The sequence below is a fragment of the Yersinia enterocolitica genome, from assembly GCA_002082245.2.
GTDB lineage: Bacteria > Pseudomonadota > Gammaproteobacteria > Enterobacterales > Enterobacteriaceae > Yersinia > Yersinia enterocolitica_E.
In genome coordinates this window covers 1,903,157-2,018,499 of sequence record NBTC02000002.1, presented here as the reverse complement: position 1 = coordinate 2,018,499, position 115,343 = coordinate 1,903,157, and the positions used below count along the sequence as shown (strand labels likewise).

Genomic DNA, 115,343 nt, shown 5'->3' with positions numbered 1-115,343 from the left:
ATGCCATCGTATTCCCGGCATTAAGTCCCTTTGGTAATCAGGTTGATGCGGGGCCGCGCGTCAATAAAGGCGCGGTTTATAAAGGTCGCTGGGGTAACTTTGATCTGTGGCTTTATAACGACTGGTTTATTGACCCGCTGGACGGCATTGAAAAGCCAATGATCCCAGATGGTGCCGTATTAATGTCAGGTGCTGACCTGATGGGGACTCGCGCCTTTGGTCTCATTTTAGATCCTGCGTTTAATTATGGTCCGATGGCTTTCGCACCAAAGTCATGGATTATGCCCGACCCGGCACAGCGTTACCTGTTGATGCAATCTGCACCGTTGGTGATCCCAAGCCGGGTTAACGCCTCACTCTGTGCGACGGTGGTGTGATATGACAAAACCAGCAAAGCAACAACCGACTATCAATGAACTGGGCGGAAATCCGCCCGAGTTCGCGGGTGATGATTCGACGGACGACTCTGACGAGTTGGAGGTTGTTGTCGTAAAAGGCCAGACTCTGCGCCATAGCGGGGAAACTCATGTGGAGAATAGCCGTTTATTCCTGCCGCATGATGATGTTGAACGACTGATTAGCCTGGGCGTGGTTGCTGATGTGAAAGTGTTACGGCAGCAGGCGGCTAGCACTATTGGCCCCTCAATCACTGTCGATGATGGTGTGAAGATAAATCGAGGTGGCTGATGGGTATCAACTGGGATCAGCATCTTCTTGCACCCCTACAAGCGGTATTTGGTGACCCGGTTGATTACCGGCCTGCTGGTGGTAAGCCAACTTATACCATCAGCGGCATCTTTGATCGGGCCTATACCACCATTGACCCGCTGGATGATGGCAGCACCATTAATACCACCAATCCCGTTTTAGGGGTTAGGGACAGTGAGTTTCGTTCACCACCTAAACAGGGGGACCGGGTATTTATTGGCATCGTTGCTAATGAACCGGTCAATACCTTGTTTGCTGTAGCAGATGTTCAACCAGACAGTCACGGCGGGAGCAAACTCATTCTTAATCGGACAAGATCATGAATACAGCGCAAGTCAGGCAACTGGTTGTTGATGCCATTATTGGGAATACAGATGCGGGAAACCGCGTCTACTCCCCGCGTGACTGGCCAACCACTGAGGAGATGTATCCGGTTATCTTGGTGCAAACCCTTATCGAGGAAAAACAGTCATTAGGCCGCAACGCCCCGCAGTTCAACACCATTACAACCGTGCGTATCACTGGCCGGTTGCAGGAGCTTGACGGCGAAAATGAGAATGATGGGGCGAATAAGGCAGAGCTGGCGCTCGAACGGTTGCGAGAACAAATTGAGCGGGCAGTGATAAACAGTTATGACCTCACTCGCCAGATACAGCAGTTTGCCCGAGTCCGCTCAACCATTGATCTGGATTCGGGTGGTGAAGGCCATCTGGCTCAATTATTGATGGAGCTGGATATCGAGTATTACCAGGGGCCGGAAGACTTCTATCCCATTAATGCCGACAGATTAGACGGTATGGATGTCACGATCGCCATGCCAGATGGCACTACCGAACCCGTAGTTTCAATCAACTTCCCGGAGTAAACCTCATGATTGTTAAACCCGTAGCCGGTCGTACTGTACGCGACCCGGTTAAGGGCACCTTTTTGCCTGAATCCGGCTCTGAGGTTCCCGATAATTCATTTTGGCGTCGTCGTTTAAACGACGGTGATGTGGTGCGCGAACAACCTAAAGAGGCTAAACCTGCGCCAGAAACCACCAAAGCGGAGAAAACCAAATAATGACTATTCCTTTTACTCATATTCCGAGCAATCTTCGGACACCGCTTTTCTTCGCTGAATTTGATAACTCACAGGCGAACACGGCGACAACGACGCAGCGAACTTTAATCATCGGCCAGATGTTGGCTTCAGGCTCGTTACCTGCGGATATTCCGGTACTGGTTTCCTCAGTGGCTACCGTGGCGGGGCAAGCTGGTGCAGGTTCAATGTTGCATGGTCAGATGGCTGCATACTTAGCGAATGACATCGCCGGTGAGATCTACATTTTACCGTTGAGCGATGCGGAATCCATGGTTGCGGCAACGGGTAAAATTACCGTGACCACGCAGGCATCAGCAACTGGGGTTATCTCTCTGTATATCGCGGGTATTCGGGTGCAAGTCGCGGTGGTGGCGACTGATGAGGTGGCAGATATTGCCACTGCATTAACTTCCGCCATCAATGCCGCCAGCGCCTTGCCTGTCACTGCTGCTGCGGTGGCGGCGGTCATCACGCTCACCGCTAAAAACAAAGGTGCCCACGGTAACACGATTGATTTGCGGCTGAACTATTTGGGTAGCGCCGGTGGCGAAACAACACCAGATAGCCTAGTACTGACATTTACGCCAATGGCTGGCGGTGCGGGTGCGCCTGAACTGGATGATGCGCTGGCTAATTTGCAGGACAGGACCTTTGATTTCATTATCAATCCATACACTGACACTGCGTCACTGAATAAAATCAAAGACTTCTTGTCAGACAGTACCGGTCGCTGGAGTTATGCCGAGCAGCTCTATGGCCATAGCTTTGCGGCTCAATCGGGGACTTATGGACAACTGACAGCCGCAGGCGAATTACGCAATGATCAGCATGCTTCTCTGTTGGGGGTAAATGGCTCGCCAACACCAAGCTATATCTGGTCAGCGGCTTATGTTGGCGCTATTGCGCAAAGTCTGCGTAACGACCCCGGCCGCCCGTTACAAACCTTGGCAATCAGTGGCGTACTGGCTCCCCCACTGGCCAGCCGCTTTACCCTGACCGAGCGTAATAACCTGCTGCACAGCGGGATATCCACGGTCACTACCACCGACGATGGTACGGTACAGGTAGAAAACATCATCACCACCTACCAAAAGAACAAGTATGGCGCGGAAGATGACAGCTATTTGCAGATTGAGACCTTATTCCTGCTGATGTTTGTCACTCGATTCCTGCGTACTCAGGTAACGTCGAAATTCGCCCGTATGAAGCTGGCGGCCGATGGCACCCGTTTTGCCCCCGGCTCGGCGATTATTACCCCGAACGTGATCCGCGCTGAATTGATTGCCCAGTACCAGACGTTGGAATTTAACGGCTATGTGCAGGATGCCAAAGGGTTTGCCAAGGGATTGAAGGTCGAAAAAAGCGCCAGTAACCCGAATAGAGTTGATGTGCTGTGGACCGGTGTCCTGATCAATCAGTTGCGTATCTTCGCTGTTCTCAACCAATTCCGCCTCCAGGCATCAGCATAAGGATTCATTATCATGGGTGATACATCCAATCGCCTCGCGGGAACAGCTTATGTCACCGTTGACGGCCTGACCATCATGGTTGCGGGGCAATTTAAATACAGCCCCTCAAAATTCAAGCGTGAAACCCTGACGGGAATGGATGGGGTGCATGGTTATAAAGAAACCTTTAGCGCCCCGTTTATTTCCTGCCAAATCCGTGACAGTGGCGGCACGTCGATCAGCGATTTTAACGACCAGACCAATGTCAATATTGTCTGTGAATTGGCTAATGGCAAAACGATTATCGGCAGTGGTATGTGGTCGGTAAATACCCAAGAAGTAGATAGCACCGAGGCGACTGCTGATATTCGCTGGGAAGGTGGTTCGGTATCGGTGACGGAGAACTAAGATGTCTGAATTAGAACGCACTAAAACAATCCCCCTCGTTAAGCCTATTTCTCATGAAGCCACTAAAACCACCTATGAGGCTATCGAACTCAGTGAACCGATATTGATTCAGGTTCAGCAGTTTTATGACGAACAGGCTAAATCTGGTGCACTCAGTGCGATGGGACTACTTATTTCGCTGGTGTCGAATGTGCCGCGTGAAGCCATCAAAAAAATGGCTTTCACCGACTATAAAGCCTGTGAGGTCTACATGATGAGTTTTTTAGCCTACTCCCCCCAGGTGGAGAATGGGGTAACGAACTAGCAGATGTGACCTATTACTATGGGTGGGGGCCATCAGATGCCTGGTCCCTGACCTATAGCCGATTACAGTGGTGGTATCAGCAGGCGGTCAGAATTAACAAGGTGAAGGCGGGGAAAAATGGGTAATGCATTTGATTTTGAACTGACCGCGACAGATCAGGCGTCGGCCTCCATTCAGCGTATCGAAGAGGCCGTTAAAAATCTCATTCCTGATCTGGATAAAACCCGTGATGGACTTAAATTAGGGGGGCAGGGATCAGTTGAAGGTATTGACGACCTCAATGCTCGTCTAAAGGGAATGGGGCAGTTTGCGCGTGAAGGTGTGCAGTTTGTCGGTGATATGGTGCCCCCGCTAAAAATGGTTGGTGAGATTGGCAGCAAGGTACTCAGGTTTGGTGCGCTTGGCGCTGTTGGTTATATTGGCGTCAAAGCCGCTCAGGGGTTAAGTGCGGCTGCTGATTCAGCCTATTCGCTTGATGTGGCGGCTAAAAATGCCGGTATGTCAGTTGATAATTTTAGCCGTGTTAGCGGTGCTATGCAGATATTAGGGGTCGATAGCGACTCTGCCCGTCAATCTGTTGAAGGGCTATACAAGACGTTTAATGACCCTTTGTGGGCACGTAACGATGTGACACAGGAGTTATTGGCTCGGAACGGCATTGTCATTGAACGCCTCAAAGATGGCACGGCAGATGTTTATAAAACACTGGATAATGTTGCCAAGATATTCCCTAAACTTTCGCCACAAACTCAGAAAACGCTAGCAGATGCTTTAGGATTGAACGCCCCCCTTTTAGCATTAATGCGAGAGGGTGCCAGGTACAAAGAGTTACTGGCTAAATCGGATAGTTTGGGCTTAACGGTTGATCCAAAAGTTAATGCGCAACTGGTTGAATTGAATGCTCAGCTCAAGGAGGCCAGCGCGGCAATTGATGGTTTGATGGCCAAGGGAAAAATATGGGCCGCCAAAAAACTGTTGCCGGATGAAAATATGGTCAAGGGAAGTGCTGCGACCCAACTTCATGATATGAGGATGCGCGAGAACGATGATGAAAACTCGTTTGCACATGGTGATAAACAGAAAGATATTCTTCATCGGGCGCGAGTAGACGATAAATTCAAAGAGACATTATCGTTTAAAGAGAAAGCCTACTTAACGTTTGGGTATCCAGATAAGGATTTTACCCAAAAATTAAATGATCAGTACGGTGCAGATTGGGAAGCGCAGGAAAAGAAACGGCTTGAGATAGAAAAGCAAAAAAACGTCGCTCCCGTTAAATCACCCTACATACTCCCCGGCGAAGATCAGCAGCAAGCGAGACTGAAACAGTTAGAGTCGCAGTATAACCTCCCTTCAACCTTGCTTGATCGGGTCTACCTGACTGAATCTAACCGAGGTAAAAATCTACTATCACCCGCAGGGGCACAGGGTCCATTTCAGTTTATGCCGCCAACAGGTAGAGATTATGGCTTAAACTCGATGGATGACCGCATGGACTTCAATAAATCCAGCGAAGCAGCAGCTAAGTATCTTTCTGACTTGCTTAAAATGTTTGATGGGGATGTCAATAAGGCCGTTGCTTCTTATAACTGGGGACAGAATAACGTTAAAAAATATGGGTTAGAGCAAGCGCCTGCTGAAACGCGTAACTATCTCCAGAAGATTATGCCGGGTTTACCTGCCATTCATCCTCAGTCCGGCGGGTTAGCGACTAATACTCCTTCTGATATCAACGTATCACCTCCAGTATCGATAAACGAAACCGGAGAAAGTATCACAGGAAATCAGCCATCATCTATTTTAACAAATCCGAATAATAGCGTTAGGGACATTGATGACATAACTCAAGGTGTTGGCGGCAAGTCTGAAATAGAGCTAACGCTGATTGATGATAAAACAGGTGCCCGCAGAACCATTACCTCCCCAGCAGGCGCTAAAATATCAACATCAATGAATTACCCAAGTTAACTCAACGTAGTTACAAACCTCGCCTCTGGCGGGGTTTTTTACTTTAAGGGGGAATAAATGTCTCTGATAGGTAATGCACTTTCTGATTTATTAGGTACGGGCGGTGATAGTTGGCAGTGGTCCGAGCATCTACACCCTGCATCATTTCGGGGCGTTCCCTTTGCGGTTATGAGTGCCGAGGGTGTATTCGGTCGTCGTCAGGCCATTCATGAATACCCTTATCGCGATACAGCATGGATTGAGGATTTGGGCCGCGCGACTCGCCGCCTGACTATCCGTGGTTTTCTTATTCAGAGTAGTGGACTTTATAACGCGCCTGACGTCATGACTCAGCGTGATTCACTGATTGCTGCCTGTGAAATGCCGGATGCGGGAACATTAGTACACCCAACGCTGGGTGAAATGACGGTCAGTATTCCTGAAAGTGGTCTTCGTTTGAATGAAGGGGCTGAGTCAGGGCGTGTTTTTGAATTTACGTTGACCATCATTGAGTCAGGTTTACGGGTGTTCTCTGTTACCAGTTCAGCAGATGCCGTTTCGTCTATTCAGTCGTCATGGTTTGGTTTGGCGTCCAAATCCGTTGCGACATTTATCGCCACGGTAAAAGGCGAGATCCGCTCTGTCACTCAAACCATCAGAACGCTGAAAAGTACGGCTGCATTCTGGGTCAATATGGTGAATTCAACGACCAGCGAGGCAACAAACCTTGGCAATGTGCTCCGCTCTACATTAGGCCGGGATCGTTATGGCCGCTACAACCACGGCACGGTTGGCGGCAGCGTGTCGGGTGCGACTGCATCCATTAGTACACAAAATGACACGGCCAATCTATCCGCGCTGGTGGCACAAAGAATGGCGGTATCAGTTGAGGGGCGGGAGTCAGTCAACAAGGCCACGGAGGCATTACGAACAGCCGCTACAGTTGAAGGGCATGCGAATGCTGCTCTTGCGGTCGTGAATGCCATATTGGCCAGCGGAGCCAGTACCCTTGATTTAATCCGTATGATGCAAGAATTAACGGAAGTTAATGACAATACTTTTCGACCCAATCCCAGTGACAGCAATACCGCAGCCGCCAACTACCAACTCATTATTGTGTTGTGCGCCGGTGCGATGGTGTTTGCTGCTTCGCAATATCAACCTGAAAGCTACGACGATGCGGTCGATATATTGACGCGGGTCTGTGATGTTGTAGACAGTGCGGCGCTTTCTGCGGCTGACAGGGGTAATGACGAGGTATACCAGGCACTAAACGACTTGTGCGGTTCAATCGTCACGCTGTTGCAGCAGACCGGCGCGAACCTGTCTCGCGTTGAGACAGTCAATTTTAACCGATCATTACCCGCACTCAATCTTGCCAATCGGCTCTATCAGGATGCACGACGGGGTGACGCGTTGGTGAAAATGGCCAACCCCGTTCACCCGGCATTTATGCCTGTCCGATTTAAGGCGCTGAACTCATGAGTGATGATCTGACACTACGCATTGGCAATAAGCTGATTACCGGTTGGGATAATATACGGGTCACGCGCAGCATAGAAAGGTTACCCAGCGATTTCAGCCTGTCATTGATGGACCTTTATCCGGGGAGTGATAACCAGCAGTGGGTCAATCCCGGCGACCCCTGTGTGGTTAATTTGGGGGATGATGTGGTGCTCACCGGGTATATCGACCGTTGGGCACCGATGATCAGCCGTAACCGCCGCGAAGTGAGGGCGACGGGGCGGAGTAAGTGCCAGGACTTGGTTGATTGCTCCGCAGAGTGGCCAAACAATGTGATCAGCCAATCGACAGCGCTACAGATAGCTCAACGGTTAGCGATGCCCTACGGCATTACGGTGTCCAGTGATGTTACCGACCTCGATATTGTTCCCCAATTTACATTGAACTGGGGGGAGTCCTCTCAGGAAATTATTGACCGTATCACGCGCTGGGCGGCATTGCTGTATTACGATCTACCCGATGGCAGTTTATATCTAACTCGGGTGGGGACGCTAAAAGCAGGCAGCGGGGTAGCGCAGGGCATCAATATTGAAGACGCTGCGTATAACTCGGGAATGGACCAACGATTTTCTGACTATATCGGCGTTTCGATGTCTGTTAGTCAACTTCAGGAGCAGGTTCAGGATGCGGGATACGGTTCAGTTACGTTAGCGCGAAGCCGCGATCCTGAAGCAGCCCAAATGCGCTATCGAAACCGCATTATCATTGTTGAAAGTACCATGAAAGCCCTAAAGCTGGCTCAGCAATGTATTGATTGGGAAATGAACCGCCGTTATGGACGCTCTAAAGAGCTGTTGGTGACGGTCGATAGCTGGCGGGATAACGACGGAAAACTGTGGGAACCTAACACGCTGATCCCCATTGATTTACCTGTTTTTGGTTTAAAGGATGAACTCTGGCTGCTATCGGAGGTGACCTACCTCAAAGACGATCACGGCACTGCTGCGCAAATGGTCCTGATGCCCCCCGAAGCCTTTACCGTCCAACCTTATCAGTTTTATTCAAATCTTATGGAGTTAAACCAGTAATGAGCGACTCAGGGCAACTCGCCAAGTTATACCGGCAAATAAAAATGATGATCGGGGTGGGGCGGGTGACGGGCAGCAATGATGGTGGCACCGTTCAGACCGTCCAATATCAAACCCCTTTAGAAGTTCGTAGTGATACCCCGAGGCTGGCTGAGTTCGGTTTTTCATCAGGACTTCCCGCCAATACTGATGTGGTTATTGGTTTTTTAGGTGGGGACAGGTCAAGTGCAGTCATTATTGGCTCAAATCATCAGTCTTTTCGCCACACCGGACTCAATACGGGTGAAACGGTGATTTATTCGCAATGGGGGCAATACGTCAAGTTAACCGAAAACGGCATTATTATTGAAGCCAATGGCCAGCCGGTCACGGTTAATAATGCGACTGAGGTGACGATTAATGCCTCGGGAAAAGTACGGTTAAATACGCCGTTATTAGAGGTTAGCGGCGATATTGTCGATAACGCAGACAGCAATAGCACCACACTGAAAACCCTGCGCGAAGCCTATAACACCCACAATCACCAACTTAAAAATGTTCAGGGTGGTAGCTCGACATTAACCAGTGAAGTGACGGACAAGGTGGTTGAATGACAACAGATATCAAAACAGTCTGGGAACCGGACAAATTGCTGGGCGACTGGCAAACCGGCGGCGGTGGGTTGCTGGAGGGTGATGATTTAGAGACTGCCATTTTAATTAGCCTGTTCACGGACCGGTTGGCCCGTTCTGATGACGCTATCGACGGCGACGATCGGCGCGGGTGGTGGGGTGATACCGGCTCAGAGTATCCGATAGGCTCTCGTTTGTGGTTGCTTCGCCGCGAAAAACTCACGACTAAAGTCGCGTTAAAGGCTGAGGACTACGCCAATGAAGCCGTAGCTTGGTTACTTGATGATGGTGTAGTGACCGCAATAAGCGCCAATGCTCAGATAATGTATCCCAACCGACTGAATCTGATCATCAGCTATCAACAACCGGCTAAAGCACAGGCTTCAGTTAAATTCTCATGGGTATGGGAGACCTAATACATGCCATTTAATCGCCCCACATTAAGCGAACTGCGCCAGCGCAACCTGTCTTATATTCAATCAGAACTCAAGACGGGCGGTAATTTATTGCGCTTCTCCAATATCGGTGTGATCAGTGATGCTGATGCCGGAATGGCGCATTTACATTATGGTTATCTGGATTATATCGCGCTGCAATCCACGCCTTATAATGCCACTGACGAATATCTTGCCGCGTGGGCCGCGTTGAAAGATGTTTTCCGCAAACCCGCCAACCCTGCAACTTCTCCTACCATCGAATTTAGTGGCACTACAGGTCGTGTGATTACCGCTGGGAGCCTTTTAAATCGGGCCGATGGTTATCAATATCGCCTCGATCATGAGGTAACTCTGGGGGCTAGTGGTACAGCCACCGGTTCAATCACTGCTGTACTCCCCAGTGTATTAGATGACACTACTGGCGGCGGTATTGCGGGGAATGCGGATGCCGGAACGTCTCTTACACTCGACGTTGCAATTGATGGTGTCCTGTCAGTGGCCACCGCAACAGTTAAGATATCTGGCGGCGCTGATATTGAGTCAGAAGATGCTTTTCGTTCCCGTATGTTGCTGGCCTATCAAAACACCCCTCAAGGCGGTAACGATACTGATTATCGCGGCTGGGCGTTGTCAGTACCAGGTATTACTCGATGCTGGGTTAAACGCCGCTTACAGGGGGTTGGTACGGTTGGTATTTATATCATGTGCGATGGCAATGAATCTGGCGGCTTTCCTGTTGGGACTGACGGCGTATCTCAGCTTGAAGAATGGGGGGCGGTGAAAGCGACCGGCGATCAGGGGCGAGTTGCAGATCATATCTATCCCTTACAGCCCATTATCGCCATCATCTATGTTTGTGCGCCGGTTGCCGCGCCCGTGAATTTTGTTATCAGTGGTATTCCTGCGGCATCCAGTGAAACTACCACGGCAATAAATACGGCTATTGATGAGGTGTTTTTTACTGAGGGTGAGCCGGGTGGGAAAATCTTACTGTCGTCACTGCTGCTGGCCATCGGCGATGTGACAGGGACCAGTGGTTTTATTCTCGACTCTCCGACGACTAATATTCAGCTTGAAACCGGTAAATTACCTGTCCGGGGCACGGTGATCTACCTATGAGCCGTTATTCTGTGAATGAATATACCGCAGCGCTTCAGGCACTGATGCCGGGCGGGTTGGTTTGGCCACGGCAACTTAACGGTGTTCAAGCCAGTACGTTACGCGCACTGGCTCGATCCTTCCAACGCAGTGATGAGGATGCCCGTGATCTGCTCGATGCGGCTTTTCCCTCTACAGCAACGGCAATGCTGCCTGAATGGGAAGCGACGCTTGGTTTACCTGATTTATGTGCGATAGGTGAGATTGACAGCATTATCCAACGTCAGCGGGCCGTAGTATCTAAACTGTTTGGCATTGGTGGTCAGTCTGTTGCTTATTTTATTCGTGTTGCTGAGGCATTGGGTTACTCCATTGCTATCACCCAATACCGGCAAGCCTGTGCCAGGATGTCCGTGTGTGGTGATGCTTTAAACGGTGACGAGTGGCCTTTCACCTGGCTGATTACCGCACCAGAAACCACCATAAATTATGCCCAGTGTGGTTTAACGTATTGTGGTGATCCGCTGCGTTCGTGGGGAAATAAGCAGCTTGAATGTCGGTTAACAGTGTTAAACCCTTCTCATACCATCCTTAAATTTGGCTACGTTAATTAAATAATTACCCTTCATTCATTTTTAACGCCTTGACTGGCGAGGATTTTCTATGCAAAAAATTGGCGATATACCGAATACCCGCGCTGACATTAATGGCGAGTTTACGGATGGCAATGTTGCGGGTGGGGTACCACCAACGATATTGCCGGCAGAGTGGTTTAATACCATTCAGCGTGAATTAATTAGCGTACTGAGTGCTGCCGGTATCACACCAGACAGCAATAAATTTGATCAGGTAGCCACTGCTGTATCTAAATTGGCAACTCTTGGTCTGACGGGGATAGGCATTGGCTTGCCGACTCAGCCAGCCATCGTAAACTTTGACTTCCAGAACTTTACATTTACATCGGGTGCAAATTATCTTGCTTCGACTGTGAATTGGCTAAATGCGCCTTCTGGCGTTACTTACCCAAGCGGTTTAACCGTCAGCATTACTGTTAATTATATTGCAAATTCAAGTAATTATATTTGTTTTACATTGAAACCACATACAGTCACGAACTCAAACTACAGAGTTTATGAAGTTATTTCAGTCGGCGCGGCTGGATCTCGGGTATTCACTGTGCGCGAGGCATGGAACTCAGCAAACCCTATCCCAATCTCTGGCGGCGGGACCGGCGCAACTGCTGCCGCTGGTGCTCTTGCAAACCTTGGTGGGATAGGGTTATCACAATTAACAGGGGTTGTTGGCACATCACGCAATGCAAAAATGAGTGTTACAGCCGCATCTGCGACGGCAACATTCACCGCGGATGAATTAATCGTGCAAACTGCTTTAGGTGGATTGCAGTACAAACTTAGTGGGTTTAGCAAGACAATTAACCTTGCGGCAACTGGCGCTGGCGGAATGGACACTGGCACCGCTCCTGTAACGGGATTTGTAGCGCTATATGCGATTTACAACCCAACCACTCAAGCTTCTGCACTGCTGGCTGTTAACGCAACATCTGCTGTTGTTCCAGAAATTTGCGCCGGAATCATGCCCGCGAACTATACCGCATCAGCACTTGTATCTGTGTGGGCGACAACAGCAGCACGGTTGCTGAATATCGGGTTCCAGCGCGGGAGAAAAATAAATATTCCCCGGATTGTTGTTATTACAACAACAACACCACCGTCAACAGCAACATCATTAAGTTTGGCTACGGCAGTACCGAAAAACGCGATTGAGGTCAGTGGTTATGCATCGATTGCAGGTGCAAGCTTGAATAGCTCAATTATTGTTTTATCGGCAAATTCAAACGCGGCTGGTTTGATTCAAGTGTCTGCTGCTTTTAGTGCTACAACAAATCAGAATATTGGAACATTTGCGATGACTTTAGATGTACCCCAGGCAATTTACTGGAATTATTCACAGGCGGGTGGAACCTTGGATAACACCGGCCTGTCGGTGTCTACATACACATTTTAATGGTGGGATCATGTTAATTATTGTTCAATTTGCAGATGATAAAAACGAGATTATTGTTGCTTACCTCTCTTCACCTCAAGACCCTGAGTATTATCCATTTCAAGAGAATGTGGAGGCATCCGATCCTAGGTGGCTTGCATATTATGAAAGCCTTAGTTCGTATGGTCGTGATGGGTTGCCTGAGCCATTATAACGGTAGAGTAAAACAAAAAGCCGGGCTTAATTGCCCGGAGTATCAAAGGGAAGGCTAATTGTTCAATTTACTTTCAAATCGGCGGATATATCGGAATAAACTGAGGAGTGGGCCTGCGAATATAAATGTTGTAAGCGCGCCAATGAGCATAATTGGCCACAAAAATGCACCCAAAACAAGAACTACAGTTTCACCATTGGATATTCTATCCCCCGAAGGAGAATAAATATATGTTAGCGTATTAAAGAAACCTAAACTTATCAATATGTAAATACAAGTTATTAACATGGTGATTCTCTACTGAGGTTGAAATAATGACATGTTTTTATAATCAAATAATATAGTTTTTCTTATTCTTTTTCCATGTACTTCGAATCGTATAAAGATATATTCTTCTATAACCCCGATCACCACTGTTTTTCTCACGTTTGCAAATTGGTTAGACAGATCAATGTATTGATATTGATCGGTTAAAACGATCATTGTGATTTGTCAGGCTTATAAAATACAAAACCGGGCTTAATGGCCCGGTCTGATGGTATGAGTTCTTTCGCGAAATTCTCGCTCAGTCATGTTAGGTTGGTTAACACTTACATGGAGGCGATATGGATCAGGACACGATCGGTTATAGCGATGTATGCGTAGTGATAGGTAGAGCGACGGTTAATTTGATTAAGCATGGTGACGAGCCAAGTAAAGATCAAATTATTTCAATGCTGGTATCGTACTGTGACATTGACAGAGATCCAATGAGAACAGCGGTTTACCATAAGGCTATAAGGGTGATTAGAGGGTAGGGTGGCGAGATTGTCAGATTGCAGACATAAAAAAAGCCCCGCAATATGAGGGGCAACTGGAAAAATTCGGGAGCAATTTTTTATTGCCAATCTAGTATGGTAACAACTTTGTAACTTATCAAGCTATGAGCACAAAAAAGCCGACAGCGACGTCGGCAATAGAACAGATACTTATCTTATAGTTTTGTTTGGTAAACCCGGCATTGGGGCCGGGTTAGGCGTGGGGGTATTAATTTTCTGGGATACTGTTGAACATCGTTAATTGTTCTGGCTTTTTACCGTAGAAGGCAGCAACTTTATCCCTTAACTCTTTCATTGTTTGGCAAGTTTTAGCAATACCAATAACTTGATGAATGTGTGGAATGAGAGCCTTAAGACCAATATCTTGTGATAACCATTGGTGGTAATTAACGCCTTTTGATGGAGATGGCTTATTTTCTTTAAGGTACTTTGCAACATCTGGGTCCATCGCATCATAAATTAGTTCTAGGACCAACTTTCCCCACCACCTTGGGCGTAAATGTAAAGATTGTTTCCAGTTTGTTAGCCGGCCAAACTCCTCCCACAATTCGTCTGGAAATGTTTTTTCCCAAGCGCGTAGTTCCTCAGCAATAAAAGCTCTAAGTTTAACCTGTAAGGCATCTTCTGCACGCTCGTATTGATATCCCGTAGCCTCATCAATAAGCGCATCCAGACCAGTCCTTGTCAGGCCCGCAGTTAATACCGCGCATTTTATTGCTATTTCTTTTTGTCTTTCTGTCAGAGGTGCTCCTTTATAAAGAGCCTGAACATATCCTCTACAGATTAATTCAAAATGTTCTGTTTTTAATCCAGCCCCCTTGAGTTGAGTCCCAGGTATTGAAAATTCAATTAGATCGGCCAGGATTAAGTCTTTGTTTATAAAGTCATTTAGTGATGAAACGCCTATAAATTTAGCCAGGTCTCCCGAGTCTGCATTGGCGATAGCTTTAACGGTCGCTCTTAAAGCTATAACCCTCTCTCCATCATCAAGAACATAACAATCAATCTTTTCACCACCTAGATCAATCTGACCCTTCCATTTAGCAAAAGGGGATATAGGCATTAAAGACCCTGAATTTTCCATTCAATTTCCTTCATCATCAGTCAATATACGACGTCGTATCCCCTTAAATAAATTTGCGCTCCGGTCTTTGCCAGATTCGCTGTATTTGTTTACCCACCCCTCTATGGGCTAGCCAAAGAAGCAGCCATTGGCATCTTCTTCCACAATCTTGAGGGCATCAGCTAAAGTTTTCACTGATTCATACAGATGCCACTTCATATCAGCTCGCATCCAGTATAGGTTCCATGCTTTCTGTGACCGGGCATAGGTTATTTTTGCCACACTATGCTCAACTTTCTCTTCCGGCTCTCTACGCCATACTGAACGCAGCTCAGCTATTTCAATGCTTTGGTCGGTGATGTGGAAAATAATATCAAGCTCATCACGAACATTGGCGGGAGGCCTAATGCTATCTATAAACTGGGATACTTCTTTTTTGACTGCGTGAAATTCCAAATCGTTAAATGCCATTATCCCTCCTTGAGCTATCTATGGGCTAGCAGTGGGTTACCTGGCAAACATCTCAGACACTATGTACCCAGCTACAAAAGCAGCAAGTATGAGGACGATAACAACTACGGTGCTGTTTATTTTCATACATCCTCCAGTGAGTTAGTTATTCATGCCTTTGTATCAGTAAACTTAAATATTTCTTAAACATAATAGAACGAATAAGCGGTAAGACAAATACTGGGGATTTATCAGGGGAGGGGATAATGGCCGATGGGTCACCGGCCGTATGAAGAGGGTTATAGCTGAAATCAGTAATCTGTTTACCTTTGTTTTAACTATTCCACACAATCAATGTCTTTCTCCAATTGTGCGTCACTCTATACCCAACAACTTCCCTATCTAAGTGGGCTTTCTCTCACGACGTATTGCTTTTGGCATTTTTTGTATCCATTCATCAACCAATTCACGGTTGTAGAAGCAAGCCGCTGTTTCGTGAGGGATTCCATTCCCTGAAACGTGCTTGTACTCGCTCCCCTCCATCCACGAAGTATCTCTAGCATATTTAATGGTATTTTTCTTTAAGCCAGTTATAGCCATCAATACTGATTCCGAAACCCAACGTGACGGTACTAACTGAATAATGTTATCCATAACTATGTTGCCTCTTAATTTTCTCTGACAAACGATTTTTGTGAACATCTTTTATAGTTTACACATAGAGGATATTAATAAAGTTGGTATTGGGTTTTTTTTAGTCAATCAGATGAGTGATAAACAGTAACATATTGAAGATTAATAGTTATTTTTGGTTATCTTCAGGTTGAAGGAAGTTCAACAAGCTATTGAACCGACTTTATAGAGAGATGAACCTACCGTGGGTCGGTTCAATTTAAAATTAATTTGTCTTATATATCAAATAAATGCGTCTGTGAACCGACTGAACCTACCGAACCGACCACTTTCTGGTTATATATAGAGAAATTTTATTTGTGATTATGAATCCATAATCAACTGTTAAATTGGTGGTCAAATAACAACCATTAAAGTGAAGTGCGATGATATGAAATCATTCTGATAGCAAATACCGTCTTTCACGATTCTTGGTAGTTTATTTGTGCAGGTTTGGGGAAGGAAAATTATTTGGGGGTATCATTGGGGGTATCTTAAAAATTGAACCTATTAAATGTATTTATTTAACAGTATGTTATGCGTTTAATTTCGCTCCTGTAGGGCCCTACGCTTATCCGCATCGACTGAATTTTATAGATAGTTGGGGGTATAAATAGGGGGAAGCCGAGGTTCAATGGGATGAGATACCCCCACATGAAATGGCTCTGTCGCATTAAGGCGTTGTTAGGTAGCATGCTGTTTTTTGTGATGTTACCTGCCCATGTCTCTGACCCGAAACGCCTTTTGTTGCCTGCATTATCCCGTCGATATTATTGCTCAGTGTGTCCGCTGGTATCTGGCTTATTCACAGAGTTTACGCAACCTGGAAGAGATGATGGCAGAGCGTGGTATTGTCGTTGACCATTCCACGCTGCATCGTTGGGTGCCGCTGTTAGATAAGGTTTTTCGCCGACACAAACGCACAGTAGGTCGGCGGTGGCGAATGGATGAAACTTACATCAAAATCAAAGGCCTGTGGCGATATCTGTACTGCTTGGTCGATACTGTAGGTCAAACCATCGACCTTTTGCTGGCCGCTAAACGGGACTCTGCGGTTGCATTGCGCTTCTTTCGTAAAGCTATTCGTCAAGGGTTTGAATAGCCATGTGTATAATCATAATTTATATACAACTCCTCCTTTATAATAATATAAAGAGGCGTATGTCACTCCACAGTGAACATACGCCATTTCTATATAACGGTTACTTATATTGCTAACGATCATTTACAGTAAAAATTTAATTTCATCACCCAGAATATCACTGATATCTTCATGCATTTTTGTCGTTGTATGCATGTTATCCCAGAAGATAAATGCTCCATTACTATTTTTACATTCCTCTTTAGGTGATGCACCTGCAATATAATCAAGACTGGAATCTCTCAGATTCAGACAAGTATCTTTAGCGTTTACATAATTAAAGCTTGCGGGATTTTTGATTATTTTATCAAAAGCTGCATTTAAATCTGGCATAATCCATTTGACATCAGGATAGGTTAATTTTAAAGAATTAATTAACGAGCTTAGTTTCGTATTAAACTCAATGGATTTGTTTTTTAACTTATCTCTGTCGGACTGACTCCAGTTCTTAACCGCAGGGATAGTTGAGAAATCAGGGAGAGTAAATATCGCAACCTGCTTAGCTCCCAGACTTTTCAATCGAACTAAAGAGGTTTTATAGTTATTAACAATATCATCAGGTGATTTATTTCCCGTGATAAAATCATTGCCGCCAAACATAGCAAGAAAAAGAGTTTGACCAATATCATATCCATTAGATTTTTTCATATAAGACTCAAATGAGTCTAATTGCTGACTAAACCCTGAGAATATCAGATTACTGCCACTCTCTGCATTGCCCGTTGCCCATGTGTAGCCTGGCACCTTGATATGCTTTTTACTCAGGTATTCATGCCAAACAAGTCCGTTTGAAAAATGCCCTAAAAACCATGTATTACTATTTGGCACTGTTCCATAAGAACCGTTATAAACATTAATCGTATCAGATAAACTATCACCGAAAACAACCATTCTATCCAGTTTCGCTTTGCCAACTTCTACTAAGGGAATATTACTTCCTTCATTCCAGAATGAGTAATAATAGGATAGAGTGTAATCAGATGCGTAAGGTATTAAGTCACTATAGTTAATGTCTTTTTTATTTAGTGTATTAATGCAAACATTTTTTATTTCTTGGTGGCTAGATTTTGTATAAAACATATTAGCTAGAATGGCGTTAGAATACCAATGACCATTAACTGTAGCATAATTGTTGGCTGCGTTATCCGCCCGTCCCCATTCCCAAGATGAAGTTGCATCAAAATTTTTATCTTTATTTTTCCTATAGACACACTTTATATAGGTGTAGGTTTCACTATTCCTCGCAGAATGTTGCATACTCCTTTCAGGTGGAATACTTGTTTCTGAAATTGAACTCGTTTCTTTCACTGCATAAGCTGAAATGCAAAAAACATATAAAAACAAAGCCAGAGGTATTTTATTCACTTTTACTTTCCTTTTGTAATTAACTTAAGATAAAGCTGCAAAAATGCAGCTTTATATAGATTAAATTATTTATTTCACTGTTTTTGGTGATAAGAAACACAAATATTTGCAGCTTGACCGGCTAGTTCACTTCGATCGCTGGCAATAAAAATACCAGAAATATATTTCCCCTCGAGCGCAAACTTTCTGTAGTTTGTTGAATAGCGCTGACCAACAGTTAAGATACGTCCGTCGCTTAGGGTAAATTTGGCTTCGTCAATAGCACCATTACCCCAGGTTTCTATTGTCTCAATGACACCCCCATTGAGGTCAATTGAACTAGATTCGCCGGTAACAGTTCCTTGTTGATACTTATTACCATTTTCAAAGGTCACTTCTAATCCACCTACCCGTAAAGCGCCTCCGATACGTTGAATAAAACCTTTAACTGACTTGATTTGGTTTATACGGCCATTTATTAATTTTGGCTTAAATGGCTCCGGCATATTAATTTCGTCTTTTAATGCAAGAATTCGTGCCTGACTGGTTGGCCAGCCAAAGAAGGTCGAATAACTCAGTGTTTTTAAATACAGTCCCTTCGTATTGCTTCCATTTTTCTGGATATTTTGAATGATCTCGGTGTACTCCAAGCCATGCACCCGACAGTAGCCATGTACATACATAACATTGTTAGCCACAGTATTAGGCGCAGAGTCGTTGTATTGGATCTCTAATTCTGTATCGTAAATCCCTTGGATATAGCCTTCGACATGTTTAACCAATAGATCAATATTTCGTTGAAGTTGCCCAACTTCATTACTGTTCAGTCCAATATCGTCTTTACGCTCAATGCCCATAGTCCAGTACATTATTTGCATTAACGCGGTTGCTGAATACATCGGCAAAATATGATAGTTAGTTTTGTGATCAAAAGTAGTAAACTTGCGTTGTACACTGTCCAAATGTACCGATACGCTCATAAATAGACTTTTGGCTTCAGGTGTACCAGGATGATCCTGCAAAGCTGCAACTACGGAGGCAATCTTCCCCTTAAGTTCGGCAATATCACCCAATAGAATACCTTTAATAGCCTTAAGTACATTCTCTTCAATAAGTTGTTGTACCCGACCCAAAATTTCCTGCCAGATATCCCTCTCTTGGTCTTTCCAAAAGAAATCAATAATAGAGGATAAGTAATCACCGACATAAGGAATGAATGATATCCCTTTAAGCACTGCTTGCTTAAGAATTGCTGAGGAGTCCCAGTCAAATTCAAAGGCTGAAGTAGCATATACATTGTAAGGAACAAATGCCGCTGTATTGCTATATTCTGTAATGTTATTCATTTAATATACCTATAGTTAAAGTTTAAAATAAAAAATCATGTCGCACTTTTTAAGACATTACTTTATTAAAGACAATTAATGGCCTCACTTCTGCATAAGCAGAAGTCAAAATTTAATAGTAAATATTTGGCCTTAACTATTGCGAAGGTGAGACCAGTTAATGTTTTATTTTCCTTTTTATAAAAATAAATTACCTTATATTAAGGCGGTGTTTATTTTTCCTCAGCGGTGACATATGCCTTACGGCTTGTATTGTTAATTAGAACAACCTTACTGTAATATAATGAATTAGATGGTGAAACTAATAACTTAGAATCACCGACATTTACGTCAATAGAGGTATACAAGAACCATTGACTCGTAAAGCTGTGCGACCAATAATATTGAGCTGTAATTATATTTGCAGCACCATCATTAGTGATCATTACATTTCGACGACTTTCAGGAATAATCGGTGTGCTGCGATAAAGGACCTCGGTACTTGAGTTAGGAGCAACCTCAGTTGGCACCCTAGCTCTGGCTTGTGCTGCGGTCAAAGTTAAATTCTCGGTATCAGCCTCAGTTAAGTTTTTAACGTCTACTTCATTTGTATCGGTATTGATAGTGATAGTTACCTTGCTCATATTTTACATCCTCTTTTTATGCCAACCATAGTGTTGGTGCCAGAAGAATACTCAACATGTCACTCATTAAAAAATCAATATTAGGTTAAAAGTAATGTTATTAGTATTTGTATGTTTTTATTTTAATTATTTATTATGTATTTTACCTTACTGCTATATTACTTTGACTTATAGATTCGGCATAATGCGGTAATTTAATTTTTATTACAATTAGTCGCAAGTTAACCAGTTACTGACAATGTAGATTTGATTAGTTGATAGAACACCTTGCTATAATTCAATGTGTTTTTTTACTCTGATTGGCACAGATAAAACCCCCATAAATAACCAATGGGATTCAACTCTGAGATTATATTACTGGATTTTTTCTGAAAGAATGCAATGAGAAATATAATGTTGATTGAAAATTGGAACATTGTTGGCTCATGATTATTACGGCCACAACTCTAGCAAGAGTTCATTTTTCATTACCATAATACATATGAATCTCGCCATCATAGAGGGGCAAGATATGACTCTTGACTTTTCGTAGGGGACTTTAGGTGTTTCATGTCAGAAAAAATTAGCTCTGCGGTAGTGGCTTTATCCAGATTACACTTTTCCAACGCTAGATATAGACGGGAAAAATAATCTGGATAATTGCCCCAGCGCTCAACATCGAATGGTGGTGCGTCGCTTCTTTCAAAAATAGAGCGAGGAATAAGCTCGAAAGGATAGCTATTTTGGTTCGATAAGTTCGCGCTGTAATCGAATAACATCAACTGGGACAGGCTGATTAGCTAAAGAGTTTTTCGCCAAAGCGGTACGAGTCTTTTGACGGAATAAATCATTTTTTGTCTCCAATTCAGTTTGATTTTGAGCTTGTCTAGTTATGACAAAAGCTAAATTTTCAGCCTGACTTTTTAGTTGTAAAAGCCGGTTATTTAATAAGCCATTTTGCATTTTAAATTGTTTATTATCTTGCTGAATTTGGTTATAAGCTCGTTGCTGATAGCGTATCCATAATACACAAACAAGTAGTATGGCTAGAAATAGTCCGATACTATACATTTTTGAAATAGGTAATATCATGGGTAGCTCTTTCGTGAGAGTTCAAAATGTGGGCCATCCTTTAACGTCTTCCAATCGCCCCCCCATACTATGAGAATATTTAATTTTTCTGCGGAAATTTTCATTGCGTTTGCAACTACTTTAAATGCACTCCAGTTATCCCATGGAATAGATTGATTTATCCATGGGGCAAGATCTACAGCATGTCCAGTTAAATGACGACTATTTAACGTTTGGCTTTTACCGGTTAGTACCATTTGGCGTTGACGTGAAATATCACGGACGCCTTCAATGACACAAAAATCTATATCTGCAATCTCAAGTGCCAAATACACAATGTTAATAAGATGGGGATGAACGCCCCGTAAATTACTCTTACTGATGTGGCTAAGAATAAAGTTACTCATTTTACCTCCCTGAAGGATTGAAGAAACGACGCCATATATAGCTCAGAGCTGTGCTGCCCATTGCACCAAACAATCCAGAAAATATGAATGTCATGTAATAGCTAGCACCGCTTTCAAAGCTCAATAATCCACCTAATAAACCGGTGAAACTCGATATTATTACTTGGCTAATTACAGCCATCCAACTCCATTTGCAGCGGGTTCCTTGTTTATCTATTAGATATCTCACCACCCCTCCCCAGGCAGATAAGACACCGATGATTACCCACGTAATAACTTGTGTTTCTGCTGGGGGCTTTAGTGACATGATGTATCTCCATTTATTAGCCATATTCAATGGCTGATTTCGAATGTCTGCTCATTATATTTCACCATAAAAATTAGTATAAATAATTATCTTAACCTGTAACTGGAGTAGTTGATTTTACTTCAGCACATGGGCCAAATAATAGTCAGACCCATGTCTATATATAAAAATATATTTTAGCTTTATTCTTGGTCCATAGCGAATGGATGAATATACTTCTTTTATCATAGTCGATTTATGTTAATTTTTCGTACTTGTTGGATTTCAAATAATATCTTGCAGTCTCTATACTATCCAAGTCATTTGCAATTATTTATGTTTATCCTATTTGTTACTTGTGATCATCTTTAATTATAATTTAGCTGTCGTTATTGTCAGTGTCTTAAGATTGCTTACCGGCTAACTAACCAAGATTAAATGGCGTCGTTTTTGTTAACATTCAGTAGAGATTTGAGCAATAAGCAGAGAATTCCATTATTTGTTGTGATAATGGTTATCGTATCTCGATGAACTTTACAATGTCCACCACTATTCATAGAAATAGATATCTGGATAGCATCCCCTATGGCGGATAATTTACTTCTTAGCCGATAGGCTAACTGTGAGACATTGCCTTTAACTATAGTATTCTCTCTTCCGCTCCAGACATGAGTTATAATTTCATCTATAGGTATCTTATTGTTTTTTCTCTTACTTATTAGTAATTCTAGCATTAAAAATTCCTTTTCTGTTAACATAATTTTCTTATTGTTATAATGCAATGATTTTTGTGCCCCATCGATAAACAAGATTTTCATTATCATTCTCCATATGAGTGAATTATCTATTAACTAAAGATGATAATTCATGGAGTGATTAATTAACATGCTAAATTATATTTGAATTTTATTTTTTGAACAAAGTAACAGAACATGTGATTGGTAATTCTTTCTATTTTTTTGTTATTGTAATCTTGGATGTTATATTTTTAATTTTTCGAGTTTGGATTGCATCATTAACGTGATTTTTCTGTCGCGATGATACTCCTTATCAGGTAAGAAATGCCGTTGATTTTAATTGGAATTATCTCACTAAAAATATTACTACCCTGATTATTCATACGAAATATGTAAATCCCCCATTCGTTTAGCTCTGGTTTAAGTTTGCCGTGAAAATTAAACTACTCCATATTTGTAGGTTTGTTGCATTAACAGAGCGAGGTCGGCAAAATAGCACTGCCTATTTTTCAGGCCGCCAACAGATAAAATTGTTCTGCCGGTGACAATTGGTCATCAGTAGGATGATGAAGTTGTCCTTTGCGGATTATCTGTAACAGCTCAATACCAGCGGATACACTGAGCAATAATATCGACGGGATAATGCAGGCGATAGAAGGCGTCTCGGATCAGAGACATGGGCAGGTAACATCACAAAAAAACAGCATGTTACCTAACAACGTCTTAATGCGACAGAGCCTGCTATATCCCATTCGCTCTCATCGGGCTAAATTTGTACTAAATTGATTGGGACTTTGATAGATAAAGTCTGTGATGAAGATAAGTACTCACTATTTACTGACTTACCACTATTAATGCAACACAGTCGTATAACCATCAATTCGTATTTATTTGAATAATTAATAAAAGCATCTATTTTTATTAAAACAATTCAACTTTATATGAATTATAATCCTTTGTTTTAATTCAATATTAAAAATTAAATTTGAATAAATAAAAATAAACTCGATCTCCCTTGCATTTTATATTTACCAGCTATAATTAATTTTGCATGACTACTTAGCGAATTATTCATCATGCATGTTCATTTGTTGGTTAATTCTTCTGAAATATTACGAAGGTGGATGCCCGTGTTTTTAATTTAATATTAAATTAATTTATCGGCTGTGTTCCGTTCAATGATGATTAAGTCCAATTACGTGGAAATTTATCTATGAAAGCAAGTAGTAATAAAGTTGTCGATCAGCTTGATGCCGCGATATCACGGAGTGGTTATAATGCAGTAAGCGAGTTTTTTCAGTATCATGCGCGTGGTGAAGACTTAGTGATTAACGGTAAGCCTTCTTACTCCAATGAAGATGCTGGATTACAAATTACTCGCACTGATCAAACGTGGAATGGTAAATATGTTTTTGATCAGCCGGTAAAGCTGACTTATTCATTTTTAGATAGTGTTACTCGAATTCCGGGGGGCGATAAGGGTTTTGTTAAATTTAACCCCGCACAAATTGCCACTGCTAAATTATCATTACAGTCATGGTCAGATGCTGCCAATATTACATTCACAGAAATCACTCCCAACCAAAAAGCTAATGTTACATTTGGCAATTTTACACTTTCTCACGACGGGTCACTGGCTGATTCACAGGCCTATGCACTTTTGCCCGGCAGTGGAAGTTCATCTGGTTCTACCTGGTACAATTATAACGTCGATAATATACGCCACCCGGATACCATGGAATATGGACGGCAAACACTAACCCATGAAATAGGGCATGCTCTAGGCCTTAGCCATCCCGGTAATTATAATGCAGGGGAGGGAACACCGACTTATAAAGATGTGACTTATGCGGAAGATACCCGTCAGTTCAGTATTATGAGTTATTGGAACGAAAAAAATACCGGAGGCGATAACAAAGGGCATTATGCTGCTGCACCGATGTTGGATGATATTGCGGCTATTCAGCATTTATACGGAGCGAATATGACGACCCGCACCGGTGATACCATATACGGTTTTCATTCCAATACCAATCGTGATTATTACACTGCAGCGGACAGCAGTAAGGCATTAATCTTTTCGGTCTGGGATGCCGATGGTAACGATACCTTTGATTTTTCCGGTTATAGCAATGATCAACGTATTAACTTGCATGAGAAATCCTTCACTGATGTCGGTGGTCTGAAAGGCAACGTTTCCATTGCGGCCGGTGTGACTATCGAAAATGCGATTGGTGGCTCAGGTAACGATATCATCGTGGGTAACGACGCTCGTAATACCTTAATGGGAGGTGATGGTAATGATATCTTGTTCGGCGATGGCGGTGCTGATGTGTTGTGGGGGGGGACAGGTAAAGATATTTTTGTATTTGGCAAAGTTAGTGACTCCACCCCACAAGCTGCTGATTGGATAATGGATTTTGAACGTGGCATTGACAAGATTGATCTTTCAGCTTTCAATTTTTCCAACAGTGGCGGCTTCCATTTTGTTAATAGTTTCAGCGGTAAAGCAGGCGAAGCTATGCTGACTTATGATGCTGGAAGCAATGTTAGTGAGCTAGCATTAAATAATGTGACAGGCGACCATTTATTCTCCGATTTTTTAGTGAAAATAATTGGGCAGCCAGCACAAGAAACAGATTTTATTGTTTGATAACCTATATTTATGAAACAAAAATAACGTCTAATGAATTTTATTAGACGTTATTAGTAAGTTAAACCAGGAATGATGAGGTTATATAGTGATATCGTCTGTGCTTTATGCAAGTAATTAGATATTTTGGTTTTGTTGATTTTAATTGCCATTCCTTGATTTTAATAATTCAAAGCATATAATTAGAATGCATCGTGATGATTTGATAATTATTTTTTACCTATTAATTAGTCGGCAAATTATATTATGTCATAGTATAGCTTTATGTGATGCCACTACAAAGGATATGACATGGATTCACTTTCTTACATGGGAAAATATTTATCCATTAATTAATGTGGGCTGTCGACGTGGTGGTAAATTTAATTAATTACAAGGAACTTGACGTTGAAATCAATCAATAAAATAGCTAATGATCAGATCGATAACACTATTAACCAAAGTGGCTATAGTGCTGTTATTGATTTATTTCGTGACTCAGTTCGAGGCGATGGTTTTACTACGTCAAGTGGAAAGGTTAGTTTTGATTTAGGTAAGTCGGCTCTGCAGTTAAACCGTAGCGAACTAAATTGGAATGGAAAAACGACCTTAGGGCACGATGTTGATCTAACTTATTCATTCCTCGATTTGCAGTCTCAAAAATCGGATGATGTTCACGGGTTTATTAAATTCAATCCTGAGCAAGTGGCACAAACTAAATTTTCACTGCAATCCTGGTCTGATGTCGCTAATATCCACTTCACCGAGGTGGGGCCAACCGAAAAAGCCAATATTACATTGGGCAACTATTCATTAACGGCTGATGGGCAGTTGGCGGGAGGGCAGGCATATACCAGTTCCAGTTACACTTCTGGTCCTAACGAAAGAATAGCTGATACCAGCACTTGGTATAATTACAATATGGATAATATCCGAGAGCCAGAGAAAATGGAGTATGGTCGCTTGACTCTGGCGCACGAATTGGGACATGCACTTGGTCTGAGTCACCCTGCGAATTATAACGCCGGACAGGATAATACTTTTGCCAAGGATGCGGTTTATGGTGAAGATACTCGTCAGTTCAGTATCATGAGTTATTGGGATGCTTGGCAATCCGGGGCTGACCATCAGGGGCACTACGCGTCAACGCCACTGGTAGATGATATTTTTGCAATTCAGCGTCTTTACGGTGCGAATATGGATACCCGCACGGAAGATAATATCTATGGTTTCAACTCCAACACTCAGCGCGACTCTTTTACCCTGACAGATAGCAGTGATCAGAAAGTATTCTCTGTTTGGGATGCGGGCGGCATTGATACCTTTGATTTCTCAGGCTATAGCGTTGATCAACGTATCAATCTGGAAGAAGCTGCTTTTTCTGATGTCGGGGGATTAAAAGCTAACGTTTCAATCGCCGCCAACGTGACGATTGAGAATGCCATTGGTGGTTCTGGTAATGATGTTCTGGTGGGTAATGGAGCAGATAACGAACTACGTGGTGGCGCAGGTAATGATGTTCTGTTCGGCGGCGGCGGCGCAGATAAACTTTGGGGGGGCAGCGGTAGCGATATTTTCGTTTTCGGCCGGACCACGGATTCTTCACCAAGTGCGCCAGACTGGATCATGGATTTTGAGGGCGGTATAGATAAAATCGATTTATCCGTTTTTAATACTGGCAGCGGTGGTATTCACTTTGTCGATCATTTTAGCGGTTCTGCCAGTGAAGCATTATTAACTTATGATCCGCAGACTAATATCAGCGATTTGGCATTAAATGTTGATGGCGGGCAATTATTACCTGATTTTCTTGTGAAAATTGTGGGGCAGCCAACTCAGGCAACTGATTTTATTGTTTGATGTGATTGCTATCCAACGTCTGGTTGATTTAATCAGACGTTTTTATCACGTATTACAGAAGTAGTAATTAAAAAACTCTCAACCGTGTTAGAGATGAAAATAGCATATAAATCAAGAATAATGAGTTTTATAGTTGCATGTAGAGTGGGTTAATTATTGCTGAATGCCTCTTTATATTATGAATTATGGAACAGTCTGATCTAAAGATAGCGTTTATCTTATAGGGCTGTGCTGATAAGAGTAAACCAGCGTCCGGGTGATAAGCCGAGCACTGTTTATAATGGAGTATTTATGGTGAAGAGGTCATTACATCAACCTTATCGGTCACTGTTTAGTGCCATATTGGCGATATCAACTTTAATGAGTTCAGGAGCGATGATGGCGAGCAGTCTGGTGCTACCGAATGCCAGTGATTTAAGTGGTCAATGGCAATTACAGTTAAATAGCTCTGTTGTGAAATTCTGCGGCATTGAGCTGAAATCCACGGCAATTAAACCCAACTTGACCTGGCATGCCAGCGGAGAATCCTCCTGCCTTAAACAGTTACTGGGTAGTGCTCCGCAGGGCTGGCGTCCAACGCCGGACGGCATCACTTTAACTGATGGGACTGGTAATGCATTGGCATTTTTTGAACGAGCACAAGAAGGTTATGAAATGACTTTGCCGGATAATACCGGAGTGGTCACATTGCGCCGTATACCGAATTAACACCAATCTACTTCATCTAATGACTTTATTTTTTTCCTTGAGAGGTAAAGCCATAAACATAATATTTCGCTTGTCAGAAAACCATTAAAGGAAAGATATGGTTTCTCATTCAATTCCTAATTATGACCGATTACGAGAAGCGCTAGGTGCATGTCGTCAGAGTTTCTACGGTGTGGGTGTATTCAGTGCCATTATTAATATACTGATGTTGGCACCTTCCTTGTATATGTTGCAGGTGTATGACCGGGTTTTGGCTTCGGGTAATGAGATGACATTGCTGATGCTAACATTACTCATGGTTGGTTTATGTTTTTTTATGGGAGCGCTAGAGTGGGTGCGTAGTCTGGTGGTTATCCGTCTTGGTACCCGACTGGATTTGCGTCTCAATCAACAGGTTTTCAATGCGGCTTTTGAGCGTAACTTGCGTGATGGTGATGCCAAAGCAGGACAGGCGTTAACGGATTTAACTCAATTACGCCAGTTTGTCACCGGTAATGCTCTGTTTGCCTTCTTCGATGCTCCTTGGTTTCCGTTATTTCTCGCTGTGGTTTTCCTGTTACATCCGTGGCTGGGTCTGCTGGCGTTGGGTGGTGCTATTTTTCTGATCATCCTCACCTGGTTAAACCAACGTATTACCCACCACCCATTGGCGCAAGCCAATAAGCTGTCAATGCAAGCAACTCATCAGGCCAATACGCATTTACGCAATGCGGAAGTGATTGAAGCGATGGGAATGTTAGGCAATATGCGTAAGCGCTGGTTAGCGCAGCACTATGGTTTTATCCGCCAGCAGAATCTGGCGAGTGAACGCTCTGCTGCTGTGACTGCTTTATCGAAAAGCTCGCGCATTGTTTTACAATCTTTGATGCTAGGTTTGGGGGCATTACTGGCGGTAAACGGTGAGATTACCGCAGGTATGATGATCGCCGGATCGATTTTGGTCGGGCGAGTGCTTAGTCCTATCGACCAGTTAATTGGGGTCTGGAAGCAATGGGTTGCAGCACGTCAAGCCTGGAACCGCTTGCATTTACTGTTACACAATCATCCCCATCGTGAAGACAGCATGACCTTGCCAGCACCGACAGGTGAGCTGAGTGTTGAACACATCACTTTCCGTCCCAATACCAATCAACCTCCGCGTTTGCATAATATTCATTTTTCTCTTAATGCGGGGGAAACGCTGGGGATTCTGGGTGCTTCTGGCTCGGGAAAATCCACTTTGGCACGCTTGTTAGTTGCAGTACAAGCGCCGAGTCAAGGGGCTGTACGGCTGGATTCAGCCGACATGAATCAGTTAGATAAAGAGGTATCGGGTGCATATATCGGCTACCTTCCACAAGATATTCAATTATTCAGCGGCACTCTGGCAGAGAACATTGCCCGATTCGGTACCACTGACAGTGAGCAAGTGGTTGCCGCTGCAAAGTTGGCCGGGGTTCATGAGCTGATCCTCTCGCTGCCTCAAGGTTATGACACGGAGCTTGGTGAGAGTGGTGCGGGTCTGTCGGGCGGTCAACGCCAACGGATAGCGCTGGCAAGAGCAGTATATGGTGATCCTTGTTTTCTGGTGCTGGATGAGCCGAATGCCAGTCTGGATACAGCCGGGGATCGTGCCCTGTTGACGGCACTGGATGTGCTACAAAAACGCGGTTGTACCTTGGTGCTGATCACTCATCGTCCTGCGTTGACTGCTCGTGCCCATAAGTTATTGATCCTGAACCAGGGGCAACAACAGCGATTTGGTCCGGCAGGCGAAGTGATGGCCGAGCTACAGCAGCTAAATGCGTCCAATCAGCCTGAACTAAAGCGCGCGGCGCAAACAACAGGCATTCCGGGTTGAGTGGCAATAAGAAGAGAAGCAAGTCATATGTCCGAACACAATAAAAAAACGGAACAGGCATTTTTGCAGGAAATACAACGCAGTGAGAATCGGGCATTGTATTGGGGATGGGGGTTGGTATTGGCCGGTTTTGGCGGTTTTATCCTTTGGGCTCTACTGGCCCCGTTGGATAAAGGGGTTCCGATTACGGGCACTGTGGTGGTTTCTGGCAACCGAAAAGCCATTCAGCACCCCGAAGGCGGTATTGTTGACCACATTATGGTTCATGATGGCGACAGGGTCGTTGCCGGTGAAGTGCTACTGACTTTAAATGATGTCAGGGCACGCTCCGCCAGTGATGGACTAACATCGCAGTACTATCAGTTGCTGGCGAACGAAGCTCGTTTATTGGCCGAGCAAAAGGGGGATAAACAGTTGGTGGAGACGCCTCGTTTACAACAGGTGCAGCGGCAGACTGGTATGGATGAAATGCTGGCCTTACAACAACTACTACTTGATAGCCGCCAGCAGGCATTACAGTTGGAAAGTGATGGATTACGCGCCAATATTGCCGGTTTACAGGCCGCAATGGGGGCGCAGAAGCAAGTTCTTGGTAGTAAGAATAGCCAAAAGCAAGCATTGTCCCAACAGTTGGATGGATTGACATCGTTAGCGGATGAGAACTATGTCCCGCGCAATAAAATGCTAGAAAGTAAGCAGCTTTATGCGCAACTTAACGGCGAAATAGCGCAGATTGTCGGCGAAATCAAGCGGGGCGAGCGGGAAATACAGGAACAAAATTTCCGTATCCAACTGCGTCAACAAGAATATCGGAAAGAGGTCAACACCCAGATGGCGGAAGTGCAGTCCACGATAACTGAAGTGTTCAGCCAGTTGGAAAAAGCGAATTTCGATCTGGCAAATATACAAATGCGGTCGCCGGTAGCCGGTACCGTGGTGGAGATGAAAGTCTTTACCGAAGGTGGTGTTATCGCTGCAGGCCAGTCCTTGATGGAAATTTTGCCTGATGACCAACCGCTCTTTGTGGATGCGCGAGTACCGGTAGAAATGGTGGATAAAATCCACTCTGGCTTAGCGGTGGAATTGCAGTTCACAGCGTTTAATCAGAGCACTACGCCGAAAGTAGAAGGGACGGTAAAATTGTTGTCTGCTGACCGGATATTAGATGAACGAACGCAAGAGCCTTATTACAGTTTACGGGTAGAAGTCAGTGAGGCGGCGCGGCAGACGTTGGATCACTTAGAAATCAAGCCTGGTATGCCGGTTCAAGGATTTGTCCGTACCGGTGAACGCTCAATGATTAATTATCTATTTAAGCCATTGATGGATCGCCTGCACATAGCATTAACGGAAGAGTAGGGAGCATTGGATGCCATTAACTTTACGAATCATTTTTTTCATCCTGTTAGTGTTACCTGAGCAGGGAAACGCACTGGGATTACTCGATGCATGGGAATTGGCAGTACATAATGATCCACAATTTCGGGCTGCGGGTTATGAGCGGGATGCAGGGCAAGAGGAGGTCGCTTTGGGTTTATCTGGCTTATTACCCTCCTTGCAATACAGCTATGGGGCGAACACCAATTACTCCACAGTGAGTCAGGCTGATAACCATAGTAACAGTAAGGTGAAACGGGATTACGATAGCTATGTATCCATGCTGTCTTTGCGGCAACCATTAATTGATTACGGCGCCTATGCCCGCTATCGCCAAGGCATTGCGCGTAAGTTATTCGCAGATCAACGCTATCGTGATAAAAGTCAGGAATTGATCGTCCGGCTGTATCGGGCTTATAGCAGCGCCTTATTAGCTCAGGAAAAAACATCCCTATTAAATGCCCAATTACGTGCTTATGAGGAACAGATCCAACTGAATCGTCGGTTATTGGTTGCCGGGGAGGGCACACAAACAGATATTGATGAAACGGCTGCACGCCTGACGTTGACTCAGGTACAACTTATTGAGCAACAAGATGCGTTGGATAGCCAGTTAACCGAACTGGAAAATATGATGGGTCGATCGGTTAATTTGGCAGAGTTACGGCCATTAACGTTGGACACTCTGCCACAGAATATCAGCGATGACCGCACACTGGCGCAGTGGCGCTGTCTGGCTATTCGCTATAATGCCCGTCTTGCCGGCCAGCGGGAGAATCTGGATGCCAAACATTATGAAATAGAAAACAGTCGTAGCGGTCATCTGCCGACCTTGCAACTGGTGGCCTCCTCCCGTAATTCTCGCTCTGAAGCGGAATATAATTATAACCAGAAATATGATACGCAAAACATTGGTCTACAGTTGAATGTGCCTATTTATGCAGGTGGGAGTGTTTCCAGTGCGACTCGGCAGGCAACGGCACATTATCAACAGTCGCAGGCGGAACTCGATCAAGAAACCAGACAGGTATTGGCGGAACTCAAACGCCAGTTCAATCTCACGAGTAGTGGTGCCGCCAAAATACGTGCGTGGCAAATGACGGTAGATTCAGCGCAAAAGGTACTGCTGGCTACCCGGCGCAGCGTATTGGGCGGTGAACGAATCAATCTGGATGTCTTATTGGCTGAGCAGCAACTGTATAACTCGCGGCGGGATTTGGCAGAAGCGAAATACAGTTGGCTCCAATCATGGCTAGAGCTACGCTACAACGCAGGGACTTTGCAAGAAAATGATATTCTGCAATTAGCTGCGTGGTTTGAGCCAGAGAAACGCTAAAACTGGTTGTCACTCCCAACCTCAGAGCAGACACTTCAAGCCTGAATGTTCCGAGATAACGTTTTTGCATCAATAAGCGCCTCTTCTATAGCGGCTTAGACATCAAGTTTACGGCCAGTCAGCCATTCCACCATTGCCGGGTCGCGATGCGAGAAGAACGCGCTGGTTGCGGTATCAAGAGCTGCTATCTGTAGCATGTCTTCAGAACTGAGTTCAAAATCGAGAATGTTGATATTCTCTTCCATACGCTCTTTTCGTACTGATTTTGCCAGCGAAACGATGCCGCGTTGGACGATCCAGCGCAGGATAACCTGACCCAGGTTTTTGCCGTACTTCTCACCAATCGCAGTTAATACGAGATGCTGGAATAGCCCGTTTTTCCCTTCAGCAAAAGGTGCCCAGGCTTCAGGTTGAATCCCATGGTTTTGCATCCACGGTAGTGTTACGTGCTCCGAAGGCAGCTGCCAATAGCCGTTCCCCGCGTATTTCAGCCAGTAGCGGCATGCGACTCATCAGGACGGATAAGAAAGAGTATGTCAGCGGCCTGCTGGACTCTGACCTGTGGGAAATCACCCGCGATGAGTGGAATGCCCTTCAGATCAGCTGATAGTAGTCATGGATTGTCCGCTCACAGCGGACCTGATGACCTTGCTATCTGTTCACATATCATTCAGAGCCCACACCAATTGTCTTAACGTTCGTAAAGGCGGAGACCAAATGCTGATGGATAAAGGGAACTAAACTATTTGGCATCAGTGGTTATCTCGCTGGATGCACGATTTATGCTTACGACCCAGTAATCAAGCAAGTATTCAGTTGCTCTACTATGAAGAAAGAATTCCTAAAACTGTTGTTTGAAGAGTCGGGAACAAAAAATTGATATCGTAATAAACGTGAGATATTCCTATGCCGATATTCTAGAAAGTAGCTCACTGGCCGCTACTGGGTGGCCAGTTGCCGCTTGCTCACTGGGAGGAACGAATACCATTGATATAATAGAAAGATAATTTTCAATAGGAGCAAATATTATTGCCAGATAATTCTTAATCTAGAATCGTACTCGATTAACCATGCAATATAAGAAGAGGTCAGAGTTCATTCACCTTTATAAGATATGTTATGCTGACCAGATTAATGCCACATAAAAATAAATTAAAATATTTGGTGAAGTAATTTAGTAAGTAGACAAGGGAAATGGAGATAAAAATGGATAAAAGCTATATTATCAATGGGCATGTCATATTCTATCCTGGCAGCGGTATAGTATCTTCACTATTAACAGGTAATACAGTTAAACTTAATGCCCCTACGGCACAATTATTAGAGGCTTTTGTCTCCCGTGTGGGAATGACAATTTCACAAAGTGAACTTTATAATATTGCCTGGGGTGAAAAAGGTTCGAGTGTCACTCCTAACACGTTGTATCAAAATATCTCTTTATTACGAAAAGCACTCAAAGATGTTGGTGTTATCGGTGAGTCTGTAACAACTGTTAGAGGGAAAGGTTTTATTTTTACTATGGCAACAGTTATAGAGAATATGACTGATAACGAGATTGTGAAAAACATCAGTTTAGAGTGTAGCGATAACAAAACAAAAAAAAAGATGATTATTGTATATTCAATAATGATGGGGGTTTGTTTTATACTAATTTTACTGTACTTTTTTATAAAATCACAACCTGGTTATTTTGTTGCAAGAAAGTCTGATGGATTTTCCTTTAGTCATATAAATGAAAAATGTTTCATATATTATGATAATAGTAATGATATGAATTCAATCATCCCCGATATAGATGTTTTTTTAGAAGGCACTCTATCATCTTGCCAAGTTTACCCCTATATTTATATATCTCTGAGTGAACTTCACTCCACTATTTCACTAACATCGTGTAAAAATGAAATCATAAACAACAGTAAAAATGTATGTAAGACAGAGTTGTTTTATGATTTTGACTCACTAAATAGATAATACTGCATTACCGTACGTCAGATAATAATGCTGTATAACCAGATTGTTTTTTGAGCGATCAATACCTCTTCTAATGTATTCATCTAATTTTTCAGTATATCCCCACATTTTAAATAGATATAAATTAATTAAGGGAGCCAAGGTGTGAGTATTGTACTCATACATGGCTTTAGGTTATCAAGAGGATGGTAAAAATGATATTTTTAATATTAATCAATATGTTGCATTTGAATTTCGGATGGGCGTTAAGTAGGATAGGCAACTGAAAAATTTAAGTTATCTATCTTAACTATATATATTGTGCTAGTTAAGAATTAATTAAAACTGTTTTATTTTATTTTTTGCAGACATGAAGTAATAATCCCACCTCTTAAAAAACGAAGAGTGGAAGTTTAGTTATGTGCAAAAGGAATAAAGATATTATTAAGGATGGTGGTAATTTAAGAACAAAAATTGCCACCATTGTGTGTTTCGCATTTTCAGTACTCTCTACTTCACCTCAAGCTGCGGCTGAAGATGGCACCATTACTTTTACGGGAGCAGTCTCTGCTGTTACTTGTAAAATTACTGGTGGAACAGAAGCAGGGAGTGCCGGGACTAATGATTTTACCGTTCCGCTTAAAACTGTCAGTACTTCTGCATTATCAAGTGTTGGTCAACGTGCGCAAGCAACTAAATTTTATATAGCACTAACAGGAGCAGAATGTACTGATGGCGCAAAAGCAAATGTGAATTTTGAAAGAGCCAGAGACACGATTGACGATAGCACTGGCAATTTGAAGAATTCTGCTGTAGACGCTGCAGCTAATGTGCAAATTAGTATTCTAAATAAAGATACTACTCCTTTAAATTTAGCGGTAGCAAATGATAAACATCAAGAAGAAACTATTTCAGGTAACAGTGCTCGATTTGATTATTGGGCAGAATATGTAGCCACCGGAGTGGTGACTGCGGGTAATGTAGAATCAAGTCTTATTTATTCTATAGTTTATAACTAATTTTTGGGGGCTTGCTCTTTAAGAGCCAGTCCCCGATGATTATTTTTTTCAATGGTTTTAGGATGTAGGAAATGAAGTTATTAAAAATACTTCTAATAGGTTTTTTTGCGTGTGGAGGATATTCGGCCTATGCCTCTATTCAAATTATGGCAACGCGAATAATTTTTGATGAAAAAAGTAAAGAACAAGTTATTAGAGTCAATAATATTGGGGGGCTCCCCTCATTAGTCCAAGTGTGGTTAGAATCCGATAGGGATTCCATAGATTCTGGTGATGTGGAAAAAGAAGATTTGCCTTTTGTTATTAGCCCTCCAGTTTCGCGAATAAATGCGGGGAAAGGAAAGTCGTTTAGAGTTTTTAAAACAGAAGAAGCAAAAGTAAAATTTCCCCGTGATAGAGAGACATTGCTCTGGGTAAATGTGCTTGATATACCACCAGAGGTGGAAAATGATAATGCAAAAAATAAGCTAAATCTTGCATTTCGTACACGCTTAAAGTTCTTATATCGCCCAATCGGCTTATCTTCAGATCCAAGAGTTGCGGCTGAAAGTGTTAGTTGGGTGGCAAAAAGGACAGGTAAGGCGATTAATATCAAAGGTGAGAATAAGTCACCGTATCACATATCAATCGGTAAATTTGTAGTAACTGATGGCAGCAAGAAAATTGATTTAACGGGAGGGATGATCCTTCCTTATTCGAACTATGAATTTGATTTTAAGGTTACAGATCTTAGTAATCAGCCTATTAAATTATTTTATAGCTATATTACTGATTTAGGTGCATTTGTAGAAAAGGAAATAATATTAGAATAATAAGTTAAATATAAAATAACAATACAGGCGCTATGATTATAATGAAATTTTTCATTTTTGGTATTACCCTATGTTTTTTCCCACTACAGTCATATGCTGTGGGGAAATATAATTCTATTCCACAGGGACAGGTTAAATTTAAGTCTGGCTTTATGAAGTTTTATGATCATGGGATTAATTTAGAGGATTTTGATGGTGAAGATACAGTAAAAGCTGGAAAGTATTATGTAGAAATGAATTTAAACTCAAAAAATATTGAAAGTTTAAATGTTAACTTTATTGAAACAGATAAAGAACAAGGTGTTCAACCTTGTTTCACTCCGAAAGATATACTGGCTTTTGGTGTAAGACTGAGCATGCTCCCTCAGGACTGGCAAGGCAATGGTTGCATCTTAATTAACGATATTATCCCAGATGCAACAATAACTTTTGACGATAGCGATCAGAAGCTATATCTGACGATACCACAGGTCTATGTGGAGAGTACGCCTAATGGATATATTAGACCAGAGTTATGGGATGAGGGTGTACCAGCATTAACCTTAGCTTATAGTTTTAATGCATCTAATTATAAAAACTCATCTGAATATAATGATAATAAAAAAAACAAACAATTTTATTATGGCAGCTTGAATACATCAGCAAAGCTAGGACCATGGCGATTTTATACTAATGGTATGGCAAATAGTAGTAGTGATGAAAGTGTAACGTGGAATAACCAATCTGCTTATATACAGAGATCATTCGCGGCCAATCAGTCACAATTTATCCTTGGAGATGTGAATACTACTGGGGCTATGTTTAATACCACGCCACTTCGGGGGGCCAGTCTATATACTGATGATCGCATGCTGCCAAATTCTATGCGGGGATATGCACCAGTAATCAGAGGGGTCGCCGACAGTAATGCCTTGGTCACCATCCGACAAAATGGCAATGTTATCCATGAAACAAATGTTCCCCCTGGCGAGTTTATTATAAATGATTTAAATACAGCCGGTTATGGTGGGAATCTTGAAGTAACTATCAGAGAAGCAAGCGGAAATATAAGAGTACAAGTTGTGCCTTATTCTAGTATTCCTCAACTTTTACGTGAAGGATACTCAAGATACACGGCCACAGTAGGTGAAATAAGAAGCTCAAACCTTAGTGATCCACCTATGTTATTTGAGGGGAGCTATCAATATGGATTTAATAATTATATTACTGGCTATGGTGGTATACAGAAAACTATATCAACTGATTATTTTGCATTGCTTGGTGGGGTTGCATTTAATACACCAATCGGTGCGTTAAGTTTTGATGCGACACGTTCTTCAACTTCAGTTAAAGCAGATGATGAATCGCAATGTGACTCTACATTTTGCAATATGAGTTTTAAAGTAAGCCTGGCGAAGGTCGTTGAACCAACAAAAACTAATTTTAGCTTAATGGCATATCGCTATTCAAGTAGTAATTATTTTACATTAATGGATGCGCTTAATACCGTTGAGGCCCAAAAGAGTGGCAAAGGTATTCGGACTGAAAATTATCGCGAAGTACTTGAAGCAAATATAAATCAAAATCTATCCCCTGGTTGGGGAAGCCTCTTTTTAACAACCTACTATGGTCGATACTGGTATAAAGATGTTAATGAGAAGAATACGTTAAACTACCAAGTTGGCTATGCAAACTCGGTAGGGTCAGTCAATTATAGCTTAGGTTTTAATCGGTTAAATAATCGCTATGGTAATGGTGAGAATACCTTACGTTTATCACTCAGCATTCCATTAGATACGGCTTCAAGTTATCGTAATAGGCCAAGATTAACGTCGACAATAAGTCATAATGATCGCGAGTCCCGATTAAAAACAGCGATTAGTGGTACTGTGGGCGAACATCAAGAATATAGCTATGGATCTTGGATCGATGGAACAAGCAATAGTGATCGCAATTTCGGCGTTAACGGTGGATATAGTGGTAACACATCATTAATAAATCTTGGTTATAGCCAAGGTAGATCGAACTCTATGGCTTCAGTAAATTTAAGTAGTGGTATTGTCGTGCATGCCGGCGGAGTGAACCTATCGCATTCTATTAGCGATACCCTGGGTATTATTGAAGCCAAAGGTGCGACTGGAGCCAGTATTTATCCTTATACAAATGCGCGGGTAGCTAAAAATGGATATGCTATTTTACCGTATTTGTCACCATTTCAATATAATGATATCTCTCTTAATGTAAAAGATATGCCAACTAATATAGAGATTGAAGAGGATAGAATTAAAATAGTGCCAACAGCAGGTGCTTCTGTATTGGTTAAGTTTGATACTAAAAATATTAATAACCAAATTCTTAAGATTAAGAATGAAGAAGGACACTATATCCCCTTTGGGGCCAACGCCTATAATGCTGCTGGTGATTCACTAGGTGTGGTTGGTCAAGGTGGGAATATCATTCTCTCGAGTGAGAAATCGCAGAGTATTACTATTGTTTGGAACAGTAAAGAAGGTATACAGAAATGTTTTATCAACTATATACCTGAACTCTATTCTGACTATGAAAACATAAAAATCGTCAACACTATTTGTCGTAATGAAAGTAGCCAACCTAATTGAGGTGAATGTTATATGTTAATTATTAGGATGTTAACCCTTATTGCTTTGTCGTTAGGTTGGATGAGTTCGAGTGTAATAGCTGCAACCTGTTCGGGAAATGTAGCAACGGTTGCTATGCCTCAATTGGTTCTTAACCCAGCAGAAAATGGAGCAATAGGTACTGTTCTTGGATCGCGGCTTATTCCCGTTAATACATTAAATTATACCTGTGGGGTGGGGGTAAAAACCCGCCTAACGTCTACTTATACGCGCGGTAATTCTTTATCAGCTCTTCCTGATGTATACAGTACTGAAATTGGTGGTGTAGGAATCAGAATAAAATGGCCCGTTAGCCGTGACGCTGCTTATTTTCCAACGATTCAAGATTGTCAATCGCCTTGCACCATAAATAATGACGGTTTATTAATCGAATTTATTCAAATCGGAAAAATAACAGCGGGGGATATCCCCCAGGGTGAAATTGCAAAGGTTGTCCTTACTGCAGCTGAGGAGACAAGCAATAGTGTAACATTATTATCTATAGTGTTAACAGCCAATACTTCAGTTGTTGTACGTTCCTGCATGATCGCAAATTCAAATTTAAATATTGATTTGGGCAGCTATCCTCTTTCTGATTTCAATATAGGTAATAAACATGGAACTCAAGTTCCATTTTCAATCTCAGTATATTGTCCACAGGCGTCTTCTGTAAAAATAGCATTTACCACTGTTGAACAACAACCTGTAGGCTCCTCTAGAGGGGTTATCCGAAATACTATTCCCGTTGAAAATGGTGGTGCGAAAGGAATAGGGACAAGGATGTTAACTGGGAATGGGATTATTGCTCAACAGGTGGATGGTACAAAATCATCCGAAATTATATTTAACGTAGATGAACATAAAGATCTGAACTATTTTGCTCAAATATACATAGTGGATTCAGATAGGAAAAACATCACATCAGGAAATGTTGCTGGCCAAGTTTATTTCAATTTAACGATAGAGTAATATCATGTTTGGTATCGTCAGAATGGTTATTATTAATAGGATGTATTTAACAGGCTGCATTGTCGCGCCATTCGCATTTATGTGCGCACAGGTTAATGCTCAAATACAGCCACCACAATTAAATACTCAAGCATCAAACGCATCCAGAGAATTAGATAGACTGGAACGTAGCCGTACACGCTCAATGATTCAAGATGAAAAACGTAGAGAGAGCGAAATAAGACGTCAGAATAATATTCTCAATGAGCAGCATGAGGATAGTCTTTTGAAGTCAAAATATACGTTTTTTATTCATCATATTAGTATTGAAAACGATGATATCTATGCCAATTCACCACAAAGGCAGAAGATTATTATGCAATTCTTAGATACTGAGATGGGACAAAAGGAGATAATGGAATTGGTTAAGGATTTGACCAATTTCTATGTTGGCAAGGGTTATGCGACAACGCTGGTGACTGTTCAACCGGGTAGTTTACGTGAGGGGGTACTTAAATTAGAGGTATTATGGGGGAAGATTTCAGGATTTAGTGTCGAGGGGAATCCACCCACATTCTTTGAAAAAACCAGACTGTTTAGTGCAATTCCTTTTGCCCAAGGGAATAAGCTTAAAATGTCAGATATTGACCAAGGGTTGGATAACTTACTTCGAGTTTCGAGGACTGATAAATTACAAATTGTTCCATCGGATGACTTTGGCTACTCAACTTTAGATCTCAGTAATTCAGCGTATTTCCCTATCTCACTCTCTGTAGGGATGAATAACTCAGGCCGTGAGGCTGATGGTTGGCATCAATACAATTCGACTTTGACAGTAAATAATTTTTCCGGATTTAATGACTCTTTATCTTTCTATTATGCTTACAATGATTTGTATGCCAAAACCGATAGTCAAAGTTCTTGGTCTATGAATTATAGTTTACCACTTGGCTATTGGTTGCTAGATGCTTCCTTATATCGTTCTGAATATGAGAAGGTTATTGGTGGATACTTTGGTGGCTATCATAGTGAAGGTTCTTCCCAGCGAGCTTCTACTAAATTAAGCCGAGTTATTTTTCGAGACGCAGTGGGGAAGTTTAGTGCTTATACAAAAGTCGAAGGCCGCGATAATACTAATAAAATAGAAGATATAAAAATAGGGGTTAGTAGTAAAAAATACAGCAGTATTGCCCTTGGGGTAACTCGGGTTGGCACACTTTGGGGGGGCGGTTTATTTTGGGATCTGAGTTCGACTGCGGGTGTTCCCTGGTTTGGTGCAGCATGGAAAAATGAACCTGACTTAAAAGGGTTTGATCTAAACTACATAAAATATAATGGCATAATTAGCTGGTCTAAGTCATTGGCCCAATATGGTCCAGTGAGTTTATCATATGAAGTTAATTCAGGATTTCAATTTACAAAAGATATATTAGTGAGTGATGGTAAACAATCAATTGGTGATGAATATACCGTTCGTGGTTACAAAGAAAGTTCAGTATCGGGACATAACGGTGGTTACATTTCCAATACAGTTCAGCTGCCCATTGCTATCAATAAATTGGGGATATGGCAGGTGTCGCCTTTTGCTGGCTATGATCTTGGTTTTATTAAAAACAACTGTACTGATGATATGGGCTCGTGCCCTGCAGAGTATTTAACTGGAGCTGCTCTTGGCCTTAAGGCTGTAGGTAGCCATTTCTCCACTTCATTAACATTGGGTTATCCTCTAACCAAACCATCAACATTAAGGAATTCTGATATTGATTCTAGAACACTAAGTTACAGGTTTGATTTACGATTCTAAATAAATAATAAATTCTATCTTAATAAAGTTATATCCAGCAAACCGCAGGAGCTTTACGCATGAGAAAAAATAAAGGTAAGACCAATAATTCTACATCATCTTTTATTGGGAAACTAACTCAAGAAAATCTACATAAAAAGTTGTGCCCTATTTATTTGGCATTGGTTGCAGTATTGCCCAGTTTGTCTTATGCAAACTTAGTTCCCGATACAAGTTCAAATGCGCCAACGATTTCAGAGTCAGCCAATGGAACACCGACAGTAAATATTATTAATCCAAACGGTAATGGGATTTCTCACAATAAGTTTGACGACTTTAATGTTGGCCCAGATGGTTTGATTTTTAATAACAGCATGCAGGATGGTGTCAGTAGCATAGGTGGTTATATAATTAAAAACGGTCAGCTACAACAAGAAGCTAGCGCTATCATTAGTGAAGTTACGGGTGCCAAGGGATCGTATTTAAATGGCACAATGGAAGTGTTTGGGAAAAAAGCTGACCTTATCATTGCAAATGAAAATGGCATATCTGTGAATGGCGTATCAACCATTAATGCGAATAACTTAACTCTCAGTACAGGTCGAGTGGAATATGGTGAGAATGGTAATATTCAATTAAATGTTAATAAGGGTATGATTGCAGTAGAAGGACAGGGACTATCTACTGAAGGATTAACCCACTTTGATATGATCAGCCGTACGGTAAAACTCGATGGTGAAGTCTCTGGGAGTGCCGATATTAAAGTTGTTGCGGGGCTAAATACTTACGACACACAAACACGACAGCACCAGATTCGTAACTTATCGGCTGCAGATACCCCTAAAGTTGCTATTGATGGCAGTTCATTGGGTTCCATGTATGGGGGAAGAATACAGCTAATCAGTACCGAAAGCGGTGTTGGGGTTAGACATAAAGGTAGCTTAGTCGGTAATCAGACTGTTGAGATATCGGCCGATGGTGATTTAGCACTGACAGCAATTAGCAGCAAGTCAGGTGATGTTAATTTATCTGGCAACAATATCGATATTTCAGTTAATGAAAATACAGGCTTTGGTGGTGTTATCAGTAATGGTGACCTAATTATTAGAGCTTTATCTCAAGCTAAACTCAGTGCTGATGCAGTATCAAAAAATGGCAATATTAGAATTACTGCTGACTCATTGTTGCAAAATGCAGCACGTATTTTTGCAATGAGCGGTGATAGTGACAAAATAGATGTAACATCAATTTTCATTGATGTTAAGGGTGAATATAAAATAACAGGGACACTTTTCGCTCTTGATGCTTCAGGTAAAAAAATAGAGAATGCAATTATATCCCTTGTGGATGGTAATTATATTGTATCGATTAACGGCGAAACTATTGATTCCGCAACTATAAGTTCTGATGCTGCTATTAGCAGTCAGTCAGGCAATGTTATAGTTAAGGCTAATTCATTTTTAAATCAAGGTGCGGGAGTTAATAGCCAGAAAGGGACGTTAAGCTTCACTATTAACGAACTATTTGACAATGATGGTGTTGTCAATGCGAGTGGTCCGCTGAGCATTGTCGCTAATGATTTACATAATAAAGGTGTTTTATATACTGAGCAAGACGCAAATCTTATTCTCGGATCTCTAATTAATAAAGGATTACTGCAAGCTGATAAAAAAAATACCATTAAGTCAAATAGTATTAATAATAGTGGGCGAATTGTCTCAGCCGCCTCAATGTTAGATATTTCCATTGTCAATGGAAGTGCCATTAATAGTGGTGTATTGTCCGGTAAAAATGTTGCTATTCGCCAAGTTAGTGATGGCGGTTTATTGGAAAATACCGGGGTAATTAACTCAGAAGAATCTATTGATATAACAACAGAAAGTGTTTTCAATAGTGGTGATATCACAGCAGCTAAAGATTTATCACTAAATATCAGTAAGGAAGTTAATAATCAAAATGGGGGTAGTATACTCTCAGGTGCCAATCTGAAAATAAATAGCAGTGGGGTTCATGCAGTTAATATAAATAATAACAACAGTTTAATTCAAGGTGGTGCTATTGAAATTAGTAACGCTAACACTATTACAAATAGTAATAATGCAAAACTAATTTCAGAAGGCTCACTTAAGCTTGATGACATTAAAGAGTTAAATAACAAAGGTAGTTCGTCACTCATTCAAGCGAACGAGATTATATTAACGAATATTGATAGCATTAAAAATACTGATGAAGCAAAAATACTCGCGGCTGACCAGTTGTCAATTAGCCATTCGTCAGAATTAATTAATCAGAACTCATCTATACTCGCCTCTGGTGATATTCATTTGAGGAATATAGAAACGATAAAGAATGTAGATGGATTTATTAATGCAGATGGAACTGTAAGCATAAATAATAGTACTAATCTGTTTAACACAGGAACTGGAACCACCCAATATTCTGGTTCAGGGATAATCGCGAATAATATTGATATTCATTCTGTTGCCAATGTGGAAAATTCCGGTGGAAGTTATATTTCAGCATTGGGAGAATGGTTAAAACTAGAACTTATTAATAGTATTATAAATGATAAGAGTAGTGTTATAACATCAGATAATGGCCTAATGATATCTAATATAGATAATCTAAATAACAAAGGCGTTATATACTCTGGTGTTGATATGTCTCTAGCTAATATTGGGTCTTTATCCAATATAGGTGATGGGACGGGAAATGTTGGTGTTATTAATGCGGGTAGAAATTTATACGTCAGTTATGTCAGTAGTTTTATTAATTCCATTGCGGCAATTATTAATTCTGATGGTGACGGCACCTTCAAAAACATCAATAAACTAGATAATATTAATGCGATAATTCAGGCATCAGGGATATTGTCCGTAGAGGCTAATACTATTGTAAACAGTAGTGATAAAGGGTCATCAGCTGGTGACGCTATCATTATTGGTGTTGGTGGGCTTACAGTGGAGTCAGACTCTATTTCTAACCTGAATGGAGCGACCTTATTTTCTGATGCTGATATTTCTATTAGATCAAAAAATGTAAATAACAGTGGCTCTAATATCAGTGGTAATAATGTTGATATTCAATCTGATAACTTAAATAACAGTGTCGGTTATATTTATTCGGCTAAAAATTTATTAATTAAGCTAGCTGAATCTTTGAATAATTTATCTGGTGACATTTTTAGTGATAATAATCTCTCTTTAATTCTCTCTAAAGATTATCGCTACAATGATGATAGTGGTGATATTAATGCTAGAGGTGAGTTCTCTATTAAGACTACGGGTTCTATCATTATTGACCGTATTCTGGAAAGTGCTGCAAGCATACTACTTAATGCAGATGAGAACATTAAAATTTCAAGTAATCAATCTATTTTGAGTCTTAAGGATGTCATTCTTAAGGCAATTAATATTACTAATAGTAGTGGGGCTTTGATTTTCTCCTCGCAAGATATTATTATTGATGCAGAGAAAGGTAAGTTTCTAAATGAAGAAAATGCTAATGTTCTTAGTATGGGTAAAATTGATATTGTTGCAGAGAATATAAAGAATGATGGTGGTAATATTCGTTCTCAAGGCGATATGGCATTAGATGCTAAAATTATTGATAATATTAGTAAGTATGATAATCCTGGATGGGTTACAGGCCCTGCACAAAATGCTGAAGGTTCACATGAATGGAAGCAAGGGTTTATTAGCCTGGTATATTATAACGCAAAACTCTCAGGTTCAATTCCAACGTGGATTGGTGATTTTAAATTAACTAAAATGGCCGAAATTTCATCCGGCGGTAATTTAAATATTAATCAAAAGAATATTTATAGTACTAAAACGTTAAATAATACAGGTGGTATTATTCAATCAAGTAAGGATATGATAATATCTGGAACTGTTAATAATGCACCTGAATATAATGAAATGTCATTTTTCTATTATTTGACGGAGACGCTGAGTACCCCGATTGAGCTGGAGGTATATAGAAAAGTGATAGGTAGCGACTCTGGCTATGCTCAGTTTAATACGCTATATCAATTGCTGGACTTTTATTTCGGTGATGGAAGTCCGGAGTCTGTCTCAGGGCAGGGGTCATATATATATGATTCTAAGTCCAACAGCTTTAATAGCTTAAAAGAAATGGCCAAACAGAGTGAACAATTAAACAGTGTTATGAAAAGATTGTTCGGCGATGCGTGGTTATCTGAAAGCCAAGAAAAGTTATCACAAGATTGGGCCAGGGTAACTGGCTCCAATAATGCTTCTTTGAAAGATTTAAAAGATTATGGTTTGTCGGATAATAACGGTGGGATTATAGCAGGCGGTAATCTGACTCACAATGGTGGAGCATTTAACAATGGATTATTCGGTGCGAAACTTGAAGGTGAAAAAATAACAGTTGCCATCGGTGATAAGGAGGTTGTGGTAACTCAAAATCCTTATGAAATTAATATTGGGTTGAAAACAATTGCCGAACTGACGAAAGGATTAAGTACCACAAAAACCTATACCGAACTCGCTAAAATTCAGGGGTTATTTGTTTCTAACCAGAAATGGAAAGATGTTGATTTCACTGCCAAGGTCGGGGATGGTGCCAGTAACCATATTTATCCGTTTTATGAAACTCGAACTGAGATGATTGATCAGAGCCTTTTCTTTGGTTCGCAATATTTCTTTGACCAAATTGGCTATATACCAGAAACACCTGTTTTGGTTGTGGGCGATAATTATTTTATTAGTGAAGTTATTCGCCGCCAATTAAACGAGTCTGTTGGGACATTCTTCAGTGTGCGCGATGGTGTTGATGGCACCGAGTTGGTTGAGAAATTAATGTCCAATGCTGCAACTGTGAATGGAGTAGAAGATTTTACCGTCGGTAAAGCTTTAACTGATGAGCAGATTGCCGGACTGGATAAAGATATTGTTTGGTTTGTAACGGAAAATATCGATGGTCATGATGTACTCACACCTAAAATTTATTTCGCAACAACGACGTTAGAACAATTAGAAAGTGGCCGCTATGATGGTTCCGCCATAGTCCACGCTGGCGGTAATATGGATGTTGATGCATCCTCCTTTAATAATGTTAATGGCCAGATCAGTGCCGGTGGCAATATTAATATTCAATCAGAAGGTAATATTAATAATAGTAGTGTGGGCATGAATGGTGGTATCACTTCAGGTGGAGATTTATCATTGGTCTCCAGTGGTGGTTCTATAACCAACAGTGGCGCTGCTCTTAGTGCCGGTAATGATCTCACTTTGCAGGCAGATAATGGTTCAATTGAGCTTACTGCCAGCCAAGGCGCTAATGTTTCCGGTAATCAAGAACTTCATTATTATAATGATGGTGTCACCGCCGGTGGTAGCATTGACATGAGTGCCAAAGATATTACGGTTAATGCTGTTGATATTGCTGCGGAAAAAGATATCAGCCTGACTTCAACTGAAGGTGATGTCACCTTCAATAATATGTATGAGGTTGAGGGGAATTATGAATACAGCCATAAATCTACGGGGATACTAAGTCACGAATCGACAGAAACTGTCAGCTCAAGTGCTACGAGTGTTGATAGTTCGGTCAACGCCGGCGGCAAGTTTACCGTTAATTCCGCGAATGATATTGTTCTCAAAGGTGGTGAATATAATGCCCAATCGGGTGAATTGAAGGCTGCTGGCGATGTAGACATCCAAACATCACAAGATTACAGCTATTCTGAAACCACGGTTGAACGCACTGATCTAAAATTTGGTGCAGGCGCGAGTGGTTTTGGGCAATCGGCAGGTTATGATATTAGCGGTCTGGATGGGGAAAGTAGTAGTACCAGCACCGGTGAGCATAATAATCTTGGGTCGGATATCACCAATGCCGGGTCTAAGCCTGGTCGTGCTCCAACATCTTCCTCGGGTAATTTCCAAGCCGGGTTAGAAACCGTCACGACGGTTGATACTCAGCAAACGACGACAAATAATAATGCTTCACTTAACTTTACCGATTCTATGACATTAGAAGCGGGAAACACGGTTGATATTGGCGGTGGTAATTTTAACACTGAAGGTGCGTTGACTATTGTTGCCGATGAAGTCAAGTCTACAAAGTATGAAGATGAAGTGATAACCACGAGTGAGGAAACCGTTTCGTTTTATGGCGTAAAGGGTGAAGCTCATAGTTCAGTGGCTGATGCTGCTGATAAAGTCGGTAATTTGGTTGAAAAGGGCAATGACGGGCAAGAAATTGATGCCGGTTTAACGGCGGCAGAAGTGGCAGGTAGTGCTTCTAACCTTATGTTTAATGATTTGCTTGGAGGCTCAGTCTCAGTTGGATTCGATACCACGACGACCAGTAGTTCATCGACGACTAAAAGTGAAAACATCACTAATATAAATGCTGGTAATGTATCAATTACTAGTAATGGCGATACCACGTTAAAAGGTGTCGAATTATCGGCAGACAGTGTAGAGATCACTACTGGCGGTGATTTGAATATTTTAGCCGCCGAGTCCTCAACTGAGAGTTGGTCGCAAAAAGATACCCACTCTGCAGGCGTCAGTGCCGGGGCCTCCGCCGCTCCTACAGGAGCTGGCGCGGGAGTTTCTGTTGATTACCATGGCAGCACTTCAACCTCAACTGGCTCAAGCCACACATATACTAACTCCAACCTTAATAGCAGTGATATTAGCATTAACACTGGGGGAGATATGACTTTAGCTGGCGGTAATATTCAGTCAGAAACCGCCAACCTTAATATTACTGGCGATCTGAATGTGCAGAGTGTGCAAGATACGGTCAATAACCAGACTAATAGTAATGAGTGGGGTGGATCAGTCGGGGTTGCTGTTTCAACCAATGGAGGACTTATCCCAACATTGGCTGGGAACTACGGCCAAGGTGGCGAACATTATGATTCGAAGACTACAGGGACCCAGACCGGTATTAATACCACCGGTGAGCTGAATATCTCTACAGGAGGGGACCTCAATCTTACTGGCGCGCACATTGTTTCTGATTCCAAAACCGGTACTGTAGATGTTGCGGGCAATATTAACGCAGTCGAGCTATCAGATACTATTGATCAAGATGGTGCTTACGGTGGTGGTGGTGGTGGTATTTCTAAAACAGGCTTACCGACAGTCAATGGCTATTACAACACTGTGGAAAAAGTTGAATATCAGGAAGATCAAAAAGCGACCATCGATGTTGGTAATATTAAAGGAAATGTACAAGGTGAACTGAATACCGATGGTGAAACACTTTCTCAAGTAAATGTTGATAAAGTTACAGCATCAAATAGTATTTCATTTACTGCTGGCGGTTTATCGAGTTCAAATAAACCGGCAAAAAATGGCAATACATCAAAACCACCGAAAACCGCGCCGGTGAAAACTGACAAACCGACACCACCGAAACCTACTCCGGTGGAAACTGACAAACCGACACCACCGAAACCTACTCCGGTGGAAACTGACAAACCGACGCCACCGAAACCTACTCCGGTGGAAACTGACAAACCGACACCACCGAAACCTACTCCGGTGGAAACTGACAAACCGACACCACCGAAACCCACTCCGGTGGAAACTGACAAACCGACACCACCGAAACCCACTCCGGTGGAGACTGACAAACCGACACCACCGAAACCCACTCCGGTGGAAACTGACAAACCGACCCCACCGAAACCCACTCCGGTGGAAACTGACAAACCGACCCCACCGAAACCCGCTCCGGTGGAAACTGACAAACCGACACCACCAAAGAATCGACCATCAAAACCAGTGAAAGGAGAGGAGAAGCCAAATCATATGAGCCCTAGTTATCCAGGTTCTAAACTAGGTGGTGATTTCAAAGGTCATTTACCAAAAGATGATAAAAACTCTTCTCGGTGGATCAAAAAAACTGCCACAGGAGATGAGCCAGTATCATACCCTAAGCCATCCGAGATTCGGCAGTCTACACCGCCGTCTAAAGCGCCAGTTTCTTCGGGTAAGCCGCCTGCAGAAAGCAATCCAAATCATATGAGCCCAAGTTACCCAGGCTCGAAACAGGATGGTAGTTTTGTCGGTAGTTTACCTAAAGATGATGGTACATCGTCAGGTTGGATCAAACACCCGACAATATCAGTGCCAACGGATTCGTCCAAACGATAGCCTAGACTAGGTCTATCGAGATAATACTAACAACAGGCTGCCATTACTTTGCAGCCTGTAATTTAACAATAGGATCTATTTATCCAATTCTTTCTACCGATGCTGAGTTTTAAAGGTGATATAACATGATGGAGATGATTCGGTATAATAAGGCTGTTATAAAAGCCGAACAAATTGTACCTACTTAATTATAATGGAATTTAGGATCATCTTTACGAGATGAAAATAGAATGTTTATGAAAAATATACTCTCCATCTGCATTAAAAAAAATTTGAAGATTTCTATTTTGATTTTTATCATGATCTCTATTTGTTTGTTTCTCTTTTTAAGAGGCAGTAATGATGAAAAAGAGAGAGGATTAAATGTAATAAAATGTAATGCTGAAGTCATCATTCACAGTAATGTACCTGGTATGGTTGCCAATGTTAACATTGATTTTTCAGTCAATTCTACTAATGGTATTGTTTCTATTGATGGTAAGCTTTATAAGGATCATAAGAGTATAGGGGTGATTAGTCGCAGGATTATTTTTTACGTCTACTCGATTAATGATATACTCTTATTAAGATCAGTAAACAATTGGGCTAGCGAGGTAAATAGTATTGATGATACTTTGATTAATGAAGTCATGATCCATGAGTTCTACACCACACCAAATAGAAAAATGCAAATTACGTTCTCGAAAAAAGAGGAGGGCTATTATGGGATATCTACAAAAAGCATTCCATTTATATATTGCTCGCCACGGTAGACTTGCTGATGAGTACAATTGTTGATGGTTTTAATTTTTACAAACAGTCCTTACTTTAGATAGCACATGTCATTTAACTGCTATATTGCTCCAGTCGTTATGGTATATAATATTTAAAATTGTGGTGAGGATCCTGGCTCGTCGTTCTTCAACCCTAGAAACGAAATGTAAGTTCAAGTTGCATTCATCTGTCGCTACTCATTCAGTTTACTGTGAAAAAAAGTAGTCTTAGCAGAGAAGTACTGCACAATACTCTCAATGGGTCGTATCTTACTTAATCTGATATTGTCAATCCGAGTCAGATTAACCTTTGTGACGAACTGCTAATCCTTGGTAGATTTGCCATCGCAATGTTCTCTTTTATTGATTATTATTGCTGACTATCTATAATAAATTTTTGATACGTATCATTGGAAATAATTGGCATGAGTAAATGTTATACTATAAATGATAATATTACATTTTACCCTGAAAGTGGTATCCTCTCATCCTCTTTGGGTGGCGCTCGCATTAAGATCAACGTGCCAACAGCACAATTACTAGAGGCGTTTGTTAATAGAGTTGGTTTGATAATATCGCAAAGTGATTTGTATTCAATTGCTTGGGGTGATAATGGTGTGAATGTCACACCGAACACTCTGTATCAAAACATTTCATTATTACGTAAAGCATTGCAAGATATCGGGTTGTCTGGTGAAGCCATCACGACTGTAAGAGGAAAAGGGTTTATCTTTACGGTCACTAAAGTTGCAGAATGCGAAGTCGATATTGACCCTGAAGATGAAGTTGATGAAATTATTATCGAGAATATTGTCCCTCAGCAGCAAGATGAGAAATTAGTAACCAAAAATAAATATAAAATATATAATATAGTATTACTATTCGCATCTGTGTTGATTTTCTTTGGCGCTGTTTTTTATTTTATCCATAAAAGTATTCCTAAGCGTATAATCGATTATCCTAAAAACTTCACATTTTTATCAAAAATTGATGGGTGCAGTATATTCACCAGCACTGAATTACATAACTTGGAAAGTCAGGAGAAAGTTAATACGTTTCTAAGTGGCCAATCATTAGAGTGTAATAATTACCCTTATATTTACTTAAACTATACAATAAGACACCCTACAATATCAGTTATTTCTTGTGAGTTTGAAGTTAATTATAGTAAGAAGAATAATTGTAGAACTGAAATATTCGTCAATCATGGTGGTTTTAATGAAATCAAATACTAAATACATACTGCTGATTTTCATATCAGTCATCATGATTGTTTCCGCTATTGCTTATGCTTATTTTTTAGCGGATAACAACAATAAAAAACTAAATTGCCATGGTGTGCATTATACGTATAGTAAAAATTTTAACATCAAGTCCAATGTTGAAATAAATCTATATAGCAAAAATGGTTATATGATAATAAATGGAATTGTTACTAATAATAACATACCCTATCAATTAACCAGGAAGACACTATTTAATATCTCTGATATTGATAATAAAACGATTCTGACTTTTACTGGCGTTGAGATTAGTCTTTCAGACGAAGTGAGCCGAACTGATCTTGAACAAATGCTACCTAGTTTTATGTCTCAAGTAGGTAGTAATCTCTTAATTTCTATTTATAGAATTAACAATAATAATTATATTATTGAGTCTAATGGTGTGGCAAGTTTTCTGTGTAATAAGGATTAGTTTATTGGGTGTTCTGCTTAAAGGTCGGCATGGTTTTGACTATTTTAAATAGAGATATTTAAGCAGTTTTTTATCATACCCTATATCTTTATTATTTCTTTTTAAGGTTATATTCATTATTCTGAATATTAACCAAGTCTTAACTTGGCTAAATTCCGCTCAACTAAAGCCCATTTTCCTCTCGCAGTTGTAGTGAAATTCCCATGCAAGAAAATGACATAATTATTCTTTATTTCAATATGTTATGGTGCATACGTGACACTTTGATATGGGCTTCTTTGCATAATTTCATTAATTAATTTTTATTAAGACCTTATGATTTATATTATTTTTTAGCTTATGTTTTAATTGCTGCTCTAATTTTTTAATTCAAGTAAAGAGTACATTTTTATGCGCTGCATGATAACTATATCTGACCACAATAATTTTTTTTCGTATGGGTTGTATCATTTATTTAAGAGCCACCTTAAAGTTTGTTTATTGGTTAAGACTACGAGTCTTGACAATGAAACTGATGATGGCTTTATCGCTATATCCTTTTGTGAGAATGTCAGCGTTACTCTTAAAATTAGAGACAAAAAACATATGGCAAAAGAACTGGCTTCGGAAGTTGTCATTTTTAGGAATGACAGCATTAATCAATTAAGCCGTAAAGTTGAATGTATAATCGCCAATATGTTAAAGCATGGTCACGGGCATGATGTTATCTATAATGATCGTGGGGTAATTAAATTAACGTCAACTCAAATAAAAATTTGCAAATTTTTTTATGATGGGATTACCACTAAGACTGCTTCTCTTTTGCTGAATTTAAGTGAGAAAACCATTAGCACTCACAAACGAAATGTTATGAGGAAGATAAATGTTATTAATAATCAAGGGCTATATCTCTGGATTGAAAAGAATAAGAATCACTATTTTTAAATAGACGTGAAAATAAATTAATTTAAAATAATAAGGTTTTGCTTTGATGAACGATGTTGCTCTTGTTAATAAAATTTATTTCATATTGAAAATAATACTGTCTATCGTGTTCGTCTATTCCGTTTCATTTTTACTGCTAAAATTTAGATATGATAAAAATGATGTTATTAATTGTAATGCGAATCTGACCATTCATAGAGAAGAGTTGGGACTAATGACAAAACTTATGGTCGAATTTTCTATGAATAATAAAAATGGAATTGTCTATATTGATGGCGTTGTTTATAAAAATAATGAGAAAGTAGGCACGATAAGTCGTAGAACCTTTTTTGATGTAACAGCGATTAATGATGATTTGTTATTAACATCGAAGAGAAACTGGGTGACTGAAACTAATAATGTGGATGAATCTTTATTTTCAGATCTGATGCTATCGAGGTTTTATTTAGTTGATGATCATCCCATGGCTGCTTTCTTCACTAAAAATCGTAACGGAAGTTATTATATTTCGACTAAAACAATGCCCTATGTGTACTGCTCTAAGGTTTTAAGAGATCGCTAGAGTTTAGCTTTTTAGAAATAGTGGTCTATTAGCATACTGAGGATATCATTGCTGGTCAGCCTCCTGTAAGTAACCCGTCAACGCGAACCACTCATTCCGGCATACTGATTATGTCCCCTGGAGGAGACAGCCATGTGCAAGCTCCATTATCTGTTAATTGTCTTTATGCAGTCTATTGGGGTTAGGGAACCTGAAAAGATGTCGGCCAGCAAAGCTGGGCTATCTCAGGTAACTGACTTCAACACATAATCCCAATTGGTGGATTTAGCTGTCATGTTTCAAACATATTCGGACTGATATTCTGTATTGTCGGTGTTGAACAATACATTTAAGAGTAAAGTTAAATGTATTTAAAATCAATTGGTTAGATATTTATTTTTATTAAAAGTAAACCTGAAGAGTCTTAACTCCACCTTAATTAGACTAAATCATTAAATTTTTAGCTCTCTCTAGGACACACTCAAATCCTTAATCAACGTGTCATTAGAGGAATAAATACATGCGTTCAACACTTTTAACTTTATCACCTGCCGCTTTGTTATTGTTGGCTTCGGCTGGAACGGCCTTTGCAGCAGAATCTGGGCGTAATGCTATGATAACGATAGAGGCTAGCATCGTAACTGCCACCTGTGATGTATCGGTCACTGACCGATTGAATTTGAATAACCACACAGCAGCCGTTTTCACTGCCGCTAATACTTTTATTGATACGACGGCACAAAATTTTGATGTGAGACTTATGAATTGTGGAAAACCGTCGGCGGAGGATGATAAGGCGAGCTTGCGTATTTCGGGTTCAACACTGAGCGGTGGCAGTAACAATATCTTTAACAGCGATAATAGCTCTAGTGTTGGTGTCATGGTCAAACATGAAGGCACCATCCTACAAAGTGGAGACTCTATTCTTGTTGGGACTGCGGGTAGCACGCCAGCACCTGGAGATTTTGAAAAATCGATTTCTTTAAGTGCCGCGTTAGCTACCACTAATATATCAGCCATCGAAAATACAACGATTAGTGCACCAATTACATTTAGTTTTGTTTATAACTAACCATTTCTGATGGCAGGTGATGATAACTCCCTGCCATCAGGCAAGAGGAGTTTGAGTAATGAAATTTTTATTTCGCACGCTGTCTTTGATATTTGTTGGTTTGACTGCCACTCAAACCGTTCAGGCTGGCGGATTTGGTATTAGTGCCACTCGGCTGATTTACCCACAGGGAGCGTCGAGTGTTTCACTGACTTTGCGCAATACGCAACCAGATGCTCCTTATTTGGTACAGACCACAGTCAGCGCTTCTATTGATGGGAAAGGAGTCGCCCCTTTTTTGGTCACTCCTCCGTTATTTCGCCTCGAACCAAATAGTAGCAACCAAATTCGGATTTCTGCTAATGGTGTGGCTTTGCCCAGTGATCGTGAATCGGTTTTCTATATTAATGCTCGGGCTATACCCAGTAGTGTTGCAGGAACAGGAGAAGATCAGCAACAAAGCGTGGGTGGTGAAGTAAAACTGGGCGTTGCGAACGTCATCAAGTTATTTTATCGCCCTGCTGGATTAGCCCCGACTGTCGCCAATGCCCATAAGAATCTACAATTTACCCTAGTGAAAGAGGGATTACAGGTTAATAACGCCTCACCCTATTTTATTAACTTTTCTGGCATCAGTTTTGCCGGAGAGGCGCTATCTTTGGCGCGCGCCGAAGCCAGTATGATTGCCCCTTTCAGCAGCCATATCTTCCCGACCAAAGTTAAACAAGGGGAGATCCGCTGGCGGGTGATCAACGATCTTGGAGGTATCGATGCCTTTACTAAAGTGGTGCCGTAATGCGGGTTCTGCGAGCTTTTTCATCTGTGTAGTCGCTCTGCCGGTGCAAGCTGCTGAAATAGTGGATTTCCGTGCCACCATTGTTCCTGGAACTTGCGAAATTAAGCTAGATCAAGAGTTTTTGGATTTGGGGAGCGTCCAAACAAGCTCGTTGTTATCGGGAGCCGTGGCTGCATCCAATACTTTCTCTCTGAAAGTACAAAATTGTAGCGGGACGGCACCTGGTAGCAAAAAACCTGTCATCCAGGTCACTGGCAATGGTGATGGCAGTGGCAGCAAATGGCTGTTTCGTGACGCTGACTCAGACGCTCAAGGGGTTGGTGTGCTGCTAACTCAAAACATGAATACCGTTCGCCATGCTGACAAGCTGCAATTTCAAGGAATAGTCCCGCCAGCCACTGGTGCCGCTATGGCATTTTCCGCAGGGGTATCCTGTATTGATTCGGGGGGCTGTAATCCAACCACCGGTAAACTCATTGCTCGAGTTACCTTCAATTTTCTTTACGATTAAGAGCGCATTATGATTCGAGCCCTTCGTTTCCGAGACTTGCAACTTATCAGTGGCTTACTCCTTAGCCTCTGGGGAAATAGCGTTTTTGCTGCTGATGGCGGAATAAGCCTTGGACAAACGCGGGTCGTATTTAATGAAACTGATCGGGCGCGCACTGTTCTGGTTAAGAATGATGGCGATAAAACTTATTTAATTCAGTCTCTGGTTCAACTGGGCCCAGATAATAAGCAAGCAACACCATTTATCGTGACACCACCCTTATTTCGGCTGGAGCCTAATAGTCGTAATTTGCTGCGTATTATACGTCAGAATGAAGGAACATTATCGCAGCAACATGAATCGGTGTTTTATTTATCTGTTCTGGCGATTCCTGCTCAAGCCTCCGAGCTGACAGAGCAGGCCCAGTTATCAATGGGAATTCGTTTTTTGATTAAGCTGTTCTATCGCCCCGATGGGTTGAATATGACCCCGGAAGACGCTTACTGCAAATTACAATTTACCCAAGTCGCTGAGGGTATCCGTGTAGAAAATCCTACACCCTATTTTTTAACGCTGGGGCAATTGAATATTAATCATCGCGCCGTTAGTTTCGAGCAGTACCCGGCAATGATTGCCCCTCACAGTAATCAAATTTATCCAGCTATTTCACCGTTGGCAATGGCTGACTGGCGAGTGATTACCGATTACGGGATCCTCTCGCCGAAATGCGAATATTCACCGCCATAATTTCTGGAGAGTAAATGAAAAGTTTCTGGACTCGCCTGTCATTAATAATGATTGGGAGCTTACTGATGCTGAACAGTTTATCGGTGAGCGCAAATCAGGCTGAACTTAAAGGTATTTCCTTTTATGTGATGCGGGTTATTTACCCGGAAAAAGCCAGTCAGGGTGTTGCATTAACCGTCTATAACAAAAGTGATCAGCCTTTTTTAATGCAATCTTGGATTCGGAGTATGGATCCTCAAACTGGCGGCGTTGCACCGCAGGGCAAAGTCGTTACTCCGATGCCCTTTATTGTCACTCCGCCGCTGCAACGACTGGAGCCTAATAGTGATTTGACCTTGCGTATTCGGCGTACCGGAGGGGAGTTAGCACAGGATCGGGAGTCAGTATTTTATATTGCTACCAAGGCTATCCCATCTACACCTGCGAATATGGCGCAAAACGGCGGTCAATTAACGTTAGCTGTTGTCAGTAATCTTAAACTATTTTACCGCCCGTCCAGCCTGCCGGACAGTGGGGTGGCAGGTGCTGCCTCACAATTACGCTTCCATCTGGAAGGTAATACGCTGGTTGCTGAAAACCCAACGCCGTTTTGGTTGACATTTTCTCGGTTAAAAGTTGGTAACTATTTGTTTGATAATGCGGCTATGCGCCTGATGGTTCCACCAAAAGGGCAGCAACGCTATAACTTGCCTGCGGGTACAAAGGGGCCAGTTGAGTGGCAATTGCTTGATGAGACAGCGTGGAATACGCCATTAGAACAACAAAAATCACTTACTGGCTCATCTCGATATTGATATCCAGTTTACCGACAAACTTATTTTAACTGCTGGTTAATCATATGTTTTTAATTCCAATTTTGTGTATTGGCAAAACAGATAAACCAGGTTGAGCTAAATATCATGAAACGACACGTTAATGGGATAAAAATATCACCTATATTTACGGGTGCGATATTACTTACGTCTGTTCTGCCCGCTTGGGGCCGGGATTATTTTGATGCCGGGCTACTAATGCTTGATCAAGAGCAGTCTGAAAAAGTGGATTTGACTCAGTTTGAGACTACCGATCAGGTGCCTGAAGGGGCCTATCTGGTGACGGTATTTGTTAATCAGATTGAGCGCGGCGAGCAAACAATCACTTTCCAAAAAGGCTCGCGGAATAAGGTTGAGCCACTCCTCACGCCAGCGTTACTGAATGAGTTAGGCGTGAATACTAGTGCACTGCCGACATTCTCAAATTTACCACTGGATAAGCCAGTGGAGGATTTGCCTGCCCTGATTCCTCATGCACAGGTGCAATTTTCGTTGGCCAAGTTGCGGCTGGATATCAGTATCCCCCAAGTCGCAATGCAGCCAAATAGCAGCAGTCAGGTTGATCCCTCATTGTGGAATCAAGGTATTCCGGCATTTTTGCTGAATTATAACTTGAACGGCAGCCGCAGCCGACGTTCTTCCCAATCAGACTTGGGAACATCAGAGCAAACAAGCCTCTTTGCCAACTTACGGGCGGGGTTGAACTTTGATGCCTGGCGTTTACGCAGCCTGATTACCCATAGCCGGAATACGACGAATGGTGATAATCGCGCGGGTGAAAGTACGCAGGACACCCAGTTTATCAATAGCTACCTGCAGCGGGATATCCAGCCTTGGCATTCTGAAATATTGGCAGGTGAAAGCAGCAGTGGCGGGGATGTTTTTGACAGCATTCCGTTCCGTGGCGTCAAACTTAACTCAACCGAAGAGATGTTGCCCAACAATCTGCGTGGCTTTGCTCCGGTTATCTCTGGTATTGCGCAAAGCAATGCGAGGGTAACCGTGAGGCAGAATGGCAACATTGTGTATCAAACCTATGTTGCACCAGGCCCGTTTACGCTAAATGACTTGGGGCAGAGTGGTTCTTCAGGTGATTTGACGGTAACGATAACTGAAGCTGATGGTTCCGTTCGCACCCAGACTGTCGCCTATTCAACACTGCCGGTAATGTTACGTCCTGGTGCATTTAAGTATGAACTGACCAGTGGGAAATATAATGGCAGCACCACTGTTGGTTCTCAGGAGTCAACCTTTGGACTCGGCACTTTGGTTTATGGCTTGCCCTATAATCTCACGCTGTATGGTGGTGGACTGGTCGCGGATGATTACTTCTCAAGCGTGGTGGGGAGCGGGCTGTCTTTAGGGAACTTTGGCGCATTGTCTGCGGATGTCACTCAGTCGAACGCTAAGCTGAAGGACGTGGATGACCGGCAAAAAGGGGAGTCATATCGGTTGCGCTATGCCAAAAATATTGCCAGTACCGGCACATCAATTGATGTCGCGACTATGCGCTACTCGACCCGAAATTATTACAGTTTTTCCGATGTTAACAACAATGGCTACCAATTACGCGACGATCAGTTGCCCTGGTCACAAGACCGTAAGCGCAATAGTTACCAGTTACGTTTGTCTCAGAATATGGGGGATTTAGGATCGCTATATATCTCTGGGATGCGGGATAACTATTGGGACAACAGTAAGGTCAATAACAACCTTACTGCGGGCTATAGCAACAGCTACCACGGGGTGACTTACGGCATGAATTACAGTATTGACCGCATTAAAGGGGACAATAGCTGGCCGGAGAACAGACAGTTATCCATGAACGTTCAAGTACCATTAAGTTTGTTGAGCGGTTCATCACTTGCTAACCGTAGCTTCGCCAGTTATCAGATGACAAATAACAACCAAGGTAGTGTTCAGAATCAGGCGGGTATTAACGGAACATCAATGGATGACCGTCTTTCTTACAATGTGACACAAGGCTGGTCTAACGACGGCAGCAGTGACATGGGGTCGGTGAATACTGGTTACCGTGGCAGCAAGGGCATGGCGAGTATGGGATATAGCTATGGTAGTGGCTACCGCGCGGTGAATATGAATGCCAGCGGCGGGGTGGTGGCACATGCCGACGGAGTCACATTGAGTCAACCTTTGGGCGATACCGTTGCATTAGTCAGTGCACCAGGCGCCAGAGGAAGTAAGGTGATGAGCGGCAATAATCAGGTGGACAGTCGTGGTTATGCGGTGGTGCCTTATCTCTCAAACTACCAGCGCAATAATATTAGCCTGGATCCGGCAACCCTACCTGAAGGGGTTGACATAACGCAGTCAAGCCAAAATCTCTACCCAACTAAAGGTGCAGTGGTTAAGGCTAACTTTGCAACACGCGTCGGTTATCAAGTATTGGTTACTTTGAGTAAAAGTGGCGGATTAATACCTTTCGGTGCCGTGGTTGCCGTTGAAGGGAGTGCGGGTGAAGAGCCGAATACCAGCATTGTTGGAGATGCAGGGCAGGTCTATCTCAGCGGGCTACCAGAAAGTGGTCGTCTAAAAGTGAAGTGGGGGGAGGATACTAGCCAGCAATGCAATGTAGCGTTCAATTTGGCGAACACTCCAGCCCCGTCAGCGGCTAATCCGATACGTCATTTGCCATTACGTTGTGAGGTTTAACATGTTGAGCACCGAGAATTCACCCAATAGAGGGGTAAACACCGTGACAAATAAAATAAGCACCACTGGTTTTACGCGGTTACGAATAGGGCTTTGTCTGCTGTCGTTGGGCGTTATTATGCCATTACAGGCAGCTATCATTGAGATTGGTAGTGGTAGCCAACAATGGGCAGGCCCAGCCATTAATCAAAATATTTCCACCAGTTTTGGTGACTACGATATGTATATGACGCTCAATCCAAATTATGGTCTTGTTGCCATCACGGGGGCGGGAATTCCTGAAACCTTGGGTTGCGTTAATAACACCGCCCTAAGTGATGTTGATGGAATTCAAGGGTATAAGATTGCTCAAGGTATTTTTTTGGTACCGCAGGCATCTTTCACTATGATTTATCAGTTAAATGCTGGCTCATCAGAAACCATGAGCGGAACTTTTAGCAATTCGGGAGTCCAGGGGACAGTCTCTGGATCTGGAAATGCTGCTGCAACGCCTGCAAATTCTGCCTGGTGTTTATCACCCCGGGCAATCTCGACACCCTCTTTTTTCGAGGAATCTAGCGTCCGCAGTGGATCAATAACGGGCAATTGGGTCATTATCACCGATGGGACCCAGCAAGATGGAGTATTCCCCATTCCTGAGATGTATTTTAGCAGCAGTGCATTATCGAGTGCTACGAAGGCAAGTATTCTTACTGGCTATCAGGTTAAAGTTTCCACACGGCAATGCTCGATCAATATTAACAAATCGATCAACTTTGGCGAAGTAGAACATAATTCGACTTTGGGGGCTGAATTAGAACTAGTGAAGGATAGTCTGGTGGTGGGATGTACCCAAAATGGCGCTAATCCTGCCGCTAATATTAATATAAAATTTCAGGCTAATTCAGGGCTTTATAATGGTGAGACGACTCGATTATCCCTCAATGAGGGAGGCGGCTATATCACAGGTGAAATAACGGGAGTTACAGGAGCTGGAACATGTAATCTCACGCAAGGTCTGAAGTTTAATGGTGAACCAATGAAATTAGGTTCAATTAATGCGGGTGAATCTAGCGAAGTTTTCTCAAATGAACTCACCTGGCGACTATGTTCCGGTGGCGACACATTACCTGTTGGTAACGTTACCGCCTCGGCAACTGTCGATGTTATTTTCAACTGATAGTCGAATAAGTCTAGTGAACATATATTATTATATTTAATCTACAGTATATAAAAATATTCTAATTTATAGATAAATAAACAAGTAACTGGAGTGGTGGCATGTTGGGATCAGCATGCCGTGTCGTATTCTTGTATGAAAATCCTTCATTGAGGCTAAGAAGTTATTCTCATCGAGACAGTCAGTGACATACTCATTAGAAATTTGAGTATGGAATACCTTAGGTTTAGACGACCTGTATCATTGAATCGGCCTAAAAAACCATTTAGGCCACTCAATTATTATAGAGATAATAGGCGAAATGAAGAGATTCTGAGCTTTAAAATAACAGTAATACAGTCGGATTTTACACTTGAGGAAACTTGATTTAATCAATTAAAACAAAAGGTTAACTCTTAATTTAATTTGATTAAGACTGTGTTTCTTTCTTTTGAAAACAATAAGTATTAAATTTATATCACGTTTTAGATATCGGGAAACTGAGGGACTAACAATGAGCGAAATTATTATGGATAGGAAAGTGAGACGACGTTTTTTATGTAAAGATGTTAACGCTGGCACCAGAGGTAAACTGGCTTTAGGTATTGTACTTGTTTTTATTGGTGCAATGGGGATGCTATTTGCAATTACTCAATAGTTTAGTCAAAAGCCCTGAGTTGGCAAAATTTCATCAATATTATTTATTTCATATTTTAAGATGGATGTAAGAGTGGCATGTTATGACATCCATCTTTATTACTCCATCGATACACATTGTTTTCCTAAAAATGATATGCATACCATGTTAATTAAAATGGTCAAATTTCCACTATCACTAAGCCATTCTATCCTGCTGTGAACCTATCTCTGCAAATAACCTTCTTCAGTCTCTAAAATTATTATCCAGAATCATAATGTTTTACTTAACCCCCTATGAAATGGATAAATGAGTTTTTAGTTTAGATTGTGGGATTTTAGTATTAAATGTAAATATTTGTTTTTATTTTTAACCTCGTCTATCACATATTAAAAAAAATTAAAATAGGATATATCGTCTTTATAGTGCGACATAATGCCTCACTTTATGATGAATATTTAAACATAATATCATCATTATTTTAAAACAAAATGACTTATCATTAAAAATTGAAAATATTTTCAATATCATTAAATTCTTGTTTTATTTTTTTAATATGTGCTCTATGTTTTAATCGTGGATTGGCCGAGAGGTTTATCCATGCTGAAATCTTAAATTATATTATCTAAATTCTATTAAAGGATATTCCTATGAAAAAGATTAACGTAATTATGTTAGCTGCAACCTCAGTATTATCAGCATGTTCCTTTTATGTATCAGCCGCTACGGTTGATGTATCGAAATTGATGAAGGATACAAGTTACACACAAAATACGTCCATGACCTCCGACTTGATGTTGATTAAGCACGGCGGCCATGGTGGTGGTCATGGAGGGAATGGAAACGGAGGCAACGGTAACGGCGGTAACGGCAACGGTGGTAATGGTAACGGTGGCAATGGTGGTAATGGCGGTAATGGTAACGGTGGTAATGGCAACGGCGGCAATGGAGGTAATGGGGGGAACGGGGGCAATGGTGGTAGTGGTAATGGTGGTAACGGCAATGGGGGGAATGGTAGCGGTGGGAATGGTAACGCGGGCAACGGAAGTATGTAATAACGAATCCCCCCTTATTGGGGGGATATCAATTACGCCTGGGAATTAATAGCCATAGATGAAATATAAATACATTGTTAAACAGGGGTTAAACAAAAGTTAATTTAATTTATATTTTATGTTGATCTAAGCAATTTTGTAATCTATGTTTCATTTTATATATATACGTGACTGATTAAAATGAAAATATTACAGGCACTACCTCAGCATAAGAAGCTAGCTATCATTACTTGGGCTAGGATTTTTGCAATATGTAGTCAGCTTCTATTAAGTGTTATTTTATTTAAAGGGAAATCAAACTACATCTATTCATTTGTATTCCCCATTGCTATTATTTTATTTTTATTGTTACTCAGTATCGTTGTGACATTATACAGGATGAGGCTTCCTTCACCACTAGAAGAAAGAGAACTTGTTGCTCAGATTTGTATTGACTTACTTTTATTTACTCTCTGGGAGGAGTTGAATTTCCATGGAGAAATATTAAGTGTTTCATTTTACCTTCCAAGTGTAGTAATGGCCTTTGCTATTCTATCTAATAAAAACATTGCATTCATAGTGATTTACTCGGCTATTTTATTTTATATTTCATCTAAGTTAACATTATCAAATCATCTCGAAATTACGCATAGACCTAAAAGTATAGAATACTATGCTCCGTGGGTGAGTTTTTTAATGTCCACATTTATTATCATTTTCTTTATAAAAAAGATGAATGACGTGTCAATTGAATACAATAATGATTTAATTCGCTCAAAAGAATATCAAAAACAGTCGGATATAATATTTTCTTTTGGTCTGCAAGCTGCGTCTTCTGCCCACGACATATCAAAACCTATATCAACAGCGGTTCTGGCCTTAGAGGAGATTAAGTTATTTAAACCAGGGGAGCGATCGGGTAAAGAGTTTGATGAGTATTTAAATTTAGCCTTGGAACAAGCAAAAGAGTGTACGAAAAAATTAGCTAATATGTCATTTTCATTAGGATTTAATGAGTTTGAAAATGAAGAAGCTATCAACTTATGTTTATGGCTTGACGGCGTATTTGGTTCATTTAAACTTAAGTGTAATAAAAATATAATTTATAAATTACCCAACACCTGCGTATATATCAAAAATGCTGGCATTCTCCATACTATTATTGTTAATTTACTTGAGAATGCTAATTCGGCTATTCCCAGTGACAATGGTTTCATTCAATGTGGTTGTAAGATAGAAAATGGTAATGTAATTATAAGCATAACTGATAATGGATGTGGTATACCAAATGATTTAATCAACCTCCTAGGAAAACAACCGGTAAAAAGCACAACCTCTGGATATGGTATTGGCTTGATGTTAGCCTTTTCTAATGCAGTCAGAATTGGTGCTAAAATAAAACTATACTCAGATTATACCGGAACAACAGCCACTATTAGGGTGAGATTGTTATGATGGAAAAGATCTTAATTTTGGATGATGATGATGTATTTACTAATACGCTATCAACGATTCTGCTTAGAAAAGGATTCTTTGTTAATATAGCAACCACTGGAGTGCAGGCCGTCAGAATGGCCGAATCTACTCAGCATATGTATATTGTGATAGATCTGCAGTTGAAAGATGACTCTGGGCTAGCATGGGTTTCTGCATTAAGACATCTTAACCCATTATCTAGAATTTTAATTCTGACAAATTACTCTAGCATCACTTCAGCCATCATTGCGTTAAAGAAAGGGGCTGATAATCTTCTGCAAAAGCCAGTGAGTGTGGATAACATTCTATTAAGTCTTCGTAATGAAATACCAACATTAAAAAATGATAAGGGTAGCCCATTTACCTACCCCTCACTAGAACAAATGGAATGGGAGTATATAAATAAAGTTGTGGATGATCATCTTGGTAATATTTCTGCTTCGGCAAGAGCGTTGAATATGCATCGACGAACATTACAACGCAAACTTTTGAAAAAGAATATTCCTAAACCTTCATAGAAATGATTTATGCTGGAGAGGTATATTTCAATGTTTAGTTTACTGGCCGAAACTTACCGTTTTTCTCAATAACTATTTCTGGTTCTGTCGCATTAAGGTGCCGTTCGGTAACATGCTGTTTTTTGAGATGTTACCTGCTCATGTCTCTGATCCGAAACGCTTTCAGCCGCCTGCATTATCCCGTCGATATTATTGCTCAGTGTGTCCGCTGGTATTTGGCTTACTCACTGAGTTTACGCAACCTGGAAGAGATAATGGCAGAGCGTGGTATTGTCGTTGACCATTCAACGCTGCATCGTTGGGTTAAAAGTGGTGCCAACACGGCAGCGCTGACTATACTCAACGCCGACAAACCAGAAGAAGAAATCATTACTGTCAGGCAGAACAAGTATCTGAATAATCTGGTTGAACAAGATCACCTGAATATTAAACGCCGCATACGCCCGATGCTGGGATTCAAATCGTTTCGACGGGCACAGACGATCCTGGCTGGCATCGAACTGATACATATGATACGCAAAGGACAATATCAACCTCCGAAAAATGAGGGATTGTCACCAGCAGAACAATTTTATCTGTTGGCTGCCTAAAAAAACGGCAGCCCAACCTTTGCTGACTGGCCTACGCTAATGCGACAGAACCATAAAAATGCTGCCTATCAATTCCTTAAACGGGTGTTAAAATCCTATCCTGTTGAAAGACAGCAGAAAATACTCAATACCGATAAACATTCGTCATACGGTTACGCTATTACTCGTTTGATGAAAGAAGGAAAGCTACGGGATGATGAGAAGCAGCGGCAAGTCAAATACCTGAATAATCGTATCAAGTCTGACCATGTCCCCATCAAAAAATTGGTAAAAGCGGCCGAGGGGTTCAAACGGCCAAATCGAACCTGGTCAACGCTTCAGGGATTTGAAACATTGCGACGACTGAATAAAGGTCAATTTGATATTTGGCTACGCGGTGACGAACCTGAATGTCGAGTGCGGGAAAGATCCGCCTTTATGAATCGGCTCTTTAACATTGAGACGGTTTTAGCCTAATGATTCCACCCATCAATGAGTAAAATCACCGACTCTCATTATTTGCAACAAGCCCATTTAGATGGGGTAACCATACTGGTTAAAGGAAATGTGAGCAATCAACACTACTCGGCTGTAAGAGTTTATATGGGTTATGGGTACCGACGAAAAACCCAAAAATATCAGCTATCGCGTTGATGTTGATAGTAAAATAACTGAACCAATGATATGTAAAAAATTAAATAAAATTGTAAGTTATCTCTTTTCAAGAGTATCAAATTATGCGATCTTAATAATTCAGTTCCAACTTTTTTTTAACTTATTTTTACCATATCAATATACAAATACAAGGAAGGTTAGTCACTATGCAAATTCCAATGGTAGCTCTCATTCTCGGGGTTATAACCCTATCCGGGTGTGCTACGCCTAAACAATGGGAAGCAACTGGAGGTGGAAAGTCTGATGGGATCGTTCAGATTTCTTATGAACAAGGCCAGTTTGAAAACGGACAAAGTTCAGACTCCCAAGGTTTAACAGTAGCCACAGAGCGTTGCAAATTTTGGGGATATAAGAGTGCATTGAAGTCGGGTACTGAGAAATCTATTTGCAAGACTATGGGGAAGTACAATTGTTTGCAAACGACAGTAACTCAGGATTATATCTGCGAGAAATGACTTTAGAATTCACTTAATCTTTTGTGAGCTCCTGCTAAAGGGGCTCAACTGTTTGTCAGCCTCCATTAAGGCTCTGTCGCATTAGCGTAAGAAGTTAGCAAAAGTGGCACTGCGAGTTGTTTAGGCCGCCAACAGATAAAATTGTTCTGCAGGTGGCAATCCCTCACTTTGCGGATGTTGATATTGCCCTTTACGTATCATGTGGATTAATTCGATGCCCGCCGGAACGATGTGAATCCCAGCATCATGCGTATCCGACGTTTGATATTTCGGTTATCCTCGGCGATGGTTAGCAGTTGTCCCAATTGGCCCGGGCAATCCCAACCTTGGCCTTTGCAGTACAAAAAATCATCTTAACGAATGGAAGGGACTTCCCCTGGATATGCGCCTGATTAACTCTTATGCAATCATGGGGTAAACATAGCCCCGGAGGGATTCGTTATGACCATCACTACTGTCGGTATCGATCTTGCTAAAAATGTGTTTGCTGTTCACTGCGTTGACCAACACGGTAAAACTGTTCTGGTTAAACCCAAAGTACCGCGTGCTGCGCTTCCTGAGCTGATTGCCAGTTTACCTCCCTGTGTTATCGGGATGGAGGCATGCTCTGGGGCTCACTACTGGGCAAGGTTGTTTCGGCAGTATGGTCATGAACCGCGCCTGATGGCAGCTAAATTTGTATCGCCTTACCGTATGGCAGGTAAATCAGGGAAAAATGATGCTGCTGATGCTCAGGCTATCTGTGAAGCTGTTCGTCGTCCGCATATGCGGTTCGTACCAGTGAAAGACGAAAGCCAGCAGGCCATGCAGTGTTTACATCGTACCCGGCAAGGTTTTATCGAAGAGAAAACAGCAACATATAATCGCCTGCGAGGGTTGATCTCTGAATTCGGCGTCATCGCTCCACAAAGTACAGATGCCCTGCGCCACATGGTATCTGAACAGAAGAAATCTTTGCCGCTTCAGGTTCAGCAATGTGTTGATGACCTGCTGAAACACATTGATCGCATTGAAAATAACGTTACTGAATATGACCGGATCCTGTCCCGCATGGCAAAAGCGGATCACCGCAGCCAACGACTGATGGAACTGAAAGGGATTGGCCCCACAACAGCCTGTGCTCTGGTCGCCAGTATCGGTAATGCACACGATTTTAAAAATGGACGACAACTGGCAGCTTGGCTGGGACTAACGCCATCGCAATATAGTAGCGGCGGAAAATCAAAGCTTGGCAGGATAACGAAGGCGGGCGATTCGTATCTACGAACGCTGTTGGTCCAGGGCGCTCGTTCAGTTCTGATTGGCGCCGAGAAAAAGACAGACTCATTCAGTCGTTGGGTTTGCTCGCTAGTTGAGCGCAGAGGATACTGGCGTGCCGTTGTGGCCATAGCGGCTAAAAATGCAAGACTGTGCTGGGCATCACTACATTATGGTGATGATTTCAGGTTGTACTCAGTGAGCTAAAGCACGAAACTGATTAACCATCTTAACTGCAACTCGTTGATGATAAAGGGTTAGACCCCGTGAGATATATCTGACTATTGTACAGGATATACGTATCCGTTAAACGAACAAGAATCTCACGAGCGTCTTTCATCAGGGTCCGAATCGATTACGATTCCTCATGACCGTTTATAGTACCGCAGTCTCTCCCCTTTAATTTTAATGACGAGCAGACAGGAACCGAAAAAACCGGTGTTGACATGCCGGGGAAGCCCTTATAGTACAATATTTTCCGTTTCCCAAACGGAGTCCATAATGAGGAGCAAAGGCTGGGATATAAAATGTGGGAGAAGACTTGAATAACAATAAACATATAAAAACCACTACTTACATATGGAAATACTTTTCATCCAAGCGCTCTAAATAAACCATTGAATATGATTCAGCGATGTGAGTATTTACTGCTAATTAAAAATTAATAATTGTCTGAAGTTTATATATTCATTAACGAGTTACAGTAAAAGTCAGACTTTCGCACCACAAATTAGCTCATTAAATGCACTATTAGTGCTTCTTTTATGAGCTTTAATGTGTAGAATGCCGCTCTCCAGAAGGATTTTAGTCAATGTGTTAACCAAGGAAAGCCATTCACCTCATATTTCAGATACCCTTATGTTTAAGACTATAACCCCCGTTATGATTGCGATTGTCTCTTTATTTACATTTCCCACGCTTGCCGAACCCTCAGGGAAATTGGTGAGCTCATCATCCTTACAAAATGCGTCAATCCAGTCTGCGTCTGGGCGTCATGAGACGCAAAAACTCAAAAAAATCCTGACCCATTATGATGAGTGGGAAGGTGTCAGTTACAAGCTTGGCGGGAATACACGTAAAGGTATCGATTGTTCTGCTTATATGCAGCGCATTTTTGAAGATGAGTTTTCCCTGAGTTTGCCAAGAAGTGCCCAGGAACAAATGAAACAAGGCTCTCGGATCACCAAGGAAGCTTTAGATACAGGCGATCTGGTTTTTTTCAAAACCTCACGACAAACACGACATGTGGGTGTTTACATCGGGGAGGGCAAATTTATCCATGCCTCGAGCAGCGTGGGTGTGACCATCTCAAAGCTTGATAATAAATACTGGGGAGCGCGGTATGAGCAAGCACGGCGTATTAATCATACGGAAGCATAAACTCACTATACCACTACAATCATAGCTCTTACCCATTGCCGCCAGTTCCTGGCGCATTCCCGAGCACTGTGCGGACGACAGATTTTGACATGTTGCATCAATTGCAGCATCAAAAGCTTTATCCTTCGCATCAAGGTCACTTACCAGATTCTCAGTCTGAGTTTTCTTCTCACCTTCCAGATACGGCAGTGACCATTTCGCATCCTGACGTTGTTTCTCGTTAGTCGCATTCAGCGCATTATTTTCCACTAAAAATATATTTTGAATCAACGAGCTAGATCTTTAGATAGTAAAAGAACCAGTAGGCACATCCAACACCAACCCCCACTAAACTAGTCTTCAATACTTTATGAAAGTTATCATTCAAATATCCTAGCATCTGATCACCATCACCATCACCAATCCAATACCCAAGCACTTGAAAAATAAAACTTACAAAAAAAAGCATTAAAGAGAAAGCAACGCATAAATACAACAGTACCAGTAGTGATTTTTTACTTATTAACATTGCTATTCTCCTTATTTTTTATTGAGTTTTGTAATGCATCTATCGCCGGTGCTTTTCTTAATCACTTCAGCCAGATACGGGGCTGAGGCGCCTGCTAGCGTTTTCGTCATATCGCCACCTGCCAGGCCCTGTATGGCCGCTGTTGCCGCCTGAAGACCTTGTTGCAGTGCACTGCCGGTGCCGTATTTTTGCATTTCGGCTTTGTATTCTTTTGTCTCACGCAAGGCTTCCGCATCGCCTTTCAACTCAGGATGGCGTTTCAAAGCTTCCTCAAGCCCGAGGATATCTCCCTGCGTCCGCGCAATATCCATTGCCTGACCGCCAATTTCGCCAATCAGTTGCGCTTCTTTCAGGCGATTCTGCTCTTTCTCTTTATCAAAGATCGGATTGATGCTGCCATTGGCATTGTCGGTGTCGCGGCTCAGGTCATCGACATTCTGCTGTTGTTTATCGGTGTCACGAATAGTGATGGTAATGTTCTCTTTCGCCCGCAGATTAATGTCGTTATCGGCCACCACATGACTGCTGATGACCGCGATATTGTTGCCGCTGACATCAATGCTGCCTGCCGATAGCATGGAGCCGACCGTCAGTGTCTGACTCAAGCTATCTTCGGTGCGCGTGGTGGTGCTGGAGGCCAAGGTGATCTCCTGCGGGTAGTCAACAGCGGCAAGATTTAGGCGCGGATTGGGTACGGCAGAGCGGCGAACTGGTGATTGGTGGCGACTGGCTTACCGAGTCCGGGATCACCGATGTTGAGCAACGGGAGATTACCGCTGCGCCCGGTGTTATTCGGTTGCAGCGGCGGGGAGTTGGAGTGTTTAGGTCTTAAAGGCAGTAACCCCGGCTTTGGCCGGTGTAATAGGTCTAAGATTATTGCCCAAAATATTTCCATGCTAGTGCATGCTTTTTTGATTCAACATGCAGATAACTTTCAATTTCTTGCCAAACTGACTCATTTTCATCAGATGCTGTAATTAACGATTCAACAAGCCCAGTTGCAACAGCAGTAGCTAGCTCATCATTATCAGACCGCATACCTGTTTCGATGTGCTGGAACAAGGTTGATTTCTCCAACTGGCTTAATGAACCTAGCTGGTTTACCAGTGCTTTACCCACTAGTGAAAACAGCAAGATCGTAGGCGGAGGTTCTGGCAACCAATATTCGATACATCTGTTTACTTCATTTTTTATATACTCTGATGTTTGAGCAAAAACACTCAGATAATCATCAATACATTTATCCATTATTACTTACCCTTAAGAGCATTTTGCATGTCTTTCAGAACGTTTTCTGCCGCAGCTTTATCACTTGAAGAAGCTTGAGGATTCTTATTTAGCCAATCTTGCAATGCCTTGGAATATGTTTGAGCCTTTTCAACGTGCCCTCTACCACCAACTTTTTCTCCAGTAGCTAATTCGTAGCGAACAGCATCCGCTGTACTTCCACTGCCAACTTTGGCATTCGGTCGGTATAAGTCATCAATTAAGTTTTTAAGATTTTCATCTTTAACATTTGGTTTTTCCATCGATGCACGTAATGAGTCCACATATTCTTCATGCTGCCCCCTACTTTTAGGGTCTGATGAAGAGTTACTATTTCGTCCTGCTTCCTCATCCTCTGGCCCCCACCCTCCCGGTGTTCCTGAACCCGCCCCACCAATCTCTTTCTTCTGTTCATCCGTCAGATCCTTGCCGATATTCGGATTCTGGCTACCGTTAGAGTCTGATTGGTTCTGCGCTGCAACCACCGCCAACAGCACACAGCTTGCATTTTTCAGACAGGCCGCGTCTAACCCTTCCTTCACTTTCTTGGTCAGCGCCAGCGCGGCTTGCTCGTTAGCTCCGCCTTTGCCTGCTTCGGCCATCGCGGCGGCGTTCAGCGTTTCTTGCGCCATCATCTGCGATATGAGGCCAAGACTGGTCATATTGTTGCTGAGTTCGTTCTTACCTGCCTGCGCACCGGATACCGCGCCAGCAGTATCACCACCGGCCAAGCCACCAGCCAGACCCGCCGCCAAGCTACCCAGTGCAACCAGCGTTTGCTTCTGCTCTTCGCTCAGTTGGCTGACCGGGATATCACCGTACAGTGATTTCTTGATGTTTTCACCGATCAGCGCCGAGGTTGCCGCACCCGCAGCTCCCGCCAGACCGCTGTTACCACTGGCCTGCGCCACCACTGCGCCCAGAACCGCATGAGCCATGACTCGACTGGCTTCATCCGGCGCGTACTGTTTTATGATTTCCGCCAGATACGGCGCTGCAGCACCACTCAGCGCCTGCGCCATATTCCCACCCGCCAAGCCTTGCACCGCCGCCGTAGCAGCTTGGATGCCTTGCTGCAATGCGCTGCCAGTGCCGTATTGGGCTTGTGTGGTTTTATAGGCGGAAGTGCTGGTTAGCAGCTTGTCATACATCGCTCGCTCTTCCGGTGTCGCGTCCTGGCCTGGTGCCTTGATGCCTTTCGCTTCCAGCTCCGCTTTACCGGCGTTTGTCGCCAGGATCTTACCTTGTGTTGCCGCAATGTCTATCGCCTGACTACCAATATCACCAATCAACTGCGCTTCCCGCAGCCGGTTTTGCTCTTTCTCTTTATCAAAGATAGGCGAAAGCGCATTGTTAGCGTGTTCAACATCATGGCTCAGATTATCAACATTTTGCTGTTGCTTATCCTTGTCACGCACCGTGATAGTGCCATCGGAGACTGCGGCATGGGTGGTGCTGTCGGCGTGGCCTTCATTGTTAGCCCCGACCAGCAAGCCGTTGGCCATATTCCCGGCAAACTGACCGCCGATGCTACCGCCGGTACTGATGCCGACACTTTGATGCTCTACCTTGAAGTCCGCTTTATTACCGATATCACTGAACCCCAGCGTGCCGGTATCCAGACTGTTTTTACTCTTGTCCGCGGTGCTGGCAATCACTGCGCCATCGAGCTGAGTGTGTTCACCCACGGTGATATCAAAGCCGCCAGAGCCTGCAAAAATACCGGTCTGCTCCTGTACCGAGTCATAATTGCTGTGCAGCTTATCTTTACTGATGCTCAGGTTGGCAGAGCCACCGCCGCCGACCACCGCCATGCTGACACCGCCGCTGGTACTGGTCTGCTTCGCATCATAGTTATCGCTGTCTTGCTGGCTTTGCAGTAACAGGTCACGGCCGACATCCACTTTGACAGTTTCACCGCTGGCTTGCGCACCTATCAGCGAAGTATCACGCCCGCTGCTGAGCGACAGTGTGCCGCCTGTGTCAATCTGCGTTTCAGTCCAGAAGGTGCCGTCGCCGCGCTCATTGCCCTGACCCTTGTTGGCATTGGCAAAGATGCTCAGGCCACCGCCAGCGCTACCGAACCCCAGACTGACCCCCACACTGCCACCGCTGCTGCTGTTGCTGCCGTCGGTTTTCTGCGTGTTGGCGGCACCGAGCAACAGCACATCACGCGCCGCATCCAGGGTGGTATCGCCACCGGCTTTGAGCTGGCTGCCTTGCACCACAATATCGCCGCTGTTCGCCGGGTTCCCCTCACCGGTGGCCGTCACGCTCAGGTTGTTGCCCGCCGTCAGGGTCGAGCCTGTCACACTGGTCTGTTCCTGATGTTGCTGCGAGGCCGATTTTTGTGAGCCTAATGAGGCACTGACGCCGAACATGCTGGCAGTATCGCCCCCTTGCGCCTGTACCAACTGACCGGCTTGCACCGCCTGCGCACCACTGAGTGCCGCTTTAACCCCTTGCAACGCAGACAGTCGGCCATTGCTCTCTTCGCGGGCATCTTTGGCGGTGGTGACCGCGGTATTGAGGGCGCTGCCAACCGCGCCAGACAGTGCCAGTGTCAGGCCGCTACTTTTTTGCTCAACGGTATGGGTCTGGCTGCTTTGATTCTCCGCCGCCAAAATAGCGACGTTTTTACCGGTCAGACTGATGTCTTTACCGGCTAACACCTCAGAGCCTTGCACCGTCAGGCCTTCACCGGCGGTCATGCTGACATTGCCCACCGTGCTGCCGACAGTAGAAATCGATTGACCGGTATCGATCATTTTGGTGCTGTTGCTGCCCACGGTGACACCAATCCCGCCAGTACTCATCAGGCCGGATTTTTTCTGCTCGAACAGGTGAGATTCACTCTTGCTTTTCCGCGTAGTACCGCATGAACATCACCTTTACCCCCGAACCGATCCCTGAACTGACACTGGCAGTCGGCACGTTGGCCGCATTGGGATTTACCACTGGTACCCCGTTGCAACTGACACGCCAGCATCACACGCTCTGGATCACTGTCGTCACTGCCGAAGCCACCTAGGAAGTGCTGTGCGAAGCCAGCCAAGACCGGCAGGATTTAGGGGCGGATTGGGTGTTGGATAACGGCGAGCTGATTATCGGCGGCGACTGGCTGACCGAGTCCGGCATTGCCAGCGCTGAACAGCTGGAGGTGACCGCTGCACCTGGTGTACTTCGGTTGCAACGGCGGGAAGAAGGAGTTTTTAGGGCTTAAAAGTAAAGTTCCCGGCCAGTATGGTATGACTGGGAACTTTTCAATTTTTTATTGTGAAAGAGATATAGATGTTGTCGCCCTTTAATTTGTTTAAATGCTCTTTAGCATAATTGCAGCTATCAGAAGAATCGACCAAATTGCAGTACCAGTCCGCATAAAAATTCTTCATCTTATTATCTTCATGCTGATAAACGTCTCCCCCAAGTACAATCCACTTAGCTTCAACAAATAGCTCCAAAGCCTGATTTGTTACAGACATCGGCAGGACTGCATCATTAAGTCCGTTATCTAGGAGGCTTTTTCCACAACGTGCGTACAACTCTAATATTTTATTTATCATTTTCCAAACCACTTCCATTTATTATTTAGGTACAAAGAGGCGATGATTTATGGCTCCACTTGGCTCACGGATATATGCGAATACACCTTCTTTTCCACGATAACTACCAGATATCTCTAGCTTTAGACGCTCCACACCATCACCCCCTGTAATTACTGATATTTTCCCCTGACCAGCATGACCATCTACTGATTCTGGGAACGAATGGAAGTCCCCAGAAGAAGCTTGTTGTTTGACTTTATCTGTGTACGCCGTCCCTTTGAAGAAATCACCTGCACTAATAGGGCTATTTTTATCGGATGACTCAGAGATATAACCAGTATTTGTATTATCTATCGGTTTAGGATTGATGAATATTCCATCATTTTTCCCTGGCTGGGTTTCAGGAGATATAGTGATAAGATAGCTATTCTTGTCGGCCTGATTCGGCGTAACTAACGTAGTTCCCTTATTCACATCCTGTACAGGATTTTCCAGCTTACCTGAGCTTTCCGTACCCGCTTGTTGGTCACCACCGGTATGAGCAGGAGCATATTTATCCTGAAGCGAACTAAGATATTTACTGGTGATCTCATCGTTACCCATCATCTGCAGGGTGATTAAGTGATCTAGTTCGTCAGAAGTCATCTTATCGGCAACTTCTTTGGCTGCCGCACCGGCTAACCCTGCGATACCTGCTTTTGCCCCTATCTCCAGCAACTGCTCTGCGACCTTGCTACGACATGGAGCAGCGATGGCACAACCTTCTGCAACAACTTTGAGGAAGTTATTCTCCACCGCATTTTTCCCAGCTTGCGCACCCGCAACCGTATCAGCGGTGCTGTCACCCGTCAATCCACCAGCCAATCCTGCGGCCAGAGTCGCCAATGCACTGACCGTTTGCTTCTGGTCTTCGGAGAGATTGTCCTTGTCCCAGCCCATTGCGGCGATAATCGTCGGAGCCATCAACTCGGCAGTGGCCGCGCCCGCAGCACCCGCCAGCGCACTGTTGCCACTGGCATAAGCGGTGACAGCACCCAGCACGGCGTGTGCCATCACATTAGCCGCCTGATTATCTCCGGTGCTTTTCTTAATCACTTCAGCCAGATACGGCGCAGAAGCCCCCACTAGTGCCTGCGCCATATTTCCTCCGGCCAAGCCCTGTATGGCTGCTGTCGCGGCCTGAAGACCTTGTTGCAGTGCACTGCCGGTGCCGTATTTCTGCATTTCGGCTTTGTATTCTTTTGTCTCACGCAAGGCTTCCGCATCGCCTTTCAACGTCGGATTGGCCTTCAGCGCTGCTTCCAGACCGATGATATCCCCTTGCGTGCGCGCAATATCCATTGCCTGACCGCCAATCTCGCCAATCAGCTGTGCTTCTTTCAGGCGATTCTGCTCTTTCTCTTTATCAAAGATAGGATTGATGCTGCCGTTGGCATTGTCGGTGTCGCGGCTCAGGTCATCGACATTCTGCTGTTGTTTATCGGTGTCACGAATAGTGATGCTGCCCTCACTGACCGCTGCCTGCGTGGTACCTTCGGCATGACCGTCATTACCCAGACCCGACAGCACCACACTGCCCAGATTGCTCAGCAGGTCAGACCCCACCGGGCCACCGGTACTCAGACTGCCCCCTTGATGTTCCGCTTTAAAATCGGCTTTATTTTCAATATTGCTAAAGCCCAGTGTGCCGGTATCCAGACTGTTTTTGCTCTTGTCCGCGGTGCTGGCAATCACTGCGCCATCGAGCTGAGTGTGTTCACCCACGGTGATATCAAAGCCGCCAGAGCCTGCAAAAATACCGGTCTGCTCCTGTACCGAGTCATAATTGCTGTGCAGCTTATCTTTACTGATGCTCAGGTTGGCAGAGCCACCGCCGCCGACCACCGCCATGCTGACACCGCCGCTGGTACTGGTCTGCTTCGCATCATAGTTATCGCTGTCTTGCTGGCTTTGCAGTAACAGGTCACGGCCGACATCCACTTTGACAGTTTCACCGCTGGCTTGCGCACCTATCAGCGAAGTATCACGCCCGCTGCTGAGCGACAGTGTGCCGCCTGTGTCAATCTGCGTTTCAGTCCAGAAGGTGCCGTCGCCGCGCTCATTGCCCTGACCCTTGTTGGCATTGGCAAAGATGCTCAGGCCACCGCCAGCGCTACCGAACCCCAGACTGACCCCCACACTGCCACCGCTGCTGCTGTTGCTGCCGTCGGTTTTCTGCGTGTTGGCGGCACCGAGCAACAGCACATCACGCGCCGCATCCAGGGTGGTATCGCCACCGGCTTTGAGCTGGCTGCCTTGCACCACAATATCGCCGCTGTTCGCCGGGTTCCCCTCACCGGTGGCCGTCACGCTCAGGTTGTTGCCCGCCGTCAGGGTCGAGCCTGTCACACTGGTCTGTTCCTGATGTTGCTGCGAGGCCGATTTTTGTGAGCCTAATGAGGCACTGACGCCGAACATGCTGGCAGTATCGCCCCCTTGCGCCTGTACCAACTGACCGGCTTGCACCGCCTGCGCACCACTGAGTGCCGCTTTAACCCCTTGCAACGCAGACAGTCGGCCATTGCTCTCTTCGCGGGCATCTTTGGCGGTGGTGACCGCGGTATTGAGGGCGCTGCCAACCGCGCCAGACAGTGCCAGTGTCAGGCCGCTACTTTTTTGCTCAACGGTATGGGTCTGGCTGCTTTGATTCTCCGCCGCCAAAATAGCGACGTTTTTACCGGTCAGACTGATGTCTTTACCGGCTAACACCTCGGAGCCTTGCACCGTCAGATCTTCACCGGCGGTCATGCTGACATTGCCCAGCACACTGCCGACCGTGCTGCCCACGTTGGAGATAGATTTGCCAGTGTCGGTGGTTTTTTGGCTGTTGCTGCCCACCGTGACACCAATGCCGCCGGTGCTCATCAGGCCGGATTTTTTCTGCTCGAACAGGTGAGATTCGCTCTCGCTCTGTTGCGCCGTGCCGACGGTGATGTTCTCTTTTGCGCGCAGATTAATGTCGTTATCGGCCACCACATGACTGCCGATGACCGCGATATTTTTGCCGCTGACATCAATGCTGCCTGCCGATAGCATGGAGCCGACCGCCAGCGTCTGGCTAATACTGTCTTCGGTGCGCGTGGTGGTGCTGGAGGCCAGTCCTTTTTTAGTGCCAGTATGATTACGCTGTTCGTCATGCTGTTCACTCTGGGTGGTGAGAGTGACATCGCCGCCTGCCGCCAGATTCAGTGCGCCATGGGTTTGTACCGCACTGGCACTGATATTGATGTCTTTTGCCGTCTGCAAATTGATATCGCCGGTGGCGTTCAACTGGCTGCCGCGCAGCGTTTCATCATAGAGATCCACTGAACTGGTATGGCGCTTGCTCGACGATTCGCCGGTGACGTGCAGGCTGTCGGTCGCTGCACTCAGGTTAATGTTCTGCGCCTGCACATCCACCGTGCCGGCGTTAATGTTAGCCCCCACCGCAGTCAGGTTGTCGACGTTGGCCGTCAGCGCACCGCCGACATTCACCTCGCTGCCCAGATGGCGGATATGCTCACTGGTGGCGCTGCCACTGCCATAATTCGTGCTGATCTGGTCGCTGCTTTGTACCGTATTCAGCAGCCAGTCGCCGCCCGTATTGACTTGAAGATCCTGACCGACATTGAGGCCCGCGCCTTGTTGGATAAAGTCACGCTCGGTATTGATAGTCGCGTTGTTGCTGACATTGATGCTCGCCAATGGCCCCAGAATCGTTTGATTCCGCAGCACCGCACCATTATCACTGCTGAGTTGCTCACTGCCGGTGCGCAGGATCACATCGCGACCGCTATCGAGTTGCAGGTTGGTGGCATTTAACCGCGCGCTGGTCAGGTCAATATCGCTGTTCAGTGTACTGAGCCGCATATTGCCACCGGCCTGAAGTAAGCCGCCGCGGTTATTGAGCGTGATGCCTTGCGCCATGCTAATGCTCAGGTTGTTGCCGGCTTTCATCGCGCCCTGATTAGTGAACCCCTGAACCTCGGTTAAGCTGATATTCTCGGCGGCAATTAATGCGCCGTTGGCCTGTAAATCGCCCGGCTTGACCCCCGCCAGATAGACCACCGGCACCAGCACGGTTTGCCCGGCGACTTCGCGGCTTTCCATCAGCACGATATTACGGGTCAATGCCACCATCTGTTCCGCACTGAGGTGGGTGCCGAGGGCAAGATTGAACGTCTTGCTGTACTCGAGTCCCGCCGCAAAGAGCTGTTCGAACTGCTCCTGAGCGCTGCGGTAATCACTGGCGACCGCCTGACCGGTCAGTGCCAGTACCTGATCCCGCACCAGACGCTGTTCATAGGCGTTATCCCCCAGGCGTTTGAATATCACATCCGGGTTACTATTCAACTGCTGGAGCACGTAGTCTGATCCGCGCCAGTTATTCAGATTGGCAAACGCCGGGTTAGTTTCAATCAGATAACCGCCGCTGACGGTGTAGTCGGTATTGAACTTATACAGTCCACCGTTGGGCTGTGTCAGGGAGATACCGTTAAACTCGATGGCCAGATCTTTTCCGCTATTGTCGCTACTCTGGGGAGGCGCAATGGCACCGGGGTTGGCACCGTTATTGATCGTGGTGCCACTGCCGCTGAGGGTTTGTGCGGTAATACTGGAGGCATATTGGTTAGTCGCGCGCTCACTAACCTCAGGGCCCCAAGAGGTGCCCCATAAATCGCCTTTGTAGGTCCGATAACGCCACTCACCCGTGGATGTTGTTTGTTCAATCAGGCGTTGTGCATTCCCCCAACCATCCTGGTTCAGGGTGACACCCGAAAGATCAATCTCTCCCTGCGCACTGATTTTACTCCAGAAGTTCTCCAGCGTATCCACTTGTGGGGTCAGGTTCCCACCGGCCAGCAGTTGCGCCTCTGGGCTAATGTTATCGATGCTGTTATAGGCGATAGTCGATGTATAATCGGTGCCAATATAGTCGCTATTCATCGAGCCGCCATGAGGCGGTTCAGCATAGCGTCCCCCCGGAATATCAGGGTTTTCTTCTGTCCAGACCGCGGACCCATTCACGGTGTCGGCCACAACAAAGTTGCTATTGGCGGTGAGAATATGACGGCGATTGGTCAGTGTCGTGGCGTAAATCAACATATCTTTGCCGGATTCAATCAAACCCGAAATATTGAGCACCTGAGCCGCCGCCAGATAATTGCCGCTATTGTCCAACGCACCGGCAAAGATAACCTTGCCCATGCCTAAAAGGGTGGTGGTTGGGGCGGAATCAGTGTTGGTGACGGTATCACTGTTTTCAATTACCGGTGCCAACAAGGCTAAGGTGCCGTTTTCATCGGTGGCACCGATCAGGGCACCAGGGCCGGAGTTGGTAATACGCTCCCGTGCTTTAAGCGTGGCTTCGGCACTGATCAGGGTGCCGGTGTTGAACAGGGTATTGGAGTCGGTATCGAGTCGCCCGCGGGTTAATATCTCACCACGGTTAATCAATGCGCCCGCTGCGCTGAGGCTGGCTTGCGTTGCAATAATATGGCCGCTATTAAGCAAGCTGCTTGAATCGGTGCTGAGTTTGCCACCCGCTAATAATTGCCCGTCATTGGTTAACGCGCCGCGGGTGGTTAAGGTTAAATCATGTCCGGCCTGCAGTGTCGAGTCGGCCAGATTGCTGAAATCACGCTGTAAATCAAGGGTCAGATCCTGACTGGCGGTAACCTTACCGGCGTTATTGTCAAGCTGGCCCAGATTCAATGCGATGTTATTCGCCGCCAGTGTGCCACTTTGGTTATTGAGGGTTTGCCCGGCACTTGCCCCCGCATTAATGGTCAGCGTTCCAAGGGCGAGAATATTGGCGCGCTGCGTACTGATATCGCCACTGTTGGCGGTGATGTCTATCTCTCGGGCTTGGGTATGGCTGTCGGTCAAATCAACCCGGCTACCGGTTAGCGTCATTGCACCGGCGGCGAGGGTCTGCCCTTGCGCGATCAGCTCCTGACGGGTGGTTACCCTCAAGTCACCGTTATCCATCAGGCGGCCATCACTGTGTACGCCCGCCGCTAACAGGCTGCCCCCGTTGCTATCCAGGCGCTGTGCATTGACCGCCACATTGCCTTTAGAGAGCAGGGTGCCACCTCGGTTATTCAGATAACCCGGCAGATTCAGGTTGAAGTCCGTGGTACCGGTTTGCGCTATCACCCCGCCAACATTGGAGAGCGATTGGGCGTTCAGCGTCACTTGATCCGCAATCAGTCTGGCGCTGTCGGTACGTAACAGCGCGGCGGTCGACGCAGACAGGTTGCCACTGGCTAACAGTTCAGCGCCGGTGAGATCGATAGCGCCACCTTGTGCGGTGAGTGTCAGGTCACGGCTCTGTGTTTGGCTGCCACTCAGATCGATACTGTGCGCGTTAAGCACTTGCGCCGTCCCGCTAATATTTTTGCCTTGGGCGGTTAACATCCCGCTGGCATCAACGCGCAAGGTGCCACTGGTGATCGCGCTGTTGTCGGACTTGACACCGGCACCCAGTACCGAGTTGCGGCTACTATTGACTTCTGCCGCGCGCAGCGAGGTATCACCCGCCGCCGCGACAGTGCCGGTGTTATTCAACTTGCCTGCGGTGGTGAGCTGGGTATTGCCCTGCGCATAGAGCACACCTGCGTTCGCTATACCGGCGGCGGTATTCACCGCCAAATGTTGAGCACTGTTGATCTGACCGCTGTTGACCAGCATGCCATCCGCCGTGATAGTGATATCGCCGGCTGACGCCCCTATCTCACCAGCATTGCGCACCCCGACACCGGTTTCAGTCCCGATCAGGCGAATTTTACCGGCGTACATGCCACCCAAATTGGCGACATCCACCGCCACGGTAGGGCGGGCGCTGCCATCGTCGGCTTTGGTGGTAATATTTTGGTGCGCGGCGTCAACCTGATTGCGTCCGGCGGTGACTTTTAGATCATTGGCCCAGATACCGGCATTGACTTTAACCGAACGGGCAATCAGGTCGGTATGGTCCTGACGGCTGCTGTCCAGACCTTTGCCCTGAATAACAATCTCACCGCGATCCACATTGTAGCCAGTGAGTTGGCCGTTATTGAGCTGTGCCTGACCGGTGGTTAAGGTCGCACGGTTGGCGTTGATAAAGCCGCAGCCATCACAGGTAATGCCTGATGGGTTGGCGATAACCACCTGCGCTTTGCGGCCAGCGACCTCGATATAACCGTTAAGTTTACTCGGGTCGCGACTGTTGACTTCGTTGAGGATAATACTGGCTTCACCGCGCGCCAGCGACGGGTTACCGTTGACAAAACCGCCGAGTTGGGTCTGGTTGACACCGTGGCCGTTATTGAGGAGCACCCCGCGATTATCAACATCGAACTGGCTGTAAACGTTACGCGAAACCCCACCGCTACTGGGTGTCTGGATATTGACCTGTGGCGTACCGTTGGCACTGCTGATAATGGTCGGCTGTTGGTTACCCGGCGCACTGGCATCGGAGACAATATTGGCTTGCGCGGATAACGAGACGCAGCCCAAGGCCAGTAACAGACTAAAACTCAGCGACGATAAGGTACTGATACGGCGGCGTTGAGTATGTCCAAGACCTGATGAGGGCGACGAGGCGGCCCGACCGGAGGCGGCGATATCGGCTACCACCATTAATAAGCCACGCGCCTTGTTAAATACGATACGGTACAGGTTCTTATTCATGGTGACTCTCAACAGCTAAAGGGTTAATAAGGTGCATCAGTATTGCCAGTTCAGGTTAAAGCCCACCGTCACTGAGTCGGCTTTGAAGCCATCAGGTTTTGACAGCGGCTTGCCAGCAAACAGGTCATAACGGGTATTGAGCGCAGTGCCGCGCACACCGACGACACTGCCCGCCAGATGGTGGCCCAGCAGATAAGGGTCGCTGCGACCGCTGACCTCGCCGTAATCCACGCCGACATACAGTTCATGGCCTGGTAGCGGGGTATACCAGCCGAGATCATTGCGCACCGTCCAGCCGCGATCGGCATTCAGCGTGCGTTCGCCATCAAATCCGCGCACTGACCAGCGGCCGCCGATGGAGAATTGATCCTGTGGTGTCAGGGGTGTGTTGGTGCTTTGCCGTTGATATTGCAGGTTGTAATGGACGTTTTGCGTCGCAATCACAAAAGGAATATCCAGTTGCGCATTCAAACGCAGAATTTTGCTCAGGGCAGTGGCTTCGCCGAAATACTCTTCTTGTGCCGGTACTGCACCCAACCAGCGGGTGCCGCGCTGGTAACTGATACCTGCGTCCAGTGTGGCCTGCGAGATAAAGTGGCGATGTTCCAGCCCGACACGCCAGGCCGAGGTACGGCGGCGCTGCACTTCAATTTCGGTATCATTGATATAGTTTTTCGACGAGCGGGTCAGCACATCGTAGGTCAGGGTAGTTTTTTGGCTGGCATTGCGGTGCAGCAGGCGGCTGAGTTGCAGCGTGACGTTCTCCGTCTCCCCCCGGTAATGGATATCGCCATTGAGGCCTGCCACCGTTTGGTGGTAGTCATAGCTGCTGGCGGTGATGCCCGCGGTCCAGTAACCGAACGGCAGCGAGTAATGGCCGGTGAGGTTATTGGTGCCTTTGTCGCCGCGATTTTTTATTGAGCCACCCGCAGAGACATAAAACAGGTCACTCAGTGAAAGCGGGTTATCCAGAAACAGGGTTGCGCCCCCTTGATAACGGCCGGTACTGCGGGTGCCGGAGTCATCCAGTGAAGCCGCCAGCCGCCACATTTTGCTCTGCTGCCAGCTCAGGGCGATATCGGTCTCGCCGGGGGCATCACCCGGGACCAATTCCATGCTGGCTTGCACGGTGGGGACGCGCTGTAGGTTCTCCAGTCCTTGCTCGATATCACGCAAATCCAACAGGTTACCAGGGCGGGCAGGGAAGGCACTGAACAACGTGACATGGCGGTCACTGCCGGGCGTCAGCTCAACATGGCGTATTTTGCCGGGCACCACGTGTAACGCCAGCGTGCCGCGGTTTAAGTCCTGCTGCGGGGCCAGTACCCGGGTGGTGACATAGCCATGGTCGATCAGGCGGTTTTGCATCTGGCTCATCAGCAGGTTAATGCCCTGGCCGCCCAAACACTGGCCTTGCGCCTGATTGGCGATACGTTGCAGTGGCAACCAGCGAGGTAATGGCTCTGCGCCACTGATTTTTATACGATCAATGGCAAAGCAGGGGTGCTCAACCGGGAAGATAATACGGCCCAAAGAGGCCGCTGGCGCTGATAAGCGCACATCCGGTGTTGCGGGGGCCAAACGCTCTTCCAGTGCCCGTTGCCGGGCCTGTTGATGAATACTTTGCTCAACGGGGGGGAATTCCGCGCCATAACTGACAGGCGAAATAGCCAGTAACGGGAATAACACACTCGCGATAAAGGAGAAATAACAGGCGCGCAGCACAGGGCATATCCTCTTTGCCCGGCTGGGGCAGAATAAAAGGGCTGAATAAAATTTCGCCGCATTATGCCTAGGTAAAAGTTATTTTCAATCTATTTTCAGAATATAAGAAAATATGAGAAATAACTCGTGTGATTCATGGGAAATATCCTACAAAAAGGCGTTTTTGTGGGAAATATCTTGTTGATTGTCTTTTTTTGAATAAAAAATAAAAGAGAGGGAGTAATAAATATCGCCGTAAATAAGATGCCCCTCAGAGGAGGGGCAGAAAAATTAGAACCGTAGGCGGAATCCGATATTAGCTGTTACCGGTGTTTCAATTTTTGAACCATTGAGATAATTCACTTCAGCAAAAATAGAAGTGTTACTGGCAACGGTGGCATCAATACCCACACCATATTTGCCGACATTACCGGAGAAATTGTTATCGAAGCCAATACCGTTAATGGCGACGGTATTCGTTTTGATAAATTCACGGGCAATAGCCAGTTTAACGTAAGGCTTGACTGCCATTTGATTGACGGTATAAGAAGCCGACAATATCGTGCCTAACTCACCTTGCACACTGTCTGCTTTCGCCACGTCCGCAGCCATTCCGTTACTGAGGGTATAATCTGCACTACCTATACGTGAATAACTCACTTTGCCATAGGGTTCCAGTACCAGGTTGTTATAAACAGGTAACTGATAGCCACTTTCTACCGAGGCGGTAAACGCATTCTGGCTGTATTCCGCCCGCGCGCTTTGCGTACTCAGTTCATTATTAAAACGGTTAGCTTTCAACACCGTATCAATATAAAGTCCGCTTTTATCCAGGTAGGTTAGGTAGAGGCCACCACTGTAACTGCGAATATCACCATTGGCCCCCGCACTGTGAGTGGCTTTGACATCTGATGAACTGTAGCCGGTAAATGCCCCAATTAGCACATTACCCCGGTTCAATCCCAATTGTTTATCTGCCCCGATCTCCATACCGTTCAAGGTATTCTTGAAAGCGACGTTTTTATTGTCGGACAAGCGGCTATCATCGGTGAGATAACGCGCCCAAACGCCGACGGTGCCATCAGCATCGGTTTTCAACTCGCCCTGGCGCTGGCGCAAGGTACTCAATTCCGCATTCAGGATATGCCGTGGTGCTGCCGCCATATTCAACACACCTTGTGCCGCAGAGCTGAGCACGGGAACCGCCGTGTTTGGCCTGTTCGGCGTTATGCCGGGGAGGTCGGCTGCCTTGGTAGCTAAATACCAGTCAGTACTGCCATTGCTTTCCTGACTGTATAGCCCGTATTGGTAAACGCCTAAATCCACCACGCCGCCCGCATTAAGCAAACGGAACTGAGCATCGCCACGATTAATATGCACCAAGGCCAGGCTGTTGGCAGATTGCGGTTCTTTACCGCTGTCCTGAACGGTAATACCAAATTGGCCGGTCGCCTGCTGCGAGACCGTAATAAAATCACCGGCATTGCTGGCAAGCTGGGTAGTCATCGCAAAATTACCCTGACCAGACAGATTCTCTATCTCCAGCCGGTTAAATTGCCCGCCGGCAGAATAGGGCAGCAGGTTGATATCCCCCCTTGCATCGTCACATTATTGATGCGGGTAACCAGCACCGGTCCCAAGACTTCAGGAGGAGAAACCGGCACCACACTTGCTCCTATCCAGGAAGGGCCAATGTCGACTAAGCCAGCCACATTGAGGTTCTCAATGGTAACATTGGCAGGCAGGGCGGGATTGTTGGTGGTCACATCGCTGGTATAGGTATCGTTATTGGTAATAAACAGTTCCGCACCCGCCGCGATATTAAGATAACCTTTCGACTGGCTATTGAGTCCTAGATTCATATAGCCGCCATTATTTATCTGGCTATCTGTCACGATCCCTGCGGTTTTAACCTCAAGCAACCCGCCCTGATTAACAACAGTACCGGTTGCAAAAGCATCGGTAACCTGTAACCAACCGCCATCACCCACGGTGGTATTATTGGCTGTACCGGCACTGCTCCCGTTGGTGATAGCAATTGCGACTCTCGTCATTATTCCATTATTGGTGGAGCCATAAACCCAGCCATTATTAATGACGCCACCGTTACGTACAATTTGTTCGCCACTATCGACGACTTCATTGTTGACGGTTATTCCCTCTACAATCGGTGTAAAAGCCAATACCTGAGCAGGTAATGTAATCAAAGACAGACTAATTGCTCCGGCCAAAAATGTTTTGTCCATAAAACCTCAAAAAGATTAAACGTAATGTAATGATGTTATGTAACCCGTTGCAAAAAGAGAGGCTCTGTCCTTGGAACAGATTAAATATAATGTTTATCCGTGGTGATATGCCTTGGGAGGAAATACGCTGAGTCTCAAGAGTTATTTACTCCAGATAAAAGAATATTACCTTATATTTTTGCGCGATGAAGGTATCACATTTTCTCTTGGAACTATAATAGGATTAAAGCTGTTTTTTGATAGATGCGGCAAAGAATGAAGTGAGTTCCTATTGTGTGAGACTTTTCTTGATTACGATCAAGAAAAGTCTCAAATAACATCAAAACTATTCTTGTAAATAACACCAGATTTATTGCTGGTAAGGATGGCGGGTATTTAGGCTATTTCTGGATTCACCCATGAAGAACCTGATAACACGCCACCATCAATGGTAATCGCTTGCCCGGTCAAATAGGCCGAGGCAGACGAGCTTAAAAAGAGTACCGCGCCAATCAAATCATCTGGGTTACCTAAACGCCCTTGCGGAATAAAGTTCTGGAACCATTTTGAACGATATTCGTCATCCCACAAGGGGCGCGTAAATTCGGTTTTAATAAAACCAGGTTCAATCGCATTAACTTGAATATTGTCACCCACCCATTCGCGGGCCATCGCCTTGGTTAATTGGCTGACGGCTGCTTTTGATGCGGCATAAACAGAGATCGTATTGAATGCATGTTTCGCGCTAAGTGAGCTGATATTAACGATTTTACCGCCACCCTGTTTCGCCATATAGGGTTGGACGGCTTGTGCCAAAAAGTAGACGCTACGTAAATTAATATCAATGATGGCATCAAAGTCTTCAGCAGTGACATCTTTAATAGGTTTTCTGCGATTGACACCAGCACTGGTGAGCAAAACATCAATCTGCCCCAGTTTGTCATACACGGTATCGACCAACTGTCGGCAAGCCGCGACATCACTCAAATCAGCGGTAATCGATAAGGCGTTGCCTCCTTCAGCTTCAATCGCTTCTTGCACCGGTTTGATACGTGCGATGTCAATATCGTGTAATGCCACGGTCGCACCAGCATTTGCCAGCGCCTTACTTAGCACACTGCCAATCGCTCCGCCAGCCCCAGAAACCAGCACCACTTTGCCCTGTAAAGAAAACAACTTATCAATAATATTACTCATAGATACCTTCAGATAGTGACCTGCTGACGCGACAGCCAGCATTGAGATAAAATGTTAAACGCCGTATCTCCACGAAAAGCTACAATTCAACGGCACGGGTGGGATCAATAATCCATTCACTCCAAGAACCTACATAATGTTTGGCATCCCCCAGACCGGCATGCGCTACAGCCAACAGATTCTGTGCCGCAGTGACCCCAGATCCACAGTAAAATACTGTGCGATCAATCGGCACATCCCCCAATAAGCGGGTGTAATGCTGGCGTAACTCTTGTGGTGAGCGAAATTGCCCATTGCTATCGAGCGTGTTCGCACGGTCAGCCAACCTGGCGCCAAGAATGTGGCCACGAACGGGATCATGATAGACCCCCCCGCCATGGAAACCTTCTTCCGAGCGGGAATCAAACACCGCCCACTCAGGGTTCTGGCGAACGTTATCGACCAGCGTTACGTTCGCGATATAATCAGGGCGCTCTTGCGCAACGAAGGTGGCAAAAGCCGGTGGCGGAATCTCGATGGTGGTTGGGTAACCGGACTTAAGCCATAAAGGCCAGCCGCCATCCAATACCGCCACCGCATCATGTCCCAACCAGCGCAACATCCACCATGTTCGTGATGCAGCCATCAATCCCCCGCTTGCGTCATACACAATAACTTGGGTGTTGGGGCCAATTCCCCACTGAGACAGCGTTTTTGCAAACACATCAATTTGTGGCAGTGGTCGCCGGCCGGTATGCCCTGGAATGACGGTGCCAGATAAATCAGTGGCCAAATTTGCATAGTGAGCGCCGGGGATGTGCCCCACCAAGTACTGACTTTGCCCCCAACTTTCATCATCCAGTGTGAAGCGTGCATCCAAAATGACCCAATCGGTATCATGTAGATGTTCAGCTAATTCTTTGGCAGAAATTATTGTTTTGTATGTCATAAAACCCCCTGGTAAAAATAACGGGTCTGCGTTTATACCGGCAGGCCGGGTAGTGGAATATGTTCCGCAATCAACCCCTGCGTTCTTAAGGTATGCCAAAATGCTGTTGGAATAGGGTGCTGAAAACTCAATGAATTTTGCGTAACTTCAGCGAATCTGGAGGGGCCGTACAGCACACTAGTGACGGCACTGAATCCTAACGGAAATTGCAAGGCGGCCGCCGCGAGTGGCACCGCAAAGTCAGCCGCGACGGCTTGCAGTTTTTTGACTCTATCAGCAACAGAAACCGGTAATTTGCCATAGTCATAACGTGCGCCATCATGGATGCCGGTCGCCAATACACCGGAGTTAAATACGCCGCCAATGACAATGCCGGCCCCTTGTTGTTGCGCCCGCAATAGCTCGTCAGCGTAGATCTCTTGCTCCAGTAAGGTGTAGCGAGACGCTACCAGAAACACATCTAAGGGATAGCGATCCAGAAAGCGGTTAATCATACCCGGCTCATTAATTCCAGCCCCGAACGCGGCAATCTCACCGGCTGCTTTCAACTCTTCCAATGCCCTGAAACCGCCAGACTCCAACTCTTTTAACTTGCCAAGTAACGCTTGCTCATGGGGGAAATAGCCAGTATCTAAGTCATGGATATATAAAATATCGACTTTATTGATCCCCAATCGCTGTAGGCTGTCTTCATACGAGCGCAAGATGCCGTCATAGGTGTAATCATGGACATGGTCAAAGGCCAGGCCACCTTGCCAGGGTGCTGTTTGGAAGGTGTCACGCGAGCGGGGCGCTAACAAGCGTCGGCCTACTTTGGTTGACAGCACATAATCGTCACGATGCTTTCTATACAGAAATCGCCCGGTTCTATGCTCTCCTTGGCCGCGCCCATACCAAGGTGCGGTGTCATATAAGCGGATACCACTATTCCATGCGGTTTCTAGTGTTGCTTGCGCATCCTGTTCAGTAATTTCTTCGAACAATTCGCCGAGTGGGCATGTTCCTACCCCAATGGTCGGTATTTGCAACCCTGATCTTCCCAGCGGCCGTGTATTTTCTAATCCCATCATTTCACCTCGTGATACTTAATCTCTCTCGGGCAGAACTTGCTGCGCAGTGGCCGCTGACAAATAGGCCGCCTCAAGCAAACCATAGGTTAATAAACTGTCCCGCCCCGACGTCTCCGGTTCGCGATTCTGGCGCAAACACTCAATAAAATGGCGTTGCGTATGCACCACGCTGTCCTGAATCTGTTTCCATGGCTCACTCGTCCATGAACGCGCGTCATGTTCGATCTTTTCTTGCCGGGACTCACCCTGGGTATGGAGGGTTAGCACCTGATCGGCGCCAATTAACAAGGTGCCTGCGGTACCTTCAATCTCGACCAATGTTTGTGGGAAGGGGTCTGGATAGCGTTGTGAGGCATAGCTGAAATCGAGCACTGTCGTTGCGCCATTCTCATGTGAGAGCAAGAGGGTGGCAGCATCTTCACCGGCAATACCCACCTTGATTTGCTGCGTGCGGCAAAACACCCCCTGAACCTCGCCAAATAGGAATCTCGCCAGATCCAATAAGTGGATCCCGACGTCCATGATCATGAAACGTTTAACTTTTATCAGATAAGGTTGGTTCGAATAGACATCAATGGCGGTTCGCCAGGAGAGCCGGCCAAAGGTTAATTGGCCCAATTCACCACGGTCGATAATTTTTTTGGCGGCCCTGAATACATTCTGAAAGCGAAAGTCTTCATGGACCATCAGCGGCACATTCGCGGCTTGTGCCATGGCAACCATCCGTCGGCATCCCGCAAGGTCGGGCGCAAACGGTTTTTGCACAATCACCGCGATGTGGTGTGACACCGCAGTGCGAACCAAGGCTTCATGGGTTTCCATCGTGGTGGGAAGATCGACAAAATCTAATGTTTGTGCCGCCAACAGCGCATTAGCATCGTCGGTATAATGCGCGATGCCGAATTTCTCTGCCGCTGCTTTGGCTTTCTCAATATCCAGATCACATACCGCGACAATGTCGACATCTTCAATATCTTTCCAACCGGCCAGATGATTTTGGGCAAAAAAGCCACAGCCAATAACGGCCCCTTTCAGTTTTGAAGTCATTTATTTAATGGTCTCTGATAACTGATTCTTGCGACCGCATAAGCATCCAGACTGATGCCCTGACCAATATCCCGTGCCTCACTTGCTTGGCGGAATAGCTGTGGTGATAGTGCGGCCTGCTCACTGTGAGCAACATCCAGGATACGAACCTTTACAAGATCCACATCTGCCACCGTGACATTCACCGGTTCACTGGCAAGATTGGCAATCAACAAGATGTTTTCACGGTTTTCCTGCCAGCCAATAACGGCCAGTTTTTCATTGCTTGATGTCACCTCAAGGCGCGGTTTACCACTGGCGGAAGCCAAATCAGCCACCACATGAAATAACGGATACACGCTACCTTGACTCTGTTCATCCCACCACTGGCGGGCATAGCGCTGTTTAGTTGAAATCACGCCAAACGGCCCGGTCGGTGCCGCCAGAACCAAGCTATCAATGCCATATTTTGCGATTACGGCGGCGTAGCCAACATGCCACGCCGCAGCAAATAGGCCGCGCTGGCGAGGATCATTCGCGGCCAGCCCCACGCGGGCAGAATTCGGATTAACGACCGGACCCTCGCCATATGGGTTTAACCGCGCGCCAATCCCAATAGGGCCAATGCGATATGGCACATTGCCAGCGATGTGCCGAGCGGAGCGAATGATGTGTGGTAATGACTGCAAGGTTTCTATTACTGAGGCATCATCCGCCGCATGAACGGTGGGTGTTGTCGCATGTGTAATAAAATCAAATGCACCAAGAGAAGGGCGCTTGCGGTTGAATTCAGTAAAGAATGCAGGGCTTCCGCCCCCTACCGGAATACCAGGGAAGGCGTTTTTAGCTTCAGCATAGATAGTGGTATCAGTGGGGGATGGTGGGCGAACCTCACCGGGCTGGAATGAGCGTTCATCCGTTTTGGCGAAAATAGCCACTGATACCGGCGAGATGCCAACATCTTGCAACAGTTTTGCTGCCTGTGCTATCTCCGGTGCCGGGTCATGGCTGGCGGTTAACAGTAATTCAACCGCTACCGGAAACGTTGTGCGGGAAGCCAGTTGGCTTGCGGCGGCGAGATGTTCAATATTGTGTGACGAGGAGGGGTCATAGCGCAGCAAAAAATGTACCGGGCCAATATTGGCCAGTTGTGATGTATAAGCGATAGCCTGTGCACTCTCATCAGCAGACAGCCCCAAGCCAATGGCTGGCATGGATTGTTGGGTTAGCGCGCCAACATCCACGCGGGCAATGGGTGCCGCATCAATGACCGGTTTATCTGGTGATCGGTTGGTGTTGTCGCTGATATGAATGATGACTGATTGATGCAACACCTGCTCTGGTAGCAAGCGATAGGGATAAGGCAAACCAATCGGGCGGTTGTATATCTTAAAAGAGGCATCCGACCAATTGCGATGGTCTTCGGCTTCAAAAATATCACCATCAAATCGAGTGACAACGGAGATATTCTCAATCGGCCGATGGGTAATTGCCCGAATATTGAATATAGGTTGCCCAGGGCTGATGGCATCAGGGATGGTTAAATCGGTACTTTCTCCCGTCGCATGTTCGACATGAACGGTGGTACCGGCAAACCCGACCAAGGGATACAGTACAACAAAACCGGTACGATTGGTTTCAAAAGAGGTGTCGGCAGCAATACGGGCGCTTGCTGACAATGTTCCATCGCTACGGCCTGCAAAGTGGATATTGACCCTGAGTTGTTCGCTGCCATTAACGTAATGTGCCTGATAGTTCACTTTAAAGGCATCATCACTCTGATGAATATCCAACCCACTAATCTGCGGTTCTGGCGTTCCCCATCCCGGAGTGCGAACCAAGAAGGTCACCGCCCGTAAAATTTCTACGCCATGCCAGCGAATCCAACGTAAAGATCCATTGTCAAATTCAGCGGATAAAGAGGTTGCGGACAGAGTTTGTTTGGCCGCCTCGATGACAGAGGTGCCGGTAAGGAAGATAGCTCTGCTCATCTTTTTTGCCTCTTGATGAAAATATCAAATGTCACGGCGGCAACAATAATGATGCCGATCAGCAACTGCTGTATGTATGGGGATATATTTAGAATGACCAGTCCGTTTAACAACACACCAATCAGCAGTGTGCCAATTACCGTTCCCCAAATACTGCCGGTTCCGCCATACAAACTGGTGCCACCAATAACTACCGCCGCTATCACATACAATTCATACTGGTTACCCGCCACGGCTTCTGCCGAATTCAGGCGTGCGGTGAGTAAAAAGCCGCCTAGCCCGGCGAATAATCCGGTTAGCGCATAAACACTGGTCACCACGCCTTTCACATTCAGGCCACATAAACGTGCCGCTTCAGGATTCGATCCAATGGCATAAATGGATCGGCCATAGCGGGTAAAGTGCAACGTGAGTGAGGCAATAATCGCGACCAGCGCAAAGACGATGACTGGCACCGGAACCGGGCCAACCATGCCACGCCCCCACCAACCAAAGGCTTCATCAACCCCACTGACCGGGCTGCCATTACTTATCATCAGCGTTAGCCCGCGAAATACGGTCAGCCCGCCCAAGGTCACGACAAAGGCGGGTACAGTCAGGCGGGCAATAATCAATCCTTGTAATGCGCCCGCTAGTCCGCCGGTGATAATTGCGGCCAATGCTGCCCATTGCCAGGCAATTTCCCGCCCATCAGAGAACAGCATAAACTGGCCTTCAATACCGCCTTTGGCGACTACCGCGGCGACCATTCCCGATAAAGCGGCAATCGCCCCGACGGATAAATCAATGCCACGGGTCAGAATAATAAATGTCATTCCCACCGCGATAATGCCGTAGATAGAAACTTGCCTGACAATATTAAAAAGATTGATTGATGAGAGAAAACGCGGAGCCAATAACGTAAATAGCGCCATCAGCAACACAAGAAAAATAAGTGGGGCATAACGCGCCAGAAGAGCTTTTTTCTTATTGCTGTTTTGATTTTTAATCAGGATTGTCGAGCTCATAGTCATATCTCTAATCCAATAAATTAATTCATACTTGCGCAATAGGGCGCGTCATTAATTGCATAACGTTTTCTTCATTCGCTTCCTGTGCCGACAACTCCCCGGTCAATTGACCGGCGCGCAGAGTGAGAATACGGTCACTGACGGCAAGGACTTCAGGTAAATCCGAGGAAATCAGAATGATAGCGACACCCTTTGCCGCCATATCACGTAGCAACCGGTGGACATCCGCTTTTGCGGCAATATCGACGCCGCGCGTCGGCTCATCGACAATCAGCAACGCTGGGTGCTGAGCCATCCAACGTGCCAGTACTACCTTTTGCTGATTGCCCCCTGATAAGGTGGCAATATTGGCCCCTAAACTGACGGCGCGCAGGTTTAGCTGTTTTTTAAAATCAAGAAAGGAAATCCGTTCACGTTGACGATCAATGACGTGGCGGGTCGTGCGTAAAGGGGAGTAGATAATCGCGAAATTCTCTTCCACCGTGAGCGACATAAACAAGGCTTGCTGCTTACGGTCTTCCGGCACCAGACCAATACCGGCAGCAATTGCATCACGGGGGGAGGCCGGGTGGTAGGCTTTGCCCTTAATACGTAATGTCCCGCTTCCTATTGGGTCTGCGCCAAATAACAGCCGGGCAATCTCAGTTCTTCCGGCCCCTACCAGCCCGGCAAAACCGACAATTTCACCCGCCCTGGCCGTAAAGCTGACATTACGTACGGTGACACGTTCAGCTCCCGTCGCTGCACTCGACAGGTTTTCGACTTCCAGAATATTGCTACCTGTAATATGGCTCGCATTGCGGTCGAACTGTGCTAAATCGCGCCCTACCATCAAACGGACCAGACTCTCAATAGAGATATCTTTGACGTCTCCTTCTCCGACCAGTAGACCATCTCTTAACACGCTGTAGGTTTGGCATAAGGTTTTAATTTCTTCAAGGCGGTGACTGACGTAAATAACAGCCACTCCGCTTTTAGCAATGGTACGTACCACCTGTTGTAATTTATCCACTTCCGTTGGACTTAATGCAGCGGTTGGCTCATCCATAATAATTAATCGGGGTTTGGAGGTTAGCGCCCGTGCAATTTCAACTAACTGCTGTTCAGCAATGCTTAATTCAGCAATCTTGCGTAAGGGATTGATAGTCACGCCAAGTAATGCCAATACGTGGTGCGCATCTTTCACTATGGTGTTCCAACGGACAAAACCAAATCGATTCACCGGTAAATGTCCGGTGAAAATAGTTTCGGCCACCGTTAAATCAGGGAACAGGCTAAATTCCTGATGAATAGTTGTAATACCCGCCTTCCAGGCATCAAGTGGTTTATTAAATGAGGCCGTATGACCTTGCAAAATAATAGTGCCGCCATCAGGTTGGTGCACGCCACTTAATATATTAATTAGTGTTGATTTACCGGCCCCATTTTCGCCTAATAACGCTCTTATTTCCCCCACCTGCAAAGAAAAAGAGACGTTATCAAGCACCGTCTGACCAAAAAATAATTTGGTCAGATTCCTGACACTAATATATTCATCTATTTCCCGATTGATTTCCGGAGAATCGGGTGGCGATGAGAGTGATAACATAGCGGACGACATTATTTTACGAGCCCGATTCGTTCTGCATCATTAAGATTTTTGCTGGTAATTGCGACAGGGCTAACCAAGACATCTGCTGTTGCCGGGCGAGCACCTGTACGGATGTAATCGGTCAGAATTTTTACTGCCTCTCGGCCTTGTTTCCCTGGGTACTGATCGATTGTCGCGGTGAGTACACCGTCTCGTACCGCTTTCAATGCATCAGTTGAACCATCGTAACCAAAGATAGCAATCTTGCCTTTTAAGCCTCGCGCTTCAACCGCTTGGGCGGCCCCTAATGCGCTGTCATCATTAGCTGCAACAATAACTGTTGGGGTCTCAGCCAGGCCAGTTAACAGATTTTCTGTAACAGATAAGCCCTGGTCACGGTTAAAGCGTGCGGTTTGCTCGGCAACAAATTTGTAAAGTTCAGGCTGCTTATCCAACGTGTCATGCACACCCTTATTACGATCGTTTGCTGTTTTGTCGCCCGGAATGCCCTGTAAGTTAATAATAGTGGCTCCTTGAGGGAATAATTTTGCTACGGCTTCCCCTTGACGCTGTGCACCAATCAAATTATCTGCGGCTACATTGGCAATAACTTCGGGTACCCCATTTACCGGGCGGTCAATAGTGACCACGGAAATACCTTCTTTAATCGCATTACGTAATACGGGAGCCAGAGCGGTTGCATCGGCTGGGGCAATAATAATGCCATCAACCCCTTGAACAATTGCTGCTTCAATATCGGCAATTTGTTTAGGTGCGCTTAATTGGCCATCAGAGCGAATGATTTTTATATTACCTAATTTTTTAGCTTCATCTTCAAGTTGCTCTTGTAGAAAAACAAAATGAGGAAAACTGTATGTTAATGCTGAAACTAAAATCGTCACCGGAGCGTCTTTGCCTTTCGGCGCAGCATTAGCTGACAATGCAAAGGTGCTCAGTGTGATAGCTAATGTTGTTATTAAATAAGTTATTTTGCGCATAAGATAGTACTTCCCCGTTATATAAAATTATCTAATATATAGTTTTTGTAAAAACAACATGAAAAGAGTGGTTAATTACACTTATTGTGAATCTTATTGGTGAAATAATAGGATTTGACTATATCATGAGGATGATTATTTGAAATGGCAGTTCTACAGAATAATTTCGTCTTTAAATATGCGAAAAATAGAATATCAATTTCAGCAAATAATTAGCTAAAGAATATATTGATAATATGACTGTCGAAGAGCGACTACCTTGCACAGGCAGCTAAGATATTAAAATAAGTCAGACCAGCATGTTAAAATTATACCGGTCGGCAACGGAGAATATTGTTTAAAACCGGTATGGGCGGTGGGCAGCCCTGAGTCAGGGAGGGTAACACTGGCGACTTGAAATCCGGTCTGCTGCGGGGCAGATAATCAGCATGCGACTCAATATGCCGATATCTGGTGCAGAGGACATCGTTTAAGAACACGTGGGTTCAGTCAAATAAACCACTGTTTACTGGCTATTGTCGCAGCGCCGCTGGCACCGTTAAATGCTGACGATGAAGCTTGCACGAAGCGCACTACGTCATGGGAAAGCGGGCGGCGCAAATAAGTTCGTATTTGCCGGATCAATGCTTCTAGTGGGAAACCCGGCATATCCATCACCCCGCCGCCGAGCACTATCGCATGGGGATCAAACAGATTAATGCTGGTGGCAATGGCTTTCGCCGTTCGTTGCATAAACTGCACAATAAACGGCTGCCCGGTGGCATAGAGAAACAGTTCACTTAGCTCAAACTCGCGCGGCGTGCTGTCATACCATCGGCGTAATGCTAAGCCGGAGCAGGTGGTTTCCAAACAGCCGTAATTGCCGCATCCACACTGCTTTTCATCATCTCCCATGGGGATATGGCCCAATTCACCTGCTACGCCGTGTGCTCCAGTCCAGGGGGCGCCATTCATCCAGATAGCAAACCCCATGCCGGTACCAAGATAAGCACCGAGCACCAATTGCCGCTCAAGTTGATGTTCATGTACGTCATAGGAGAGTTGCATATTAACATCACGCTCGAATTGAACCGGGCAGTGTAGCGCCGCACTCAGCTTATCGGCCAGCCCCGCCAGGTCAGTCGAGGTTAACGGTAAATTTGGCGTGGAAATAATGCTCTTTTTGTCGTTCTCTACCAGTGCCGGGAACCCCATGACCAGCCCTTGGCAGCATGCATTATAACGTTCAAGATATTGATGCAGTCGGGCGCTTAATCCAGCAACTAACCCCGAGGCAATGACATCAGCGGTACGTAACTTCTCACAATGAAGCATCACACCATCGCGCTTGAGTAAACAAAAGCGGATATGGGTCGCCCCCATATCGACCCCGATCACCACGTCATATTTAGGCATGCTGTAACACCTCACTCTTGGCATGAATGATTTGTTGCGACATCAGCGCCCAGGCTTTATCGATATCAGAGGCATGATTGAACAGCCCAGAAGAACCAACAATTAGCACATCGGCCCCAGCCTCAATCAGACGTTGGTAAGTTGCCTGATTACAAGAACCATCAATTTCAATTTCATAATTAAGCTGGTTTTTTTCACGCCAGGCTTTCAGTTCAACAATTTTATCTAACATTTCAGGGATAAATGGCTGTCCGGCAAAGCCAGGGTCCACCGTCATGACGGTTATTTTATCTGCTTTATGAATGTAATATTTCATGCTATCGACCGGTGTTTCTGGATTGAGGATCAGGCCGACTTTCATCCCTAAACTGCGGATCTCCTCGATCAAGCGAAATGCTTGCCCGTTGAGGGTTTCTGGGTGCAGCGTGATAAAGTCTGCGCCCGCTTTTGCCAAAGGCGCAATGTAATCCTGCGGGCGCGTCACCATTAAGTGGCAGTCCAGTGGTTTGTTAGCGATACGTTTCACTTGGCTGACGAAAAAGGGGGACAGTGTCAGGTTAGGCACAAAATGGCCATCCATAATGTCGATGTGAAAATAGTCCGCATTTTGGTCAATAAATTCAATTTGCTCTTTAAATTTCAGCAAATCCATACACATCAGGGAGGGAGATATCTTCATTATCGAGTCCTTACTTACTGATAAGTCGGTCGAGGGCGACAGCGGCAATAATCAGGCCGCCCATCACCACCAGTTGGTAATAGGTTTGTACTTGGAGAATATTTAGACCGTTATTGATGGTGCCTATAATCAGGCCACCAATAACCACAGAAAAGATGCGCCCCTTGCCCCCAAAGAAGCTGGTACCACCAATAATGGCACTGGCGATGGCATAGGTTTCAAACCCCATCCCGGCCAGCGGTTCAGCCGCGCCAAGGCGGGCTGTCGAAACCACGCCAGCAAGACCGGCACAAATACCCGAGATGATAAACACGACTAGCATGTGAAATTTCACATCGATGCCGGAATAGAAAGCTGAGTTTTTATTGCCGCCCAAGGCGTAGATATTGCGACCAAGGCGTGTACGGGTGGTCAGAAACCAAAGTACTATGGCGATAAACAGGGCGAATAACACCGGTACCGGAATGCCTAACACACTGGCAGCAAAGAAATTTACAAACTCAAACGAGAAGCCATACACCGAGTTGGCATCAGAAATCACCAAGGTGATACCGCGAAAAATGGCATTAGTGCCAAGAGTGATGATGAAAGGGTGCAGGCCGGTCCAGTTGACCAGACAGCCATTGATGGCCCCCAGCGCGCCACCTACCAGCACACCACCAATCAGTGCTGCGAATATTGGATCGACCCCAGCCAGCATCAATTTTGCGGTAACCATGCCAGACAGCGCCAGAATCGCACCAACAGACAAGTCGATCCCCGCCACTAAAATGGCAAAGAACTCCCCCATCCCAATTAATACGGTGACCGAGCTTTGGACGAATATTTGCGTGATGTTATTGGTAGTAAGGAAATACTCCGACGAAATAGAGCCAAAGATAGCCACAATGATCGCCAGAATGAAAAAAGTGCCGTATTTATCCCAAAAAGCGGCGAAGTTAAACGGCTTTTTCCCAGCCGTATCCGATTTCACTCTTGTGGTAATGCCCATGCCATAATCTCCTCTTCGCTGATGTCATCGCGGTTGGTCAGGATTTGCGTCAATCGTCCTTCACAAAACACCGCAATACGGTCGCAAACGGTAATAATTTCGGGAAGCTCAGAGGAGACCATCAGAATGACTTTCCCCTCATCCGCAAGGGTGCGCATCACTTTATAGATCTCGGCTTTAGCACCCACATCAATGCCTCGGGTGGGTTCATCAAAAATAATCACGTCGGGATGACAGCATAACCATTTAGAAATCAATACTTTTTGCTGATTCCCGCCAGACAGTTCTGTGATGTTTTGCGACACCGAATGGCACTTTAGTGCCAGTAGGCTTCGTTGTTCTTCGGCAATTTCCTGCTCAAGCTGTGGCTTAACCAACCCCATTGCACCTTTGTAACCCCCTTCTTTTAAGCTATGGCTGATAGCCATGTTTTCAGCGATAGAGAAATTGCCGAAAAAACCGTTTTCACGCCGGCTTTCAGTGATATAGCCCATGCCTTTCTTCAGTGCATCCAGCGGGGAGCGGGGGGTGATATTTTTGCCATTCAGCCAGACTTCGCCATGGCTGGTTTTGTCGACACCAAACAGGCAATTCATTAATTCGGTGCGGCCAGAACCCACCAAACCGGCAAACCCGAAGATCTCGCCGCGGCTGACAGTAAACGAAATATCGCGGACTTTTTTCTTATCGCGACTGGTCAGGTTTTTCACCTCAAACACCGTGTCGCGTACCACGTTGCCGGCATTTTCTTTGAAGGCAATAAAGTGGTTTTGTAATTCGCGCCCGACCATCAAGCGCACAATATCGTCGTTAGTGACATCCTGAATCATGCCGCTACACACACTGCTACCATCTTTCATTACTGTATAGCGATCGCAAATACGGCGGATCTCATTCAGTTTATGAGAGATATAAACAATGGCTGTGCCCTCCTTGCGCAACTGATTCATAATTAAGAAGAGATAATCTACCTCTTTATTAGTTAGTGATGAGGTTGGCTCATCCATAATAATAACTTTAGCATCGAGCATTAATGTTTTAGCAATTTCCAACATCTGTTTATGACTGATAGATAAATTAGCCACTTTTTCATCAAGGCTGACTTTTAAACCTACGCGCAATAACATTATTGCTGCCTGGATACGCATTTTTCTCCAGTCTACAATGTTTATACCGCAGACTTTTTTCGTCAGGTGACGGCCAATATAAAGATTTTCTAATACTGTCAATTCATCAATAACACTAAGTTCCTGATAAATTATTCCGATACCTAATTGCGCTGCCTGTTTATGGTCCAGTTTGTCGTAATTAATATCATTAATAGTTATTGAGCCACTCGTTGGAGAATGAATACCTGACAATACTTTCATTAACGTTGATTTACCTGCGCCATTCTCACCTAATAACGCATGAATTTCATGTGTGAAAACAGTTAAATCAACGGACTTTAAGGCATGAACCGGCCCAAAGGATTTGCCGATCCCCGCCATAGAGATATAAGGCGTGACCATATAATCACCTTAGTTTTTTATTCCTACCGAAATCTACCCTTACCCGACCTAACCCGTAAGAGGAAAACCGAGTGAGTGGCTCTGCTCTTTAATCGGATATTAGCCGGGTGGGTACGGCTATAATGCTATTTGGTGACCAGTACAGAATCCACTAGCGTAAACTGCGGCTGTTTATCCAATGGGATCACTTTCCCCCGTTGAACCGCTTCCACCAGCAGCTTCAACCCGGTAGCACCGATATTCGCTGGGTTTTGTGCAACCGTGGCGGTCATTTGCCCGGCATCTACCATCTTACGTGCTTCGGGTATTCCGTCGGTGCCGACAACCAGAATCTTGCCAACTTTACCTGCATTGGCGACTGCCTGTGCTGCCCCCATCGCCATGGTGTCATTGGCACAATAGATAGCTTTCAGATTGGGGTTGCGCTGCAAAACATTGGTGGCGACATCTAGCGCTTTAATACGATCCCAATCAGCAGGCTGGCTGGCAACTAATTTGATTTGGCTGGCTTGCTTAAATGCTTCCGTTGCTCCCGCACGGCGTGCTTCACCAGAAGCGTTACCCGCTTTACCTTCGATAATAGCGACTTCACCACCGGTAGTGCCTAATTTATCAATAATAAAAGCCGCTCCTTTGGCACCTACCGCATTATTGTCGGTCGTGACAAAGGCCTCGACATTGCCTTTAGCTTTTTTCAGATTATCCATATCAATTTTCTCGTCGAGATTGACCAGATAAATTCCTTTTTGCCAGGCACGAGCCACAGGCATAACCAGGTTAACTGAAGACAGTGGCGCAAAGGCTATACCTTTGTAATTCTTATTACTCAGATCTTCGAATAATTGCAGTTGAGACTGAAAGTCACCTTCAGAGGGGGACGCAAATATATCTACACTGACACCTAATACTTTTGCCTCCTCTTCAATTCCTTTTTTCATATCCACCCAAAAAGGATTAGAGAGCGTTTTTAAAATAACCGCATACTCTGCGGCAGCGAACGCACTGGTGGATAACATCATACCTATGGCTGCACCACTAAAGAGTTTTAGAAGTTTATTCATGGCTCATTTCTCATTGTAGGGAGAGAGTTCCGGCATGTCTTAAAATAGAGACATGCCGGTTTTTTATTACTATTATTTATCTCGCCGGAAAAAGTCGACAATAGCGCCGGTTTTTTCCAGATTAATCGTGGCTCGTTCAATATCTTGTTGTGCTACAGAAACAAAAAATGCATCTAATAATGTGAGTTGTAATATACGCGCTGAGGCGTTTCGCCCTAATAAAGGGGTCTCTGGTGCTGGCGAACAAATAATAAAATCAGCCAGTTTGGCAATAGGGGAGTGATAGCTATGAGTAATACATATAATCTTCGCTCCATTCTTCTTTGCCAATTCTACAGCGGCTTTTAAATCACTGGTGCGCCCGGAATGGGACACTACCAGCACCACATCACCTTCTTTCAGTAATGCAGCGGACATCATCATAATGTGTGCGTCTTGGTAAGCCTGGCAACGCACGCCTATACGCAGTAGTTTATGCGCGATATCGGCACAAATCGAATTCGAGCCACCCACGCCGTATAAATCACGCTGTCTGGCACCATAGAAAAAGCGTGCAGCACGGTGGATTTCATCGACGTTAACGATCGATTGCCCTTCCATAATCGTGCGCAGGGTGATGTTAAATACCTTATTAACCACATCCTCTGGCGCTTCATCAAACGATAACTCAGCCGGTAACACCTGTTCAGACTGCGAGAAGTAATCAATCAACGTACTGCGCAGATTGCGAAAGCCACTAAAACCCAGCAGTTTTGAAACTTTAACAATCATTGCTTCCGACACCATGAGGGTCTCGGCAACATCCTTAATCGCCGGTGCGGCACTCAAGTTCCCAGGTGTAAGAAACCATTCAACAATACGGCTTTCATTTTCCGTCATCCCCTCCTGCTTCATTCGTAGGTAGGGGGCGATACCGATCCCGTTAGGAATACCTTGATCAAACTCTGACTGACTCATCTCGGTCCCATGTCCAAAAATTGAAGACGTCACTATATCACCACAATGTGTTGACGAAATATGCAATCAACTTCACAGAATTTGATAATTTATAAAGTAACTATGGTTTGTATAGTTTCTCATTGGCGGGGTTAAATATTATAAATCAATTTATTATAATTAAAATCAATTGGTTGTGTGTATTGCGTAGAGGTTATTTAACGGGATGTCCTTTATGGTTACTACACAAGTTATTTAAATTCGATGATTATTGTGCGTAAAATGGACACATTGCTGCGGCCATTGTCGGGGTTTTTAACTAAAAGTATCGTTTTAGCTCACATAAAAATGAAATTTGTGAAGTTTGGCTTACTGACGAATGAGAGGTTATTCAATGAAAAGTATTGCTCTGGGTTGCGATCATGTTGGATTTATTCTGAAAGCGGATATTGTTGCTCACTTACAAACGCGTGGCATCAAGGTGATTGACAAAGGTTGGTGGTCTACAGAACGTACGGATTATCCACGTTATGCCAATGAAGTTGCTGAGGCGGTGACGGCTGGGGAAGTTGATGGTGGCGTCTTGATTTGTGGTACGGGCGTAGGCATCTCGATTACGGCAAATAAACATCCCGGTATCCGCGCGGTAGTGTGCAGCGAACCTTATTCGGCACAGCTTTCCCGACAACATAATAATACTAATGTACTGGCTTTTGGCTCTAGGGTCGTAGGGTTGGAACTGGCTAAGATGATTGTGGATGCCTGGCTTGATGCAGAATTTGAAGGGGGGCGACATCAAACACGGGTAGACGCCATAACCGAGGTGGAAACACGATTTAACGCATTGTAATAAGACCGACCACTATTCCTGTCGATATGTAGAAAGGGTTCGTTATCCCCCCATCTTGCGAGGGGGGATAGACTTATTTGCTGATGCGCTCGACATAGCCTTGACCAATGACAAGGCGGCCTATGGGGCAGCCACTTTATAATCAGGGCCGTTTGTCTTCTCACTGGTGTTAAAGCATGGCTTATCAACTTAATCTTAATTGGCCCGAATTTTTAGAGAAATACTGGCAAAAACAACCTGTTATATTAAAAAATGCCTTCCCTAACTTCATTGATCCTATTACGCCAGACGAACTGGCGGGTTTGGCGATGGAAGCGGAGGTAGATAGCCGCCTAGTCAGCCATAGTAATGGTCAGTGGCAGGCCAGTAATGGGCCGTTTGAGCATTTTGATAATCTGGGTGAGACCGGATGGTCGTTGTTGGCTCAGGCAGTTAACCACTGGCATGCTCCGTCTGCCGAACTGGTGCGCCCATTTCGCGTGCTGCCGGACTGGCGTTTAGACGATCTGATGATCTCTTTTTCCGTACCGGGTGGGGGTGTTGGACCGCATATCGACCAATACGACGTCTTTATCATTCAGGGGATGGGCAGCCGCCGCTGGCGCGTGGGTGACAAATTACCATTGAAGCAGTTTTGCCCACATCCGGCGCTGCTCCACGTTGAGCCTTTCACACCAATCATTGATGAAGACCTCGAACCGGGTGACATTTTATATATCCCGCCGGGCTTTCCGCACGACGGTTTCACCCATGAGACGGCGCTCAATTACTCTGTCGGATTTCGCGGGCCGAATGGCAGGGATCTGATCAGTAGTTTTGCTGACTATGCGCTGGAGAAAGATCTCGGCGGTGAGCACTACAGTGATCCTGATTTAACCTGCCGGGAACATCCGGGGCGGGTTGAGGAACACGAGCTTGATCGCTTGCGCCAGATGATGGTTGATATGATTAATCAGCCGGAAGATTTTAAGCAGTGGTTCGGCCGCTTTGCTACCACGCCGCGCCATGAGTTGGATATCTCTGCCGCGCAACCACCCTACGAGCAGGATGAAATTGTGGGTGCTTTGATGGATGGTCAGATCTTGACGCGCCTGAGTGGCTTACGTGTTCTGCAAGTTGGCGACAGTTTCTTTATCAACAGTGAACGGCTGGAAACGACCGATGCTAAAGCTGCTGACGCACTGTGTCGTTACACCATGATTGGCAAGAAAGAGCTAGGTGAGGCACTAAATAACCCAGCTTTCATGGCTGAGTTAACCGAATTGATTAATCAGGGTTACTGGTTCTTCGACGAATAAAAATGCAATCAAGAGTGGCTTCCGAATGCGAATATCATGATGAGATTCGGAGGCCGCAGTGATTTTCCCACCTTGTATACAAACCAAACGATTAACCAAGCCGGGGCATTTTTATGGCTATAACCGATCTTTTATTGGCGATTTTTTATAAAGTTAATTTGATTTGAAGGGGAATAAGATAAGAAATAATTTAATGATAATAAAATAAATTACGGATGGCTGAGGGGATGTTTAATACTACAGGGACTAAATGTAAAGGCATTAATAAATAGCCCCACTTAATCTAAGTGGGACTTTATGCTATTATTTTGTCTTAGTTTTTGGCTGTCTGATCAGTGGTGGTAGTATTCTGGCCCTGGCTGATAGAGTAGGTCCCTTTATAGCTATCACTGTCGCCGATATTTGCCATTGAAACAGTTGGTGCCAGGATTGCTGCGATAAGTGCGATTGCTGCGATGGTAGTTTTCATAATAAATTCTCTTCTATTTGTGTATGTGAAAGCGGGTTGCTTTCGATAGGAATAATGTTACTCCGATCACAGAATTTGAATACTAAAGAGAATCGTTCATCTTGTTCAAAAAAAATGAATGAATAAGGGCGATGGACCCTTTGTTATAATGAGCATAATTTATCACTGCACAGAAACAAGAGGCGCGCGGTTGCGCAACTCGCTAACTATTGATGAGTTTCATCTGCTTTACCGTTGCTCAACAGGGTACTTACGCAGGCATATCAATGAATGAGGAAAGTGGTCTTCTAAAATCTTCAGGATGTGGGGATAACGCCACTGTTCGTAAATGGCGATTACAGATAAACCATATCTCATCGCGGTCATTAGACAATATATAGTAAGCATCTGAGGTTTCTGATGGATTGAATAGACCTAATGCTCGATAGGCAGATGTTTCATTAAAGCCGCTCTGAAGTGGTAGTGGCCTTGGCCCATTGTCCATTTCACTGACTCTTAGATACAGCCCTTGTTCCAGCCACACCATCAGATAACCTCAAATTAAGTAAATTTGCATTAATTATAGTGCACAAATATTTATGATTTATAAGACTCGTCTGTTAATCAAAAAAAGAGGGGCAAGTGAAGTGAGTCCCCCCATTGATTCCCTATCATCCTAGGGGCAGGACAACTCAGCATAGGTCGCTAAATTTTACGGCGACAAGATATTGATAGCCTCATTAGGCCATTCCAATTATACGTGGCAGAATATAAAAAAATAAATACAACTATTTCACCTGAGATGACAAATAGATAAATATGGATCGTTCACGCTTACTAAAGTTCCTGCTGCCTTATCTGTGGCCTAAAAATAACCCTAAGCTTCGCTATTATTTGGTCGCTGCGGTGATATTTATGGTGGTTTCCAAGGTCAGTACCACTCTGGTCCCACTGGCCTATAAGGCAATGGTTGATACATTAAGCAGTGAGAACGCCAAGATGCTGGCTATTCCAATTGGTTTCATTATTGCATACGGCATCGCCAGAATTAGCGCCTCCTTATTTGAGGAACTGCGGAACGTGATGTTTGTACATGTTAGCCAGAATGCGACTCGGTTACTCGGCTTACGTGTATTTAAACAATTGCATGAACTAAGTTTGCGCTTTCATCTGGACCGACAAACCGGTGGTTTATCACTGTCAATTGAGCGAGGAACTCAAGCCGTTGCTACTGTACTTTCGCGCTTGCTGTTCTCTATCTTCCCAATTTTGTTTGAAATAACACTGGTTTCGTTGATCATGTGGCATCTATTAGATGGCTGGTTTGCTATCGCGATTTTGGTGACGGTTGGGTGCTATATCTTGTTTACGGTTATGGCCGTCAGTTGGCGAACCCGCTTCAGGCGTGAGCTAAATAAAGCCAATGCCGATGCTAACACTAAGTCTATCGACAGCTTGCTCAATTATGAAACAGTGAAATATTTTGGTAATGAAGCGTTTGAAGCGCAGCGTTTCAACACCTCACGGCAACTCTATGAACATGCGGCAATCAAAAATCAATTCAGTTTTACTGCATTGAGCCTTGGGCAGACTGCAATAATCTCAATTGGATTGGTCGTCATGATGGCGATGGCGGCGCAAGGTATCACGCAGGGCAACATGACTATCGGTGATTTCGTATTAGTTAATGCCTATCTGCTTCAGTTATATCAACCACTTAATTTCTTTGGGTTTATCTATTCTGAGATCAGACAAGCACTGATTGATATGGAAAATATGCTCGATCTGCTGATGGTTAAGAAAGAAGTGACTGATAGACCAGATGCATTACCTTTGAAACTGACACAAGGTGAAGTCCGTTTTGAGTCGGTCAGCTTTGGTTATGACCCTCGCAGACCTATTCTGGATAACGTGAGTTTCAGCATCCCTGCAGGTAAAACAGTCGCTGTAGTGGGGGCCTCCGGTGCGGGGAAATCAACGCTTTCACGTTTATTGTTCCGTTTTTATGATGTGACGGGCGGCGCGATTTATATTGATAATCAGGATATTCGGGCGGTTACCCAGTCAAGTTTGCGCGAAGCGATTGGCATTGTACCGCAGGATACCGTGCTGTTTAATGACACATTGCGTTATAACATCGCTTATGGCAGAACGTCTGCAACTTTTGCAGAGATAGAACGCGCGGCAAAACTGGCACATATCCATAAATTTATTACTAGCCTGCCAGATGGGTATGATACGCGGGTAGGGGAACGGGGGTTGAAGCTTTCCGGTGGCGAAAAACAGCGGGTAGCCATTGCGCGCACTATTCTCAAAAACCCCGCAATATTGGTATTCGATGAAGCGACCAGTGCGTTAGATACGCAAACTGAGCGCGAAATTCAGGCTCATCTGCGAGAAGTTAGTCGCGACCATACTACGTTGGTGATTGCCCATCGCCTATCAACAATCATTGATGCGGATGAAATTATTGTATTGGATGCCGGCGCAATTGTAGAGCGAGGCCGCCACGACGCACTATTACTGACCAATGGGCGTTACGCCGCTATGTGGCAAAATCAATATCATGAGGAGGAGCAACTCGTAGTGTAACTCGCCGCCCGTAAGGGTTATTCAAAAGAGTGCATTAAGATGAAGGTGCCCTCGCTTCTTTGGTATCGGTTGATTTGTGGAACCAATTCTCTGAAATGCGCAGTGGCACAATGTATGTCTAAAGCGGCTTGATCTGGCCATTCCTCAACAAAAATAAAATGGCCAGGGTCTTTATGGTTGATACATAAGTCATAGGATATACAAAGTGGTTCACGCTTTGTACTGGCCACTAATTGTTTATACAGCGGCATAACATCGATAATGTGTTCCGGTTTTATAAAATCTTGGGCAATAACTTTTAGCATTTTTTACTTATGTAACCTCGATTCAATGGAGATAAATAACGCGCGGTGCCAGAAAATGTTATGTAGAGATCGCTCTCTGGCAATTGTCTCATTGTTGGATGATGGCTACGCCCCGGTAAAGTAGGTATAAGCGAATACCGCCAGTGCAATGGCTATCATAATCATGGTTGTCTTTCTCATTCCTGCTCCGATTCTGTGGTCTGTTTTTGTTTTGAGGTTAATCCAACAAGATAACGGAAAATAGCTTAAAAGACACTGATGTGCAGTTCAATATGAGAAATGATCCCTGCGAAAAATTGATCTGTGGATGGCATCGCTGTCACCCCAGCGATGCTATTTAAGTATGGTATTACCTGTGCCGCCAAAATAGTGATAGATAGTTTCAATTGAAGTAAACATGCGCATGTCATTTTTAGTGATCTTGCTCACGGTATTGGCGTGATGATTTGTGTTAATTATATTTGTGTGGTAGCGAAGTAGGGGGTGTGAAATGTCAGCACTAGAGAAACTGGTTTCTGAATATTGCCATACCAGCCTGGACTTTGTGGCATCCACGGTTGCTTTTATGGAAAGCCAAAAGAAGAACATTGATGTTGATGAAGTTGAGGCCAGCCTTTCGTTGGACGAACGAGACTATTTCCACGAAAGATTAGCGCATTACAGGGGCATATACCGGCCTTTGTAACAGTGCCTCAATGCTAAATAAGCCGCCTAAGGGCGGCTTATTCGATCATGATATGCCATTCTCACCAAGCAAATCGGTGATTACGCTTGGTGGCGAGGATCACACTTGATGCTTTAAAAAGAGCAGTTACCTCACTTCTTACAACCAACGCCATTTCCTCAAGACTTTCATTGGTAATCACTGAAATAAGTGCCAGCCTGTTGGCGGTAACGGCTTGAACCACAGAAAATAGAGATATTTACTGCTCAAAAAACATTCAAGTAAGCTAAGGTTAATACAGGCCATACACTGACTGTGGAGCCTGGTATGTACCATAAAATAGACGGCAGCGAATACCAACGTATCTTCGTGGTTGGAGATATTCATGGCTGCTATAAAAAACTGATGGATGCCTTGGAACGTGTTCAGTTTGAGCGTTCGACTGATTTACTGGTCTCTGTCGGAGACTTGGCTGATCGGGGTTTGCAGAATATTGAATGTTACGAACTGCTTAATAGCCGCTGGTTTCATGCGGTGCGTGGTAATCATGAACAGATGGCAATTGATGTGTTAGCGGGTGGAGAGGTTGACACTTGGATAGCAAATGGTGGGCGATGGTTTTTTTTACTAGATGTAAGTAATAAACATCTGGTAGAACAACTCATTAGGCGGGCAGAACAATTACCTTTAATTATTGAGGTTAACACTGACCAGGCGAAATATGTTGTTGCTCATGCTGATTATCCTTCAGATGAATATGTCTACGGCAAAGCTGTTAGTGAGCAATTAGTGCTCTGGAACCGTAAGCGTCTTAACGCATCGATGAAAGGGGAAAACCACGAAATTGTAGGGGCAGATAAATTTATCTTCGGTCATACACCGCTGGTGAAACCCTCACTATTTAAAAATCAGCTTTATATCGATACCGGTGCGGTATTTGGCAATACGCTAACCGTGATTCAAATCCAGTAGCCGGTCAACCCCACTGCTGCCTTCTTAACGACCTCAAGACGAGATACAACCAGGCATAATCAAAAGCTCTGGCTGGCCTATTATCACGTTTGGTCGGCCAGCCGATAGCAATTAAAATGAGATAAAGCGGGATGTGTACTTATTGAGTAATAGGATACGCGACAATAATACAGAAGCAGCAAACACTGACAGTAGTAACGTAAATCTCAGCGTGACGTCGGATAAGTTATATGCACTGGCAATGAAATAGAAAATTCCATCATGCAGTATATACACCCCGATCATTGAGGGGCTGATATAGGCCAATGTTTTCTTTATCCATTGGTGTTTAGTGTCAAAGTTATCAAATATGACAAATAAACATAAACTTAGTATTAAAACGTGTAAGTTATCAAGGAAATAACCTGCATTCACTGTTTTATATACATGTATCGACATAAAACTTTCGTAAAAATACATTGAGATTGCTGTTGGCAGCAGCAGCACTTTAGCGATGAGACGCACTCTCGGTAACTTGGTTATTTTCTGGCACATCTTTGAGCAGAGGAACCTACCGGTTATATAATAGAAAACCCAAGTCCATAATCTAAAATATTGTGGGAAATCAATTAAATATGGCCTTTCAGTGAAGGCGCTGATCAGATCGATCGTAATCGAGAAAATAACCAGACACGAAAGGGTTATGATGGCCGTTCTGTTGCTTTTCAAAACCTTCGAGATTATCGGGTTAAGCAGATAAATAATGGCAATGCTGAACAAAAGCCAACTTTGTAGGAAATACCCTCGTTTGAAGCCATCCTCATTGATAAAATAGAAAAGGACGTTCCAAAAGATAATAATCGTTATTATAGATTTTAATTTACTGAGGATATCCTTTTGATCTATCTCATCATTAGAGTCGATATAACCGATGATCATGAAAAATAATGGGGTAGCAATAATCGATAAAAAGTATAGAACACTCATTACTTCGCCGCCTAAAAAACACTGGTCAGTACAGGTTTTACTTGCAGAGTAGAAAGTAACGGCAGAAAAGCAGCTTAACGTTTTTAGGGCATGTAAACCGACGTTTCTCATAAAGTAGTTTGACTTAAAATAAGGTTAAATGAGAGATGCAGCTTCATAGGGTGTATGGTTTGCATCAGAACCTTCCTATTCAGACTACTAATATTTTTACATTTTTGCATACAATCTGAATGCTGTCACGTTTGGCAAACTGAAACAAAAATAAGGAAATATTCCACAGAGAAACAGACGTTTCCTACACCCTCCGGTGTTGACATCCTATATCGCTCTCCTTTCCCCTATGTTCTACTAACAAGTAGGAAAGTATATCGCGTTATCTATTTGATTTATAATGATATTTATTTCATTGCAAACAGATATGAGTTAACCATTCATGGGGTGCTGAAGCGCTAACGGGTGTGGCCAATATGATAAGCTGTATGATAGTCGATAACGATAAATATCAAACACTGGGTATGGTAACTGTCGTAAAAAAAATATTTGCATCGTTAGGTTTTAAAAAAGAGATTAAATTCTATCGAAAAGCATTTTATTCAGCAGATGTGATTTTTATTGGTGTTGATGAATTCAGCTTTTTCGAAGCGCTGAAACGTTTGGATAAGGCTCCTTCTGAAGCCGATGTTTTTTTGATTTGTGATGCCAGACTGAATAGCTTTTTACAAGGTATTCCTAGGTTCAGCAATGTAACCATGATCTTCAGAGAAGATTCGGTTGATACAGTAATCAACAAGATTACCTCTGTATTTAAACGAAAACTGCGCGGACTTAAAGAGAATCTGGTCGAACGTAAAGTTACCAAGGTGTTGGGGCTGGCATCATCAGAGCGGCAATATTTGACGCCAAATGAAAATATTGTGTTGAAACTATTTAATGAAGGTTTTTCAGGCGGCGATATCGCCAGAATTTTGAAGAAAAGTGAGAAGACAGTTAGCGGACAAAAACGTTCTGCTATGAAGAAGCTAGGTGCTCGTACTGACGTTGAGTTGATTAAAATGTTTATGTTCAAGTAGTTAATGAAAATAATCTGATTTTTTATTATTTCTAGCGTCAACACCAGAGGATATCAAAGGGATTTTCTTGCGTTAGCGGGCAGGGATGCCAGCATCTAACTTTCCGGGTAGACCGGACAGCCCCAAAGGCATTTGGGGCTGCTTGAGGGTGCTGATATCCCCTAGTTTCAAGAGAAATAGAATCAGTATTAAATACTCTTCAATTTAGCAACCGTACTCTCGATATCAACCTCATGTTCAGAAAACGTATAAGTTACATTCTGGAATGTCGTAATTGATAACATTTTCAATGGCACGGTTTTTTCTGAAATATCTTCTTCCTGCGGCCGGATTTTGTTCATCAGTAAATTTACTGAAAGTATAGTATTAGCCTTGTCTACCTCGGCCTGTGCAGGGACTTCTTTAGTAAAAGTATTGAATGACTTGATGCTGGTGAGTTTGATTCTCTCGTTAGCAATGAATATGTATTTACTCTCGATTGCTACTTTTACCGCAAATGCCGACAACCCTTTGGTATTGGTTGTTGGCTCAAAGGTAACCTCGGCCCCTTTTTTGATCATCTCGGGATTAGCAACTTTAATAACGTGAAAATAACGGTTATCTCCGTTCTCATCGGTGATAAAACCAAAGCCTTTATCTTCAAAAAAAGTTGTTATTCTACCGTTCATCATGCATCTCATATTAGCGTATCCAATGGCTAAGTATAATACAGGTGAATAGCGTTCAGATACAGCCTGTCAGTTCGCTGAGGCGTTTATCAGCGCCATAATGGTGAACTACAAAAGCAAAAAAATGTGGTTTTCTGTGCTAGAAACAGAGCCAAAAAACGGCGTTTTTCACTTTTTCTCTTCTTTTTGTGATCTCGGCTGTGGACAAAAAACGGTTCTATTGCTGTACTGTAGTTGACACACTATTTGTGTCCAACATTCACGTAAAGGTAAGTTTGATGTCTAAGATTAAAGGTAGCGTTAAGTGGTTCAATGAGTCCAAAGGTTTCGGCTTCATTACCCCAGAAGATGGCAGCAAGGACGTTTTCGTTCATTTCTCAGCCATCGCTAGCAATGGTTTCAAAACTCTTGCTGAAGGCCAGCGTGTAGAATTTGAAATCACGAACGGTGCCAAAGGCCCATCTGCTGCTAATGTTATCGCTATCTAAGTAGCCCATATTTGTTAAAACCCGCCTCTATAGGCGGGTTTTTTATGGGTATTACCAATAAGGTAAAAAGAGGGCTTTTGTTGAACGACACGACACAACTCGTTGTTTTACAATCAACAAAAGTAGAATTGAGAGAAGTAACACATCAAAGTTAGAACAGATAGGCTTTGAGAAACATCACGGTGATGACCAGGCAAAAAATAACTGTTAGCCACTCAGCCCGTTTTTTTGGTAATCCAAACATAGTGTTATCCAGCACATCAGTCACCACCATCGGCTAACTGTTCTCTGGCAAATGATTATCCGGTTCGTAGATTAAGAAAACATTAAGACGATACCACCCGACCCGTGACTTTCTTTATCTTGCACGTTTCCGGGCAATATAATGGACTACCCGGAAAGTTAAACTATTTATAGTTACTCGCTATTATTGCCCCGCGAAGTGATTGACCAATATAAAGGCCAGCATCGTCATCGCAAGTGACCCGGCCAGATTAAGTAAAACAGTCCCCGCCGCCCATGCCAGCTTACCTTCCTGAATGAGATAAACCACTTCCACAGAGAAGGTGGAAAATGTCGTTAGACCACCACAAAAACCTGTCGTAATCAGAAGCTTCCATACGGGATCAATATGTGCAATGCGGGTAAACAGCGCCAATGTCAGACCAATGATAAAAGCACCTATCAGGTTTACCAGCAGTGTTCCCACGGGGACATGGGGTGATAAGCTGTTTAGCTTCATACTGACCAGCCAGCGAGCAACGCTGCCCACGCCACCACCAATAAATACTGCGAGTAATGTATTAAACATAAATACCTTTCATTATGGATACCCATCGTGCGGGGTAGTTGGTCATTATTAATGGGCTTTTCAGAAAGGCTTAGGCGCAATACTACGCACCTTAATGAAAAGGTTACGTAGACATCATCAGCCTTGAAGGGCGGTTATGGAGGAATGTCATCTCCAGAGCTTACGAATCAATAATACACTGACTTTTTACATCATGAAATCTATTGGGAATAGTTTTTAACTGGCCAGCTCAATACGATTACGACCATTATCTTTTGCCTGGTACAGTGCGGAGTCAGCCGCTTTCAACCATTGCTGATAATTAATCATGTCGTGCCTGTAATCAGCAATGCCAGCACTTACTCTAAGTTGCAGCGTGGGGGCTTGCGTAAAGGCTAATTCAGCTAGTTTTTCTTGAATTCGCGTTAATACTTCGCGGGTTTGTTCGGCGGTGGTATTGGGCAAAATAGCACCGAACTCGTCGCCACCATAGCGACCGACAATATCAATGGCCCGCAGCCCTAATAATAACTCCTCAGCAAGAACCGTAATGGCTTCATCGCCGACGGCATGGCCAAAGGTGTCATTTATGGCTTTGAAGTTATCAATATCAAGTAAAATGAGTGTTGCGCCGTGCTGATAGCGCCGGCAACTGTCAAATTGATTATGTAACTGGTGTTCCCAATGTCTGCGGTTATACAAACCAGTTAACCCATCTCTTACACTAATACGTAATAGCTCTTCTTTGTTTTCGGCCAAACGCTTTGCAGTTCGATAGGTTACTAATCCGAGTAGGGAAGGGTAGATAATTATCATCGGCAAACAAGCATAAACCTGAATGGGGGAAGTTTCAGGTTCAAAGGGCAAGTTAAATATCCATGCAGTCAATAAGCTACAGGAGATTTGCAAGGCTAAACCTTTGCAAAAAATGTTCTTACCCCCGGAAGCAATATTATTCATACTCATCATGGATAGAATAACAATGGATGGCAAAGCATTGAACGACATTATTGCCACCCAGACGCCACCCAACGCAGAGTCTATTTTCATGTTGATTATTTCTTGCTCAAACGGTTGTTCAGACCGCAACGCCAGCAAGAATGCAATATGTGGCCATATCAACCCATTAATAGCTAGCATCAGCCATAGCCATAATGGGGAATGCTGTGTGTAGAGCACTGAGCCTACACAAAACATACCTACACCTAAGCCAAATGCTCGAGGTAAATAAGTTCTTTTAGCAAAACTTAACCCTGACCGACGGGTGTTTATTCTACTTGAATAAGGCAATTGGCGGCTCCCTCTTTCTTTTTGCTTTGGGGGGATGTTAACGGCAATGTCTCATCCGGAATGAGTCAAAATAAGTGATAATAGACTCTGAGTAATCATAGTTCACTAACGAAATCTGTTACATATTACTGTTGTTTTAATCGGTAATTTATTCGTAAATAGGCCATTATTTAACAATATCCAACGTCATTGGCGTTGTCGCTCGCGAGTGAATCCCACCATTCTGACTCATGTGAGTGATTCA

General features: G+C 44.3%; 94 protein-coding genes and 10 pseudogenes (1 of these 104 cut by a window edge). 61 read left to right on the top strand and 43 right to left on the bottom strand.

All coding sequences use genetic code 11. The features are described from left to right. The 18 genes from A6J66_010700 to A6J66_010615 form a co-directional block, all read left to right on the top strand. Positions 1 to 377 carry the final stretch of a major capsid protein gene (locus tag A6J66_010700; protein ID PNM24607.1) on the top strand. Its footprint begins 673 nt before the window's first position, so the window shows 377 of its 1,050 coding nt (coding positions 674-1,050); its start codon lies off the left edge, out of view; its stop codon occupies positions 375 to 377. Position 378: 1 nt separating this feature from the next. After that, positions 379 to 687, top strand: coding sequence for a hypothetical protein (locus A6J66_010695; GenBank protein ID PNM24606.1), 309 nt, complete (start codon positions 379 to 381; stop codon positions 685 to 687). Next, positions 687 to 1,031, top strand: coding sequence for a hypothetical protein (locus A6J66_010690; GenBank protein ID PNM24605.1), 345 nt, complete (start codon positions 687 to 689; stop codon positions 1,029 to 1,031). The genes A6J66_010695 and A6J66_010690 overlap by 1 nt, the downstream gene beginning before the upstream one ends. Continuing rightward, a complete protein-coding gene (locus tag A6J66_010685) occupies positions 1,028 to 1,573 on the top strand; it encodes an ATP-binding protein (GenBank protein PNM24604.1) in 546 nt (181 codons plus the stop codon). The genes A6J66_010690 and A6J66_010685 overlap by 4 nt, the downstream gene beginning before the upstream one ends. Before the next feature lie 5 nt (positions 1,574 to 1,578). Beyond that, positions 1,579 to 1,770, top strand: a complete 192-nt coding sequence (locus A6J66_010680) for a DUF2635 domain-containing protein (protein PNM24603.1) — start codon at positions 1,579 to 1,581, stop codon at positions 1,768 to 1,770. Continuing rightward, entirely contained in the window at positions 1,770 to 3,260 is a 1,491-nt protein-coding gene (locus A6J66_010675; GenBank protein PNM24602.1) for a phage tail protein, read from the top strand. The genes A6J66_010680 and A6J66_010675 overlap by 1 nt, the downstream gene beginning before the upstream one ends. A 12-nt stretch (positions 3,261 to 3,272) precedes the next feature. Then, positions 3,273 to 3,647, top strand: a complete 375-nt coding sequence (locus A6J66_010670) for a phage tail protein (GenBank protein ID PNM24601.1) — start codon at positions 3,273 to 3,275, stop codon at positions 3,645 to 3,647. A 1-nt stretch (position 3,648) separates the two neighbouring features. Further along, a complete protein-coding gene (locus tag A6J66_010665; GenBank protein ID PNM24600.1) occupies positions 3,649 to 3,951 on the top strand; it encodes a phage tail assembly protein in 303 nt (100 codons plus the stop codon). Between the two features lie 117 nt (positions 3,952 to 4,068). Further along, the gene (locus A6J66_010660) at positions 4,069 to 5,919 is read left to right on the top strand and encodes a lytic transglycosylase domain-containing protein (GenBank protein ID PNM24599.1); all 1,851 of its coding nucleotides are present in this window, start codon (positions 4,069 to 4,071) and stop codon (positions 5,917 to 5,919) included. A 57-nt stretch (positions 5,920 to 5,976) separates the two neighbouring features. Further along, positions 5,977 to 7,383: a hypothetical protein gene (locus A6J66_010655; GenBank protein ID PNM24598.1), complete on the top strand. Its 1,407-nt coding sequence runs from the start codon at positions 5,977 to 5,979 to the stop codon at positions 7,381 to 7,383. Continuing rightward, entirely contained in the window at positions 7,380 to 8,450 is a 1,071-nt protein-coding gene (locus A6J66_010650) for a phage tail protein (GenBank protein PNM24597.1), read from the top strand. The genes A6J66_010655 and A6J66_010650 overlap by 4 nt, the downstream gene beginning before the upstream one ends. Beyond that, a complete protein-coding gene (locus tag A6J66_010645; protein PNM24596.1) occupies positions 8,450 to 9,043 on the top strand; it encodes a baseplate assembly protein in 594 nt (197 codons plus the stop codon). The genes A6J66_010650 and A6J66_010645 overlap by 1 nt, the downstream gene beginning before the upstream one ends. Continuing rightward, positions 9,040 to 9,477, top strand: a complete 438-nt coding sequence (locus A6J66_010640; GenBank protein ID PNM24595.1) for a hypothetical protein — start codon at positions 9,040 to 9,042, stop codon at positions 9,475 to 9,477. Before A6J66_010645 ends, A6J66_010640 begins: the two co-directional genes overlap by 4 nt. Before the next feature lie 3 nt (positions 9,478 to 9,480). After that, complete coding sequence (locus A6J66_010635) at positions 9,481 to 10,617, top strand: phage baseplate protein (GenBank protein PNM24594.1); 1,137 nt, start codon at positions 9,481 to 9,483, stop codon at positions 10,615 to 10,617. Next, positions 10,614 to 11,210, top strand: a complete 597-nt coding sequence (locus A6J66_010630; protein ID PNM24593.1) for a DUF2313 domain-containing protein — start codon at positions 10,614 to 10,616, stop codon at positions 11,208 to 11,210. The genes A6J66_010635 and A6J66_010630 overlap by 4 nt, the downstream gene beginning before the upstream one ends. A 709-nt stretch (positions 11,211 to 11,919) precedes the next feature. Then, positions 11,920 to 12,621 (top strand): phage tail protein, encoded by a 702-nt coding sequence (locus tag A6J66_010625; protein ID PNM26976.1) that lies wholly within the window; start codon positions 11,920 to 11,922, stop codon positions 12,619 to 12,621. A gap of 10 nt (positions 12,622 to 12,631) precedes the next feature. Beyond that, positions 12,632 to 12,814, top strand: a complete 183-nt coding sequence (locus A6J66_010620) for a hypothetical protein (protein PNM24592.1) — start codon at positions 12,632 to 12,634, stop codon at positions 12,812 to 12,814. 605 nt (positions 12,815 to 13,419) lie between these two features. Beyond that, positions 13,420 to 13,611 (top strand): DUF2767 domain-containing protein, encoded by a 192-nt coding sequence (locus tag A6J66_010615; protein ID PNM24591.1) that lies wholly within the window; start codon positions 13,420 to 13,422, stop codon positions 13,609 to 13,611. 229 nt (positions 13,612 to 13,840) lie between these two features. Here the strand turns inward: A6J66_010615 and A6J66_010610 are convergent, their stop codons facing one another. From A6J66_010610 to A6J66_010600, 3 genes are all read right to left on the bottom strand, one after another. Then, the gene (locus A6J66_010610) at positions 13,841 to 14,716 is read right to left on the bottom strand and encodes a hypothetical protein (GenBank protein PNM24590.1); all 876 of its coding nucleotides are present in this window, start codon (positions 14,714 to 14,716) and stop codon (positions 13,841 to 13,843) included. Between the two features lie 108 nt (positions 14,717 to 14,824). Then, positions 14,825 to 15,166, bottom strand: coding sequence for a DUF3024 domain-containing protein (locus A6J66_010605; protein PNM24589.1), 342 nt, complete (start codon positions 15,164 to 15,166; stop codon positions 14,825 to 14,827). Between the two features lie 381 nt (positions 15,167 to 15,547). Next, positions 15,548 to 15,799: a DNA-binding protein gene (locus A6J66_010600; protein ID PNM24588.1), complete on the bottom strand. Its 252-nt coding sequence runs from the start codon at positions 15,797 to 15,799 to the stop codon at positions 15,548 to 15,550. A 739-nt stretch (positions 15,800 to 16,538) separates the two neighbouring features. Between A6J66_010600 and A6J66_010595 the strand changes: the two are divergent. Next, positions 16,539 to 16,907, top strand: a pseudogene (locus A6J66_010595) (IS6 family transposase). A gap of 135 nt (positions 16,908 to 17,042) precedes the next feature. Here A6J66_010595 and A6J66_010590 read toward each other — a convergent pair. The 9 genes and pseudogenes from A6J66_010590 to A6J66_010550 form a co-directional block, all read right to left on the bottom strand. Further along, positions 17,043 to 18,323, bottom strand: a complete 1,281-nt coding sequence (locus A6J66_010590; protein ID PNM24587.1) for a thermolabile hemolysin — start codon at positions 18,321 to 18,323, stop codon at positions 17,043 to 17,045. A gap of 74 nt (positions 18,324 to 18,397) precedes the next feature. Beyond that, entirely contained in the window at positions 18,398 to 19,648 is a 1,251-nt protein-coding gene (locus tag A6J66_010585; protein PNM24586.1) for a hypothetical protein, read from the bottom strand. A 212-nt stretch (positions 19,649 to 19,860) separates the two neighbouring features. Next, positions 19,861 to 20,271, bottom strand: coding sequence for a hypothetical protein (locus A6J66_010580; protein PNM24585.1), 411 nt, complete (start codon positions 20,269 to 20,271; stop codon positions 19,861 to 19,863). Positions 20,272 to 20,988: 717 nt separating this feature from the next. After that, complete coding sequence (locus A6J66_010575) at positions 20,989 to 21,342, bottom strand: DUF2570 domain-containing protein (protein ID PNM24584.1); 354 nt, start codon at positions 21,340 to 21,342, stop codon at positions 20,989 to 20,991. Beyond that, the gene (locus A6J66_010570) at positions 21,339 to 21,728 is read right to left on the bottom strand and encodes a peptidase M15 (protein ID PNM24583.1); all 390 of its coding nucleotides are present in this window, start codon (positions 21,726 to 21,728) and stop codon (positions 21,339 to 21,341) included. Before A6J66_010570 ends, A6J66_010575 begins: the two co-directional genes overlap by 4 nt. A gap of 1 nt (position 21,729) precedes the next feature. After that, positions 21,730 to 22,035, bottom strand: a complete 306-nt coding sequence (locus A6J66_010565) for a holin (GenBank protein PNM24582.1) — start codon at positions 22,033 to 22,035, stop codon at positions 21,730 to 21,732. A gap of 413 nt (positions 22,036 to 22,448) precedes the next feature. Continuing rightward, positions 22,449 to 22,838 carry a hypothetical protein gene (locus tag A6J66_010560; GenBank protein PNM24581.1) on the bottom strand — a complete coding sequence of 130 codons (390 nt, stop codon included), beginning with the start codon at positions 22,836 to 22,838 and terminating at the stop codon, positions 22,449 to 22,451. 422 nt (positions 22,839 to 23,260) lie between these two features. Further along, a pseudogene (locus tag A6J66_010555) lies at positions 23,261 to 23,368 on the bottom strand (IS6 family transposase). After that, positions 23,355 to 23,429 (bottom strand): annotated as a pseudogene (locus A6J66_010550) (IS6 family transposase). Before A6J66_010550 ends, A6J66_010555 begins: the two co-directional pseudogenes overlap by 14 nt. A gap of 535 nt (positions 23,430 to 23,964) precedes the next feature. Between A6J66_010550 and A6J66_010545 the strand changes: the two are divergent. The 6 genes from A6J66_010545 to A6J66_010520 all read left to right on the top strand — a co-directional run bounded on the left by A6J66_010545 (position 23,965) and on the right by A6J66_010520 (position 32,504). Further along, complete coding sequence (locus A6J66_010545; protein PNM24580.1) at positions 23,965 to 25,404, top strand: serine 3-dehydrogenase; 1,440 nt, start codon at positions 23,965 to 23,967, stop codon at positions 25,402 to 25,404. Positions 25,405 to 25,785: 381 nt separating this feature from the next. Beyond that, positions 25,786 to 27,243, top strand: coding sequence for a serine 3-dehydrogenase (locus tag A6J66_010540; GenBank protein ID PNM24579.1), 1,458 nt, complete (start codon positions 25,786 to 25,788; stop codon positions 27,241 to 27,243). 228 nt (positions 27,244 to 27,471) lie between these two features. Continuing rightward, complete coding sequence (locus A6J66_010535; GenBank protein ID PNM24578.1) at positions 27,472 to 27,951, top strand: alkaline proteinase inhibitor; 480 nt, start codon at positions 27,472 to 27,474, stop codon at positions 27,949 to 27,951. A gap of 97 nt (positions 27,952 to 28,048) precedes the next feature. Continuing rightward, positions 28,049 to 29,791, top strand: a complete 1,743-nt coding sequence (locus tag A6J66_010530) for a type I secretion system permease/ATPase (GenBank protein PNM24577.1) — start codon at positions 28,049 to 28,051, stop codon at positions 29,789 to 29,791. A gap of 27 nt (positions 29,792 to 29,818) precedes the next feature. Further along, on the top strand, positions 29,819 to 31,150 hold the full coding sequence (locus tag A6J66_010525; GenBank protein PNM24576.1) for an HlyD family type I secretion periplasmic adaptor subunit: 1,332 nt from the start codon (positions 29,819 to 29,821) through the stop codon (positions 31,148 to 31,150). 10 nt (positions 31,151 to 31,160) lie between these two features. Further along, on the top strand, positions 31,161 to 32,504 hold the full coding sequence (locus A6J66_010520; GenBank protein ID PNM24575.1) for a peptidase: 1,344 nt from the start codon (positions 31,161 to 31,163) through the stop codon (positions 32,502 to 32,504). A gap of 95 nt (positions 32,505 to 32,599) precedes the next feature. Here A6J66_010520 and A6J66_010515 read toward each other — a convergent pair. Beyond that, positions 32,600 to 32,944: pseudogene (locus tag A6J66_010515) on the bottom strand (2,5-diketo-D-gluconic acid reductase). On the opposite strand from A6J66_010515, the pseudogene A6J66_010510 reads away from it, so the two are divergent. The 26 genes and pseudogenes from A6J66_010510 (at position 32,944) to A6J66_010385 (ending at position 66,758) form a co-directional block, all read left to right on the top strand. Next, positions 32,944 to 33,111 (top strand): annotated as a pseudogene (locus tag A6J66_010510) (GNAT family N-acetyltransferase). The pseudogenes A6J66_010515 and A6J66_010510 sit on opposite strands and share 1 nt — an antisense overlap. Positions 33,112 to 33,698: 587 nt before the next feature. Beyond that, positions 33,699 to 34,475: a transcriptional regulator gene (locus tag A6J66_010505; protein ID PNM24574.1), complete on the top strand. Its 777-nt coding sequence runs from the start codon at positions 33,699 to 33,701 to the stop codon at positions 34,473 to 34,475. A 398-nt stretch (positions 34,476 to 34,873) separates the two neighbouring features. Next, a complete protein-coding gene (locus tag A6J66_010500) occupies positions 34,874 to 35,473 on the top strand; it encodes a type 1 fimbrial protein (protein PNM24573.1) in 600 nt (199 codons plus the stop codon). 71 nt (positions 35,474 to 35,544) lie between these two features. Next, positions 35,545 to 36,285: a molecular chaperone gene (locus A6J66_010495; protein PNM24572.1), complete on the top strand. Its 741-nt coding sequence runs from the start codon at positions 35,545 to 35,547 to the stop codon at positions 36,283 to 36,285. A 32-nt stretch (positions 36,286 to 36,317) separates the two neighbouring features. After that, positions 36,318 to 38,882, top strand: coding sequence for a fimbrial biogenesis outer membrane usher protein (locus A6J66_010490; protein ID PNM24571.1), 2,565 nt, complete (start codon positions 36,318 to 36,320; stop codon positions 38,880 to 38,882). A gap of 12 nt (positions 38,883 to 38,894) precedes the next feature. Beyond that, on the top strand, positions 38,895 to 39,869 hold the full coding sequence (locus A6J66_010485; protein PNM24570.1) for a type 1 fimbrial protein: 975 nt from the start codon (positions 38,895 to 38,897) through the stop codon (positions 39,867 to 39,869). A gap of 4 nt (positions 39,870 to 39,873) precedes the next feature. Continuing rightward, complete coding sequence (locus A6J66_010480) at positions 39,874 to 41,652, top strand: ShlB/FhaC/HecB family hemolysin secretion/activation protein (protein ID PNM24569.1); 1,779 nt, start codon at positions 39,874 to 39,876, stop codon at positions 41,650 to 41,652. Between the two features lie 59 nt (positions 41,653 to 41,711). Next, a complete protein-coding gene (locus A6J66_010475; protein ID PNM24568.1) occupies positions 41,712 to 49,775 on the top strand; it encodes a filamentous hemagglutinin N-terminal domain-containing protein in 8,064 nt (2,687 codons plus the stop codon). Between the two features lie 230 nt (positions 49,776 to 50,005). Beyond that, a complete protein-coding gene (locus A6J66_010470) occupies positions 50,006 to 50,527 on the top strand; it encodes a hypothetical protein (GenBank protein ID PNM24567.1) in 522 nt (173 codons plus the stop codon). 425 nt (positions 50,528 to 50,952) lie between these two features. Beyond that, positions 50,953 to 51,762: a transcriptional regulator gene (locus tag A6J66_010465; protein PNM24566.1), complete on the top strand. Its 810-nt coding sequence runs from the start codon at positions 50,953 to 50,955 to the stop codon at positions 51,760 to 51,762. Between the two features lie 31 nt (positions 51,763 to 51,793). Next, positions 51,794 to 52,222 (top strand): hypothetical protein, encoded by a 429-nt coding sequence (locus A6J66_010460; protein PNM26975.1) that lies wholly within the window; start codon positions 51,794 to 51,796, stop codon positions 52,220 to 52,222. A gap of 390 nt (positions 52,223 to 52,612) precedes the next feature. Then, positions 52,613 to 53,146 carry a LuxR family transcriptional regulator gene (locus A6J66_010455; protein ID PNM24565.1) on the top strand — a complete coding sequence of 178 codons (534 nt, stop codon included), beginning with the start codon at positions 52,613 to 52,615 and terminating at the stop codon, positions 53,144 to 53,146. A gap of 46 nt (positions 53,147 to 53,192) precedes the next feature. Then, positions 53,193 to 53,708, top strand: a complete 516-nt coding sequence (locus A6J66_010450; protein PNM24564.1) for a hypothetical protein — start codon at positions 53,193 to 53,195, stop codon at positions 53,706 to 53,708. Between the two features lie 499 nt (positions 53,709 to 54,207). After that, positions 54,208 to 54,759, top strand: a complete 552-nt coding sequence (locus tag A6J66_010445; GenBank protein PNM24563.1) for a type 1 fimbrial protein — start codon at positions 54,208 to 54,210, stop codon at positions 54,757 to 54,759. A 58-nt stretch (positions 54,760 to 54,817) separates the two neighbouring features. Then, positions 54,818 to 55,534: a molecular chaperone gene (locus tag A6J66_010440; GenBank protein PNM24562.1), complete on the top strand. Its 717-nt coding sequence runs from the start codon at positions 54,818 to 54,820 to the stop codon at positions 55,532 to 55,534. Continuing rightward, positions 55,509 to 56,045 (top strand): type 1 fimbrial protein, encoded by a 537-nt coding sequence (locus A6J66_010435; protein PNM24561.1) that lies wholly within the window; start codon positions 55,509 to 55,511, stop codon positions 56,043 to 56,045. Before A6J66_010440 ends, A6J66_010435 begins: the two co-directional genes overlap by 26 nt. A gap of 9 nt (positions 56,046 to 56,054) precedes the next feature. Beyond that, complete coding sequence (locus A6J66_010430; GenBank protein PNM24560.1) at positions 56,055 to 56,771, top strand: molecular chaperone; 717 nt, start codon at positions 56,055 to 56,057, stop codon at positions 56,769 to 56,771. A 14-nt stretch (positions 56,772 to 56,785) separates the two neighbouring features. Beyond that, entirely contained in the window at positions 56,786 to 57,565 is a 780-nt protein-coding gene (locus tag A6J66_010425) for a molecular chaperone (GenBank protein ID PNM24559.1), read from the top strand. A 105-nt stretch (positions 57,566 to 57,670) separates the two neighbouring features. After that, a complete protein-coding gene (locus A6J66_010420) occupies positions 57,671 to 60,256 on the top strand; it encodes a fimbrial biogenesis outer membrane usher protein (protein PNM24558.1) in 2,586 nt (861 codons plus the stop codon). A gap of 118 nt (positions 60,257 to 60,374) precedes the next feature. After that, positions 60,375 to 61,415 (top strand): adhesin, encoded by a 1,041-nt coding sequence (locus A6J66_010415; GenBank protein ID PNM24557.1) that lies wholly within the window; start codon positions 60,375 to 60,377, stop codon positions 61,413 to 61,415. Between the two features lie 1,434 nt (positions 61,416 to 62,849). Beyond that, positions 62,850 to 63,080 (top strand): annotated as a pseudogene (locus A6J66_010410) (cell wall anchor protein). A gap of 186 nt (positions 63,081 to 63,266) precedes the next feature. Continuing rightward, positions 63,267 to 64,520, top strand: a complete 1,254-nt coding sequence (locus tag A6J66_010405; protein ID PNM24556.1) for a sensor histidine kinase — start codon at positions 63,267 to 63,269, stop codon at positions 64,518 to 64,520. Beyond that, positions 64,517 to 65,059, top strand: a complete 543-nt coding sequence (locus A6J66_010400; protein ID PNM24555.1) for a two-component system response regulator — start codon at positions 64,517 to 64,519, stop codon at positions 65,057 to 65,059. The genes A6J66_010405 and A6J66_010400 overlap by 4 nt, the downstream gene beginning before the upstream one ends. A gap of 140 nt (positions 65,060 to 65,199) precedes the next feature. Continuing rightward, on the top strand, positions 65,200 to 65,649 hold the full coding sequence (locus A6J66_010395; GenBank protein PNM24554.1) for a DDE domain-containing protein: 450 nt from the start codon (positions 65,200 to 65,202) through the stop codon (positions 65,647 to 65,649). A gap of 42 nt (positions 65,650 to 65,691) precedes the next feature. Next, positions 65,692 to 66,105, top strand: a pseudogene (locus tag A6J66_010390) (IS6 family transposase). Positions 66,106 to 66,449: 344 nt separating this feature from the next. After that, the gene (locus A6J66_010385) at positions 66,450 to 66,758 is read left to right on the top strand and encodes a hypothetical protein (protein PNM24553.1); all 309 of its coding nucleotides are present in this window, start codon (positions 66,450 to 66,452) and stop codon (positions 66,756 to 66,758) included. A 120-nt stretch (positions 66,759 to 66,878) separates the two neighbouring features. On the opposite strand, the pseudogene A6J66_010380 reads toward A6J66_010385, so the two are convergent. Continuing rightward, a pseudogene (locus A6J66_010380) lies at positions 66,879 to 67,045 on the bottom strand (IS6 family transposase). Positions 67,046 to 67,199: 154 nt separating this feature from the next. Between A6J66_010380 and A6J66_010375 the strand changes: the two are divergent. Further along, on the top strand, positions 67,200 to 68,222 hold the full coding sequence (locus A6J66_010375; GenBank protein PNM24552.1) for an IS110 family transposase: 1,023 nt from the start codon (positions 67,200 to 67,202) through the stop codon (positions 68,220 to 68,222). A gap of 148 nt (positions 68,223 to 68,370) precedes the next feature. On the opposite strand, the gene A6J66_010370 is transcribed toward A6J66_010375, so the two are convergent. Continuing rightward, a complete protein-coding gene (locus A6J66_010370; GenBank protein ID PNM24551.1) occupies positions 68,371 to 68,574 on the bottom strand; it encodes a hypothetical protein in 204 nt (67 codons plus the stop codon). A gap of 323 nt (positions 68,575 to 68,897) precedes the next feature. Between A6J66_010370 and A6J66_010365 the strand changes: the two genes are divergently transcribed. Then, positions 68,898 to 69,395, top strand: a complete 498-nt coding sequence (locus A6J66_010365; protein PNM26974.1) for a hydrolase — start codon at positions 68,898 to 68,900, stop codon at positions 69,393 to 69,395. A gap of 274 nt (positions 69,396 to 69,669) precedes the next feature. Here the strand turns inward: A6J66_010365 and A6J66_010360 are convergent, their stop codons facing one another. From A6J66_010360 to A6J66_010345, 4 genes and pseudogenes are all read right to left on the bottom strand, one after another. Continuing rightward, a complete protein-coding gene (locus A6J66_010360; GenBank protein ID PNM24550.1) occupies positions 69,670 to 69,903 on the bottom strand; it encodes a hypothetical protein in 234 nt (77 codons plus the stop codon). A gap of 41 nt (positions 69,904 to 69,944) precedes the next feature. Next, positions 69,945 to 70,490 (bottom strand): annotated as a pseudogene (locus A6J66_010355) (hypothetical protein). A 286-nt stretch (positions 70,491 to 70,776) separates the two neighbouring features. Then, on the bottom strand, positions 70,777 to 71,151 hold the full coding sequence (locus tag A6J66_010350) for a hypothetical protein (protein PNM24549.1): 375 nt from the start codon (positions 71,149 to 71,151) through the stop codon (positions 70,777 to 70,779). 2 nt (positions 71,152 to 71,153) lie between these two features. Continuing rightward, on the bottom strand, positions 71,154 to 73,985 hold the full coding sequence (locus A6J66_010345) for a hypothetical protein (protein ID PNM24548.1): 2,832 nt from the start codon (positions 73,983 to 73,985) through the stop codon (positions 71,154 to 71,156). A gap of 218 nt (positions 73,986 to 74,203) precedes the next feature. Between A6J66_010345 and A6J66_010340 the strand changes: the two genes are divergently transcribed. Continuing rightward, positions 74,204 to 74,392: a hypothetical protein gene (locus A6J66_010340; GenBank protein PNM24547.1), complete on the top strand. Its 189-nt coding sequence runs from the start codon at positions 74,204 to 74,206 to the stop codon at positions 74,390 to 74,392. Positions 74,393 to 74,432: 40 nt separating this feature from the next. On the opposite strand, the gene A6J66_010335 is transcribed toward A6J66_010340, so the two are convergent. The 18 genes and pseudogenes from A6J66_010335 to A6J66_010250 form a co-directional block, all read right to left on the bottom strand. Then, positions 74,433 to 74,732 carry a hypothetical protein gene (locus A6J66_010335; protein ID PNM24546.1) on the bottom strand — a complete coding sequence of 100 codons (300 nt, stop codon included), beginning with the start codon at positions 74,730 to 74,732 and terminating at the stop codon, positions 74,433 to 74,435. Positions 74,733 to 74,753: 21 nt separating this feature from the next. Next, positions 74,754 to 82,418, bottom strand: coding sequence for a hemagglutinin (locus A6J66_010330; protein ID PNM24545.1), 7,665 nt, complete (start codon positions 82,416 to 82,418; stop codon positions 74,754 to 74,756). Positions 82,419 to 82,442: 24 nt separating this feature from the next. Then, a complete protein-coding gene (locus A6J66_010325; protein PNM26973.1) occupies positions 82,443 to 84,128 on the bottom strand; it encodes a ShlB/FhaC/HecB family hemolysin secretion/activation protein in 1,686 nt (561 codons plus the stop codon). Between the two features lie 273 nt (positions 84,129 to 84,401). Then, positions 84,402 to 86,356: pseudogene (locus tag A6J66_010320) on the bottom strand (autotransporter outer membrane beta-barrel domain-containing protein). Between the two features lie 375 nt (positions 86,357 to 86,731). Beyond that, entirely contained in the window at positions 86,732 to 87,574 is an 843-nt protein-coding gene (locus A6J66_010315) for a 3-oxoacyl-ACP reductase (GenBank protein ID PNM24544.1), read from the bottom strand. 37 nt (positions 87,575 to 87,611) lie between these two features. Then, a complete protein-coding gene (locus A6J66_010310) occupies positions 87,612 to 88,460 on the bottom strand; it encodes a sulfurtransferase (GenBank protein PNM24543.1) in 849 nt (282 codons plus the stop codon). A gap of 32 nt (positions 88,461 to 88,492) precedes the next feature. Beyond that, positions 88,493 to 89,527 carry an aldo/keto reductase gene (locus tag A6J66_010305; protein PNM24542.1) on the bottom strand — a complete coding sequence of 345 codons (1,035 nt, stop codon included), beginning with the start codon at positions 89,525 to 89,527 and terminating at the stop codon, positions 88,493 to 88,495. An 18-nt stretch (positions 89,528 to 89,545) separates the two neighbouring features. Then, positions 89,546 to 90,577, bottom strand: coding sequence for a gfo/Idh/MocA family oxidoreductase (locus tag A6J66_010300; protein PNM24541.1), 1,032 nt, complete (start codon positions 90,575 to 90,577; stop codon positions 89,546 to 89,548). Further along, positions 90,574 to 92,547, bottom strand: a complete 1,974-nt coding sequence (locus A6J66_010295; protein PNM24540.1) for a hypothetical protein — start codon at positions 92,545 to 92,547, stop codon at positions 90,574 to 90,576. The genes A6J66_010300 and A6J66_010295 overlap by 4 nt, the downstream gene beginning before the upstream one ends. Beyond that, entirely contained in the window at positions 92,544 to 93,554 is a 1,011-nt protein-coding gene (locus A6J66_010290) for an ABC transporter permease (GenBank protein PNM26972.1), read from the bottom strand. Before A6J66_010290 ends, A6J66_010295 begins: the two co-directional genes overlap by 4 nt. Before the next feature lie 28 nt (positions 93,555 to 93,582). Further along, on the bottom strand, positions 93,583 to 95,043 hold the full coding sequence (locus A6J66_010285) for a sugar ABC transporter ATP-binding protein (GenBank protein ID PNM26971.1): 1,461 nt from the start codon (positions 95,041 to 95,043) through the stop codon (positions 93,583 to 93,585). Between the two features lie 113 nt (positions 95,044 to 95,156). Next, positions 95,157 to 96,125, bottom strand: coding sequence for a sugar ABC transporter substrate-binding protein (locus A6J66_010280; protein ID PNM24539.1), 969 nt, complete (start codon positions 96,123 to 96,125; stop codon positions 95,157 to 95,159). A 489-nt stretch (positions 96,126 to 96,614) separates the two neighbouring features. Then, entirely contained in the window at positions 96,615 to 97,505 is an 891-nt protein-coding gene (locus A6J66_010275; protein PNM26970.1) for an allose kinase, read from the bottom strand. Positions 97,506 to 97,512: 7 nt separating this feature from the next. Further along, positions 97,513 to 98,199, bottom strand: coding sequence for a ribulose-phosphate 3-epimerase (gene rpe, locus A6J66_010270; protein ID PNM24538.1), 687 nt, complete (start codon positions 98,197 to 98,199; stop codon positions 97,513 to 97,515). Between the two features lie 10 nt (positions 98,200 to 98,209). Then, positions 98,210 to 99,190 (bottom strand): allose ABC transporter, encoded by a 981-nt coding sequence (locus A6J66_010265; GenBank protein ID PNM24537.1) that lies wholly within the window; start codon positions 99,188 to 99,190, stop codon positions 98,210 to 98,212. Next, on the bottom strand, positions 99,169 to 100,701 hold the full coding sequence (locus tag A6J66_010260; protein PNM24536.1) for an allose ABC transporter ATP-binding protein: 1,533 nt from the start codon (positions 100,699 to 100,701) through the stop codon (positions 99,169 to 99,171). The genes A6J66_010265 and A6J66_010260 overlap by 22 nt, the downstream gene beginning before the upstream one ends. Before the next feature lie 125 nt (positions 100,702 to 100,826). Beyond that, a complete protein-coding gene (locus A6J66_010255; protein ID PNM24535.1) occupies positions 100,827 to 101,762 on the bottom strand; it encodes an allose ABC transporter in 936 nt (311 codons plus the stop codon). Between the two features lie 72 nt (positions 101,763 to 101,834). Next, positions 101,835 to 102,719 carry an SIS domain-containing protein gene (locus A6J66_010250; GenBank protein ID PNM24534.1) on the bottom strand — a complete coding sequence of 295 codons (885 nt, stop codon included), beginning with the start codon at positions 102,717 to 102,719 and terminating at the stop codon, positions 101,835 to 101,837. A 373-nt stretch (positions 102,720 to 103,092) separates the two neighbouring features. On the opposite strand from A6J66_010250, the gene rpiB reads away from it, so the two are divergent. Both rpiB and A6J66_010240 read left to right on the top strand, forming a co-directional pair. Continuing rightward, complete coding sequence (gene rpiB / locus A6J66_010245; GenBank protein ID PNM24533.1) at positions 103,093 to 103,548, top strand: ribose 5-phosphate isomerase B; 456 nt, start codon at positions 103,093 to 103,095, stop codon at positions 103,546 to 103,548. Between the two features lie 176 nt (positions 103,549 to 103,724). Further along, positions 103,725 to 104,846 (top strand): cupin domain-containing protein, encoded by a 1,122-nt coding sequence (locus tag A6J66_010240; GenBank protein PNM24532.1) that lies wholly within the window; start codon positions 103,725 to 103,727, stop codon positions 104,844 to 104,846. A 719-nt stretch (positions 104,847 to 105,565) separates the two neighbouring features. Here A6J66_010240 and A6J66_010235 read toward each other — a convergent pair. Next, positions 105,566 to 105,841 (bottom strand): hypothetical protein, encoded by a 276-nt coding sequence (locus tag A6J66_010235; GenBank protein ID PNM24531.1) that lies wholly within the window; start codon positions 105,839 to 105,841, stop codon positions 105,566 to 105,568. Between the two features lie 272 nt (positions 105,842 to 106,113). On the opposite strand from A6J66_010235, the gene A6J66_010230 reads away from it, so the two are divergent. After that, entirely contained in the window at positions 106,114 to 107,886 is a 1,773-nt protein-coding gene (locus tag A6J66_010230) for an ABC transporter ATP-binding protein/permease (GenBank protein PNM24530.1), read from the top strand. A gap of 17 nt (positions 107,887 to 107,903) precedes the next feature. Here the strand turns inward: A6J66_010230 and A6J66_010225 are convergent, their stop codons facing one another. Continuing rightward, on the bottom strand, positions 107,904 to 108,191 hold the full coding sequence (locus A6J66_010225) for an antibiotic biosynthesis monooxygenase (protein ID PNM24529.1): 288 nt from the start codon (positions 108,189 to 108,191) through the stop codon (positions 107,904 to 107,906). A gap of 490 nt (positions 108,192 to 108,681) precedes the next feature. Here A6J66_010225 and A6J66_010220 point away from each other — a divergent pair, with 490 nt between their 5' ends. Both A6J66_010220 and A6J66_010215 read left to right on the top strand, forming a co-directional pair. Beyond that, entirely contained in the window at positions 108,682 to 108,876 is a 195-nt protein-coding gene (locus tag A6J66_010220; protein ID PNM24528.1) for a glycogen synthase, read from the top strand. A gap of 306 nt (positions 108,877 to 109,182) precedes the next feature. Beyond that, a complete protein-coding gene (locus A6J66_010215; protein PNM24527.1) occupies positions 109,183 to 109,827 on the top strand; it encodes a serine/threonine-protein phosphatase in 645 nt (214 codons plus the stop codon). A gap of 111 nt (positions 109,828 to 109,938) precedes the next feature. Here the strand turns inward: A6J66_010215 and A6J66_010210 are convergent, their stop codons facing one another. Beyond that, complete coding sequence (locus A6J66_010210) at positions 109,939 to 110,904, bottom strand: hypothetical protein (protein PNM24526.1); 966 nt, start codon at positions 110,902 to 110,904, stop codon at positions 109,939 to 109,941. A 368-nt stretch (positions 110,905 to 111,272) separates the two neighbouring features. Between A6J66_010210 and A6J66_010205 the strand changes: the two genes are divergently transcribed. Continuing rightward, the gene (locus A6J66_010205) at positions 111,273 to 111,863 is read left to right on the top strand and encodes a helix-turn-helix transcriptional regulator (GenBank protein PNM24525.1); all 591 of its coding nucleotides are present in this window, start codon (positions 111,273 to 111,275) and stop codon (positions 111,861 to 111,863) included. Positions 111,864 to 112,051: 188 nt separating this feature from the next. On the opposite strand, the gene A6J66_010200 is transcribed toward A6J66_010205, so the two are convergent. After that, entirely contained in the window at positions 112,052 to 112,531 is a 480-nt protein-coding gene (locus A6J66_010200) for a cold shock domain-containing protein (protein ID PNM24524.1), read from the bottom strand. Between the two features lie 278 nt (positions 112,532 to 112,809). On the opposite strand from A6J66_010200, the gene A6J66_010195 reads away from it, so the two are divergent. Further along, on the top strand, positions 112,810 to 113,019 hold the full coding sequence (locus A6J66_010195) for a cold-shock protein (GenBank protein PNM24523.1): 210 nt from the start codon (positions 112,810 to 112,812) through the stop codon (positions 113,017 to 113,019). Between the two features lie 427 nt (positions 113,020 to 113,446). Here the strand turns inward: A6J66_010195 and A6J66_010190 are convergent, their stop codons facing one another. Continuing rightward, positions 113,447 to 113,830 (bottom strand): fluoride efflux transporter CrcB, encoded by a 384-nt coding sequence (locus A6J66_010190; GenBank protein PNM24522.1) that lies wholly within the window; start codon positions 113,828 to 113,830, stop codon positions 113,447 to 113,449. 216 nt (positions 113,831 to 114,046) lie between these two features. Continuing rightward, the gene (gene adrA / locus A6J66_010185; GenBank protein ID PNM24521.1) at positions 114,047 to 115,099 is read right to left on the bottom strand and encodes a diguanylate cyclase AdrA; all 1,053 of its coding nucleotides are present in this window, start codon (positions 115,097 to 115,099) and stop codon (positions 114,047 to 114,049) included. Positions 115,100 to 115,343: the final 244 nt, after the last annotated feature.

What these genes read in the sequence shown, in the direction of transcription:
- A6J66_010695 (PNM24606.1), top strand. Translation starts at nt 379, where the DNA reads ATGACAAAACCAGCAAAGCAACAACCGACTATCAATGAACTGGGCGGA.
- A6J66_010690 (PNM24605.1), top strand. Translation starts at nt 687, where the DNA reads ATGGGTATCAACTGGGATCAGCATCTTCTTGCACCCCTACAAGCGGTA.
- A6J66_010685 (PNM24604.1), top strand. Translation starts at nt 1,028, where the DNA reads ATGAATACAGCGCAAGTCAGGCAACTGGTTGTTGATGCCATTATTGGG.
- A6J66_010680 (PNM24603.1), top strand. Translation starts at nt 1,579, where the DNA reads ATGATTGTTAAACCCGTAGCCGGTCGTACTGTACGCGACCCGGTTAAG.
- A6J66_010675 (PNM24602.1), top strand. Translation starts at nt 1,770, where the DNA reads ATGACTATTCCTTTTACTCATATTCCGAGCAATCTTCGGACACCGCTT.
- A6J66_010670 (PNM24601.1), top strand. Translation starts at nt 3,273, where the DNA reads ATGGGTGATACATCCAATCGCCTCGCGGGAACAGCTTATGTCACCGTT.
- A6J66_010665 (PNM24600.1), top strand. Translation starts at nt 3,649, where the DNA reads ATGTCTGAATTAGAACGCACTAAAACAATCCCCCTCGTTAAGCCTATT.
- A6J66_010660 (PNM24599.1), top strand. Translation starts at nt 4,069, where the DNA reads ATGGGTAATGCATTTGATTTTGAACTGACCGCGACAGATCAGGCGTCG.
- A6J66_010655 (PNM24598.1), top strand. Translation starts at nt 5,977, where the DNA reads ATGTCTCTGATAGGTAATGCACTTTCTGATTTATTAGGTACGGGCGGT.
- A6J66_010650 (PNM24597.1), top strand. Translation starts at nt 7,380, where the DNA reads ATGAGTGATGATCTGACACTACGCATTGGCAATAAGCTGATTACCGGT.
- A6J66_010645 (PNM24596.1), top strand. Translation starts at nt 8,450, where the DNA reads ATGAGCGACTCAGGGCAACTCGCCAAGTTATACCGGCAAATAAAAATG.
- A6J66_010640 (PNM24595.1), top strand. Translation starts at nt 9,040, where the DNA reads ATGACAACAGATATCAAAACAGTCTGGGAACCGGACAAATTGCTGGGC.
- A6J66_010635 (PNM24594.1), top strand. Translation starts at nt 9,481, where the DNA reads ATGCCATTTAATCGCCCCACATTAAGCGAACTGCGCCAGCGCAACCTG.
- A6J66_010630 (PNM24593.1), top strand. Translation starts at nt 10,614, where the DNA reads ATGAGCCGTTATTCTGTGAATGAATATACCGCAGCGCTTCAGGCACTG.
- A6J66_010625 (PNM26976.1), top strand. Translation starts at nt 11,920, where the DNA reads ATGAGTGTTACAGCCGCATCTGCGACGGCAACATTCACCGCGGATGAA.
- A6J66_010620 (PNM24592.1), top strand. Translation starts at nt 12,632, where the DNA reads ATGTTAATTATTGTTCAATTTGCAGATGATAAAAACGAGATTATTGTT.
- A6J66_010615 (PNM24591.1), top strand. Translation starts at nt 13,420, where the DNA reads ATGGATCAGGACACGATCGGTTATAGCGATGTATGCGTAGTGATAGGT.
- A6J66_010610 (PNM24590.1), bottom strand. Translation starts at nt 14,716, where the DNA reads ATGGAAAATTCAGGGTCTTTAATGCCTATATCCCCTTTTGCTAAATGG.
- A6J66_010605 (PNM24589.1), bottom strand. Translation starts at nt 15,166, where the DNA reads ATGGCATTTAACGATTTGGAATTTCACGCAGTCAAAAAAGAAGTATCC.
- A6J66_010600 (PNM24588.1), bottom strand. Translation starts at nt 15,799, where the DNA reads ATGGATAACATTATTCAGTTAGTACCGTCACGTTGGGTTTCGGAATCA.
- A6J66_010585 (PNM24586.1), bottom strand. Translation starts at nt 19,648, where the DNA reads ATGAATAACATTACAGAATATAGCAATACAGCGGCATTTGTTCCTTAC.
- A6J66_010580 (PNM24585.1), bottom strand. Translation starts at nt 20,271, where the DNA reads ATGAGCAAGGTAACTATCACTATCAATACCGATACAAATGAAGTAGAC.
- A6J66_010575 (PNM24584.1), bottom strand. Translation starts at nt 21,342, where the DNA reads ATGATATTACCTATTTCAAAAATGTATAGTATCGGACTATTTCTAGCC.
- A6J66_010570 (PNM24583.1), bottom strand. Translation starts at nt 21,728, where the DNA reads ATGAGTAACTTTATTCTTAGCCACATCAGTAAGAGTAATTTACGGGGC.
- A6J66_010565 (PNM24582.1), bottom strand. Translation starts at nt 22,035, where the DNA reads ATGTCACTAAAGCCCCCAGCAGAAACACAAGTTATTACGTGGGTAATC.
- A6J66_010560 (PNM24581.1), bottom strand. Translation starts at nt 22,838, where the DNA reads ATGATAATGAAAATCTTGTTTATCGATGGGGCACAAAAATCATTGCAT.
- A6J66_010545 (PNM24580.1), top strand. Translation starts at nt 23,965, where the DNA reads ATGAAAGCAAGTAGTAATAAAGTTGTCGATCAGCTTGATGCCGCGATA.
- A6J66_010530 (PNM24577.1), top strand. Translation starts at nt 28,049, where the DNA reads ATGGTTTCTCATTCAATTCCTAATTATGACCGATTACGAGAAGCGCTA.
- A6J66_010525 (PNM24576.1), top strand. Translation starts at nt 29,819, where the DNA reads ATGTCCGAACACAATAAAAAAACGGAACAGGCATTTTTGCAGGAAATA.
- A6J66_010520 (PNM24575.1), top strand. Translation starts at nt 31,161, where the DNA reads ATGCCATTAACTTTACGAATCATTTTTTTCATCCTGTTAGTGTTACCT.
- A6J66_010505 (PNM24574.1), top strand. Translation starts at nt 33,699, where the DNA reads ATGGAGATAAAAATGGATAAAAGCTATATTATCAATGGGCATGTCATA.
- A6J66_010500 (PNM24573.1), top strand. Translation starts at nt 34,874, where the DNA reads ATGTGCAAAAGGAATAAAGATATTATTAAGGATGGTGGTAATTTAAGA.
- A6J66_010495 (PNM24572.1), top strand. Translation starts at nt 35,545, where the DNA reads ATGAAGTTATTAAAAATACTTCTAATAGGTTTTTTTGCGTGTGGAGGA.
- A6J66_010490 (PNM24571.1), top strand. Translation starts at nt 36,318, where the DNA reads ATGATTATAATGAAATTTTTCATTTTTGGTATTACCCTATGTTTTTTC.
- A6J66_010485 (PNM24570.1), top strand. Translation starts at nt 38,895, where the DNA reads ATGTTAATTATTAGGATGTTAACCCTTATTGCTTTGTCGTTAGGTTGG.
- A6J66_010480 (PNM24569.1), top strand. Translation starts at nt 39,874, where the DNA reads ATGTTTGGTATCGTCAGAATGGTTATTATTAATAGGATGTATTTAACA.
- A6J66_010475 (PNM24568.1), top strand. Translation starts at nt 41,712, where the DNA reads ATGAGAAAAAATAAAGGTAAGACCAATAATTCTACATCATCTTTTATT.
- A6J66_010470 (PNM24567.1), top strand. Translation starts at nt 50,006, where the DNA reads ATGTTTATGAAAAATATACTCTCCATCTGCATTAAAAAAAATTTGAAG.
- A6J66_010465 (PNM24566.1), top strand. Translation starts at nt 50,953, where the DNA reads ATGAGTAAATGTTATACTATAAATGATAATATTACATTTTACCCTGAA.
- A6J66_010460 (PNM26975.1), top strand. Translation starts at nt 51,794, where the DNA reads ATGATTGTTTCCGCTATTGCTTATGCTTATTTTTTAGCGGATAACAAC.
- A6J66_010455 (PNM24565.1), top strand. Translation starts at nt 52,613, where the DNA reads ATGCGCTGCATGATAACTATATCTGACCACAATAATTTTTTTTCGTAT.
- A6J66_010450 (PNM24564.1), top strand. Translation starts at nt 53,193, where the DNA reads ATGAACGATGTTGCTCTTGTTAATAAAATTTATTTCATATTGAAAATA.
- A6J66_010445 (PNM24563.1), top strand. Translation starts at nt 54,208, where the DNA reads ATGCGTTCAACACTTTTAACTTTATCACCTGCCGCTTTGTTATTGTTG.
- A6J66_010440 (PNM24562.1), top strand. Translation starts at nt 54,818, where the DNA reads ATGAAATTTTTATTTCGCACGCTGTCTTTGATATTTGTTGGTTTGACT.
- A6J66_010435 (PNM24561.1), top strand. Translation starts at nt 55,509, where the DNA reads ATGCCTTTACTAAAGTGGTGCCGTAATGCGGGTTCTGCGAGCTTTTTC.
- A6J66_010430 (PNM24560.1), top strand. Translation starts at nt 56,055, where the DNA reads ATGATTCGAGCCCTTCGTTTCCGAGACTTGCAACTTATCAGTGGCTTA.
- A6J66_010425 (PNM24559.1), top strand. Translation starts at nt 56,786, where the DNA reads ATGAAAAGTTTCTGGACTCGCCTGTCATTAATAATGATTGGGAGCTTA.
- A6J66_010420 (PNM24558.1), top strand. Translation starts at nt 57,671, where the DNA reads ATGAAACGACACGTTAATGGGATAAAAATATCACCTATATTTACGGGT.
- A6J66_010415 (PNM24557.1), top strand. Translation starts at nt 60,375, where the DNA reads ATGCCATTACAGGCAGCTATCATTGAGATTGGTAGTGGTAGCCAACAA.
- A6J66_010405 (PNM24556.1), top strand. Translation starts at nt 63,267, where the DNA reads ATGAAAATATTACAGGCACTACCTCAGCATAAGAAGCTAGCTATCATT.
- A6J66_010400 (PNM24555.1), top strand. Translation starts at nt 64,517, where the DNA reads ATGATGGAAAAGATCTTAATTTTGGATGATGATGATGTATTTACTAAT.
- A6J66_010395 (PNM24554.1), top strand. Translation starts at nt 65,200, where the DNA reads ATGTCTCTGATCCGAAACGCTTTCAGCCGCCTGCATTATCCCGTCGAT.
- A6J66_010385 (PNM24553.1), top strand. Translation starts at nt 66,450, where the DNA reads ATGCAAATTCCAATGGTAGCTCTCATTCTCGGGGTTATAACCCTATCC.
- A6J66_010375 (PNM24552.1), top strand. Translation starts at nt 67,200, where the DNA reads ATGACCATCACTACTGTCGGTATCGATCTTGCTAAAAATGTGTTTGCT.
- A6J66_010370 (PNM24551.1), bottom strand. Translation starts at nt 68,574, where the DNA reads ATGTTTATTGTTATTCAAGTCTTCTCCCACATTTTATATCCCAGCCTT.
- A6J66_010365 (PNM26974.1), top strand. Translation starts at nt 68,898, where the DNA reads ATGATTGCGATTGTCTCTTTATTTACATTTCCCACGCTTGCCGAACCC.
- A6J66_010360 (PNM24550.1), bottom strand. Translation starts at nt 69,903, where the DNA reads ATGTTAATAAGTAAAAAATCACTACTGGTACTGTTGTATTTATGCGTT.
- A6J66_010350 (PNM24549.1), bottom strand. Translation starts at nt 71,151, where the DNA reads ATGGATAAATGTATTGATGATTATCTGAGTGTTTTTGCTCAAACATCA.
- A6J66_010345 (PNM24548.1), bottom strand. Translation starts at nt 73,985, where the DNA reads ATGAGTACTGGCGGGATTGGTGTCACCGTGGGCAGCAACAGCACCAAA.
- A6J66_010335 (PNM24546.1), bottom strand. Translation starts at nt 74,732, where the DNA reads ATGATAAATAAAATATTAGAGTTGTACGCACGTTGTGGAAAAAGCCTC.
- A6J66_010315 (PNM24544.1), bottom strand. Translation starts at nt 87,574, where the DNA reads ATGCTGGCTGTCGCGTCAGCAGGTCACTATCTGAAGGTATCTATGAGT.
- A6J66_010310 (PNM24543.1), bottom strand. Translation starts at nt 88,460, where the DNA reads ATGACATACAAAACAATAATTTCTGCCAAAGAATTAGCTGAACATCTA.
- A6J66_010305 (PNM24542.1), bottom strand. Translation starts at nt 89,527, where the DNA reads ATGGGATTAGAAAATACACGGCCGCTGGGAAGATCAGGGTTGCAAATA.
- A6J66_010300 (PNM24541.1), bottom strand. Translation starts at nt 90,577, where the DNA reads ATGACTTCAAAACTGAAAGGGGCCGTTATTGGCTGTGGCTTTTTTGCC.
- A6J66_010295 (PNM24540.1), bottom strand. Translation starts at nt 92,547, where the DNA reads ATGAGCAGAGCTATCTTCCTTACCGGCACCTCTGTCATCGAGGCGGCC.
- A6J66_010290 (PNM26972.1), bottom strand. Translation starts at nt 93,554, where the DNA reads ATGAGCTCGACAATCCTGATTAAAAATCAAAACAGCAATAAGAAAAAA.
- A6J66_010280 (PNM24539.1), bottom strand. Translation starts at nt 96,125, where the DNA reads ATGCGCAAAATAACTTATTTAATAACAACATTAGCTATCACACTGAGC.
- rpe (PNM24538.1), bottom strand. Translation starts at nt 98,199, where the DNA reads ATGAAGATATCTCCCTCCCTGATGTGTATGGATTTGCTGAAATTTAAA.
- A6J66_010265 (PNM24537.1), bottom strand. Translation starts at nt 99,190, where the DNA reads ATGGGCATTACCACAAGAGTGAAATCGGATACGGCTGGGAAAAAGCCG.
- A6J66_010260 (PNM24536.1), bottom strand. Translation starts at nt 100,701, where the DNA reads ATGGTCACGCCTTATATCTCTATGGCGGGGATCGGCAAATCCTTTGGG.
- A6J66_010255 (PNM24535.1), bottom strand. Translation starts at nt 101,762, where the DNA reads ATGAATAAACTTCTAAAACTCTTTAGTGGTGCAGCCATAGGTATGATG.
- A6J66_010250 (PNM24534.1), bottom strand. Translation starts at nt 102,719, where the DNA reads ATGAGTCAGTCAGAGTTTGATCAAGGTATTCCTAACGGGATCGGTATC.
- rpiB (PNM24533.1), top strand. Translation starts at nt 103,093, where the DNA reads ATGAAAAGTATTGCTCTGGGTTGCGATCATGTTGGATTTATTCTGAAA.
- A6J66_010240 (PNM24532.1), top strand. Translation starts at nt 103,725, where the DNA reads ATGGCTTATCAACTTAATCTTAATTGGCCCGAATTTTTAGAGAAATAC.
- A6J66_010235 (PNM24531.1), bottom strand. Translation starts at nt 105,841, where the DNA reads ATGGTGTGGCTGGAACAAGGGCTGTATCTAAGAGTCAGTGAAATGGAC.
- A6J66_010230 (PNM24530.1), top strand. Translation starts at nt 106,114, where the DNA reads ATGGATCGTTCACGCTTACTAAAGTTCCTGCTGCCTTATCTGTGGCCT.
- A6J66_010225 (PNM24529.1), bottom strand. Translation starts at nt 108,191, where the DNA reads ATGCTAAAAGTTATTGCCCAAGATTTTATAAAACCGGAACACATTATC.
- A6J66_010220 (PNM24528.1), top strand. Translation starts at nt 108,682, where the DNA reads ATGTCAGCACTAGAGAAACTGGTTTCTGAATATTGCCATACCAGCCTG.
- A6J66_010215 (PNM24527.1), top strand. Translation starts at nt 109,183, where the DNA reads ATGTACCATAAAATAGACGGCAGCGAATACCAACGTATCTTCGTGGTT.
- A6J66_010210 (PNM24526.1), bottom strand. Translation starts at nt 110,904, where the DNA reads ATGAGAAACGTCGGTTTACATGCCCTAAAAACGTTAAGCTGCTTTTCT.
- A6J66_010205 (PNM24525.1), top strand. Translation starts at nt 111,273, where the DNA reads ATGATAGTCGATAACGATAAATATCAAACACTGGGTATGGTAACTGTC.
- A6J66_010200 (PNM24524.1), bottom strand. Translation starts at nt 112,531, where the DNA reads ATGAACGGTAGAATAACAACTTTTTTTGAAGATAAAGGCTTTGGTTTT.
- A6J66_010195 (PNM24523.1), top strand. Translation starts at nt 112,810, where the DNA reads ATGTCTAAGATTAAAGGTAGCGTTAAGTGGTTCAATGAGTCCAAAGGT.
- A6J66_010190 (PNM24522.1), bottom strand. Translation starts at nt 113,830, where the DNA reads ATGTTTAATACATTACTCGCAGTATTTATTGGTGGTGGCGTGGGCAGC.